At 35.9% G+C, this 115,343-nt stretch carries 111 protein-coding genes, 4 pseudogenes and 4 riboswitches (2 of these 119 only partly in view); of the genes and pseudogenes, 79 read left to right on the forward strand and 36 right to left on the reverse strand.

Annotated elements, in window-relative coordinates; all coding sequences use genetic code 11:
* The 19 genes and pseudogenes from KDN24_RS01235 to KDN24_RS01325 all read left to right on the forward strand — a co-directional run.
* Positions 1-575, forward strand: the 3' portion of a protein-coding gene (locus KDN24_RS01235) for a substrate-binding domain-containing protein (protein ID WP_409970669.1). The gene continues 355 nt to the left of window position 1, outside the view; 575 of the gene's 930 nt are visible here — the last part of the coding sequence; its start codon lies beyond the left edge, outside the window; its stop codon occupies positions 573-575.
* Positions 572-2,455, forward strand: coding sequence for an ATP-binding protein (locus KDN24_RS01240; protein ID WP_409970670.1), 1,884 nt, complete (start codon positions 572-574; stop codon positions 2,453-2,455). The genes KDN24_RS01235 and KDN24_RS01240 overlap by 4 nt, the downstream gene beginning before the upstream one ends.
* Positions 2,445-3,092, forward strand: a complete 648-nt coding sequence (locus tag KDN24_RS01245; protein ID WP_409970671.1) for a response regulator transcription factor — start codon at positions 2,445-2,447, stop codon at positions 3,090-3,092. Before KDN24_RS01240 ends, KDN24_RS01245 begins: the two co-directional genes overlap by 11 nt.
* A gap of 236 nt (positions 3,093-3,328) precedes the next feature.
* Complete coding sequence (locus KDN24_RS01250; protein ID WP_409970499.1) at positions 3,329-3,631, forward strand: ArsR/SmtB family transcription factor; 303 nt, start codon at positions 3,329-3,331, stop codon at positions 3,629-3,631.
* A gap of 20 nt (positions 3,632-3,651) precedes the next feature.
* Positions 3,652-4,710, forward strand: a complete 1,059-nt coding sequence (gene arsB / locus KDN24_RS01255; RefSeq protein WP_491348256.1) for an ACR3 family arsenite efflux transporter — start codon at positions 3,652-3,654, stop codon at positions 4,708-4,710.
* A 31-nt stretch (positions 4,711-4,741) separates the two neighbouring features.
* Entirely contained in the window at positions 4,742-5,164 is a 423-nt protein-coding gene (arsC, locus tag KDN24_RS01260) for an arsenate reductase (thioredoxin) (protein WP_409970674.1), read from the forward strand.
* Between the two features lie 106 nt (positions 5,165-5,270).
* Complete coding sequence (arsD, locus tag KDN24_RS01265; protein ID WP_409970675.1) at positions 5,271-5,639, forward strand: arsenite efflux transporter metallochaperone ArsD; 369 nt, start codon at positions 5,271-5,273, stop codon at positions 5,637-5,639.
* 1 nt (position 5,640) lies between these two features.
* Complete coding sequence (gene arsA / locus KDN24_RS01270) at positions 5,641-7,413, forward strand: arsenical pump-driving ATPase (protein WP_409970676.1); 1,773 nt, start codon at positions 5,641-5,643, stop codon at positions 7,411-7,413.
* Positions 7,414-7,433: 20 nt separating this feature from the next.
* A complete protein-coding gene (locus KDN24_RS01275; RefSeq protein WP_409970677.1) occupies positions 7,434-7,718 on the forward strand; it encodes an iron-sulfur cluster biosynthesis family protein in 285 nt (94 codons plus the stop codon).
* Between the two features lie 1,125 nt (positions 7,719-8,843).
* The gene (locus KDN24_RS01280) at positions 8,844-9,104 is read left to right on the forward strand and encodes a Tn7-like element transposition protein TnsE (RefSeq protein ID WP_491348257.1); all 261 of its coding nucleotides are present in this window, start codon (positions 8,844-8,846) and stop codon (positions 9,102-9,104) included.
* A gap of 64 nt (positions 9,105-9,168) precedes the next feature.
* On the forward strand, positions 9,169-9,876 hold the full coding sequence (locus KDN24_RS01285; protein ID WP_486303950.1) for a response regulator transcription factor: 708 nt from the start codon (positions 9,169-9,171) through the stop codon (positions 9,874-9,876).
* Between the two features lie 74 nt (positions 9,877-9,950).
* Positions 9,951-10,949: a sensor histidine kinase gene (locus KDN24_RS01290; protein ID WP_409970680.1), complete on the forward strand. Its 999-nt coding sequence runs from the start codon at positions 9,951-9,953 to the stop codon at positions 10,947-10,949.
* Between the two features lie 62 nt (positions 10,950-11,011).
* Entirely contained in the window at positions 11,012-11,743 is a 732-nt protein-coding gene (locus KDN24_RS01295) for an ABC transporter ATP-binding protein (protein WP_409970681.1), read from the forward strand.
* The gene (locus KDN24_RS01300; RefSeq protein WP_409970682.1) at positions 11,740-12,441 is read left to right on the forward strand and encodes an ABC transporter permease; all 702 of its coding nucleotides are present in this window, start codon (positions 11,740-11,742) and stop codon (positions 12,439-12,441) included. The genes KDN24_RS01295 and KDN24_RS01300 overlap by 4 nt, the downstream gene beginning before the upstream one ends.
* A gap of 13 nt (positions 12,442-12,454) precedes the next feature.
* Positions 12,455-13,189, forward strand: coding sequence for an ABC transporter permease (locus KDN24_RS01305; RefSeq protein ID WP_409970683.1), 735 nt, complete (start codon positions 12,455-12,457; stop codon positions 13,187-13,189).
* 187 nt (positions 13,190-13,376) lie between these two features.
* Positions 13,377-13,880, forward strand: a pseudogene (locus tag KDN24_RS01310) (transglycosylase domain-containing protein).
* Positions 13,881-14,166: 286 nt separating this feature from the next.
* A pseudogene (locus KDN24_RS01315) lies at positions 14,167-14,609 on the forward strand (GNAT family N-acetyltransferase).
* 769 nt (positions 14,610-15,378) lie between these two features.
* Positions 15,379-15,963: a hypothetical protein gene (locus KDN24_RS01320; RefSeq protein WP_409970684.1), complete on the forward strand. Its 585-nt coding sequence runs from the start codon at positions 15,379-15,381 to the stop codon at positions 15,961-15,963.
* 284 nt (positions 15,964-16,247) lie between these two features.
* Positions 16,248-16,733, forward strand: coding sequence for a hypothetical protein (locus KDN24_RS01325; protein ID WP_409970685.1), 486 nt, complete (start codon positions 16,248-16,250; stop codon positions 16,731-16,733).
* Between the two features lie 151 nt (positions 16,734-16,884).
* On the opposite strand, the gene KDN24_RS01330 is transcribed toward KDN24_RS01325, so the two are convergent.
* Complete coding sequence (locus KDN24_RS01330) at positions 16,885-18,120, reverse strand: IS110 family RNA-guided transposase (RefSeq protein WP_491348258.1); 1,236 nt, start codon at positions 18,118-18,120, stop codon at positions 16,885-16,887.
* 741 nt (positions 18,121-18,861) lie between these two features.
* Here KDN24_RS01330 and KDN24_RS01335 point away from each other — a divergent pair.
* Positions 18,862-19,119 carry a hypothetical protein gene (locus tag KDN24_RS01335; protein WP_409974904.1) on the forward strand — a complete coding sequence of 86 codons (258 nt, stop codon included), beginning with the start codon at positions 18,862-18,864 and terminating at the stop codon, positions 19,117-19,119.
* A 539-nt stretch (positions 19,120-19,658) separates the two neighbouring features.
* Here KDN24_RS01335 and KDN24_RS01340 read toward each other — a convergent pair.
* From KDN24_RS01340 to KDN24_RS01360, 5 genes are all read right to left on the reverse strand, one after another.
* The gene (locus KDN24_RS01340) at positions 19,659-20,366 is read right to left on the reverse strand and encodes a hypothetical protein (RefSeq protein WP_409974905.1); all 708 of its coding nucleotides are present in this window, start codon (positions 20,364-20,366) and stop codon (positions 19,659-19,661) included.
* A 121-nt stretch (positions 20,367-20,487) separates the two neighbouring features.
* A complete protein-coding gene (locus KDN24_RS01345) occupies positions 20,488-20,874 on the reverse strand; it encodes a DUF6262 family protein (protein WP_409974906.1) in 387 nt (128 codons plus the stop codon).
* The gene (locus KDN24_RS01350) at positions 20,864-22,006 is read right to left on the reverse strand and encodes a tyrosine-type recombinase/integrase (protein ID WP_409974907.1); all 1,143 of its coding nucleotides are present in this window, start codon (positions 22,004-22,006) and stop codon (positions 20,864-20,866) included. The genes KDN24_RS01345 and KDN24_RS01350 overlap by 11 nt, the downstream gene beginning before the upstream one ends.
* Positions 22,007-22,406: 400 nt before the next feature.
* Complete coding sequence (locus tag KDN24_RS01355) at positions 22,407-22,826, reverse strand: hypothetical protein (RefSeq protein WP_409974908.1); 420 nt, start codon at positions 22,824-22,826, stop codon at positions 22,407-22,409.
* Positions 22,823-23,950 (reverse strand): tyrosine-type recombinase/integrase, encoded by a 1,128-nt coding sequence (locus tag KDN24_RS01360; protein WP_409974909.1) that lies wholly within the window; start codon positions 23,948-23,950, stop codon positions 22,823-22,825. Before KDN24_RS01360 ends, KDN24_RS01355 begins: the two co-directional genes overlap by 4 nt.
* Positions 23,951-24,519: 569 nt before the next feature.
* On the opposite strand from KDN24_RS01360, the gene KDN24_RS01365 reads away from it, so the two are divergent.
* Entirely contained in the window at positions 24,520-25,281 is a 762-nt protein-coding gene (locus KDN24_RS01365; protein ID WP_409974910.1) for a class I SAM-dependent methyltransferase, read from the forward strand.
* A gap of 234 nt (positions 25,282-25,515) precedes the next feature.
* Here KDN24_RS01365 and KDN24_RS01370 read toward each other — a convergent pair whose 3' ends face one another.
* Entirely contained in the window at positions 25,516-26,121 is a 606-nt protein-coding gene (locus tag KDN24_RS01370; protein ID WP_491348259.1) for a recombinase family protein, read from the reverse strand.
* A 529-nt stretch (positions 26,122-26,650) separates the two neighbouring features.
* Between KDN24_RS01370 and KDN24_RS01375 the strand changes: the two genes are divergently transcribed.
* Positions 26,651-27,481, forward strand: coding sequence for an arylamine N-acetyltransferase (locus KDN24_RS01375; protein ID WP_409974912.1), 831 nt, complete (start codon positions 26,651-26,653; stop codon positions 27,479-27,481).
* Between the two features lie 420 nt (positions 27,482-27,901).
* Positions 27,902-29,173, forward strand: coding sequence for an IS110 family RNA-guided transposase (locus KDN24_RS01380; protein WP_409975414.1), 1,272 nt, complete (start codon positions 27,902-27,904; stop codon positions 29,171-29,173).
* A gap of 522 nt (positions 29,174-29,695) precedes the next feature.
* Here the strand turns inward: KDN24_RS01380 and KDN24_RS01385 are convergent.
* A complete protein-coding gene (locus tag KDN24_RS01385; RefSeq protein WP_409974913.1) occupies positions 29,696-30,406 on the reverse strand; it encodes a MerR family DNA-binding transcriptional regulator in 711 nt (236 codons plus the stop codon).
* Between the two features lie 150 nt (positions 30,407-30,556).
* Between KDN24_RS01385 and KDN24_RS01390 the strand changes: the two genes are divergently transcribed.
* Positions 30,557-31,429, forward strand: a complete 873-nt coding sequence (locus KDN24_RS01390) for an alpha/beta fold hydrolase (RefSeq protein ID WP_409974914.1) — start codon at positions 30,557-30,559, stop codon at positions 31,427-31,429.
* A 968-nt stretch (positions 31,430-32,397) separates the two neighbouring features.
* On the opposite strand, the gene KDN24_RS01395 is transcribed toward KDN24_RS01390, so the two are convergent.
* The 3 genes from KDN24_RS01395 to KDN24_RS01405 all read right to left on the reverse strand — a co-directional run bounded on the left by KDN24_RS01395 (position 32,398) and on the right by KDN24_RS01405 (position 35,148).
* Positions 32,398-33,000: an acyl-CoA-like ligand-binding transcription factor gene (locus tag KDN24_RS01395; RefSeq protein ID WP_409974915.1), complete on the reverse strand. Its 603-nt coding sequence runs from the start codon at positions 32,998-33,000 to the stop codon at positions 32,398-32,400.
* A 23-nt stretch (positions 33,001-33,023) separates the two neighbouring features.
* Complete coding sequence (locus KDN24_RS01400; RefSeq protein WP_409974916.1) at positions 33,024-34,535, reverse strand: DHA2 family efflux MFS transporter permease subunit; 1,512 nt, start codon at positions 34,533-34,535, stop codon at positions 33,024-33,026.
* Between the two features lie 451 nt (positions 34,536-34,986).
* Positions 34,987-35,148, reverse strand: a complete 162-nt coding sequence (locus KDN24_RS01405) for a hypothetical protein (protein WP_409974917.1) — start codon at positions 35,146-35,148, stop codon at positions 34,987-34,989.
* Positions 35,149-35,919: 771 nt separating this feature from the next.
* Between KDN24_RS01405 and KDN24_RS01410 the strand changes: the two genes are divergently transcribed.
* The 4 genes from KDN24_RS01410 to KDN24_RS01425 all read left to right on the forward strand — a co-directional run bounded on the left by KDN24_RS01410 (position 35,920) and on the right by KDN24_RS01425 (position 42,212).
* The gene (locus KDN24_RS01410; RefSeq protein ID WP_491348260.1) at positions 35,920-37,908 is read left to right on the forward strand and encodes a GTP-binding protein; all 1,989 of its coding nucleotides are present in this window, start codon (positions 35,920-35,922) and stop codon (positions 37,906-37,908) included.
* Positions 37,909-38,218: 310 nt separating this feature from the next.
* Positions 38,219-39,217, forward strand: coding sequence for an ABC transporter substrate-binding protein (locus KDN24_RS01415; RefSeq protein WP_409974919.1), 999 nt, complete (start codon positions 38,219-38,221; stop codon positions 39,215-39,217).
* Between the two features lie 138 nt (positions 39,218-39,355).
* Complete coding sequence (locus tag KDN24_RS01420; RefSeq protein ID WP_409974920.1) at positions 39,356-41,023, forward strand: helix-turn-helix domain-containing protein; 1,668 nt, start codon at positions 39,356-39,358, stop codon at positions 41,021-41,023.
* 127 nt (positions 41,024-41,150) lie between these two features.
* On the forward strand, positions 41,151-42,212 hold the full coding sequence (locus KDN24_RS01425) for an NAD(P)/FAD-dependent oxidoreductase (protein ID WP_409974921.1): 1,062 nt from the start codon (positions 41,151-41,153) through the stop codon (positions 42,210-42,212).
* 15 nt (positions 42,213-42,227) lie between these two features.
* Positions 42,228-42,313: riboswitch (cyclic di-GMP riboswitch) on the forward strand.
* Between the two features lie 152 nt (positions 42,314-42,465).
* On the opposite strand, the gene KDN24_RS01430 is transcribed toward KDN24_RS01425, so the two are convergent.
* The 3 genes from KDN24_RS01430 to KDN24_RS01440 all read right to left on the reverse strand — a co-directional run bounded on the left by KDN24_RS01430 (position 42,466) and on the right by KDN24_RS01440 (position 44,472).
* On the reverse strand, positions 42,466-42,639 hold the full coding sequence (locus KDN24_RS01430) for a helix-turn-helix domain-containing protein (protein ID WP_409974922.1): 174 nt from the start codon (positions 42,637-42,639) through the stop codon (positions 42,466-42,468).
* A gap of 148 nt (positions 42,640-42,787) precedes the next feature.
* On the reverse strand, positions 42,788-43,819 hold the full coding sequence (locus KDN24_RS01435) for a serine hydrolase domain-containing protein (RefSeq protein ID WP_409974923.1): 1,032 nt from the start codon (positions 43,817-43,819) through the stop codon (positions 42,788-42,790).
* An 86-nt stretch (positions 43,820-43,905) separates the two neighbouring features.
* Entirely contained in the window at positions 43,906-44,472 is a 567-nt protein-coding gene (locus KDN24_RS01440; protein ID WP_409974924.1) for a MarR family winged helix-turn-helix transcriptional regulator, read from the reverse strand.
* 761 nt (positions 44,473-45,233) lie between these two features.
* Here KDN24_RS01440 and KDN24_RS01445 point away from each other — a divergent pair.
* From KDN24_RS01445 to KDN24_RS01490, 10 genes are all read left to right on the forward strand, one after another.
* The gene (locus KDN24_RS01445; RefSeq protein ID WP_409974925.1) at positions 45,234-45,881 is read left to right on the forward strand and encodes a DUF1232 domain-containing protein; all 648 of its coding nucleotides are present in this window, start codon (positions 45,234-45,236) and stop codon (positions 45,879-45,881) included.
* A 35-nt stretch (positions 45,882-45,916) separates the two neighbouring features.
* Complete coding sequence (locus KDN24_RS01450; RefSeq protein ID WP_409974926.1) at positions 45,917-46,870, forward strand: LCP family protein; 954 nt, start codon at positions 45,917-45,919, stop codon at positions 46,868-46,870.
* A 298-nt stretch (positions 46,871-47,168) separates the two neighbouring features.
* Positions 47,169-48,014 (forward strand): DUF2785 domain-containing protein, encoded by an 846-nt coding sequence (locus tag KDN24_RS01455; protein WP_409974927.1) that lies wholly within the window; start codon positions 47,169-47,171, stop codon positions 48,012-48,014.
* Between the two features lie 209 nt (positions 48,015-48,223).
* Positions 48,224-49,414, forward strand: coding sequence for a multidrug effflux MFS transporter (locus KDN24_RS01460; protein ID WP_491348261.1), 1,191 nt, complete (start codon positions 48,224-48,226; stop codon positions 49,412-49,414).
* Between the two features lie 423 nt (positions 49,415-49,837).
* The gene (locus tag KDN24_RS01465) at positions 49,838-50,410 is read left to right on the forward strand and encodes a TetR/AcrR family transcriptional regulator (RefSeq protein ID WP_409974929.1); all 573 of its coding nucleotides are present in this window, start codon (positions 49,838-49,840) and stop codon (positions 50,408-50,410) included.
* A gap of 19 nt (positions 50,411-50,429) precedes the next feature.
* On the forward strand, positions 50,430-51,296 hold the full coding sequence (locus KDN24_RS01470) for a CPBP family glutamic-type intramembrane protease (protein WP_409974930.1): 867 nt from the start codon (positions 50,430-50,432) through the stop codon (positions 51,294-51,296).
* Positions 51,297-51,713: 417 nt separating this feature from the next.
* Positions 51,714-52,202 (forward strand): RNA polymerase sigma factor, encoded by a 489-nt coding sequence (locus KDN24_RS01475; protein WP_409974931.1) that lies wholly within the window; start codon positions 51,714-51,716, stop codon positions 52,200-52,202.
* A complete protein-coding gene (locus KDN24_RS01480; protein WP_409974932.1) occupies positions 52,202-52,951 on the forward strand; it encodes a hypothetical protein in 750 nt (249 codons plus the stop codon). Before KDN24_RS01475 ends, KDN24_RS01480 begins: the two co-directional genes overlap by 1 nt.
* 250 nt (positions 52,952-53,201) lie before the next feature.
* Positions 53,202-54,206, forward strand: a complete 1,005-nt coding sequence (locus KDN24_RS01485; RefSeq protein WP_409974933.1) for an AraC family transcriptional regulator — start codon at positions 53,202-53,204, stop codon at positions 54,204-54,206.
* A gap of 15 nt (positions 54,207-54,221) precedes the next feature.
* Complete coding sequence (locus KDN24_RS01490) at positions 54,222-55,016, forward strand: SDR family NAD(P)-dependent oxidoreductase (RefSeq protein ID WP_409974934.1); 795 nt, start codon at positions 54,222-54,224, stop codon at positions 55,014-55,016.
* A 250-nt stretch (positions 55,017-55,266) separates the two neighbouring features.
* Here KDN24_RS01490 and KDN24_RS01495 read toward each other — a convergent pair whose 3' ends face one another.
* Positions 55,267-56,886, reverse strand: coding sequence for a PucR family transcriptional regulator (locus KDN24_RS01495; RefSeq protein WP_409974935.1), 1,620 nt, complete (start codon positions 56,884-56,886; stop codon positions 55,267-55,269).
* A 737-nt stretch (positions 56,887-57,623) separates the two neighbouring features.
* Here KDN24_RS01495 and KDN24_RS01500 point away from each other — a divergent pair.
* The 14 genes and pseudogenes from KDN24_RS01500 to KDN24_RS01565 all read left to right on the forward strand — a co-directional run bounded on the left by KDN24_RS01500 (position 57,624) and on the right by KDN24_RS01565 (position 73,517).
* Positions 57,624-58,991, forward strand: a complete 1,368-nt coding sequence (locus KDN24_RS01500) for a citrate transporter (RefSeq protein ID WP_409974936.1) — start codon at positions 57,624-57,626, stop codon at positions 58,989-58,991.
* A gap of 24 nt (positions 58,992-59,015) precedes the next feature.
* Positions 59,016-60,239, forward strand: coding sequence for an amidohydrolase family protein (locus KDN24_RS01505; protein ID WP_409974937.1), 1,224 nt, complete (start codon positions 59,016-59,018; stop codon positions 60,237-60,239).
* A gap of 263 nt (positions 60,240-60,502) precedes the next feature.
* Positions 60,503-62,128: pseudogene (gene fdrA / locus KDN24_RS01510) on the forward strand (acyl-CoA synthetase FdrA); the annotation flags it as partial.
* A gap of 108 nt (positions 62,129-62,236) precedes the next feature.
* Positions 62,237-63,454 (forward strand): YlbE family protein, encoded by a 1,218-nt coding sequence (locus tag KDN24_RS01515; protein ID WP_409975415.1) that lies wholly within the window; start codon positions 62,237-62,239, stop codon positions 63,452-63,454.
* On the forward strand, positions 63,447-64,301 hold the full coding sequence (locus KDN24_RS01520) for an oxamate carbamoyltransferase subunit AllH family protein (RefSeq protein ID WP_409974938.1): 855 nt from the start codon (positions 63,447-63,449) through the stop codon (positions 64,299-64,301). The genes KDN24_RS01515 and KDN24_RS01520 overlap by 8 nt, the downstream gene beginning before the upstream one ends.
* A 33-nt stretch (positions 64,302-64,334) precedes the next feature.
* On the forward strand, positions 64,335-65,282 hold the full coding sequence (gene arcC, locus KDN24_RS01525) for a carbamate kinase (RefSeq protein ID WP_409974939.1): 948 nt from the start codon (positions 64,335-64,337) through the stop codon (positions 65,280-65,282).
* Positions 65,283-65,388: 106 nt separating this feature from the next.
* Positions 65,389-66,609, forward strand: coding sequence for a dicarboxylate/amino acid:cation symporter (locus KDN24_RS01530; RefSeq protein ID WP_409974940.1), 1,221 nt, complete (start codon positions 65,389-65,391; stop codon positions 66,607-66,609).
* A gap of 233 nt (positions 66,610-66,842) precedes the next feature.
* On the forward strand, positions 66,843-67,529 hold the full coding sequence (locus KDN24_RS01535; protein ID WP_409974941.1) for an MBL fold metallo-hydrolase: 687 nt from the start codon (positions 66,843-66,845) through the stop codon (positions 67,527-67,529).
* Between the two features lie 59 nt (positions 67,530-67,588).
* The gene (locus tag KDN24_RS01540; RefSeq protein WP_409974942.1) at positions 67,589-67,987 is read left to right on the forward strand and encodes a VOC family protein; all 399 of its coding nucleotides are present in this window, start codon (positions 67,589-67,591) and stop codon (positions 67,985-67,987) included.
* Positions 67,988-68,197: 210 nt separating this feature from the next.
* On the forward strand, positions 68,198-68,803 hold the full coding sequence (locus KDN24_RS01545; protein ID WP_409974943.1) for a YgaN family protein: 606 nt from the start codon (positions 68,198-68,200) through the stop codon (positions 68,801-68,803).
* Positions 68,804-68,923: 120 nt separating this feature from the next.
* Positions 68,924-69,271 carry a VOC family protein gene (locus KDN24_RS01550; protein WP_409975416.1) on the forward strand — a complete coding sequence of 116 codons (348 nt, stop codon included), beginning with the start codon at positions 68,924-68,926 and terminating at the stop codon, positions 69,269-69,271.
* 164 nt (positions 69,272-69,435) lie between these two features.
* Positions 69,436-70,671 carry a CPBP family intramembrane glutamic endopeptidase gene (locus KDN24_RS01555; protein ID WP_409974944.1) on the forward strand — a complete coding sequence of 412 codons (1,236 nt, stop codon included), beginning with the start codon at positions 69,436-69,438 and terminating at the stop codon, positions 70,669-70,671.
* 106 nt (positions 70,672-70,777) lie between these two features.
* Positions 70,778-71,350 carry a hypothetical protein gene (locus KDN24_RS01560; protein ID WP_409974945.1) on the forward strand — a complete coding sequence of 191 codons (573 nt, stop codon included), beginning with the start codon at positions 70,778-70,780 and terminating at the stop codon, positions 71,348-71,350.
* 634 nt (positions 71,351-71,984) lie between these two features.
* Positions 71,985-73,517: a multicopper oxidase family protein gene (locus KDN24_RS01565; protein WP_409975417.1), complete on the forward strand. Its 1,533-nt coding sequence runs from the start codon at positions 71,985-71,987 to the stop codon at positions 73,515-73,517.
* A 449-nt stretch (positions 73,518-73,966) separates the two neighbouring features.
* On the opposite strand, the gene KDN24_RS01570 is transcribed toward KDN24_RS01565, so the two are convergent.
* Together KDN24_RS01570 and KDN24_RS01575 are read right to left on the reverse strand one after the other, a co-directional pair.
* A complete protein-coding gene (locus KDN24_RS01570; RefSeq protein ID WP_409974946.1) occupies positions 73,967-74,110 on the reverse strand; it encodes a hypothetical protein in 144 nt (47 codons plus the stop codon).
* A gap of 112 nt (positions 74,111-74,222) precedes the next feature.
* On the reverse strand, positions 74,223-74,525 hold the full coding sequence (locus KDN24_RS01575; RefSeq protein ID WP_409974947.1) for a glycerophosphodiester phosphodiesterase family protein: 303 nt from the start codon (positions 74,523-74,525) through the stop codon (positions 74,223-74,225).
* A 118-nt stretch (positions 74,526-74,643) separates the two neighbouring features.
* On the opposite strand from KDN24_RS01575, the gene KDN24_RS01580 reads away from it, so the two are divergent.
* From KDN24_RS01580 to metE, 5 genes are all read left to right on the forward strand, one after another.
* Positions 74,644-74,979, forward strand: coding sequence for a sigma factor (locus tag KDN24_RS01580; RefSeq protein WP_491348262.1), 336 nt, complete (start codon positions 74,644-74,646; stop codon positions 74,977-74,979).
* 8 nt (positions 74,980-74,987) lie between these two features.
* Positions 74,988-75,227, forward strand: a complete 240-nt coding sequence (locus tag KDN24_RS01585; protein ID WP_409974949.1) for a hypothetical protein — start codon at positions 74,988-74,990, stop codon at positions 75,225-75,227.
* Between the two features lie 201 nt (positions 75,228-75,428).
* Positions 75,429-76,625 carry an oxalate decarboxylase gene (gene oxdD / locus KDN24_RS01590; RefSeq protein ID WP_409974950.1) on the forward strand — a complete coding sequence of 399 codons (1,197 nt, stop codon included), beginning with the start codon at positions 75,429-75,431 and terminating at the stop codon, positions 76,623-76,625.
* A 106-nt stretch (positions 76,626-76,731) separates the two neighbouring features.
* Positions 76,732-77,208 carry a GyrI-like domain-containing protein gene (locus KDN24_RS01595; RefSeq protein WP_409974951.1) on the forward strand — a complete coding sequence of 159 codons (477 nt, stop codon included), beginning with the start codon at positions 76,732-76,734 and terminating at the stop codon, positions 77,206-77,208.
* 92 nt (positions 77,209-77,300) lie between these two features.
* Positions 77,301-77,409: riboswitch (SAM riboswitch) on the forward strand.
* 111 nt (positions 77,410-77,520) lie between these two features.
* Positions 77,521-77,713, forward strand: a riboswitch (cobalamin riboswitch).
* A 155-nt stretch (positions 77,714-77,868) separates the two neighbouring features.
* On the forward strand, positions 77,869-80,166 hold the full coding sequence (metE, locus tag KDN24_RS01600) for a 5-methyltetrahydropteroyltriglutamate--homocysteine S-methyltransferase (protein ID WP_409974952.1): 2,298 nt from the start codon (positions 77,869-77,871) through the stop codon (positions 80,164-80,166).
* A gap of 283 nt (positions 80,167-80,449) precedes the next feature.
* On the opposite strand, the gene dut is transcribed toward metE, so the two are convergent.
* The 5 genes from dut to KDN24_RS01625 form a co-directional block, all read right to left on the reverse strand.
* A complete protein-coding gene (gene dut, locus KDN24_RS01605) occupies positions 80,450-80,887 on the reverse strand; it encodes a dUTP diphosphatase (RefSeq protein WP_409974953.1) in 438 nt (145 codons plus the stop codon).
* A gap of 179 nt (positions 80,888-81,066) precedes the next feature.
* Positions 81,067-82,071 carry a class 1b ribonucleoside-diphosphate reductase subunit beta gene (gene nrdF, locus KDN24_RS01610; RefSeq protein ID WP_409974954.1) on the reverse strand — a complete coding sequence of 335 codons (1,005 nt, stop codon included), beginning with the start codon at positions 82,069-82,071 and terminating at the stop codon, positions 81,067-81,069.
* On the reverse strand, positions 82,059-84,152 hold the full coding sequence (gene nrdE / locus KDN24_RS01615; RefSeq protein WP_409974955.1) for a class 1b ribonucleoside-diphosphate reductase subunit alpha: 2,094 nt from the start codon (positions 84,150-84,152) through the stop codon (positions 82,059-82,061). The genes nrdF and nrdE overlap by 13 nt, the downstream gene beginning before the upstream one ends.
* Complete coding sequence (nrdI, locus tag KDN24_RS01620) at positions 84,149-84,508, reverse strand: class Ib ribonucleoside-diphosphate reductase assembly flavoprotein NrdI (RefSeq protein WP_491348263.1); 360 nt, start codon at positions 84,506-84,508, stop codon at positions 84,149-84,151. Before nrdI ends, nrdE begins: the two co-directional genes overlap by 4 nt.
* Positions 84,505-84,729, reverse strand: coding sequence for a glutaredoxin family protein (locus KDN24_RS01625; RefSeq protein WP_409974957.1), 225 nt, complete (start codon positions 84,727-84,729; stop codon positions 84,505-84,507). Before KDN24_RS01625 ends, nrdI begins: the two co-directional genes overlap by 4 nt.
* Before the next feature lie 120 nt (positions 84,730-84,849).
* Positions 84,850-85,028, reverse strand: a riboswitch (cobalamin riboswitch).
* A 324-nt stretch (positions 85,029-85,352) separates the two neighbouring features.
* Between KDN24_RS01625 and KDN24_RS01630 the strand changes: the two genes are divergently transcribed.
* A complete protein-coding gene (locus KDN24_RS01630) occupies positions 85,353-85,907 on the forward strand; it encodes a GNAT family N-acetyltransferase (protein ID WP_409974958.1) in 555 nt (184 codons plus the stop codon).
* Between the two features lie 127 nt (positions 85,908-86,034).
* Here KDN24_RS01630 and KDN24_RS01635 read toward each other — a convergent pair whose 3' ends face one another.
* Together KDN24_RS01635 and KDN24_RS01640 are read right to left on the reverse strand one after the other, a co-directional pair.
* Positions 86,035-87,675 carry a hypothetical protein gene (locus KDN24_RS01635; RefSeq protein ID WP_409974959.1) on the reverse strand — a complete coding sequence of 547 codons (1,641 nt, stop codon included), beginning with the start codon at positions 87,673-87,675 and terminating at the stop codon, positions 86,035-86,037.
* Positions 87,676-87,677: 2 nt separating this feature from the next.
* Positions 87,678-88,457: an ABC transporter ATP-binding protein gene (locus tag KDN24_RS01640; protein WP_409975418.1), complete on the reverse strand. Its 780-nt coding sequence runs from the start codon at positions 88,455-88,457 to the stop codon at positions 87,678-87,680.
* Between the two features lie 334 nt (positions 88,458-88,791).
* Here KDN24_RS01640 and KDN24_RS01645 point away from each other — a divergent pair, with 334 nt between their 5' ends.
* The gene (locus KDN24_RS01645; RefSeq protein ID WP_409974960.1) at positions 88,792-89,061 is read left to right on the forward strand and encodes a CD3324 family protein; all 270 of its coding nucleotides are present in this window, start codon (positions 88,792-88,794) and stop codon (positions 89,059-89,061) included.
* Between the two features lie 141 nt (positions 89,062-89,202).
* Positions 89,203-89,853 carry a FusB/FusC family EF-G-binding protein gene (locus tag KDN24_RS01650; RefSeq protein WP_409974961.1) on the forward strand — a complete coding sequence of 217 codons (651 nt, stop codon included), beginning with the start codon at positions 89,203-89,205 and terminating at the stop codon, positions 89,851-89,853.
* Positions 89,854-90,037: 184 nt separating this feature from the next.
* Here the strand turns inward: KDN24_RS01650 and KDN24_RS01655 are convergent, their stop codons facing one another.
* The 3 genes from KDN24_RS01655 to KDN24_RS01665 are packed head-to-tail and all read right to left on the reverse strand — an operon-like array spanning position 90,038 to position 92,079.
* A complete protein-coding gene (locus KDN24_RS01655) occupies positions 90,038-90,829 on the reverse strand; it encodes a hypothetical protein (RefSeq protein ID WP_409974962.1) in 792 nt (263 codons plus the stop codon).
* A gap of 1 nt (position 90,830) precedes the next feature.
* Positions 90,831-91,706: an ATP-binding cassette domain-containing protein gene (locus tag KDN24_RS01660; RefSeq protein WP_409974963.1), complete on the reverse strand. Its 876-nt coding sequence runs from the start codon at positions 91,704-91,706 to the stop codon at positions 90,831-90,833.
* Positions 91,690-92,079, reverse strand: a complete 390-nt coding sequence (locus tag KDN24_RS01665; protein WP_409974964.1) for a GntR family transcriptional regulator — start codon at positions 92,077-92,079, stop codon at positions 91,690-91,692. The genes KDN24_RS01660 and KDN24_RS01665 overlap by 17 nt, the downstream gene beginning before the upstream one ends.
* A gap of 379 nt (positions 92,080-92,458) precedes the next feature.
* Here KDN24_RS01665 and KDN24_RS01670 point away from each other — a divergent pair, with 379 nt between their 5' ends.
* The 3 genes from KDN24_RS01670 (at position 92,459) to KDN24_RS01680 (ending at position 94,496) form a co-directional block, all read left to right on the forward strand.
* Positions 92,459-93,376: a mechanosensitive ion channel family protein gene (locus tag KDN24_RS01670; protein WP_409974965.1), complete on the forward strand. Its 918-nt coding sequence runs from the start codon at positions 92,459-92,461 to the stop codon at positions 93,374-93,376.
* A gap of 353 nt (positions 93,377-93,729) precedes the next feature.
* Positions 93,730-94,065, forward strand: coding sequence for a hypothetical protein (locus tag KDN24_RS01675; RefSeq protein WP_409974966.1), 336 nt, complete (start codon positions 93,730-93,732; stop codon positions 94,063-94,065).
* 26 nt (positions 94,066-94,091) lie between these two features.
* Positions 94,092-94,496, forward strand: coding sequence for a YhfM domain-containing protein (locus tag KDN24_RS01680; protein WP_409974967.1), 405 nt, complete (start codon positions 94,092-94,094; stop codon positions 94,494-94,496).
* A 244-nt stretch (positions 94,497-94,740) separates the two neighbouring features.
* Here KDN24_RS01680 and KDN24_RS01685 read toward each other — a convergent pair whose 3' ends face one another.
* The gene (locus tag KDN24_RS01685) at positions 94,741-96,165 is read right to left on the reverse strand and encodes an aminotransferase-like domain-containing protein (protein ID WP_409974968.1); all 1,425 of its coding nucleotides are present in this window, start codon (positions 96,163-96,165) and stop codon (positions 94,741-94,743) included.
* Positions 96,166-96,267: 102 nt separating this feature from the next.
* Here KDN24_RS01685 and KDN24_RS01690 point away from each other — a divergent pair, with 102 nt between their 5' ends.
* Positions 96,268-96,873 carry a LysE/ArgO family amino acid transporter gene (locus tag KDN24_RS01690; protein ID WP_409974969.1) on the forward strand — a complete coding sequence of 202 codons (606 nt, stop codon included), beginning with the start codon at positions 96,268-96,270 and terminating at the stop codon, positions 96,871-96,873.
* Between the two features lie 102 nt (positions 96,874-96,975).
* Here the strand turns inward: KDN24_RS01690 and KDN24_RS01695 are convergent, their stop codons facing one another.
* The 5 genes from KDN24_RS01695 to KDN24_RS01715 form a co-directional block, all read right to left on the reverse strand.
* Positions 96,976-98,184 (reverse strand): macrolide family glycosyltransferase, encoded by a 1,209-nt coding sequence (locus KDN24_RS01695; protein ID WP_409974970.1) that lies wholly within the window; start codon positions 98,182-98,184, stop codon positions 96,976-96,978.
* Between the two features lie 41 nt (positions 98,185-98,225).
* The gene (locus KDN24_RS01700; RefSeq protein WP_409974971.1) at positions 98,226-98,990 is read right to left on the reverse strand and encodes a hypothetical protein; all 765 of its coding nucleotides are present in this window, start codon (positions 98,988-98,990) and stop codon (positions 98,226-98,228) included.
* Positions 98,990-99,523, reverse strand: coding sequence for an RNA polymerase sigma factor (locus KDN24_RS01705; RefSeq protein ID WP_409974972.1), 534 nt, complete (start codon positions 99,521-99,523; stop codon positions 98,990-98,992). Before KDN24_RS01705 ends, KDN24_RS01700 begins: the two co-directional genes overlap by 1 nt.
* A 217-nt stretch (positions 99,524-99,740) precedes the next feature.
* Positions 99,741-99,950, reverse strand: a complete 210-nt coding sequence (locus KDN24_RS01710) for a hypothetical protein (protein ID WP_409974973.1) — start codon at positions 99,948-99,950, stop codon at positions 99,741-99,743.
* 117 nt (positions 99,951-100,067) lie between these two features.
* Complete coding sequence (locus KDN24_RS01715) at positions 100,068-100,430, reverse strand: winged helix-turn-helix transcriptional regulator (RefSeq protein WP_409974974.1); 363 nt, start codon at positions 100,428-100,430, stop codon at positions 100,068-100,070.
* 144 nt (positions 100,431-100,574) lie between these two features.
* Here KDN24_RS01715 and KDN24_RS01720 point away from each other — a divergent pair, with 144 nt between their 5' ends.
* The 13 genes and pseudogenes from KDN24_RS01720 (at position 100,575) to KDN24_RS01780 (ending at position 111,485) form a co-directional block, all read left to right on the forward strand.
* Positions 100,575-101,516, forward strand: a complete 942-nt coding sequence (locus KDN24_RS01720; RefSeq protein ID WP_409974975.1) for an NADP-dependent oxidoreductase — start codon at positions 100,575-100,577, stop codon at positions 101,514-101,516.
* Positions 101,517-101,554: 38 nt separating this feature from the next.
* Positions 101,555-101,950: a hypothetical protein gene (locus KDN24_RS01725; RefSeq protein ID WP_409974976.1), complete on the forward strand. Its 396-nt coding sequence runs from the start codon at positions 101,555-101,557 to the stop codon at positions 101,948-101,950.
* Positions 101,951-102,140: 190 nt separating this feature from the next.
* Positions 102,141-102,935: a phosphotransferase family protein gene (locus tag KDN24_RS01730; protein ID WP_491348264.1), complete on the forward strand. Its 795-nt coding sequence runs from the start codon at positions 102,141-102,143 to the stop codon at positions 102,933-102,935.
* Between the two features lie 190 nt (positions 102,936-103,125).
* Entirely contained in the window at positions 103,126-103,773 is a 648-nt protein-coding gene (locus tag KDN24_RS01735) for a TetR/AcrR family transcriptional regulator (protein WP_409974978.1), read from the forward strand.
* A gap of 71 nt (positions 103,774-103,844) precedes the next feature.
* Positions 103,845-106,163, forward strand: coding sequence for an ABC transporter permease (locus KDN24_RS01740; RefSeq protein WP_409974979.1), 2,319 nt, complete (start codon positions 103,845-103,847; stop codon positions 106,161-106,163).
* Between the two features lie 4 nt (positions 106,164-106,167).
* Positions 106,168-106,926: an ABC transporter ATP-binding protein gene (locus tag KDN24_RS01745; protein WP_409974980.1), complete on the forward strand. Its 759-nt coding sequence runs from the start codon at positions 106,168-106,170 to the stop codon at positions 106,924-106,926.
* Positions 106,927-107,069: 143 nt separating this feature from the next.
* Positions 107,070-107,861 carry a MerR family transcriptional regulator gene (locus tag KDN24_RS01750; RefSeq protein WP_409974981.1) on the forward strand — a complete coding sequence of 264 codons (792 nt, stop codon included), beginning with the start codon at positions 107,070-107,072 and terminating at the stop codon, positions 107,859-107,861.
* Between the two features lie 62 nt (positions 107,862-107,923).
* Positions 107,924-108,085 (forward strand): annotated as a pseudogene (locus KDN24_RS01755) (ABC-F type ribosomal protection protein); the annotation flags it as partial.
* A gap of 146 nt (positions 108,086-108,231) precedes the next feature.
* Positions 108,232-108,675 (forward strand): SRPBCC family protein, encoded by a 444-nt coding sequence (locus tag KDN24_RS01760; protein WP_409974982.1) that lies wholly within the window; start codon positions 108,232-108,234, stop codon positions 108,673-108,675.
* A gap of 141 nt (positions 108,676-108,816) precedes the next feature.
* On the forward strand, positions 108,817-109,080 hold the full coding sequence (locus KDN24_RS01765; RefSeq protein ID WP_409974983.1) for a class I SAM-dependent methyltransferase: 264 nt from the start codon (positions 108,817-108,819) through the stop codon (positions 109,078-109,080).
* A 326-nt stretch (positions 109,081-109,406) separates the two neighbouring features.
* On the forward strand, positions 109,407-109,922 hold the full coding sequence (locus KDN24_RS01770) for a DinB family protein (protein WP_409974984.1): 516 nt from the start codon (positions 109,407-109,409) through the stop codon (positions 109,920-109,922).
* A gap of 135 nt (positions 109,923-110,057) precedes the next feature.
* Positions 110,058-110,504, forward strand: coding sequence for an aminoacyl-tRNA deacylase (locus tag KDN24_RS01775; RefSeq protein WP_409974985.1), 447 nt, complete (start codon positions 110,058-110,060; stop codon positions 110,502-110,504).
* Between the two features lie 426 nt (positions 110,505-110,930).
* Entirely contained in the window at positions 110,931-111,485 is a 555-nt protein-coding gene (locus KDN24_RS01780; RefSeq protein WP_491348265.1) for a delta-aminolevulinic acid dehydratase, read from the forward strand.
* Between the two features lie 78 nt (positions 111,486-111,563).
* On the opposite strand, the gene KDN24_RS01785 is transcribed toward KDN24_RS01780, so the two are convergent.
* The 3 genes from KDN24_RS01785 to KDN24_RS01795 all read right to left on the reverse strand — a co-directional run bounded on the left by KDN24_RS01785 (position 111,564) and on the right by KDN24_RS01795 (position 114,361).
* Positions 111,564-112,322, reverse strand: a complete 759-nt coding sequence (locus tag KDN24_RS01785) for a CPBP family intramembrane glutamic endopeptidase (RefSeq protein ID WP_409974987.1) — start codon at positions 112,320-112,322, stop codon at positions 111,564-111,566.
* Between the two features lie 153 nt (positions 112,323-112,475).
* Positions 112,476-113,498, reverse strand: a complete 1,023-nt coding sequence (locus tag KDN24_RS01790; protein ID WP_409974988.1) for a serine hydrolase domain-containing protein — start codon at positions 113,496-113,498, stop codon at positions 112,476-112,478.
* 38 nt (positions 113,499-113,536) lie between these two features.
* Complete coding sequence (locus KDN24_RS01795; RefSeq protein ID WP_409974989.1) at positions 113,537-114,361, reverse strand: MerR family transcriptional regulator; 825 nt, start codon at positions 114,359-114,361, stop codon at positions 113,537-113,539.
* A 391-nt stretch (positions 114,362-114,752) separates the two neighbouring features.
* On the opposite strand from KDN24_RS01795, the gene KDN24_RS01800 reads away from it, so the two are divergent.
* On the forward strand, positions 114,753-114,956 hold the full coding sequence (locus tag KDN24_RS01800; protein ID WP_409974990.1) for an ATP-binding cassette domain-containing protein: 204 nt from the start codon (positions 114,753-114,755) through the stop codon (positions 114,954-114,956).
* Between the two features lie 235 nt (positions 114,957-115,191).
* Positions 115,192-115,343, forward strand: partial view of a helix-turn-helix domain-containing protein gene (locus KDN24_RS01805; RefSeq protein WP_409974991.1) — the 5' portion only. It continues 637 nt past the right edge of the window; 152 of the gene's 789 nt are visible here — the first part of the coding sequence; its start codon is at positions 115,192-115,194; its stop codon lies off the right edge, out of view.

The following is a 115,343-nucleotide window of genomic DNA, read 5'->3' on the forward strand; positions in this document are numbered from 1 at the left end:
ATGGTCAGTATATTATTGATGTTGCTGCTCCGGAAATTAAAGGTAGGGCTATTTATCAGTCTTATACGATTGTCAATAAGAACAGTACATATGAAAGTTTAGAGGAATTGGAAGGAAAGAAGTTTGCCTTCACAGATCCTTATTCCTATACGGGAAGGCTTAGTATTTTAAGTCAACTTTATCAAAAAGGAAAGAATCCAGAAGAATATTTTAATCACACCTATTTCACTTACAGTCATGACTATTCCGTTAATGCTGTTGCACTCGGTATTGTTGATGGGGCAACAGTAGATGGAGCTATGTTTGATCAGTTACAAATTGAAAATCCAGAGCTAAGCTCTCAAATAAGGATAATCGGGACTGGTGAGGAAGCGGGCACACCTCCTGTAGTAGCATCAAGAAAAGCAAATCCGACGATGGTTGCAGAATTTACGAGGCTGTTACTAGACTTGCAAAACAAAGACAAAGGGCGAAAAATCCTCGAAGAATTAGGTGTGGATCGATATATCCCAATTAATAAAGAGGATTATAAGGTAATACTAGAAAATTTGTTTTTAATGGGTGAAACGGAATGAAAAATATCAAAAAAAAGTTAATAGATTTCTTATCCAGCGTCTCGATAGAGTTAAAAATATATGGAATGGTTTTAATTGTTGTTCTTATGGTAACAAGCATAAGTTTAATTGTTGTGCGCTTATCCATAACCGATACTCTTACTTTACAGATTGAAGATCGAGCAAAATCTATTAGCAGTGATATAGCATCAAGAAGCGTAGATCCCTTATTAACACATAATATTTTTGCCTTGCAAAGTTTAATTAGCGATACGATAAATAGTTATCAAGATATAGAATATATTTTCATACTTAGTAAAGAAGGAGAAGTACTTGTTCACTCTAATGAGCAAGGTTTTATTTCAAAGGAGCTTATTCAAGCAAATAATGTTAAAAAAGAAAATGATGTACAAATTACGAATAGTAAACAACTTTTAACAGACAAAGACTTTATTGTTGATTCTGCCACACCGATACTACCAGAGCTTGGAGGAACAGTTAGAGTTGGATTAACCTATTTATCTTTAGAACAGGCTTTATTAAAAGTAACTAATCAAATGATTTTCACGATGATAGGGGTTATGTTTCTATCAGGAATTATTGTGTTTGGACTTACAAAAATCCTCACAATTCCCATTACTAATCTTGTTCAATTAACGAACAAAGTTTCATCAGGGGTTCTCTCAGAACGGATTAATACTTATCCGAAGGATGAGATTGGTAAGTTAACGTTATCATTTAATAAGATGCTTGATGCACTTCAAAAATCCGAAAAGCAGAAAATAGTATACATTGACAAAATTAATAATCGAAATAAGGAACTAACACTTTTAAATGTTTTATCTAAAAACCTAAAAAATTATGATGAATTGAAAGAAGTGCTTCAGCTTTTTGTTAAACAGCTAGTCAAGGATCTAAACTTAAAAAGTGCTGCAATAGAAGTTGGATTTGCTGGATCAACAGAAATTTTCTTTGACCATTCATGCGTTGATGCAATTAATTGTGTTCACTTTGACGATAAGTATCTTACTTGTAATCTTGAGCAAAAAAAGATCTATTCCTTCCCATTAGAAAAGTTTGATGGAACTTCAATCGGTAAAATATCCATCTGTAGCTTGAAAAAGCTAGATGGAACTTTTATTAATATTTTAAAATCTGTCGCAGCACAATTATCCGTTTCCATAGAAAATTTAGAGCTTTGGAGAGAGGTAAAAAAGAAAGAAGAAGTCCGTCTGATGTTACTGGAGAAGCTCATTCATGTCCAAGAAGAAGAGCGAAAGAGAATATCAAGAGAGCTTCATGATGAAACAAGTCACTCACTATCATCGATGCTAGTAGAGTTAAAACTACTAGAGGAGGGTAACGGAGAACTTAAAAAGAGTTCAATTAATCATTTAAGATCACTTGTCCGAAAAACAATTGAAGAAGTGCATCAAATGGCTTGGCAGCTTCGACCAAGCATTTTAGATAAATTTGGTCTTAAGGTTGCTATTGAAAGACATATTCAAGAATTTCAGCAATCTACAAATATTGAGACAGATTTAATAATAAGTGGTCAGCAAAGAGTCCTTTCACCTGAACTGGAAACTACAGTTTTTCGGTTAATACAGGAGTCATTAACGAACATTACAAAATATGCTAAAGCAAGTAGTGTGAGTATAATAATTCTATCCACTGCCCAGCAAATGTCAGTAGTTATTGAAGATAATGGAATTGGTTTCGATGCAAGTACAGTTTTAGGAGAAGAGCCTTCAAAAGATCATTTAGGACTTGTTGGAATGCATGAGAGGATTGCTTTATTAAATGGTACACTTCAAATAGAGTCTGAAATTGGTAAAGGAACTACCATATTAGCAAAAATTCCACTTACGTTAGATAGGAGTGAGACATGTGTCAGTTAGTTTATTTATTGTGGATGATCATCCAGTGTTCCGTGCAGGTCTAAAAACCATTTTAATGAGTGAAAGTGACTTTACTATTATTGGAGAAGCACAAACTGGAGAAGAAGCGATACAAAAACTAAAAACAATTTCTCCTGATATCGTGGTCATGGATATAAGTATGCCGGGAAAAGATGGAATTGAAACAACTAAAGAAATTAGGAAAGAAAATCAGACCATAAAAATTCTCCTCTTAACAATGCACTCAGACGAAGCTTATTTAAGAGAAGGGCTAAAAGTAGGTGCTCAAGGTTATGTGTTAAAAAGAGCCGTTGACACAGAATTAATTACAGCAATTCGTATGGTCTTAAATAATGAACATTATATTTATCCGACCCTTGTTCCATATTTATATAAGGCTATAGAGGAGGAAATTGAACCACAGTCATCTAATGAACCTCAATTGAGTCCGAGAGAAACTGAGGTATTAAAACTGATTGCTCTTGGTTACACCCAAAAAGAAATTGGTGAAAAATTATTCCTTTCTCCCAAAACAGTGGATACTTACAAAACGAGGATAATGGAGAAAATTGGTGAAACAACGAGATCAGCCCTTGTTAAATACGCCATTAAACAAAATTTAATATCACACGATTAATATTTAAGGATATTTTTTTAAATGGAACAAATGACTCAATTGTAATTAAGAGACTTGAAATTTAAATATAAGTGTTTTATTATATAATTAAATGATTATGTACAGGAGAATGCGATACGTTTTTCTTGTAAGTGATTATAGTGAGACAGTATCATTTGCTACTCTTAGTCACATCATTTAAATATAAGTAATATGTAATATAAGTATTTAATAATGTTTTAGAAGGAGGGTAATGAATGGATAAGTTGGAGCGTATGGCTAATCAATTAAAGGCTGTAAGTGATGTAAATAGGTTGAAGCTTCTTGCTTGTATAAAGCAAGGGGAGGTATGTGTTTGTGACCTTGTGGAGGTCTTACAAATATCACAACCCGGTGTAAGTCAACAATTAAAAAAACTAAAAGAAGCGGAAATTATCCTTGAGCGAAAAAAAGGTACATGGAAACATTTTAGATTGAATGAAATACAAGAGCCTTACATTCAATCGCTCCTTGATGAATTAGAGCCTTATTCAATCACCAAATGTTCTTCCCAATGCTAATATACTAGGAGGAAATAAGAATGGCAGAAAAAAGTTTGACAAAAAAGCTTTCGTTTCTAGATCGATACTTGACGCTATGGATTTTTGTTGCGATGGGTTTAGGTATCTTAGTAGGATTTGCTATTCCAGGCTTTAAAGATATCTTGGATAAATTCACTGTGGGTACAACATCAATTCCGATTGCTGTTGGGTTGATTATCATGATGTATCCACCACTGGCAAAAGTGAAATATGAGGAAATGTGGCGTGTCTTTAAAGATTGGAAAGTGTTATTACTCTCATTATTTCAAAATTGGTTAATAGGACCTTTCTTAATGTTCTTTTTGGCCATAATATTTTTACATGATTATCCTGAATATATGGCTGGACTAATCATGATTGGGTTAGCGCGCTGTATCGCGATGGTCATCGTTTGGAATGATTTGGCTCGTGGTGACCGCGAATATGTTGCTGGATTAGTTGCATTCAACTCAATCTTTCAGATTGTGTTTTATTCGGTATTTGCATATTTCTTCTTAAATGTATTGCCAGGTGTCTTTGGGCTAGAGAACATGACAGTTTTTATTTCCATGTGGGAAATTACAAAAAGTGTACTGATCTATTTAGGAATACCATTTGCTGCAGGTATTCTTACACGAATGATTGGACTACGAACAAAAGGGAAGGAATGGTATGAACAAAAATTCTTACCGAAAATTTCCCCTCTTACACTTATTGCACTATTGTTTACCATTATCATGATGTTCTCTTTAAAAGGTGACAAAATTATAGCCTTGCCAATGGATGTCATTCGAATTGCGATTCCGTTACTAATATATTTCCTAATCATGTTTGTGATTTCATTCTTTTCATCTAAGAAAGCAGGGGCATCTTATCCTGTAACAGCTTCCTTATCCTTTACAGCGGCAAGTAATAACTTTGAACTTGCGATTGCCGTGGCAGTGGCAGTCTTTGGTATTAACAGTGGAGAAGCTTTTGCTGCTGTTATCGGTCCGTTAGTAGAAGTACCTGTCTTAATTGCACTAGTGAGTGTTGCATTAAGATGGGAGAAGAAATATTTTAGGACAATTAAACTGTAAGGATATTCCTTAAGGGGGAGAATTGACGTTTATGACACAACTAAAAACCATTTACTTTCTATGTACAGGGAATTCGTGTCGCAGCCAAATGGCTGAAGGCTGGGCAAAAAAGTATTTAGGTGATAAATGGAAAATATATAGTGCAGGGATAGAAGCTCATGGATTAAATCCAAATGCAGTAAAAGCTATGAAAGAAATAGGAATTGATATTTCAAATCAAACATCTGATATTATCAAATCTGAGATATTAAATAGTGCAGATTTAGTGGTTACATTATGTGGAGATGCAGCTGATAATTGCCCGATGACTCCCCCTCATGTGAAGCGTGTACATTGGGGATTTGATGATCCAGCAAAGGCTGAAGGCACAGAAGAAGAAAAATGGGTATTCTTCCAACGTGTTCGAAATGAAATTGGTGAACGTATCAAACTCTTTGCTCGTTCGGGAGAATGATTAATCAAATAGCCAAGGTTTCTTTTGGCTATTTTTTCAACACTATATATAAGTGTTTGCTTATTTGGGGAAGAATCATACCAATATTTATAAGGAGAGGTTTAACATGAAACAAATTCAAATTTTTGATCCAGCTATGTGCTGTTCAACAGGCGTTTGTGGTCCATCCATTGATCCCGAATTATTACGTGTTTCCTTTATTGTCAGTAACTTATCCAAAAAACAGTATCCGATTGAGCGCTACAATTTAGCGACAGATACGGAGCATTTCATGAAAAACACCAATGTCAATCAATTGTTGAATGAAAAAGGTCCTTCTGTCTTGCCGATTATTTTAGTGGATGGTCAGGTCGAGTCAACAGGAAAATACCCATCTAATAAGGAGTTTGAGCAGTGGACAGGACTTTTGGTGGAAGAATTGATTCAAAAACCAAAGGTGAGCATATCTCTTAATACGAAGAAAGAAGGGAACTAGGGTGAAACGTTTCATTAATGAGTATTTTCCAACCACAAAGTTTCTATTTTTCACGGGTAAAGGAGGAGTTGGTAAAACATCTGTCGCAAGTTCGCTTTCTTTGACACTATCCAAACAAGGAAAGAATGTTCTATTAATCAGTACAGATCCTGCCTCTAATCTACAAGATGTATTTGGTCAAACTTTGACGAATCATCCTACTTTGATTAACGGAACCAGTCGACTTTATGCACTGAACTTAGATCCTGTTCAAGCAGCAGCGGAGTACAAGGAGCGAGTCGTGGCCCCATATAAGGGAAAGTTATCTGATTCGGTTCTTGCTTCGATGGAGGAGCAAATGTCAGGTGCGTGTACTGTTGAGATCGCGGCATTCAATCAATTTTCGTCGCTTTTGACTGATAAGAAGATTACTGACGAATATGATGTCATTGTGTTTGATACAGCACCGACAGGTCATACCCTTCGCTTGTTGCAATTACCGATGGCTTGGTCGGGATTTCTGGAAGACAATACAAATGGTGCGTCCTGTTTAGGTCCATTAGCTGGTCTTGAAAGTCAAAAACAGATATATAGTGAAGCCGTAAAGGTTTTGTCCGATGCAAAGTTGACTACACTTTTATTGGTCAGCCGTCCGGAAGAAGGTCCTTTACGGGAAGCAGCAAGGGCTTCAAGTGAACTAAAGGAAATTGGAATTGGTAATCAGCAAGTGATTGTTAATGGGTTATTTGAACAAACGGCTTTGAAGGATCATTATGCCAAAACGATGTATGAAAGACAACAGACAGCTTTGAAAGAGATGCCCATGGAATTACGGTTGTACCCACTCTTTTATTTGCCATTGGCTCCATTCTCCATTACGGGCATCGAACAAATGGAAAATTGGTTCAGTCATAAATTAGAGTCTTCATCGCACGTTGAAAGGGAAAAGGAACATATCTCTTACCAATCGATCCAAGACTTACTGGATTTTTATGAAGAACATCAACAACGGGTAATTTTCACTATGGGTAAAGGTGGCGTAGGCAAAACGACGATAGCATCCCTTATAGCACTAGGGCTAGCAGGAAGAGGGAAGAAAGTTCATCTAACAACAACAGATCCAGCTGCTCACATCGCTTGGACATTTGGAGAAAATGGATTGCATGAAAACTTAACAATCAGCTCCATTGACCCTAAAAAAGTAGTACAGGAATACAAGGATGAAGTAATCTCCAAGGCTAGCGAGACCATGGATGAAGATGGACTATCTTACATCAAAGAGGATCTTGAATCACCATGTACAGAAGAGATTGCTGTATTCCGTGCATTTGCCGAAGTGATAGCTGAATCCAAGGATCAAATCGTGGTGATTGATACAGCACCTACAGGCCATACGCTTCTGTTATTAGATGCATCCGAGGCGTATCATAAAGAGATTTCACGTTCGTCTGGAGAAATTCCTGATTCTGTAAGGAACTTATTACCGAAGTTGCGTGATAATTCCTACACAAGTATCATAATTACCACTTTACCAGAAGCAACACCTGTCTACGAAGCCACTCGATTGGAAGAGGACTTGAAACGAGCAAACATTGCTATTCATTGGTGGATCATTAATCAAAGCTTCTATATTACGGATACAAGGGATCCAATATTGGCACAAAAAGCACAGGCAGAAATCTATTGGATTCAACGAGTAAATGAATTAGCACGTGGACAAATGGTCATCATCCCATGGAGTGTGCATGAACCAAAAGGAATAGATGGATTAGAAAACCTTTTAGAAACTAAATAAAACCAATAGGAGGATTAGATATGAACATATCAGAACAAGCAAAAAAATACATTCAACAAGCAATGAAAGATAATAATGTTTCAACATTACGCTTTTATGGAATCGCTGGATGTTGTGGTGTTAATCTAGGTGTAGCATTACAAGATGCTGAAGAAAAAGATTTTGTTGAACAAATCAATGGAATACAAGTGGCCATTCATCCAGATGTAAAAAGTCAGTTGGCAGGTGTTACAGTCGATGTTGAAGAAGAAAATGGAGAAATGGGCATCATCTTAAATGGCTATAACAATAATTCTTGTTGTTAAGCCTTCTTTGACCGTTTATGTAGCGATTTCAAAGTATAACCCTTTTCAGTTTCAATTTAACTTGGAGAGGGTGGGTTTTTTTGAATAAGAATTTGCTTGTCTTTGGCATCATTTTCGTAATAGTACTAATGTTGCTGCATGTGATCGTTGTGGCCAAAAAGAATCGAATGGACGACTACCTTTTGATCCTATGGTTTATATCTGTTTTTTTCACTGGGCCTATTGGATATGGATTATTCTTTGTAATTAAGAAAAGAACACAAGAAACCAAAAACAGCAAGAATTGGATAGAATAAAATACATGAGTGATTAATAAGAGTTATGGTAAAATTAGGATATGGGAAGCCTAATGGTAAATGAGTATTAATTGTTGTTTCCGAATTGTTGCGTATAAAAAACTTATTGCATCTAACATTGGTCGTATTGCCAATATAATTAAAGGAAGATCAGATATCGTAGATTCAAAAATAAAGGAGTACGTTGAAGAATACAGTAAGTAAAAATTGAGGAAAACAAACCGTTTCTTAATAACAATTTTTGTGGTAATGAACGTATCTTTAGTGGCGCTTGCTGACATTAATAATCTTTAGATTCTGCCTAGAGTTAGTCAGTTTGGGTGTGAGTATGACTATCTAGATTATAAAGACAAACAATATTCTTAAAGATAAATAATGGTATTATTAGTTATGTCCGTGTCCAATTAATGTTATGAAGGTTTGCGTAAAGGATAGACTGGAAGTGTTGTTTCCAACTTTTTTTCATTTGTAGCTTTCTTCAATATCATACCGTTTCCAACTTTATTTATTTTTGATCAAAAATTATGTCCATCAAAGCATTAATTTTACACATTATTTATTTCCAACTTTTTTTGGTGTATACATCTGCTGATGTTGATTTGAAATAAAGTCGTACTGTTTGTAAAAAAGATGTACCGTTTAAAACAAAGATATACCGTTTATAAAAAAGTTGCACCGTTTTACCCTTTGATATGCTCCCCACTAGGTAGACAGATGAAAAAAACAAAATCTGTTTATTTAATGGGGAGTATTTTTATGTCAAAAAGTAAATATTCAAAAGATGAAAAAATAGCAATTCTAAAACTATGTGATTGCTGAAGTACATATGATGGATGGGGAACTTTACAATATTATTGAGGTTGAGCGTGAAAAAAGATCTTTGACAACACTCATTTTATACTCTCCCTCTATCAAAGATTGGGGTACAATCATTAAAACTCTCCTTGTTAATCTCGTCAATGCGAGTGGCACTTGGACTAGTAAGTCATTAGCTTACTTCCGAAATCGAGGTATTAAAATAGTGAAGGCAAGACATAGTAGTAAGGGAATTGAACATAGGTCTACCATTTTACTATCAAAAATTTCATGATGTCTCTTCTTTAAAACTTTACTAACATGAATGAATGTTAATTATTAATACAAATTCTGAGGTGATTAGATTGAGCAAGATACTCTTAGTAGATGATGAACAGGGATTATTAGATCTACTAACATTTACTTTAAGAAAACATCATATAGAAAATGTTCTAACTGCAACGACAGCGAAAGAAGCCTTAAATATTATAGAGCGTCATGAGATAGCATTAATTGTGTTAGATATCATGTTACCAGATGGGGATGGTTTCCAATTGTGTGAAAAAATAAGGACTATGACAGATGCTCCAATTTTATTTTTATCAGCTAAAAATCAAGATGTTGATAAAATTAATGGCTTTAGATTAGGTGCAGATGATTATATTACAAAACCCTTTAACCCTACTGAGATTGTAGCTAGAATTCAAGTACATTTAAGACGGTATAAAAAGGTTGATAATATAAATAAGTCAGTTTATGATTTTGGTTATTTTAAACTAAATAAAAAAAGTGGACAATTATTTGTTAAAAACAAAGAAGTTAAATGTGCCCCCATGGAGTTTATTTTATTAACCTTTTTTTGCGAAAACATTAATCATATCTTTTCAGTGACTGAGCTTTATGAAAAGGTATGGCTTCCTTATCAAGAAGGGGATGAAAAAACCGTAGTAATACATATTTCAAGATTAAGAAAAAAAATAGAACCAAATCCTAAATCTCCCCAATTCTTAATAAATGTGAGAGGGCTTGGTTATAAATTAGTAAGGGCACAAGGTATTAAACAATGAATATTTTATATCGTTCCATAATATTTTCCTTTCTTTTTCTTTTACTAGTGTTTCTTTTATTAGGAATCAGTGTTGTGCTCATAGTAATAGTTCTTATTTTTTTAATGCAATTAGTTCCTTTTTTGAACTTAATAGACATAAAGATATATTATTTGATTGTTATATTTTTAGTCCTAACTATGTTCAGTTACTTTATGGGAATTCTATTAGGGAAGCCAACAATTGCAATTATTGAATGGTTAAAAGACTTGTCTAAAGGTAATTTTAATAAAGACGATTACATGGAGAAATTTTCTTTTTTATGGAATAAGAAAGGTAATATAAATGTTTATTACCTGCCCTTCAAAGAGATTATTTTATTTCTATCTGAACTAACGGTATCTCTTCAACAAAACAAATTACAGAATGAAAAGATAAATGAGACAAAGGAACAGTGGGTAGCTGGAGTTTCTCATGATATCAAGACTCCTCTTTCATACATCAAAGGGTATCTAGATATTATCGGCAATGAAGATATAGAAATGACAAAAAGCGAACGAAATTCAGCTATGGATCTAATAAAAAAGAAAGTGGCTGATATTGAAGCACTGTTAAATATGTTCCAAATCAAACAAAATCAAAATATCCTTCAAAAGGTAAGAACTGATTTTGTAAGTTTTCTAAAGACGATTATATTAGATGTTGCAAATAATCCTAAAGCATCTAATTATAACTTTTCTTTCGAAACGAATGTATCATCGTTCAATTATTACTTTGATCAAAAGATTCTAAAAAGAATAATGCAAAATTTACTAATGAATGCAGTTTTACATAATTCTATTGGAACAAATATTACAATAAAGTTAGAAGTAACGGCAGAAAAAGTTAATATTAGAATTATAGATGACGGTGTTGGAATTCCGCCCTGTGTTGTAAAAAATGTGTTTGCCAAGGAAAGAGTAGCATCAGGTAGTCATGGCCTTGGTCTAATCGTAGTGAAGGAGCTAGTAGACAAGCACCAAGGTAACATTGATATTTATTCAAAACCTACACAAGGTACAGTTATCAATTTAGATTTTAAAAGAAGTGAGTAATTAAAGTTGTTTACCCTCTGTTTACTTTAGAATTGTAATCTAATATTAAGGAGGGATAGGAAATGAACAACTATGTACTAGAAACAGCAAAATTAACGAAAGCTTTCGGTGAACAAATCTCTGTAAATAAAGTAAGTTTACAAGTTCCAGATGGCTGTGTATATGGTTTTCTTGGACCTAACGGTGCAGGAAAAACGACTACTATTAAAATGATTCTTGGCTTAGCGTCTCGAACTTCAGGAGATATTAAAGTATTTGGAAAACCATTTTCAAAGGAAAGGATTAATATACTCAAAGAGGTAGGGTCACTGGTTGAATCGCCATCTTATTATGGTCATTTATCAGGTTATAACAATTTAAAAATATTTGCAAAGCTTTATGACGTGCCTGAATCAAATATTCATGAAGTTTTGAAGTTAGTTCGTTTACAAGAAGCATCTAAAAAAGCTGTTAGAAAGTATTCATTAGGTATGAAACAGAGATTAGCTATTGCAATAGCAATACTGCATAAGCCAAAGTTGCTGATATTAGATGAGCCTACTAATGGTTTAGATCCATCAGGGATTCAGGGAATGAGAAAATTAATTAGAGAAATGCCAGAGAAATACGGTATGACTGTCCTTGTTTCCAGTCATTTGTTACATGAAATAGAACAAATAGCAGACTACGTAGGTATAATTAATGAGGGGCAATTAATTTATCAGGGGTCTTTGAAAAATTTACAGGAGACGAAGCCTGAGCAATCATTAGAAAGAATATTTATAGAGATGACTGGAGAAGGTGGATCCTTATGATTAACCTTCTACATGTAGAATTTTTAAAAATTAAACGAATTTGTTTATGGATACCTGTGGTCGCAGCTTTCTTTTTGCTCTTTATGACTGGAGGATTTTGGTATATGAATTACCGTGAAGGACCTGGAGGGCTATTTTCTGCTTTTTCGGTAATGTACTTCTTCCTTGCCATTATCTTTTTATTGAGTGCAACTATAATTGCCAGTATTCAAGCTTCTAATGAACATGAAAATAATATGTGGAATTTATTAAATGCATTGCCAGTATCAAAAATGAAGATATATCTCAATAAAGTTATAGTTATTTACTTATTATTGTTATTCGAAGTATTATTAATTATTTTAGGTACATCTATAATATGGATGTTAGTCTCTGACGATCCTGTCCCTTGGGATATAGTCATTAAACAGCCCTTATATTGTTTTTTGGCGTCTTTAGCAGTAATAAATTTACAAATATGGATTTCAATTCGTTTTGTAAACCAGTCAGTGCCAATCGGAGTTGGTGTATTTGGTTCAATAGCTAGTCTGTTTTTAGCTAGATCAAATTTTGAATATTTTAAATATCTCCCATGGAGTTATCCAGCACTATCTACTCCATTAATACCTGACCATTTTCAGTGGGTTATATTCGGTATTTTAACTGGAGGAGTACTATTAATATTAGGCACCTTACATTTCACAAGGCTAGAATGGTAGAGGGGGAGATGATATGAAAAAATTAATATCGGCTGAATTTATTAAAGTACAGTGGTGGTTGATTATATTTCTAATCTTATTAGATTTAGTTGTAAATGTCTTATTAGGGATTAGTGATTTCAATATGTTAACGGAGTATTACGAACCAACATGGTCCAATTTTTTTATGTATACTTTGAACTTTCACGCAATGTTTTTTTATCCATTGTTCTCGGGTATTATTGCAGCATTAATTTGCTCTTATGAGCATAGATCCGGGGGATGGAAACAAGTACTGTCTTTACCATATACCCGTACAAGCATATACTTATCGAAATATATTATGTTACTTCTTATTTTGGCGTTCATTCACATCCTCTTCTTTGTTGTTACCATAGCAAGTGGATACATTGTTCAAGTAGAAGGGACAATTGATTGGTTTTTTGTATTAAAGAGTCTGCTATTAGGCTGGATAAGCGTTTTTCCCTTGACAGCAATACAGTTATGGTTTTCTACAACGTTCAAAAGTTTTGGTATTGCTTTTAGTTTGAATATAATATTTGTCTTACCAAATATTATATTCTCAGGTATACACTCATTAATAGGTATGTGGAATCCATTTATACTACCTTTTTATGCGATGATTCCTCAGGGAGCCCCTTTTTCTCCAAGAATTGAGAATGTAAGCTTATCTATTTTTATTTTATTGAGTTCAATTTTATTTGTAGTTATTGGTATTAAATATTTCAAAAAAAGGGAATTCATTTAATTCAGGAGAAGTCTTTCTTGTTTAGTAAAGTGAATGCTTTTTGATCAATCCTTTTCTTATACTAAATCTTGTGGGATTTGCTGCAACAATTGTTACAGGGCAGTAAATGATTGATGAGAAAAAGATTAAAATACAGCAATATCCTAATTCCGCCAACAGCACACAAGAATACGTACCGATTGCTGATATGCCAGATTATGTTTGGAAAGTATTCATTGCCATCGAAGATCATCGCTTTATGTCACATTTCGGAGTTGATCCGGTAGGCTTCACCCGTGCTAAATAGGAAAATGTTAAAGACCAAGATTTTGTGGAAGGCGGTAGTACCATTACGATGCAATTGTTTCGTAATTTGTTTTTGACACATGATAAGACAATTAATAGAAAGCTGAAGGAAATAATTATTGCCGTGAATTTAGAGTTTGAATATACCAAAGAAGAATTGCTAGAAATGTATGTAAACGACATTTACTTTGGGCACGGAAAGTTTTGGACAGAACAAGCATCGAACTTTTACTTTGACAAAACTGCACATTCCGGTGATCCACAGAAAGAGACAATTAACTTAAGTGAAGCAGCAATGCTAGCAGGCTTGTTGAAAGCACCCGAGCACTATTCTCCTAAGAAATACCCTGAAAAGGCAAAGCAACGCCAAAGAGTCGTTTTAATCCGAATGGGTGAACTGGGATGATTTCTAATGAAGAATGGATACGGCTGTACAGAAAAATCTTTCCTTATTTCGAGAAAAAGCTGTGTCATCTTAATCTCGAAGTAAAAAACATGTGGGATGTATATTAAGCTCTTATTGAAGATATTAAAGTTCTTTACTTTACTGGCTATTGTTATGAGAAATCACATCAGCAGAATTTTTTATTTGTTTCTTTTTGGAGAAAGACGTGTAAAATTCAAGATAATGACTAACGAAAGAGAGCATTACTTGCTTTTTAAGCCTGAATTTTTAAAAGGAGAGATATGGATTGGAAATTCGTAAATTAAATCAAAATGAACAGCCACCAATGGAACTGCTCTTATTAGCGGACCCTTCCAAGGAGCTTGTTGAAGAATACATCAAAAGAGGTAAATGTTATGTAGCTTATTCAAATGACGAAATAATAGGAGAATATGTTTTACTGCCTACAAGACCTAATACAGTTGAGTTAGTTAATGTAGCTGTTGATGAAAGTTACCAAGGTAATGGGATTGGTAAAGAAATGGTCAATCATGCTATTAAAAATGCAAGATCATTTGGCTTTAGGACAATCGAAGTTGGAACTGGAAACTCTGGTTTAGCACAACTTGCTCTATATCAAAAGTGTGGGTTTAGGATGGTCGGGGTTGATGAGGTTTCTTTTTAAGGAATTATGATAAGAAACTATATAAAAACGGAATACAAGTTATGGATATGGTTCGTCTGGCTTGAGCCGAAGAATTACTGACAAACTGGTATGTCCTATGGCAGAATTTAATTATTAGAATTTGAATGAACTATACCAATTTTTATAAAGAATCAATACTGAATAGACATCAGCTTCAACACGACTTTAAAATGATAAACTTTTTCATAATAAATGTATAGTATTTCACAAAGAACTAACTCGTTTTGATCAATCTTTTTTTAAAATGAATTCTTCTAATTTAACGCAAAATGTGGGATTTAGAAAATATTTTTGATCAAACTTTAATTCAAAGCTACAGCTGAGATTCTTGTTTGAGGATGTAAGTGTAAATAAAACAGATCCTAAATTATGAAAGAACATAATTTAGGATCTGTTTTATTTAGAGTCTACTCAATATTTCAATGCTGTATTTGCATTCTTATTTAGGTTCTTTTTAATGTTGTCAGAAATTATTGTTGAGTATTTTTATCAGTTATTTCTTCCAAAATTTCAATAATAATTCTATTTTGTTTCGATTGATCTCTTAAGTATAGAATTATCGTAAATATACCTGAAATTATTATTATCAACAGTATATTTATCATTTTACACCCCTCCATAAATTTTCTCTTAATATATAACTATATTTTATATTACTTCTTGTAAGAACACGGTGTTTTTAAGAAAATATTACAATTATGTAAAAAAGCTATAATTGCTGGTTTTTTCCAAATATTGTGATATTATTGAACCGAATCAATAGATTCAAAAAAATGGTAGGAGGAATTAAGAAGTGAAAAAAAGTTATTTGTTATGTTAATGACAGTAGGTTTATTTTTCTTAGCTTTAAATGATGGTACTCATGCTCAAGCAAGTGAATTGTCAGATTCTTTTATCTCAATGCCAATCGATATTGAGAGTGAAGAAGCTAAAGCGAAGGAAGTAGATCAAGATGTCGTGATTCAAGATTACATGGACGCATTTAATGTAGACCGAGAAACAGCAATAAAAGATTTAGGTATTAGTGAAATTGCCCCTCAAGAAGATAATCCATCCTGCTTCACAAAGTGGTACGAATACTCCACAGGAAAATATGAAATTGACAGCTTGTCTAAATCCTACTTAACTCTCTATCCATATATTCAAATTAAAGATTGTTCTAGTACTAATATTAGAATTGCTTTGAGTGTTTCTCCTAACATTCGTGCTGAAGTATCAAGTGGCTTGACTTCCAATGCTGTTGAAATTGAAGCAAGAGAAGCTATGATAAGAACAAATCAAACTGTAGTAGACACTAAGGCCTATGGAAATATTAGAAATTTTTTAGGTATTAAACTAAGAGATTGGCAATATAAGGGTGCTGTAAATACTAGAGGTACTATAATTTGGCAATTCTAATTGAAGTGCCATATTAATATATAACTAAGCACATATATTAGATTTTTTAATCTAATATATGTGTTTTTTGTAGATTTAAAAGAAAGATGTACCGTTTTACCCCTTTGGATATGGTTATCAAATGGATGTTTTTAAGTGAAAAGGGAAAGACATTTTAATAAAAAGTTCGATTAAGGGCCTGTTGAGTGACAATTAGTTGCTCCGTTAAAAGGCCATATTGTTGAATATGAACTATAATTATCATAGCGGTACTTGTAGACGATTGATAAAGGAGAAAATCCATTATGTTTAGTTTTTTATATAAAGCAAAATTAAAAAAAGATGATTTAAAAGGTATAGCAAAATTAATGTATCAGGATGTATCAGATGATTCATGGGATAAAGAAAACCATACTAAAAGAAATTTAGACTTCACTATTGAAAGCGTTCGTTATGTTGATATCTATGTAAAAAGATTAATGAATACGGAGTTTGGTACTGAACTGTTAAATAAACATTTTGATAATTTAGTGAATCGTATAGGTGCGTATATTGGCGAGGTTATAAAAAATAATATTAATCAAGATTTTTATTGGTTTGAGTCTGATTCAGTACGTAATTATTCACCCAATCTTAAGTTTAATAATAACAACTCAAAGAGTGTTCTTTATTCCAAAAAGAAGGATATGGTGATATTACCTTTAAATGTGGTATCAGAATTTTTGAAAGGGAGTTCCCCCTACAGTAATCTTCTTACTTACGTAGAAGAAACTATTAAGCAAAATAATTAAAAAAATGTTACTCCACAAAACCAGCCAATAGTTGTCAACATTTTTTAATAAAAAAATTAAAAATATCATGTTATACTAAATTTGTGTATACCAAATAACCGTCCAAATACTGTGTTTGGAAAGTTCCGGTTAACTCGGTTAAATTGTTAAATCAAGCTAAATCTTGGAAAGAAGTTTTGCTTTTTAAAAGTGCATAAATCCAATGTAGGAGTTTGTTTGCACAAGCTATCACAGCTACTCTAAAAGGTTTTCCTTCTTCCCGTTTTTTATCATAAAACGCTCGTAATCTCTTATTACGAGGAAGGATTTCATCCGTTGTTTTCTGTTTGCGACAGTCACGAATAGCACATTTAACAGCCATATACAAAGCTTGACGTAGTCTGCTAGAGCCTCTTTTGGTAATTCGATTGTAAGTACCTTTGAATGTGCCAGATTCAAAGACACTTGGATCAAGACCGGCAAATGCGACTAGTTTCTTAGGATGATTAAACCTTTCAATTTCCCCAACTTCAGAAATAATCGTGGCTGCGATTTTTTCACCGATACCGGGAATTGATCGGATAATCTTAGATTCTTCAATACTTTTTGCTAAAACATCTATCTCATTTTCAAGCATGGATAGATGTTTTTTGTATTCAAAGAGCATATTAATAAACATATCTAAGCTCAGGGCAAGACTAGAGTATAAAACCTTCTGAAAAGGGTTTTGAGCTGCGGCAGTCATTAGCTTTTCAGCCTGTTTGTTTGCCCATTGTAGTGAACGAGTATTACAGAATTCTTTTATTTTAGCTGTTAATGTTTCAGTATCACCTTTCAAGACATCTTCTGAAGTAGGAAATGCTTGTAATGTCTTTAAAGAAACGTCCGAATATAAATCTCCAAAAACCTTACTATATCCAGGAAAAACTTGATCCAAAACTGCTTGAAATTGTAGTTTGGTTTGTACAAACATGCCTGTGATATTATCGTGCTGTCTCGTAAGATGACGTAAGTTCATAAGTTGGATACCACGCTTTTTATAAGGCTCTAAATCCTCTTTATAATACAGCTCGCAGAGGTGATTGGCATCAATGATATCTGTTTTTACCTTTCGCAAACTAGAACTTTTTGCTTTATAGGAGATGAGTGGATTTACGATAATAATTAAATAGCCTTTGTCCTCAAAATATTGAACAACCGGTGTATGATAATGACCCGTTGATTCCATTACAAGAGGGGGACGTTCTCCTGAAATATCTTCTATCTCTTTAATAAAATCTAATAAACTAGCTAACCCATCAAGATCATGTTTTACTTTGAAACTTTTTTTGTAGGGTTTCTTTCTCTCCAAGTATGCTTGAATCTGACTTTCACCTTTTGCCACATCCAGACCAATGACTGGATTCATTATAAACTTCCTCCTCCAAATATAATTACCGGTACCCCTAATCCTTCTTGTAGTGTCATAGCTTCGCTTGTTATACGAGATCATTGTCCCAACCAGCCTCAAACATGTTTCTACAAGTAGGGGGCGAACTGTTTTGCGGACGGGGTCTTAGGGGTCTTAGCCCCACGGGCGCGAACGTTCTACCCCGGCTACCGTTATCATATATCGATATAAAAAATGGTCAACCAAAAATATTTTCTGGCTGACCTAATAATACGATAGGGCGCGATAGTGGAGCAACACTATTATGAAATGATCAAACTATTTTATAAAAACGAAAACTAGGTCTGCTGAGAAAGAACCCATTTTGATCAATCTTTTTTAAAAATGGGTTCTTCTTATTTACCGTAAAATATGGGTTTGTGAGATACTTTTAATCAAACTTTTTTTCAAACCAACATTCAGTCTGATCTATCCCTTTCCTCACAAAATAAAACTGACGGTCTTTGTATAGAATTAAAGGGAATTACCTTTGTCGATGAAAAGGAAGCCAATGAAGCTCTTAAATCTATTATTAATTCAGAATCCTCTTTAGGTGAAGAAGAAGTAACAATTGGCAGATATAGAGGTTTAGATGTATTTATAAGAAAGAATGCATTTAATGAGTCTTGTATTGGTTTAAAAGGAAAGAGTCAATTCGAAGCTAGGTTAGGAGACCGATTAAATATACATAAGCTAGAAAAAATAATCGATGAGTATACTTTGAAAATAGAGGAATTGGAAAAGAATATTGTTCAAGTTCAATCACAGATAAAAGTAGTAGAGTTAGAATTAAAGAAACCATTTCGCTATGAAAATGAACTAAGAGATTTAGTAAAGAAACAATCTGAAATTAATTTAAAAATGGAGTTTAAAGAGGAATTAAAAGACGAAAAGGCTAACAAAAATTCAGATGAACCTTCCTTGAAAACTAGTAGAAATCATCGGAGTAAATCCAAAGGTTTGGATTTGGATTTTTAAATTTCTAACTTAATTTATAGTCACTCTGTTGACTTTTATGCTCAATCAAAACATTATAATAGTAACAGAACCCACCACGCCTCTTAAAAATGCGGACCAAGGTGGGTCATTTTTTTATTCAAGAAGAACAACCAACAAAACGCTGAAAACATAAGCTAACTGTTGGTAATACCCCAATGTCTAAATCTTTAATAGCATTTCAGATATCCTCTTCATATTCTTTGACAAGTTTATAAAAGGTTGTCTTTTTTAGTCCTAACACTTTCATTGCATTAGTTGCAGTGATCTCACCGTCTTTCCACACTGTATATACTTCATCAAAGTTATCAGGATAAGTACTTTTTGGGGTAGTGTCAGGAAAACGAGGTTATCTTAACTTCGATGTGAGAACTATTGGAATATCAAGAGGTCTCACATCGTTTACATGTATTTAATGTAAGCATAGGTTTATATAAAGTTGGATTGTTTTATCATGTAATATTAAATTAATGGGCTTAACACGATTCCGTAATTTACTGAACTTTATTTCGTATTATTCATCATGGCTCTGCTTTTTTAAAATCAACAGATTCAGCTTTATACACTTTTCCATCCCAACCATATTTAACTTTTAGACTGCCTATATCTGCTTCGGGAATTGATACAAATACAGTTGTATAGCCATAAAGCACACCCTTTTCAGGCTTATAATCTTCCATTGATCCCACCCCGGGAGGGGCATCAGATGGTTGATAACCAAATTTCAAATAGTCCACTGAGTATTTCTTTTTACCAATTTGAACCGTAATTTTATTGCCTTTTCGTTCCATCTTTACAAGTCTTTTGACTGCATCATTAATGGATTCAACTGGAACTTCTTCATATCTTCGATAAGGGTCATGTACTTGATTCAAAACATGAATTTCTTTTGTAGAAATTCCAGAACCCGCGCCAGAAATCAATGAGACTATAACATCTCTTAGTCCATCATCATTAATATCTTCATAAAATAATTTAGGTGCGAACTTATCATTATACCAATGTGGAAAATTGTATAATAATTCGCCCCCAACACTGTCCACTCCACCGCCAACTTGAACAGTAAAGTTTTTAGTAGCCATACTATCTACCTTGTCTGCAATTAGAAATATGTTTTCATACCATACATCAGATATAATGTGCGATGTTACCACTCTCTGTACAGCATATACTTTTCCTATAGGACAAACTAAAAACATTATAAATAAACCTATAAAAAGTTTTTTCATTGTTTTCACTCCCTTTTTATTTATAATTTCCCAATAGAAGTGATTAACAGGTGCTTTGTATGAAATAACTACCCAAATTTTCTTAAACTAGCGTTGCCGCAATAAGAAAAAAGTTTTATTCTCAAAATTTATCGTAGACCATGCCACGTAGTTTCAATAATTCATCCTTAAGACGTTTATTTTCTTCTTCCAGTTTTTTAATTCGGTTATTTTTAGCTACGATAAGCGCATCTTTACTGGCATCCGTCATATTACGTTTTATGGTTTGCGGTGAAATAAGACCTTCTTGCTGCTTTCGTAATCCATCTATTCGGTTTCGTATTTCTTGGTTGTTATAGAGAAATGCCTTAGATACACCTGATTCCATCGCAACCTGATTAAAATTAATTTTAGCCTTCGTTTTGATAAGACGTTGTATAGCCTGGTCTACCTTTTGTTCGGCCTCTTGGCTTTTCAATTGTGCATGTTTTTTCACACCTTCGGTATTTCTGATATGTTTACTTTTCATGATTGCGTTCCTCTCCAATATATTCGCGGCCTTTTTTCTCGGCTAAATGATGAGTTGTACCACTCTTCAAAGTTTCTAGAATAGGCTCTAGACGGTCTAAAGAAGTTTGATTCTTATCTATCCAAACTTGTCGCCCTAGAGCCCTGCCTCGCTCAATTACATTTTTTACTTCCTTAATTTCCATTTCAAATTGGGGTATGAATTCGGGTGTTGTACAGAAATTGCGACAGGATAGACATGGATTCGCTTGAGTAGGGCATGGCTGCTTAATTGGTTTCATACAATATCCAAGCTCCATCTTTACAGCGTCTAAATTATGGCGAATATATTCCCATTCAATGATGTCTTCATTCTCAATATCTGTAAGTTCAACTTTAATTGGTAGTTTATTTTCAATGTCAATCCGAAAAATACCTTGTTTTGTAGCTTCTTCCCAAGATTTACGCATGGTAGTATCGAGAACTTTTGCATAATTTAAGGTCATTTCAGGGGAAGCGTGGGCCATCCATTTTTGAACATGCAGTATATTCATTCCGTTATTAAGAAGTTCTACACCTTTGGTATGCCGAAAGGCATGATTTTTGATAAAAAAGGGATTCCCTGAATCGTCAACTATATTTTGTTCTTCAGTAAAGCGCTTCAAACTTCTGCGAATGTCATAATAATTGTAAGGTCTGCCCCTCCGGACACCTTCTAGCCGTACGAATAAATAGTTTTTAGGATTATTAATCGTATTGCTTTGTTCTTTAGTCACCTTTATTACAGCTTCTACTATCTCTGCTACTTCTTTTGTAATCGGTACACGATGATTCATTACTTGAGTTTTTTTAATATCGCCGCATAAATACCATCCTTGCGGTGTTTGTTCTAAACAATTAACGTAACGTAGATTAAGAATATCTGATATTCTCCAACCAGTAGCCCGGAGTAATACAATAATCGGTATGTATTTTGATGGTTTTAAGAACTCTAGTTTTTCCTCAATTTGTTGAAGAACCCCTTCAGGAATGTATTTTATATCATTTTCCGACTTTCTAATCGGTCTAGGGATATCTTCTTTAAACAACAATAGGTTCACAGGCAAAGCAGGCGCTTCATCGAATTGCAGTTTTTCAATAGTTTCTAGGAACACATTTAGGACAATTAAATAACTTCTCTTTGACGGTATTTTGTCATGAAACTTCTTATTATGAAATATAAGATAATCTTCGATATCTTTTCGTGTTAGGGCGTTTAAATCCTTCCAAGAAGGATTCTTATTATGTATAAATGTCAAAAATAACTTTAATATTCTAACGTCAAGATTACATTGGCCAAGAGATAAATGACTGATTCTAAATTTTATATATCTTTTGGCTAAAGGGAGAAAGGGAACAGGGATATCCTCAAAATTCAGGACATGTCTTGATTCATGATCGGGAAATCTTACACCAGGAATATTTCTAACATCCCAAATATCTTTTTCAAATTCATCCCTTGTATCATAGAAGTCTTTATAAAATAAAAATAAACGATTTAGTAGATTTTCATAATTAGAAAGCTTTCTTCTCCCAAATTCGTATGCTCAAACCTAATTCACTTAAATGAGATCTTAACTGCATCAAAGCCCTATTTATTTTTAAATCTGCAAAGCTATTAATGTTGGGATAAAATTTCTTAAGGAATTTAGAAAGCTGCTTAAAACATCGGGCATAATTATGTATAGCCGAGTACAATTGCAGATCATCTTTTTGAATACGGGTAAGAATAAAAAACTTAACTTCATTTTTAAGTTTAGATGGAAATACCGAAAAGTCCATTTTACGATGGGTTTTCCCCCATTCCGATTTTCTGAAATGATTAAAAGCTGGTTCATCTGCATCCCAAATGTCATTTTCAAAGTACCCAGAGACTTTTTTTGTTATTTCACTCACTTTATTTGCTGGTAGTACGTATCCCACTGGTAAGTTCATTCGTCATTCTCCTTATTTTCTTTGTTGATTTTCATTCTTTCTTGAGCTTTTTCCCAGTCTTTTCGAATATCTTCATCCGAAGGATGGATATACATCTGCATTGTTGTTTGTATATGAGCGTGGCCAGCCCGATTCATTAAATGCTCATCTTTCCAGCCTGCTTTTCTGAGCTCTGTTAGTGACGTATGACGCAACATATGTGGAGTGAAATAAATGCCTGTTTTATCACGTAGACGTTGGACCAGTGCTATGACATCGGTATATTCTAACGGTTGTCCTTTATTTTCTCCGATCAATTTTATAAAAACATGATTTGTATCGACTTCATCAGTATGAAATTCCGCAATATAATCAAAGTACATATTTATTAGATCCTCTGATACATCAATACTTCGGGGACTACATACCGTTTTAATTTCAGCTAGATTAGACAATTCACCCCGATCACGTATATGAATTCTCTTCGCATCAACCTCGAAATCCTCAAGCCATAAAGTAAGTGCTTCGCCAATACGCATAGAGCTTTCCCATAGGAGATGTATCAAAAATAGATCTCGCATATTTACACAAGCATTCATAATTAATGCAATTTGGTCTTTTGAGAGTGTTTTCGGCGGCTGTTTAGGCACTTTTAATTTCAAAATATGAGAGCTAAAGGATTTATTTTTGCTTATATGGTGAAGAAAACTTTTAAATCCCTTGCGGGAACCAGATACTTGTTTTTTTAAACGTTCGGTCAACTGAATACTATAGTCTTCATGTCTCATGAGATAGTCATAGAATCCAAGAACAGTATTGATAATGATATTTACTGTTTTTGCTTTTCTAATCGGCGGGTTAGGGAAGATAGGGGACACCTTTACATCCTGGTGCGGGTTTTGCAACCACCGTATAAAATCCGCCATTTCATCTATTCCAATATCACGGTAATCCTTGTTTATCTGTTCTAAGAATTCAAAGAAAAGCTTTAAATGATATGAGAATGACCGTAAGGTATTACGTGAAGCTCCACTGTTGTCCTTAAACTTTAAATATTGTAAAACTGGTTGGACCGGCTCATTGTTATGATCTAGTAACATGTACCGAGTCTTTCCTTCTTTTGTAGAAAGGGTAATTACTCTCATAAATTCCTCCTGTTGAAATTGTTCATTTATTTATTCTAGAAAGCTCTCAATCTCTTAATTTTAGATAATCTTCCTCCTTTCTTTATTTACTATAAATACTATAAAAATCAGTGTGGTTAAATAGACTATAAAGAAATAAAAAAACGGATAACTTTACATTGAATACTGTAAAGTCATCCGTTATGGATGGTTAAGATAAATGCAGATTTATAACGTTAAGGGTTTTGAAACAAGTCTAATGGGACACTATAGCCTTATTATCCGTATTACTTACTTCATCTCAATAGATTAGACCCTACTGATACAATTCTCATATCCCTTGATATGATTGAGTTTACATCCTTATCGTTGTAAATTGTCAAAATCCTGACGCTACCCCTTATAGAAAAGTATTCATTTTGGAAATATTTGCTATATTTAACTCCAAAGTGTATACTACTAATATATTTTATAGAAAGCGAGTGATTCATTATGATAGTCAGTTCTTTCCATACATCTAACAAATTTGAGGTGCGGAAGGATTAATAATCCAAATAAGTTCTTCCGCATATAAAATCGGAGGAATTGAATTGTTTAGTTATTATAGTAGTCTAAGTACGGAGCTTTATGATTTTACAAAACCTGTTGGCCATTCAGTACGTGGTGACATTGAATATTATCTAGAAAGATTAAGAGGTACTAAGGGGAAGATACTTGAAGCAGCAGTGGGTTCAGGTCGTTTTTTAATTCCTTTACTTGAGAATGGTTATACTGTTGACGGCATTGACTATTCACCCCAAATGTTAACTTCTTGCCGTGAACGTTGTAGAGAAAGGGGATTAAATCCTAATTTATATGAAGGTAACCTTTGTAATTTTTCATTACCTTCAAAATATGAAGCGATTGTCATACCTACAGGTTCTTTTTGTTTAATTGAGACATTGGAGAAGGCTAAAGAAACTCTAAAATGTTTTTATAGTCATCTGATTACTGGGGGACGAGTAATAATCGACCTTGAAATACCAAATGGTTGGCGTACAGGAGAAATCTCAACTTCAACTTTTTCTTTATCTGAAGAGGAAGGTATTTTATTAGAAAACAAATCCGTTGAAATTAATTGGATTTCTCAATATACCTTATCTCACTTGAAATATGAAAAATGGAGAAAAGGTAAGTTAGTGGACACAGAATTACAAAAGTTTAAAATGCGTTGGTATGGACTTGAGGAATTCAAATTCATATTAGAAAGTATTGGTTTTTCTGAAATAACTTGCTCTGCTGAATATAATTACAAAAAACGACCGTTAAAAGAAACTCAACTGATTACATTTGAGGCTGTACGAAAAAAATAGTTGAGATGCCTTCGAAAGAGTTGAGTGTGGACTTTACTCAGTTCTTTTATCTTAATAAACTAAGGGGAGCTTTAGTTTATTAAGAAATTATTAAACTTTTTTATAAAAATTCTAGCTGTACTCAAAACTGTAGAACCCATTTTGATCGTTCTATTTTTCAAAATGGGTTCTTTTTATTTAACGTAAAAATAGTGTTTATGAGCTATTCTTTATTTCAAACCAACAAATAGTATTTCATATATCTTCTTCATACTCTTTGACAAGTTTATAAAAGGTTGTCTTTTTTAGTCCTAACACTTTCATTGCATTAGTTGCAGTGATCTCACCGTCTTTCCACACCGTATATACTTCATCAAAGTTATCAGGATAAGTACTTTTTGGACGGCCAAACTCTATTCCATTCTTTAATGCAGAATCAATCCCTTCACGCTGACGAATTCGAGTTTTGATTCGTTCCTCTTCAGCCATCCATGATAAAACTTGTAAGACAATATCTGCGATTAAAGTACCTAAACTATCTTTATTTTTTGTTGTATCTAATAAAGGCATATCGAGTACAACAATATCAACTTCCATTTGTTTCGTAAGTTCTCCCCATTCTTTTATAATTTCATCTTTATTTCTCCCGAATCGGTCTAAGGAGTGGACATATAAGATATCCCCTTTACGCAGTATTCTTTTCATTAATTGATAGTTTTCTCGTTCGAAATTTTTCCCTGATTGTTTATCTGTAAAAATATCCCTTTCATCTATTCCTACTTTTAGCAAAGACTCCCTTTGACGGGCCACATTTTGCTCCTCTGAACTAACTCTTTCATAACCAAATTTTTTCCCAGTCATTTACATTCACCTTACTTAATAAATTATTCCCAATTATAACAAAAAACGTTCGTAAAACTATGTGCAGTTTCACGAACGTTTATTTATTAAAAAAGGACATTTCCGAACGGTCTAATCGTTGATTTTTTTCTTACTTTTATTTGTTCGTATAAGTATTCTTTTTAGAACGCTAAAAATTGGTAAAAACATCTTTTTACAAGAATGTGTAGATTTAAAAGAAAGATGTACCGTTTTACCCCTTTGGATATGGTTATCAAATGGATGTTTTTAAGTGAAAAGGGAAAGACATTTTAATAAAAAGTTCGATTAAGGGCCTGTTGAGTGACAATTAGTTGCTCCGTTAAAAGGCCATATTGTGTAAAAACACAATTATGGTATTGTGCTAAAATTAGGATTGTAATTAAAGTAACGGTCAGTTTAGTTATAAAAGAGACTAAATCTAAAAGGTATTTTTATAGAATAACTGGAAGATATAACTTACAATTAAGTATGTACTATACTTATTTAACTTTTAAAAAACGGAGGGATTATGAAAAGTTTCGAACTTGAATATCTGAATTTTTTGAACCTAAAACCTGAACAACCATCTTTTCATTTTTTAGAGAAGATATGTTCATCACAATTAAATACTTTTCCTTTTGAGAACATTAGTAAGTTAATATATTACCATAAAGGTGATTTTAATGTTTTTAAAGTACCACCTATGGAAATTTTTTTACATAATTACAAAGAATATAACTTTGGTGGTACTTGTTACACTTTGAACTTTAATCTGTATATGTTATTAAAGCAATTAGGATTTAGCTGTTATCTTACAATACTTGGTAATCAACACATGGCTATTATTGTGGACCTCTATGATGATAAATATTATGTAGATTGTGGGGCTGCAGCACCTTTTTTTCAGCCACTACTTTTACAAAAAGAGAATAATAAAATTACTAACTTTGGAAATGATCGAATTCATATATTGAGTAAAAATGAAAAGGCCTATGATTACGTACGTATTACAGATGGGAAACAAAGTGGTGAAACTTGGAAGTTCAACCCAGCAGTCTCTAATGAGTTAGCTGATTTTAATTCCGTCATTGATAAATCAAATACACCAGGTTCTACCTTTATGTTAATTTTAAGATGTCAAATGTATCAACTTAAAAAAAATAGAAGTATTTCATTAGTAAATAATAAATTTGGAATTCGTTATGTAAATGGCAGTACAAAAATAACTACTTTGAATTCTCCAGAAGAGATTATTGAAGTTATTACCGAAGAATTTATGTTACCTAAATTACCAATCCTTGAGGCAATTAATGTACTTAAGGGATTTAATATTGATATCTTTTCACAAAATAATGAATAAAAATACTGTATTTTTACTAAAGGTAAAAACTAGTAGATACAGATATATTTTTTGAATCTATATACAGTTGAGTGAGATTACGAACCAGCAGGTGGAGGGGATGAAGAAGGACTAGTTTTCCATTTTTTTAGGATTTCTTCGAAGGATGAAGTTGAACTTATTCAAGGTCACGGAGATGAAAGCGTCTTTCCTCATGAAAAGGGCCATATTACGGAATAAAAGCTTTTATGAAATGTTACCTAACGACGCTTTGGGGGGCTTTTTTTCTTCAACGCAGCAGCATTCCTGTAATAACTGAAAATGAGATTTGAACAAAAAAAGACCTCTTGATAAGATGAATGTGTCCTGAGCTGGCCAGCTAAAAAGGACAAAAAACATCTATTTGGAGGCCTCACAATGAATTATAACCAAAATTAAAAGATCTCTCAAATCACTTCTAAAACCTTAATTGTCGGCGTAGATATTGCCAAGCTAAATCATGTCGCGAGAGCACAAGATTTTAGAGGATTGGAACTAGGTAAAACGTGTTTCTTTGAAAATACGAAAAAAGGATTTCAATCGTTTCTAGATTGGATTAACCGTCTAGTTAAAGAATGTAAGTTAAACAAAGTGATTGTAGGCATGGAGCCAACTGGTCACTACTGGTTAAATCTAGCTCACCTACTGAAAGAGAATGATATTAAGTTCGTATCTGTCAATCCATTACATGTTAAACGAAGTAAAGAATTAGATGATAATTCGCCTACAAAGAATGACGTGAAAGATGCAAAAGTCATCGCACAATTAGTCAAAGATGGAAGATACGCCGAACCAACAATTCCACAAGGAGTTTATGCAGAGCTCCGAGTGGCTAAAAAACTACGCGATCTCCTCAATGTTGACTTACAAATTGTTCAAGGACAAGTTCATAATTGGCTTGATCAATACTTTCCAGGGTTTTTGACAGTATTTAAGAGCTGGGAAGGAAAAGCAGCTATTCAATTTCTAAAGCTAGAAGCCTTACCTCACGAACTCGTAAAGTATACAGAAGAAGAGCTATTACTCTATTTACGACAAGTGGTAAAGCGCAGTATCGGTATGAAGAAAATACGAGCATTAAAAGAAGCAGCCAATCGCTCGATTGGCATTAGGCAAGGATCAGCAATGGCGAAATTAGAGTTAAGAGCTCTAATAGAGAAGTATGAATTTATTCAATTGAAATTCGAAGAATTAGATCAACAATTAGATCAATTGTTAGATCAAATCCCAGGCGTGACTCAAATGTTAGATGTATGTGGGATTGGTCGAGATACAGTAGCAGGTTTTTTCGCAGAGGTCGGCGACCTCGGAGACTATCAACATCCTCGCCAAATCATAAAATTAGCAGGTTTAAGTTTAAAAGAAAACACATCTGGAAAACACAAGGGCCAGACCAAGATTAGTAAACGGGGACGAAAGAAGTTAAGGGCCCTCTTATTCCGAGCAGCCATGATACTAGTGGCAAAGAATAAAGCATTCAAAGTTCTTCATATCTATTACACAACACGTTCTCACAATCCTTTAAAGAAAATGCAATCTCTGATTGCCTTGTGCAACAAACTTATTCGAATTCTGTTTTCAATAGGTAAAAAACAATTTACGTTTCAAGAAGACAAGATGTTAAAGGATATCCCTCATATGGCAACCTTTGTGGAGCATCTAGCAGTCGCATAAGTTTAACGAATTTAAGGTTATACAATCACTTCATTAGTCACAATCATCTACAAGAGAAGCACGGATTAGTCGGCAAAGCAACTAACGTAAGGCTTAGATCCTGTGGAGCAGCATGACCGACATCCACCTCATGGAAAGGTTGAACGAAGGAATGTAGGAGCATCGACTCTGTGAGGCATGGGAGGGTTGACCTCCATGAGACATGTGGATATCCAAAAGTGCGATCATAACAATACTAAAACCAATTTTTTCCTATGATTGGCTAGTTTAGTATACACTTTTTTCGGTAAATTCCTAACCTTGAGGAGCATTGCTGATCTTACGTAGATAATGGTTAATGATATGGTTATGAAATCTTAAGAATTCTAGAGCAATCGTGAGATTGTGATTAGTTTATTGAGGGAGGTTAGTTGAAGAAGGATAACAATTTATAAATATTGTTGAGTAGTGTAAAAAAAGAAACATACTAACATTAGTAGTACAAACCAAGGCCATGGTTTGTACTACTAATGTTAGTATGTTTTATATGATATCTTTTTTAATTAAATATATATATTTCATCAGTTCTTCGATGCCTTTAAATTGAAGAAAAAGTTGTTCATTTAGATTTTCCAAAGCAAGTTGAAGAGAGCGTTCGATTTGACCATAGCTGTGTGTATCTAAATCATGTAAAAGCATCTTCATATTTTCAATATAAAAAACGGTTTTTCTCAAACTGCTAATGACTAGTATTTTACGTAGTTCAGGCAGTGTGAACATCCTATAACCGTTGTTTTTATTTCTTTCTGAATGAATTAACCCTTCGTGTTCCCAATGACGTATAGCTGAAGTATTTACGCCTGCTATCTCTGCGACCTCTCCAATACTCATAAATTCTTTTAATTTTATTTTATTAAATTGGGTAAAATCTGTAGTTTGAATCATAGTGAGTATTTCTTCCACTCTTTGTTTCTCTACTTGTATATGGAATAGTTGTTCATTTACTAACCAAAGAGCTGTATCAAATTTTTCTTTCTTAATCATTCTCATTACATCATAAACCATGGGGATTTCATACCCTTTTAACAAAGTTCTAATAGCATTAAATGCTTGGAAATGAACCGATGTATAGATGCGGTGATTACTTTTCGTTCTTGGAACCTCTGGGATGAGATCTTGTTCTTCATATCTTCTCAAGGTTGTAGTGCTAATATTTAAAATTTCCGCAATGTGTTTTGGGGTGTATTTATCCATTTTTAATACTCCTTGTTTAAAGTAAAAGATTAAAGTGCTACAATAACATTTTTTATTTAAAATCCTATCATTAAAGGGAAAATAACTATAAAACCGAAATATTGCATGAATGTTATATGATAGTAGTTAAACAAATTAGGAGTGATTAACATGGAGAAAATCATAAAACTTATGGATGAAACAGAAATAAAAGTTGGTTTAGTTGGAAATCCCGATTTTAAGATAATCATGCTGCCAGTAGCTAAAGAATCTGTTTATGGCCAAGAAGCCGAAAATTTAAAGTTGTGGGGAGTTGATCCTGAGCAAGGGAAACACTTTATTGAAGGACTGTTAGACGAGTTTCAAGTTTTATATTTTGACTATGAAGGACATCGATTGCAAAACCCGAATCCAGAGAATCTTACACCTAATAACATTGTAAATGATTTGATATTAATTGCTGATGAAATGAACGTTAATAAGTTCAGCTATTATGGCTACTCTTGGTTGGCTTTAGTTGGCTTACAATTAGCCTTTAGGACAAATCGATTAGAAAGTTTAATTATGGGTGGTTTTCCACCATTAGATGGCCCATATAAAGAAATGATGGTAGTTACCAATAAAACGTACCACCAGGCTTTGGAAAATCAAAATTCTCCTGTTTTCGATGAACAAGAAAACATTGAAAGTCCAGAAGAGATCGATTGGGATAACATAAAGTTGAAGATTGACACGAATCAAACCAAACAATTTGTAACGATGTACAAAAATTTATTGGATTTTGATGATCGAAAAATTCAACATCGATTATCTATTCCAAAACTGACGTTTGCAGGTGAAAAAGATACAATTGTTTATGGGGAAAACTTTGGGAATGTTACAGTTGATATTGTAGGTATCTTACAGAAAAATAAAGAAGAATTAGAACACTGGGGATGGGATGTAGAAATAATAAAGGGAAATAAGATGGATCACACCAAAGCAATGCAACCAATATCAGTTCTGCCATTGATAACGGCTTGGTTAATTGAAAAATTAAAATAAACTCATTAAACTATATTTTTCTTATTGACAGGGGCTTTAGTTGAAAAACGATCTTCCACAATCGGGCGCTTTAATTGAACAACATAAGCAAAAAATAATCAAACTTTTTTATAAAAATTGTATAGTGCTTCACAAAGAATGAACCCGTTTTGATCAGTCTTTTTTAAAATGGGTTCATTTTATTTAACTTGGAGCCTTATCCCTTTATCAAGCATTAATATAAGATTTCTGTTCGTCGTGCCAAGATTTTTTCCACGTTTCCTCCAGCCCTTACCTCACGATAAGTGCCTTGCGCTTCCTTAGTGGTTGGTCGATGTGTACCCCCACAGTGGACTTTCACCACCTAGATAGTTGTCATGCCTGACACACAAGCAAAAAGGCTGCAGCCCTTGAAATACAGGCGTAGCCTTCCTTGTTTATTCAGCTTTTTGCTCTTGATTAAACCATTCCTCAACGGAGGCTTTGGAAATCGCATAAGCCCAAGTGCTGTCCGATTGGAACAGCCAGATCTGGCAAATATAATTATTGCAAAAATACATTAATCTCATTGCGTTAAATGGATACTTGGAGAAATTCCTCCTAGGATACATCAATTTTCATCCAAAAACACAATATCTCCCTCAAACAGGAGAAAAAGATGTACAATCGCAACAATTTTCGTAAATTTCGTTTTTAACCAGGGATTTGATGTATATTCGCAGTGTTTTGCGTTGTGATGGCGTTACGAATACCACGAATGAGATGCAAATCGACCGAAAAAAGCAGGCTCCTGAACAAAGGGAGTATCGACAAAGGGAGTTATTTCTACAATAAAGCGGTGCGCGCTCAATGACCCCAACCTTTATATTTTCAAGAAGAAACGGTTGACACCGTTACATCACGAACGAAGCCGAAATGGCGTCTAACAGCACATTTCGGCTTTTATCCTCTCCAATATTCTACATACCAACAAGACAACATAATACGCTTTAACCTACCGGAAGACCGGATTCCAATTTGCTCAGTGCATCCAGAAGCAGCTCTTTGAAATCTGATTCAGGATGCTGGGCGTAATGAAGCATGACTGAGGCACAGACACCCACTACCGCACCCGCCAGTACCTGCACTCCCCAATCATTCTTGTTCCGTCCAAGCCGTTTAGCTACTTGATCGGTAATCATATTCATCGTCGTCAGCATATTGTTTACTGAAGCAGCGCGCAATTCCGGAATCGACATAACGACCTGGATCCGTTCTCTCATCGTCTTAATTTCCTCTTCAGTCATATCATCTACGCCGGAAATAAACGCATTGCGAATCGCATCCAGCGGGCTTAGCTCAGGCGGCTGCTTTTCAAAAGCTTCAATCATGATCGGATCATAATTGTCGATGATCAGTACATCTTCCTTCGTGGGGAAATAGCGAAAAAAGGTGCTCTGCGAAATTTCCGCCGCCGCGGCAATCTGCTCAACGGTTGTCTCCTGGTAGCCATTCTCACGAAATAATCGCAAGGCATGCTGCTGCACTGCAGCTATGGTTCTTGCCTTTTTACGTTCGCGCAGGCCAGTAGACGGCTTTTTATTTGGAGGCATCTCAGCTCCCCCTTCTTCATAGTTTACATATCCAAGTCTCCTGCACCCGCATTCAGCCCCTTTTTACTCCGTAAAAAAAGGACGGCGAGTAACAAGCCCACTACAGCTATTATACAGCATAACCAGAATAAATGACTCATTCCGCCTATAAAAGCATTGCGTACCTGTTCAAGCAAGGAAACTTCGTTCAGCTGTTTGGCGACAGCTACGCCTGCGGCAACATTGCGCTGCACCGCCTCCGCGGCTGTTTCCGGAAGCCCGCCGATATCCAGTCCATCACGATAAGATCGGCTAAGCACCGTACCTAATACGGCAACGCCAATGGTTCCGCCTATATTACGCAAGGACATAATGAAGGCAGACCCGACCCCGCTTTGCTCTGCTGTCAGCGCAGACATCGCCAGGTCCATTGCCGACGGCAGTACAAAACCAATTCCTAGGCCGGATAAAGTAATCCAGACCGCTACAACCCCGTAGCTGTCTGTTATCGTTGTATTTGCTCCAAGCGCAAGGGAAAATGCAAGAATAATAAAGCCGAGCGCAATCGTTAGCCAAGCTCCTGCTTTTTGTTGAAGGCCATCCGCAATTTTGGAACCGATAATCAGTCCTCCTACTAGCGGCAATAAGCGCAAGCCGGCTCCAAGGGCGTCCGTTCCTTCTACGCCTTGGAAATATTGCGGTAACACAAACAGCAGGCCGAACATGACAAATGAGATGATCGTAGCCATGACCGAGCCCCAAGTAAACGCTGTCGAGTGGAACAGCCGTAGATCAACGAGCGGTTGACGGCTACGGCGCTCCCACCAAACAAATCCGGCCAACAGCAATACACCAAGTATGAGCGTTGACAAAGCACCTATATGGTTCCATCCGAGTTCGCCCGCTTCAATAACCCCATACGTAATGCCGATCAAGCCGATGCTGGATAGCAGGATGCCTACATAATCGACGCGTGTACGAACATCGCCGCGCGACTCCTTCAACAGAAGGCCGATTGCGGCCATTGCAACGACGACAAATGGAATATTAATCAAAAATACCGAACCCCAAGCATAATGGTTCAGTAGCCAGCCGCCCACAATCGGTCCGAGCGGAATACCAACAGCATTCGCCATAACCCAGACGCCGATAGCCTTCGAACGCTCCTCTTCGGCAAACAATACCGGAATGAGTGCCATGGACAGCGGTACTAACAATGCAGCGCCGAGACCCAGCAGTGCCCGCCCCACAATTAATGCGACAACTGTGTCCGCATATGCACAAACAATTGAGGCAATACCAAACAGCAGCAGCCCAAGCAGCAGTATTTTTTTGCGTCCAAGCCGGTCGCCAAGCAGTCCAGCAGGCAATAAAGCTGCGGCAAAGACAAGTGTGTATGCATTTGCAAACCATTGCAGTTCACTATTTCTCGCTTGCAATTCCATTGCCAATGTAGGCAAAGCCAAATTTAAAATCGTCATGTCCAGTCCAACAGCAAGTAGCCCAATGGCCAGTGCAGTAAGCACCCACCATTTGCGATTCCCGCTTCTCTCCATCCTCTTCTCCACCTCTCGATTAATATGACAGTAACTTTCATTTGATAGTGTATTTCATTTGGTAGTTGATGTCAATATTTTCTTCCACAAACTATTTTCACGCTTGTGCAGTCTAACCTTATAGAGTGACCGGAAAAACGGCAATATGTCAAACAGAACGGGGTGAGAGCGTGAACGACGATTTGGTGGACAGAGTTACACTAATCAGGCGGGCAAGCAAAGGCAACGATGCTGCCTTCACTCAACTGATGAGCGGAGAGAAGCATAGGCTCTACCGTATCGATTTTGCCCATTTGTAGAACGAGCTTGATGCACTGGAAGCCATCCAAGAGACGACGTACCGTGCTTATAAATCGAGCAGCAAATTGGTGAACCGAGGTTTTTTGGAACTTGTGTCACTCGTATCTTGTTGAACTATTGTACGAGTTAAAGCGCCGGAAGCGTATACTTATCAATACAGAGCATACGGGCCGAACTCTGGACGGATATGTCTCCGCTTCAACGGTCGATTCTTTAGGCAGAATGTTAGGAATCGCAGCCTCGAATTCGCAATTAGACTCGCAGGCGGTGGTGATACGACTAATGCTTGACCAACTTCAGCCACATCCTTCATCAGCGTTTCCCCCTGTTTATATGCATGGAACGTTTGCTGATTTGTTGTTGCCTTACACGTTTCAATGGTTTTGATGAATTGCTGCCTGTTTCTAATGTAGTTTTATAAAAAAGATTGATCATTTAAAATAAAGTTCGATTATTAAAATTAAAGATTGATTAAAAACCTTAGTTGATATACAGGATTTTTTCATGTTCCACAATTGGGCCATTATGTTGAATAAAAGGATAGCTTTTTAGCAATCGAGAAGAATTCTTTATCGTATGAGTGAGGAAGCAAGGACAGCGTTGCAATATTGGATATGAATATAGCCTTGCATTCTGTGAAGAAATTTTTAGATTTTGAAATTCAATCTGTGATATGTTACCATGTCGGCTTATGTCAAGATAACGTAAAAGGTCAACTGTAGCATCTCGTTAAGGAAATGGAAAACGACTAAAGTAAACGCGTTTGCTTTAAGACGTTCAAACGTAAATCAGATCACTTGTGTTCTGGTATAGCGAGGGTGGTCTGATTTATCTTCTTTTCATGACCGACGATAATTGGATCTAGGCAATTGGAGTTGGTCAGGGCTGTGTTTTAAACTTTAATTGCGAAACATCATCAATCATGATAAAGTGCAATTGTCAGAAGGTTCAGCACAAATGTAAGGCTGGGCCCGAAATGACTGAACTAAAAAAATAAAACCATAATGGAGGTATATAGTTATGCGGCAATTTAAAAGAACAGGAGCGGAAATCAATATGAGAAATGAAAAGAGGATATTACTGAATGAAAATATTAAATATAGGGATCCTTGCACATGTCGATGCAGGGAAGACGACCCTTACGGAGAATATTCTATATGAAACAAAGGTTATAGACGAGCTTGGAAGAGTGGATAAAGGCAATACTCAGACGGACACCATGGAGCTGGAGCGGAGAAGAGGCATCACGATTAAAGCTTCGACGGTATCTTTCACAATCCAAGATCTTAAGGTAAATCTATTAGATACACCAGGGCATGCTGATTTCATATCAGAGGTGGAGCGATCTATGAGCGTCCTTGACGGCGCAATACTCGTGATCTCAGCCGTTGAAGGGATACAGGCGCAAACCAAGATCCTGATGAACAGTTTGATGAAGCTAAAAATACCTACTCTGTTGTTTATTAATAAGATCGATAGAAGTGGGGCCGATTCTTCTAAAGTTATCCAAAATATTGAGGAGAAATTAACTGATCGAGCTATCCCTTTATATACAGGAGTAAATGAAGGAACGGATACTGCGCAAGCTGAAAGTTATGACTTCGGTAGTGAAGCGTTCGTAGAAAAATGCATTGATGTGCTGTCGATGAATAATGAGACGGTGCTTGAGGATTATGTAAACGGCAAGGTGCAGACTGAGGAAGCCTTAAGACATGAGATCAGCCAACAATCGAAAGAGGGAAAGGTTTTCCCCGTATTCATTGGGTCTGCGATAAAAGGTATCGGTGTCAAAGCGCTGATTGACAGTTTAGAAGCTTTCCTTCCTGTAAATTGTGGTCGGGATACAGCAGGCGATCGACAAGCCCTTTCTGCGGTGGTTTTTAAGATAGAAAGAGAGCGTTTGGGAGAAAAGAAAGCCTATGTCAGGTTGTTCTCAGGTGTACTTCGAGTTAGAGAGGAAGTCCTTGTCAGCAGGAGAAATAGTAAGGGTGAGCTGGAGACATCCACGGATAAGATCAAAATGCTCAGCGCGATTCGAGAAGGTAAGACGCTTCATGCAGAAAAGATTGAAGCGGGAGACATCGGGATTGTTCATGGCATTAAATCTCTTAAAATCGGCGATGTCCTTGGAGAATGGACGGATTACATCAGAAATGTATCCTTTGCTGAGCCGAATATGGAGACGAGGATAGAGGCTAATAATAGCGAGGATACTCAAAAATTGTATGAAGCGCTAACTTCTATAGCGGAGGAAGACCCGCTTATTAAAATATCTAGGGATGATTTTAATCAAGAAATCTATATCTCGCTTTTCGGTGAAATACAAAAGGAAGTCATTAAAACGGTGCTTCAGGAGCAAGATAATATAGAGGTTAGTTTTTCTGAAACGAGGATCATATGTATAGAGAAGCCAAAGGCTGCTGGAAGTGCGGTCGAGGTCATGGGAAGTAGCGGGAATCCATTCTATGCAACGATAGGATTTAAGGTTGAACCTAGTGAGCAAAATAGCGGGATCATTTATAAGCTCGGTGTGGAATTAGGTTCCCTTCCCTTATCGTTTCAAAAAGCAATAGAGGATACGGTGTATCATGTATTGAAGCAGGGTTTATATGGTTGGGAGGTGACGGACGTCATTGTGACGCTGACACACACTGGTTATGCTAGTCCCGTAAGTACTGCCGGGGATTTTAGAAACCTGACGCCGCTCGCTTTGATGGAGGCTTTGGCAAAGGCCGGTACAGAAGCTTATGAACCCATTAACAGCTTTGAGCTCAGAGTGCCAGCACAAGCTTTGAGCAAGGCCATATTTAATCTTTCAACAATGAAGGCGGATTTTAATGATCCTATATTAAAGAATGAATCAGTTCTCATAACAGGAAGCATACCGGCCGCAACAACTGAGCCATTTAAGACCGGTCTTCACTCCTATACGGAGGGTGAGGGCGTCTTTATCGCTAGGCCGTCAGGCTATAAAAAAATTGATGGAGAGATACCAACAAGAAAGCGAAGCGACTATAATCCCCTGAATAAAAAAGAATATTTGATGCATGTGCAGAATGCTGTGAGAAAATAGAAGCTGGCGCCAGAGCTGGTTCGATTTAAACAATCGTGCTACTAAGCTTTTCATGAAACATAAATTGTGCTAACAAATAATATAGTTGTTTAAAAAATAAAATAGTTGTTTAAATATATGTGTAATTTGCATCTGTTTGCTTATAAATGAAATAAGCGAACGGATGTTTTTTGTTTTGGGATGGTCATTGACATTTATCCAAATGAATCATTGCGTTTTTTTCATTGTTTCCCCTTTTTGTACAAGCTACAATAATCACGGGAATGATAATCATTTTCAATTAAAGGTAAGAAGGAAAGGGGCAATAAATGTGAAGAGACATCTTGGAAAGCGAATTATACTATGGGGAGGGAGTTTCCTCCTGTTATTGTTGATATTATCGGCATGCAATAATTCTAATGGCAACGTGTCTGATGCGCAGGTAAAGGAAAATAAGAAAACAACTCAATCTGATGTGCAAGCAGAGGAAAGCGAGAAAACAGTTCAATATACAACGATTACAGGTGAACAGGTTGAAATACCTGCAAATCCAAAACGAGTCGTTTATATTGGTCAGACAATTGGTGATTTCTTAGCGATGGGTATTCCAGTTGTTGGTAATAACCTTCCCCAGGATCCTCCTAGTTACTATGAAGGTAAAATTGAAGAAATTGTTGATGTTGGAAATCCTGGTAACTTAGAGACGATTCTGACTTTAAACCCCGATCTGATTATTAATGGTTATTACAAGGCGGATGCAGAACAGAATGAGGCATTGTCGAAAATTGCCACTACTATTCCCTTCAACCCAGCTCTTCCTTATACAGAACGTGTAAAGGAGATGGGGAATATCTTTGGCAAACAGGAAGAGGTAGCTCAATTGATTGCTAAGTTTGAAACACAGTCGAAAGAAATGTTTGATATGTTTCAATTAGCAGAAGGGGAGACAGCAACAGTTTTCTACCAGTTAGGTAAAACGCTTTATGTTATGGGCAATCGTAGCTTTGGTGCCATTATTTATGGAGAGAATGGCTTTGCTGTCCCACCAGCTGTACAGAAGAATATTATTGATGTAGAAGGCGTGTCTTTCGTTACGATTTCAGAAGAGGTGCTTTTAGAGTTTGCTGGTGATCATTTGTTTATACTTGTACAAGATGATGATGAAAGTAAAACAGAAGCTGACCGACTGCTACAAAGCCCGGTATGGGGAACTCTACCTGCAGTCCAAAAGGGAAATGTCTACGTTGTTCCCAATGAATGGAATACGGATAATTTGTTAGCTTTGGAGCAATTGTTTGAAAAGCTGCCACAATGGATGCATCGACAGTAAGAAATTGTATCTGCCCATTAAGTTCTTTAAACCGTTCGTTTTCTAAAATAGCGCATACTCGAACTATAGTTGAAAGTGGGTCATTATATGCTATAATGGTGATAATGATAATCATTTTCAGTGGTTGGAGAGTTGCTTATGAATCTAGCAGCCCTGTATATTAAGCTGCAACACTATAATAGGTTTCAAGTTGACCAGACGATACCTGCGAGTAGCCATAATGAGGAAATAAACAATAATGAAACAAATTTATGCACATTATTGATAGCACTCAGTCATGGCATCCGGCTGTATGTAGACAAAATTGCTAGCGATCTGCGACAAGGGAGCTGCATTCTAGTTTTACCTGTACAAAGCTACACGGTGGAATCAAGTAACAAAGAGGCACAGCTTGCGCGCTTTACCTTTGAAACCTTTAAAGTAGAAGGAATGACTTTGAATCCGGTTGCTCATCCACCTTTGCTGTGTGGTTATCCCTATAATTTGTTATTTTCTCAAGTCAAGCGAGTATTAGGAAATGAAGCATGGATAAGTAATCTATTTTGTTCCTCTCTATCCACATCAGAAATGGCTATGATGCAAGGTAGACTTCAGCTTATTCTAGGGATGATGGCCCAGTTAGATAAGCAAGCTGCCCATTCGCAGAACAAAGAAAAGATAAAAATGATACAACTTACTGTACAGTATATGGAGCAACATTATGATGAGGATTTGACAGTTGAACAACTAGCTAACATGGCCGGAATAGTTAGATGGCAATATAGTCAACAATTTAAAACATTGACCGGCAAAAAGCCAACTGATTATTTGGTCCATTTACGTATAAAACATGCAAAGAAACTTCTGTGTAATTCTACCGAGCCATTGAGCAAAATATCTCGACAAATTGGGTTTAAGGATGAATACTATTTCAGCCGGTGCTTTCATAAATTAACTGGACATACTCCGCGTGAATATGCGAATATCCATCTTCATACTCAGCAAAGAATAGTTATCGATTCACTTGGCAGAAAGGTTCATGTTCCTAAAGATGCAACACGTATTGTGACTGATGGCAAATATACCCTTGGAGAATTACTAGTTCTAGGCATATCTCCTATAGGAGCTGCCATCTCTATCATGAAAGATAACGTGATTTATCACAATAGGCTGCGAAATATTCATAGTATCGGGTATTGGGCTGATCCGGATAAAATAGCACAATTACAGCCAGAGTTACTATTGCTTAGCTATTTTCATCCTGAACAAGATTTGCAGAAACTAGATGCGATTGCTCCTACTGTTATACTGAACAGTAAGTTTAAACTATTTGAACGGTTACGGTATATCGCTAAACTATTTGAACGGAGTAAAGCGGCGGAGAAGTGGATTACTACATATGAGGACAAAGTAAGACTGATACGTAGGCAATTAGCTGATGCTTATGTTGCTGGGGAGACGGCTACTGTTTATCTCAAGTTAGGTGCAAGATTTTATATTATGGGTCAGAACGGATTGGCTGCAAGCTTGTATGAATCTCTTGGCTTTCGTCCCTCTGCCAAAGTGATGCACCTAATCGAGCAAGGACAAGCATGGATAGAAATTCAGCAACATCAAATCAATCACTATGCTGGAGAGCGCAATTTCATCTTGGCTTCTCGCCAAGAATTGCCAACTATTGCTCACTGTCCACAGATCGCCACTTTAGCCGAGTTAACTCCCGGTAAGACTCATTTTGTAGATTCTATATGGAATCATTGTGATCCCATCACACGTGAACGGTTGTTAGGGGTGTTACCGTCTATTTTTAAAAAGAAAACGATGTGATTAGAGACTTGATCTGCATGGTTTTCAGAAAATGGTAGAAATGAAGAACGAGAATGTGTAAGAAATAGTATTATTAGAAATTAAGCTATTTGGAATGATGAAAGATCCATATTAGGAGGAAAGCGGTATGACACAGGCGTTGGAGCTTTATGATATTACGATCATTGGAGGGGGACCTGCCGGGTTGTATGCGGCTTTTTACAGCGGCATGCGCGATATGAAAACCAAGCTGATCGAAGCGAAAGAGGAACTGGGTGGGCGGCTGTTGATTTACCCGGAGAAAATGATCTGGGATGTCGGCGGGGTTACGCCGATTCGTTGCGAACAGCTTATCAAGCAAATGATTCAGCAGGCTCATACGTTTGAACCGACCATTGTATTGGGGCAACAGATTAGCGGACTAGAGCAACTCGAGGATGGGACAATGCTTCTAACTGCCGTAACGGGGGAGCAGCACCATACACGTGCGCTTGTTTTGGCACTGGGATATGGTGTACTGAAGATGGCGAAGCTAGATATTGAAGGGGCTGAGCGTTATGAATTGACGAATTTGCACTATACCGTACAAGAGCTCGAAGGCTTCCGCGGCAAGCGGGTGCTCATTTCTGGTGGAGGTGACTCCGCAGTCGACTGGGCCAACGAATTGGAGCCGATTGCCGAAAGTGTCACTGTCGTACACCGCCGTGAACACTTCGGCGGACATGAGAAGAATGTGAAGCGGATGAAGGAATCATCCGTTGATGTTCGTACGCCGTATGCGGTGGCTCGGCTTCATGGCAACGAAAGCGGTGACGCCATTGAAGCGGTATTGATTGCTCGGGTGAATGCAGAGGGTGTTTTAATGGAAGATACGGAACAATTAAAGGTAGATGCTGTGATCGTCAATCACGGGCTTCGTGGTGACTTCGGTTCAATTGTCGATTGGGGTATGGATATGGGGCAATGGAATATTAATGTGAACGAGAAACTCGCAACCAATTTGCCCGGTATTTTTGTGGCCGGAGATACGGCAAACTACCCGTCTAAAGTGAATCTGATCGCCGGAGCGTTTACCGACGCAGTGTTGGCAGTCAACAGCGCCAAGTTGTACCTAGATCCAGCGGCATCAAAGGTCGCCTATGTTTCTTCGCATAATGCCAAGTTCAAGGAAAGGAATAAAGCGCTTGGCGTGGCGGAGGAAGATGCGTAGAATACTTCTATCAAAATAGGAAAATGGCAAACCTAATCGAAGAAATGGGACGCAAAACTACGGGTTTTCTGCACGGGTGCAAAGACCGCCTAGTTACCCTCTCGAACTTTCTATCAGGACAAGGCACTACCTTAGGGGTATGTGTCTTTTTGTCGTAACAGAAATGAAAACTCGATTTTTATACCATATTTACTTCTTACCCTCATAAAAAAGTAGGAAAAGTAAAAATAATGCATAGGTATCATTCTATTCTTTATTCAAATCGGACATTTTCTGAAATTTCTTCAATTTTACTCCATTTGATAATTTGAATCGTTTCGTCTTTCCGTCGGACAATTCCTTCATCTGACCACTGCTTTAATACCCGATTTAAATGTCGCTTGGTTGTACCAATAAGTGAAGCCACTTCATCCAATGTATTTGTCATAATATATTCTTTAAAGCGTGAAGGGGATTCTGTATCTTATCGGCTTAAATGGCCCATAAATAAAAAAAGACGCGTTTCTATATAAACGTGCCCTTTTATGGAATAACTAAGAAATGGTTTCCTTAAAATAGATTAATTCTCGCAATTCTTATATATCTTTTGATTTCTGTAGACTTTCTAATAAGGAGATTCCTATTTTTTCATCATCATTTCTACCTAATCTATAATTGGCCAAAACTACGGAGGCAACTTTCTTTTCCTTATCAATCCCTAAAAAAGAACTAAAGCATCCTGTTCCACCGCCATGTAATATAACATTATTACTGTTTTTCTTTAATAGCCACCATCCAAGACCCATATCATACTTCTTTGTTCCATTTCCATGTTTTTGATGACAAAGAGACAAATATGGTTTATCTTCGTAAATATTTATTTTTGCATATTTAAGTAAATTTTCAGCAGTTGAACTTATTGCACCCGCAGGTGATGCAAGATTTTCTTTGTTCCATTTCCAATTGCCGCAATCATTATTTCTTCTATCAAACCCGTGTAAATGATTATTTGATGTGCCTAAATAAGTATCGCTTAGTTCAAGCTCATTATGAAGAAAGTCATTCATAGTGTCCCAATATCCCCTGCCTGATACAAGTCCCAACCCATATCCAATAAGCGATATACCGAAATTTGAATATTTCCAAGAATAATTCACTTCTTTTAATTTATTTTTTTCAATTAGCATTTTCATTTTGTTTAAATCCATATCTAACGGGTTATTCTTATTCAAATCACCACCGCCACTTATTAATCCAAAAAGTATCTTGAAATATTCCCGCTTATTTAATGGCAGTGTTTCGGAATAGCCAGAAGAGTGGGTTGCAAGACGGAGTAATGTAGGATAATACTGGTCTTCCTCAAGTTCTTCAATATATTTTTGGATTGAATCGTTTAATAACATCTTGTTTTCAAAGACATATTTTGCTAGTAAAGATGCGGTGAAAGTCTTTGTAATAGACCCGATTTCATAATGATATTTTCTTGACGAATCAAGTTCACCGTTTTCGTTATATATTTTTATGACAGAATTATTGTTTGTTAAATAGCCAATAGTTAATTTTAAATGTGTTTTTCCTCTACAGGTCTTTTTAATTAATCGTAATGTTTCATCATTGATTTCAAACATAATGATTACTCCCCATATCCTTCATTTTAAAAATGTTGCAAAAGATTAATATAGATTCAAGATAAATTAGCAGATCCAGTTTATTTTCATTTTTTATTTCCCCGATTAATTGCTTGAATTCTTCGTTTCTCAAATTCCTTCATTACTCTCATTTGTAATTCATTGTTATCTCCACTTAATTTTAAGTTGCCCTCTTCCTCAAATCCATCGTGTTCCTCACCGTCAAAACGATAAAGTTTCTTTAAAAGGCCCCACATTGTTTCCAATTCTTCAGTTGATAAATTTTTAAAAAGTTCTTCCAAAAGGTAGATCCCTTTTTCCGCAACAACAAGTAATACATCCTTTCCATTTTCGGTAATTTTTACATTAACCGCACGTTTATCTTTTTTACTGGGAACTACGTAAACATATCCCTTATTTTCAATAATTGTAATTAACTGTTTTGTGCTCTGTTTTGTTGTACCTAATTTTCTAGCAATATTGTTCAAAGTCGTTTCATCTTCAGGTAAATGCGTAATTGCCACCATTGCCATATACTGTCTTGATGTTATAAGTTCAAGGAACTTGTCACCTTTTACCTGAATTTTATTTGCAAGAGAAAATAAGGTAGCGTAAGTTTGCTGCATTAAAAATAGTTCTCTGTAAATATCCATATTTACCCTCCATTTTAGACATTATAATGTCTAAAATAAGTGTATCACATTCTTCGTGTTAGTCAATATATTGTCTATTCTATCTTATCTTGAAATTAACGTTTTTTTATAATACTGCCGTTCTTAGCAGCTAGGAAAATACCCATTAATATTAGAGGATGCTGCTGTTTCGAAGATGAAGAATATGGCTACTTTTGCTGACGTGGGAATGAAGATTTAAAAGATAGAGAAATCTTTTCAGGTTAATGAATAACCATTTAATATCAAAACAGGTGTTGTTCAAGGAATAGCACCTGTTTATTTTTATTGAAAAAAATGTTTGTTGACTTAATGTCAACGATTTTTTTAAAAATACATGCACTTTTGTCAATTTCATTTATACAATGTAAAAATGGGATACGAAAGTTACAAATTAAGATGGGGCTAAATATTTTGATAGCTGTCATTTGTTTCCTCATGAGTATTGCGGGAATTTCATTTGGACTTTGATTATCAAATATCATTCCAGGGATGTTTCCGGATCACGCAACTCCGAGTATGATTGCTTCCCCAGCTTAAATGATAGTGTTGACAAAAAGTCAACGCTGGTCTATATTTCTAAATAGCATAAACCTACTAACTTACTAACTAACTATATAGGTATTTTTGGCGCACTTTCATTAGGATTATTATTATCCCAAGTATCTGGAGAATTTTAGTGCGTGGGTATTCATTTTCCCCACTGTCTTAAAGAAATCCTTATAAAGTTAGGAGAATCAAAAATGTCTGAAAAAATAAAGAGTAATAACCTTGGTTTACTGTTAAAAGAAATTTTAATGGAACGGTCATTATCGATGCGGAAACTTAGTGAGCTCACAGGAATTAATACGGCTACGATCTCACGAGTCATAAGCGGAAAACGAAAAGCTACTCCCGAACATTTACAAAAATTCGCCGACACACTTGATGTTCCTGTTATAGAGCTTTTTATAGCTGCCGGGTATCCTATTGAACAAAAGGTGAAAGAGCAGCAATCAGATAATCATGCCTTTGTTGACAGTATTAAAAATTTACTCAAATCCCCTAACCTATTTGATAAGCAGTTTACGATTGAAAGCGTTGAACAGCAATTATCTAATTATGGTCAATATATACTGACAGAGGAAGGGGAAAAGACGATTCTTAATGACTTTGAGGAAAAGATTCAGAAAGTGGGAGGCATAGGTCCATTCATCAATCATTTGAAGGATATGTATGAAAGATTTCGATTAAAGAAAGGTAATTCGGTTGAACTCGCCTTAATAGGGAGTGCACTCCTTTATTTTATTTTTCCGATAGACGTGATTCCTGATTACATTTTCCCGATCGGTTATGTAGACGATGCAATCGCTGTACAAATTGTCTTAAACTTACTAGAAAAAAGAAATTAGAGGAATGTTTAATTTAAGTGATTGGTGATGTTGATATGAAGAGAAGTCAGACGAGTAAAAGGAAATTAATAAGAAATATTTTTTTATTAGCTGCTTTTTTAGGAATCACCATAGCAGCTTATAGTATCTATCAATACAATCAAGGACTGTCTATAGCAAGTGACGGTCAGTTCAAGGATGACGGTGCAACGTTTGATTCGTTCGAAGGACCGGAGCCGGAATTCGGGGAAATTAATATTCTCATAATTGGTAGTGACACAAGAGGGGAAGAGAATGGCCAATCAGATGCGTTAATGATTGCTCACTATAACCAAAAATCTCATCGTTTAAAAATTGCTTCCATAATGAGAGATACATATGTTGATATCCCTGATTACGGAAAACTTAAAATAAATGCTGCATTTGCCATAGGAGGACCGGAGCTAGTAAGAAAAACAATTAAGCAGAATTTTGATATCGATGTTAATTATTATGCTGTTGTTGACTTTGAAGGGTTTCCAAAAATTGTGGATATTGTAGCTCCTAACGGAATAGAGGTAGACATCCCATATGAAATGTCGTATGGAATTGGGATGACCTTGCCTCCAGGGAAGCAAATTTTGCATGGAAATGAATTGCTTGGTTATGTTAGATATCGACACGACCGCTTAAGTGACTTCGGACGGGTAGAGAGGCAACAGGAGGTATTGTCCAAAATCAAGGAACAAGCTACCACAATTCATAGTCTGGTTAATCTCCCTAAGATGCTTGGGGTTGCCGATCCATACATTGATACAAATGTAGAAGCTAGTACAATTCTTGCAATTGGAAAAGGTCTAATAGCGGGAAAATCCAAACCGGTAGAGACAATACGTATCCCTATAAATGATTCCTATGTGAATGAACGTGTCAATGTAGGAGCAGTTTTAAAAATTGATTTCAATAAAAACAAACAAGCTTTAACAGACTTTTTAGCTGAAGATACCGACAGTAATTTAGAGTTGGAATAACAAAAATTAATAACTTAGTTGTCCGAGAACAGTTGTTGTTAACGAATAATAAAATAGTTTAAAAGATAATAAAGTTATTTAAATATAGTAGTTCAACATCCGTTCGCTTATAATAAAAATAATTGAACGGATGTTTTTTTATTTAAAGGAGAAAAAGACAGGAGTATTCAAGATAATCATTATTCTAGTTTAATAGATTATATATTGCCTCCAGGGGATGGGAATAGGAATAAGCTGAATTTCCGCTGACTCCTGATCTCGGCGAGGCGAGTGATCGAATGATGAGAGGGATGGGAAAATGAGCGATACCAGGACCAAATTGATGCTGGATTTGCAAAGAATTGAGAAGGATGAGTATCAGTTACGCGAAGGTGAGCAGCATCAAGATTTCTTACCTTTGTTACTTCAATATATTGGCGATCCTCAGCCAGAATTACGGGATAACCTGATTTATCCGATGTTTTATATGTGGATTAAAGAAGAGAATAGGTTTAGTGGAGAGGAGTTGCGTAGCCTCTTAACTATTCTGACTGATGAGAACCATTTGTTCTATAATATTGGCAGCGAGGAAGATCAGTCCGTTTTTACAAGGACGTTCTCTTCCTTGCCTATAGCGTTGATTGTGCAACGCCACAGACAGAATCCATTTCTCAATCAAGCGGAAATTGAGCAATTAATGTATGCAATGCTCCGTTATTATAAAGAGGAGAAGGATCTGCGAGGTTACCTTTCAGTAGGAGGCTGGGCTCACAGCGCATCGCACGGTGCGGATGTTTTTGTCGAGCTGGTGCAGTGCGAGGAGAGCAGCGTAGCAATGCTGCGTGAGGTTCTTGTCGCTATTTCTGGTATGCTTCATAACGGTAGGTACATTTTTAGCGATGAGGATGATGAGCGGTTGGTCAACATCGTGGATACGATGATTGACAAAGAGTTACTTCCCAATCAAGAAATCGCTGATTGGATTAGCGGCTTAGCGCAGTGCTGCGATTTGCCGAGAAGTCGCAGTCAGGTGATTGCTCGCGTGAACAGCAAGAATTTTATACGCAGTCTCTATTTCAGAAGGGGACAAGATAGCCGAGGGAATGAGCTTAACACTGTCATACTTGGCACTGAGGCAAAATTGAACAGGTTTTCTATCAGTTAAAGGATTAGAGGGGCTGTCCCAAAAGCCATGGAGAATTGGCTCAAGGGATTGCCCTGTTTTCCCTTTGGATTGTATAATATTTTATGTGTTTTTAATTAGAAGGAAGTGAATTCATGAGTGATTTAGAAAAAATTAAACTCGTGAAGCCACCATTTCCCAAGCTACGATGTTTTTCTTTCAAACCTATAATTAACTAGGAGAGGATTATTTTGAAGAAAAACATCGGAAACAAAACACCTAGCTTATTATTACTAATTGTATTAGTAGGTTTCCCGCAAATTAGTGAAACTATTTTTAGCCCATCATTACCTTCTATCGCAGAAGCGTTTGAAACTTCTATGAGTGATGCACAGCTTACGATGAGTGTGTACTTTATCGCCTTTGCCTTCGGAGTATTTTTCTTTGGGCGTTTATCCGATAAAATCGGTCGTCGCAAGGCAATGCTTTATGGGCTGTTTTTGTATTTTGTTGGCAACATACTTTGTTTAGTAGCAAATGAAATGGTGGTTTTATTAGTCGCACGTTTTATTCAAGCGTTTGGTGCAAGTGTTGGCTCTGTCGTGACACAAACGATTTTACGCGAAAGTTTTTCTGGTGTTGAGCGTCATAAATTGTTTGCGCAAATTTCGGCTGCCCTTGCCTTCACACCTGCCATTGGCCCGTTAATCGGTGGCTTTACCGATTATTATTTTGGCTTTAAAGTCGTATTTTTGGTGTTAGTTGTGATGAGCGTTATTGTATTTTGCTATGCGTTTTTACGCTTACCTGAAACAGCGCTTACTACAATCGAAATGAAGCCTCTACTACCAATAGTGAAGCGCATGATTACAAATGTGCGTCTATGGCGCTACGGCTTATTAATTGGCGGTATTAACGGTGTATTATTTAGCTATTATACCGAAGCACCATTTATTTTTACGCAATACTTTACACTAACAAGTGCGATGTATGGTTTTTTAGGCATTATCGTTGCGCTTGCTTCTATCGCAGGTGCGATGCTATCTAAACGACTCGTTAGCTACACAAAACCTGAGAAGATAATCGTACGCGGATTAGCCATTATGCTCATCGGTACATTGCTCGCGACATGGGTACATTTTTTACCGATTTCATTACAAATGCCAACCATGATTGTTAGTGTGTTCATTATTTTATTTGGGACAGGTACTGCTTTACCAAACTGTTTAAGCTTAGCGCTTATTGACTTTCAAGACGTCATTGGTTCTGCAGGTGCGATATTTAGCTTAGGGTATTATTTACTCGTCAGCGCTACAGTCTATGGTATGAGTGTTTTCCATAACGGAACAGTCCTTGCGATGCCACTCTATTTTTTAGTATTAGGGATTGTTATGCTTTTAATAAGCTTACCTTTACTTTATAAAAAAGCTGCGATGTTTTGAATAATGTCGCGATGCGAAAATAACTTTAGGCACCTAGAAAGTGATTGAACTTTTTTATAAAAACTAAACTTAAATCTGCTGGGTATGAATCCATTTTGAACAATTTTTTTCAAAATGGATTCTTTTTATTTATTGCAAAATGTGGATATATTAATACCTTGTTCCTACCAATATAAAATTATATTTATATTGGTAGGGCTGGCGTATTGCAAGAATTGAATCTCATCGCTGGGCAGCTTAACGGAGAAATCGTACACGGTTTTTAAAGAAATGATCCCCGATAACTGCTTTCATAACCACCTTATCGTAGTCCCCGAAACATTTTATGAAAAAAGAAGCATTTACATAAATATCATATGATATATAATAAACGATATAGAACAATTGATATATATAATAAATATTCGGCAGAGGAGAGAACAGATGGCACCAAAAACAAAGTTTACGAAAGAACAGATTGTTGATGCGGCGTTCGAAATTGCGAGGACGGAAGGAGTTGATTCAATTACAATTCGAAAGGTAGCGGAGAAGCTGGGGAGCTCAATTGCCCCGATTTATGTGAATTTCAAAGAGGTTGGAGAGCTAATTGAAGAGGTGTACAAGAAGACTTTTGAGGTTAGCAGGCAGATTTTGATGGAGCAAAAATCGGGGCATCCGTTCCACGATATCGGGGTGGCCAGCATCCGGTTTGCAAGGGATTATCCGGTTTTGTTTCGCGATCTTGTGATGAAGAAGAACGATCAAGCGAAGCAAAATGAGGAAGAGACACAAGGCTTCATAAAGATGATGAGAATGGATCCCGATCTTAACGGATTGTCTGATGATGAATTGCAGGCAATTTTGCTAAAGATGAAGATTTTTCAAGTTGGGATGAGCGTGATGGTGGCGAATGAATTGCTGCCTGGAGATTTTACGGAAGAACAGATGATTCAGCTGATGAACAGCGCGGCTGAAGATGTAATCAGCACAGCGAAGCGTCGTAAGGAACAACAATAATCAAGAGGGGATGTTAGAAATGTCAGCGGCAAGAAGAAAGTTTAGTCTACTATTGTTCATTGTTGTGGTGTTAGCGAGCGGTTGGATTGGCGTGTTGGTAGATTCGAAGCTTCCGGAGCAGCCAGCGGAGGATTCATTAGGAATGGGATTATGGCTTATATTGCCGATTATCGCAATGCTCGTTCTAAGGCTTGTGAATCGCGATTGGAAGGATATTGGCGTTCTACCGAATTTTAAAGGGAATATGAAGTGGTATGGCGCAGCGATTGCGATCTATCCGGTTATGACTGTTATCATTGTCGGTCTTGCATTGCTGTTTAATAGCGCTAGTATTTCTGATGTTGAACTAAATTCAATCCTATCACTTATTGGTGTTTCGATCGCAGGAAACTTTATTAAGAACATCTTTGAAGAGTTTGCGTGGCGCGGGTATTTGACTCCAAAATTGATTGAGCTGAAGCTTAATGACTGGATGCTCTATCTCGTATCCGGACTTGTGTGGGCGCTGTGGCATGCTGCATATTATATGGTGTTCCTGCCGGACTCCTACTTCGAGACGACTTTGAGAATGAGCTTTCTCTTAATAGGCTGTGTGCTAATGGTAGCATGGTCGATAATGTACGTTGAAATTTATCGGCTTACGAAATCTGTATGGCCATGTGTGTTGATGCATGCTTTGGAAGATGGAGTGCCTACTTTGCTGTTGTCAGTAGCCGGGGTAATTACATTAACAAAAACAGGCGAACTCTGGCTCAGCCCAACCACTGGCATCATTACAACGATCTTATTCGTCAGATTCGGATTGTGGCTCAGGTCGATAAGAATAAAGAAGGAGAGGATCGTAAATGCTGGGGTTTTGAACGATAACAATTCTGTTAAAATTTAGTAGAAGAATGACAAATATAACAGATTTTGCAATTAAATACTTTTCCATTTGAAAATATTAGCAAACTGCTATATTTTTGAAGTCAAAATTATAACAGCTTTAAAATACCTTCATTTGAACTATTTATTATCTTTATCTGATTTGAGTTTAAGATAGATGATGATTATTTGACATATTATATTCCTTGAAATGCCCATCTACCAAAAAGTATTACATCCCAATCAAACAATTCAAAATGAAATTTAAACATATTGATAAAAGTGCTTAGTATTCCTATTAACTAAGCACTTTTATATGTTTCTGTTATAGAAGCGATGATTAGTTTTAGGATAAGATAATTTCACAAAAATTATTTTATATTAAAAGTCACCAAAAGCTATCTCCATATGTGTTATATGTGAAAGGAGTTGAAAGAAGTTGGAACAATCAGTTTGGTCGACTGAACTAGATATAGAGCGAATGATTGATAAATATGGCAATATGCTATTCAGAATATGTCTGGTTATTCTCTGCAATGAGAATGATGCAGAGGATGTTGTACAAGACACTTTTATTACATATCTGACTAAATCTCCAACTTTTCATGATCCAGAACATGAGAAAGCATGGTTAATTACTGTTGCCACTAATCGATGCAAAAATATAAGAAGGTTTAATATTATGCATAAGCATACAGATATCAGTGATTTGCAACTCTATTGTAAGGATGTAGAAACCTATGGTTTGCTCGACCATCTTATGAAATTGCCAAATAAACATAAGATTGTGTTACTACTTTATTATGTAGAGGGCTATAAAGTAGATGAAATAGCAACTCTACTTAACATTACTACGTCAGCTGTCAAAAAGCGATTGCAACGCGGAAGAGATCTTATTCGAGAAAGATATCGAAAGGAGAATAAATGATGGATTTTAATAAGATTAAAAATGTTGTTAATTCTATTGAAATGTCAGGTACAATGAAAAATCGTATTAAAGAAAATTGTCATACTATAGAAAAAAAGAGTTCGGTACAATTAAATTCCAAAAGGTGGATGATAGTAGCTTTTTCATTTGGAATCCTGTTGTCAATTATGATAGGCATTTCACTTTTCAATAAGAATGGAAACTTGCAAGTCGCAAATTTTACAATCACCGCATATGCATTCAGTGACGATGGTAATCAGCTGAATACAAATCTTTCATCAGAAAAAGCTACTTTTCAATTATCAACTGAAGAAAGAATGGGCGTTGTCAATAGTATACGTGGTTTTGGAGCTAATTTAACTTTTACAGATATTATGCTTCATATAACTGGAGAACATATTGACTCCATCACCTTTGCCATAAATAAAGGCAATTTTATAGAGGATGTTACACTTACAGAAAAAGAGGTTGCAGACAAAGACTGGTTATTATCAGAAAAGATAAATATTATTTATGGTGAGCCCGATTCAGATAAATATCAGGGTATAAAGGAAATTGGGAATACCTATACGGTTAAGTATAATGAACAGGATCAATATAAATATTCACTTGCAATTCCACATGATGGTAAAGGTGTAGTCGATGACATTTTAATCCAAGCAATTGTAAAATATACAGATGGAAAATCTGAACAACAAGATATAGTTGTAACTCAAGAATCAAATTCTATTTCATTCAAGCTCAATTAAATTATAAGTACGTAAATAGAACACACCATTTAGGATGTTTTTTAATGAAGCTGCCTTTACAAACGGCAGCTTCATTACGTTAATTTACCTATTACTAACGGATTTATTTGACATAGTTGGCAAGTGAAATGTCGCCCTTTGCTAGTTACAAGGAAACATTGGATAGGTAAAATAATATCTATCCCGTCAACAAGGCAGAACGCAATCCCAACCAAAATTAGTGAATGTGTAGATAGCTAAAGGAGGGCCCATGATGACGTCTCATACTCGTATTAAAATCCCGGCAGGATTTTGGGCAGGTTTACATCAATTGGGGATTACCGCCCATGACGTGGTTCGAAAAGCACGACTGCCGCTCACCATTATTACTGAACCAGTGGTCACTATCGCCCAATATTTCGCGATCTGGCAGGCTTATTCCGATCTTATTGATGACATTGCCAAAGGAATCATCAAGCTTACGACCATTTTTGAAACAGCGCATTATCCACCAACCGTCTTAGCGACTTACCATGCTCGTGACTATCGTGATGCCCTAAACAGAATGGCCCGATATAAACAATTGTGCCCCCCTGAAAGCTTACGTATCACCGAGGAAGGTGAGCACTGTACAATCGAACTGGATTGGTTGCATACCGAGCAACCCGGTCCGTCGCTGTTAGTTGGTATCACGCTGGCGTTTCTCCTTGAGCTAGGGCGCCGGGGCACAGGTCAACCTTTGAAGGCTAGGTTAGTCGAATTTTCGCACCCAATGGGCGACTTACAGGCACTTGAAGCTTACTTCGGCTGCCGTATCCGGATCGGTGCAGATTGTAACCGATTGACGCTACATCGAGGAGACCTAGACCGTCCCTTTGTCTCGTACAACGCAGAGTTGCTGGAGGTTCTAACTCCTATACTGGACCGATCGTTGGATGAGCAACAACGCTGCCGCACAATCATCGAGATGGTTAAATGGATCATGAAACGTAGCCTAACAGGAGGGCGCCCGGACATTCAGACTGTCGCGAGCGAGTTGGGGATGAGTGATCGTACCTTACAGCGTCGACTTACTGACGAAGGCACGAGCTTTAAGCATCTGTTAACACAAGTCCGACATGAGCAGGCACGAGATTACTTGGCAGACCCCTCGCTCGATATTAAAGAAGTGGCTTTCTTGATTGGATATGAAGACCAGAACTCGTTCTACCGTGCCTTCCGCATTTGGGAAGGTGATACTCCTTCAAATTGGCGTACTCAACATCTAGGAAATTAAAAGGGGAAATGTATTATGGATATGGGATTAAACAATAAAACAGCTTTAGTTACAGGATCAACGAAAGGAATAGGTAAGGCAATTGCAATTGAACTTGCCAAAGAAGGTGTTAATGTACTAATTAATGGACGAAATTATGAAGAAGTAGAAAGAACTGTAAATGAGATTAAATCAGATTTCCCTTCTACCTATCCTCAAAATGCTACAGCCGATATTGTTGATATTCAACAAAGAGAAGCTTTATTTGAAAAATATCCTACTATTGATATTTTAGTTAACAATATGGGCATTTATGAAATTATGCAATATGACGACGTTGACGATGAAGTATGGGAAAAATACTTCCGTACGAATGTTCTTGCTGCAAATGGATTGTCAAAATTTTATTTACCTAGAATGTTGAAAAATGATTATGGTCGCATTATCTTTATTGCGAGTGAAGAAGCCATTATGCCTTCAGGACAAATGCCTCAGTATTGTATGACAAAATCAATGCTCTTATCATTGTCAAAAAGTTTATCTAAATTAACAGTAGGAAAAGAAGTTACAGTCAATACGATCATGCCAGGACCAACCCTTTCGGAAAATGTCCATCAAATAATTGAGAGTATATACCCTAATGAAGATATGACTTTTTCAGAAAAAGAGAAAGAATTCATGACTACAAACTTACCCCAGTCTGAAATACAGCGATTTATCAGGCCAATTGAAATAGGCAGGCTAGCTACATTTGTATGTAGTCCTTATGCATCTGCATTTAAAGGTTCTCCAATCCGTATGGATGGGGGAATGATACCGACTATTTTTTAATATTTTTCTGTTTCAAATATTAGAACCTCACTTCAAAGATCAGATTGGATTATTGGAATTGGCCTCGGGAGACAGAGCTTATGTGAAGTTACGGATATGAATGATTTAAAAGAAAAGGAAATGGACTTAAAGATGATCGTTGGTTTGTAGAAATAAGTAGAGAAACTGTCAAATTTATTTCATATGGACAGTTTCTCTTTTTTGTTGTTTTATCGTTATTTTATTACACATAAAATTGACGATCTTTCCATTATAATATTTTATTTATAAAGTCAAGTAATCGCAAGCCAATATTTATTTGTAAAAGTTCCTCGGGATTTTCAAAATCAATATCTGCTAGTTTAATGAGCCGTTCAATTCTGTATTTTGCTGTCTTGGGATGAATGTATAACTCCTCAGCAGTTGTTTTGAAGTTTTGGTTATGGTCTAGGAAAACCCTTAAGGTCTTATTAAGTTCTGGGTTGGTTTTTTGAATTTCTAAAATTTTTTCAGGTACAAATTTTATTAAATTATCAATATTATTTGTTTCCAAAAATAATTGAACGATTCCTAATTCTCTATAGGAAACGATTTTATTTTTTTGGTTGGTTAATTTTAATATTTTTAATACGTTGTTCGCTTGTTTATTTGCCAAGTGTAAATCAGATACATTTGATTTGTTGCTGATCCCTGTATTAAAGGATAAATGTGAATAATAGGATAAGGAAGTAAAAGATTGGATGGCTGCAGTTATCTTTTCGTTAAATTCTTGATCACTATCTGAATCACAAATAAGAAAGATAATCTTATCTTTTTTCACCAAACTCACAAATTTTTTCCAATGAATCGTGATATAATTCGATAGGGTTTTTACGATAAATTCCGAATCCTCCCGCTTTACTTTATTTTTATTGCATTCCACTGAAAGATCAAATGTAACGAGATGGAAATTGTCTTTCTTGTCGAAATGTAAGAAATTTAATATCTCTGCTAATTCTTCCTCTGTTTGATATCGCGCATAGATTAAATCATTAATAATTTCATTTAGATGACTGAGATTCTGTTGCTGTAGTGCATACTTTTTTAGTAGTTCCATTTGAAGGGAACTTACCGTATTTTCTATAGCCATAAAATCCTCTTCAGTCGTTTTTTGATTTAATTCATGGATAATCAATCGATAAACATCCGTTCCCAGAGAAGGGATATCTACCAATAACTGAGAATGTTGTTGAGCTGGAAAATCTGAATGAGCCACCACTTGTCTTTGATATTCAAAATTTGTGTAGCGCTTTTTAGACAGCTTGGTAGAATCAATAACTTGAAAGTTCCCTAATTTCAGATTTATATTTCGATAAATAATGGATTTATTTTCAAAAAAACTGACGGGATTAGGGATAAGGTCCTCTAATAAAGAAAGTATGTCTTTTAATCGTGGCTCTTTAAGTGCCATATTCGTGAATTGATTGCTAATCATATAATAGCGGTCAAGCAGAACTTTATTTATATTTATTAACGTTTCCATGACATTCAAAATAATGGTCTCGTATTGTGTTTCTTTTTGGATTATTATCAGGGGTATTTGATACATATTGCATTCCTCAATGAAATACGCTGGAATTTGCTTTACTAAACGATCTAATTTTACAATGAAAGCTGCGATCCCTATTGTATTTACTTTCACAAAAAAATCTTTCGTTTCAGTTAAAGAAAGATTTTTAAGCGCAAAAAAGCTGGTTAAGCATACTTGTCCAAATTTTCCCCACTCTTCAATATCGGGAGCTTCCATAACCATGATACCAGTAACTTCTTTTTGTAAGCCTTTCATTCCCGCAATTAACTCCGATTCATATAAAGACTCAAAGTCAAGTATATCTCTAACGGTTAAGGTCATATCTATCCCTCCTATCTAACTTAAAAGTAGTTTACATTATACTAAACTAAAAAAAATATAAAAATACGTACAAAAAGTTTAGTCCCTTTGAGATAAAATTCCGCTATAGACTTTATACATAGCGGATAATGACGAATATAATTGATAACGTTTACAATGAAGTTGGATCATCATAATAAAAATTATTCCCAAAAGTTTGGATTTCTTGCGGATATTTCTTAATGATATGAAGAATGGTTGGTATGACAATTGATCGTTTGAAAACACTGCTCAAGTACTCAGTTTTGTGATCACTCTCTTATTTACTTTGTTTCATAGGTAGATACCATTCTTAAAAGAACGGAGGTTTTATATTTAAAAGAGAAAATAAATGAGAGTACGTTTTAAGATCTAGCAGAAACAGGGGAAACCATTTGACGCCATCATTATAGAAATGGGACCATCGTAGCCGGGGAATTAAATGTTGTTCGTGAAGCAGCTTCAAGATTATTGGGAATGGATGATCTTTCTAATTGTGAATGATATACGAGTAATGAACCATGCCCGATGTGGTATAAATGCAATCTAATTAGAAAATACTTTTAAAGTATATTTTTGAATTCCAATGATGTACAGAATATTTATATTATGATGAATTTAATATTCTTAATCTTTTTTTTTCTTAAAGAAAACTTGAATACAGGTGTACTATTATCATTTTTAACTTATATCAAAACATCAATAATGGAGGTCTCTAAATGGCACTTAAAAAGCGTAATCTTTATTCTATAATTGCCGCCATACTATTTATGCTGATATCTGGATATCAAGTATTTGCAGAAGGTGTTGGCGATCCTGAAATTGCTACTCCTACTGGCTTCAAGGCTGTTTTAGTAATTGTTCCAATCATATTAATTTTAGTCCTTTTATTCTTGAAAGTGGACATGCTTGTTGCTGGTCTTGCTGGCGGTGCATTAGCTATGCTGATCGGTGGTATTGGGATTGCACAGGCTAACGAAGAGTTTTTAAAAACAATCCCGCAAATGCTTTCTAACACTGTTCCTGTTGTAAACTCAGCTATTGCGATGGCTGTGTTCGCATCTGGAGGTTACACTGCTGCTCTAAATCTTGTTCGACGTAAAATAGGCAATAAGAATGAATATATGGCTGTCTTTATTGTTATTCTACAAGCTGCTGCAACATATATGTCAGGTGTTGGTGGCGGAACTGCGATGGTTATTGCTCCGTTAGCCTTTGCTGCTGTAGGTGCGATTCCTGAATTGATTGCAGCGATGTCGATTGCAACTGCTGCTGCATTTACAACTTCACCTGCGTCTCTTGAATCAAGTGTTGTCTCTAAATTATCAGGTATCCCAGTAGCTGAATATGTTGCAACAATGAGATGGGTTACTTTGTTATTTGTTGTTTTAGCGATAATTTTAGCGTTTTATGGAGCGAAAAAGAGAGGAAGCCTATTCAAAAGCGAAGAAAGTGAAGAATATGCAGGAATGAGCAATGGTCAGTTATTTAAAATTACCATTCCTGCCATCTTCATGCTATTAGCGATTATTGTCGGTCCATTCATCAATAAAGCAATTGGATATTCACTTATTAATCCATTTGTTTATACAGTCGGAACGGTAGCATTAATCTTTTTCTGCACGAAATTTGACTTAAATAAGACGACTACTTCTTTAATTGATGGATCTATTTATATTCTTACGAGATTATTTCAAGTGGGTATTTTCTTGGCATTCATCAATCTAATTAGTAACACTGGTGCATTTGCGGTTATTGCTGGTGCAGCAGGAAAAGCGCCGCTTGCATTAGTAGTTCCTGCGGCTGTATTAGCAGGTGTTTTAATTGGGATTCCTGCAGGTGCATTTGTTGGTTCCATTCTCGGATTAGTTTTGCCTATCGCTATCTCATTAGGTTTCTCACCTTTAGCAATAGGATTTGTCACAATCGGTGTTGGTTTAGGAAGTCAATTAAGCTTTGTTAATATTACGATGCAAGCATTATCTGCTGGTTTCCGACTTCCTATTATTGATGTAGTTAAAGGTAACGGTAAATGGGTTGGAGCTGCTATCGTATTACTTCTTGTTTTATCATTTGTTGTAGTTTAATAAATTTGTGTGGGGGGAATTAAAATGGATATTCTAATTAAAAAAGCAAAACTTAAAGAAGGTTCAGAATTACAAGATGTTGCAATTAAAGATGGTAAAATCGTGGCAATTGAACATACTATTGATGCAGCTGCGAAGCAAGTAATTGAAGCAAATGGCAAAGTATTAGTTCCTGGATTTATCGAAGGTCATATTCATTTGGATAAAGCGTTGATTGCTGACCGTCTTCCAAATAAATCTGGTACTTTAAAAGAAGCTATTGAGGTTACGGCAAAGCTAAAGCCAACATTTACAAAGGAAGATATTTTTGACAGAGCAGAACGTACAATTGAAATGTTGGTTGTAAACGGTACGACTCATATTCGTACACATGCTGAATTTGATCCTGCACAAGGCTTCACAGGTTTTGAAGCAATTATGGAATTAAAGGAAAAATATAAGGATTTAATTGATATGCAGGTCGTGGCCTTCCCTCAAGAAGGAATTTTTAAAGCACCAGGAACAGAAGAAATGATGTTTCAAGCGATGGAAGCTGGAGCTGATGTAGTAGGAGGAATCCCATACAACGATTCTCCTGCAAAAGAACATATTGATTTGGTATTTGAAATAGCGAAGAAATATGGCAAACCAATTGATTTTCACCAAGACTTCAAAGATGATCCAGAAGGAATGACAATTGACTATATTTGTGAAAAAACAATTGCAGAAGGTTATCAGGGCCAAGTTTCACTAGGACACGTAACAGCATTAGGTGCAGTCCCTAAAAATCAATTAGAACCAATTATTGAAAATTTAGCTAAAGCTCAAATTAGTATTATGTCCTTACCAGCTACTGATCTTCATATGGGTGGACGTAATGACGAGTATAATGTTCGCCGCGGTCTTACACCAATTCGTGCATTACGTGATGGCGGAGTGAATATGTGTATCGCGACAAATAATATTCGTAACGCGTTTACTCCATATGGAACGGGTGATCTTGTCCAAACAGCTATGCTAGCTATTCCGACAGCACATTTAGGAGGCGCAGCAGATTTACCAACTGTTTTACCAATGATCACAACGAATCCAGCTAAAGCCCTTGGTATAAAAGATTATGGTATTGAAGTAGGAAATACGGCTAATGTCGTTTTACTTGATACAGAATCTGTGACGAATGCCATCATCGATCTACCAACACGATTATTCGTCATTAAAAATGGACGAGTAACAGTAAAGACAGAAAAAATTGTAACACTTTATCGTTAATAAAAAATTCCATGAGTCTCTATTTGTTGCATGAACAATTAGAGACTTTTTTCGAATTTTAAAATCCTATTCATGTAAAAAAGTAAATTTTCTCACAACTTATTTTTATCTATTAGAGATAAGATACTATAGTTAATTTTATCTTCATATCACGATGGAAACACTTTCATTTAACTTTATGATTAATACTAGAAATGGAAAGGAGAATACTTATGCTACACACAATTATTAAAGAAAATAGTTATCAAGATTCCATCAATTTAATGTTATTAACAAATTCAGTTAATGGCTTAGAAGGTGTAAATAAAAGTTCCATTATGATGGGAACTGACGCAAATAAAGACATTTTTAAAAATTCTGGATTACTTACACCAGAAGCAGAAGCTGCCAAAGGTAACGATATGGTGATTGTTGTTGATACCGATGATGAAGCTGTAGTGAAACAGGTTTTAGCAGAAACTGATCGATTCTTAAATAATCTCTCCGTGACGAAAGAGTCAGACGGTTTAAAGAGTGTGAAAAATTGGCAGAGTGCGCTTGAAGCACTTCCTAATGCGAATTTAGCCTTATTCTCAATTCCTGGTGAATATGCAGCTAGTGAAATTGAAAGAGCTTTAGACTACAATCTAAACGTTTTCTCTTTCAGTGATAATATTTCGATTGAAGATGAAGTAAGACTTAAAAAGAAAGCACATGAAAAAGGCCTATTACTAATGGGACCTGATTGTGGAACTGGAATTATTTCTAGTATCCCAATGGCGTTTACAAATGTAGTAAACCGCGGAAATATTGGCGTTGTTGGAGCTTCAGGAACAGGTATTCAAGAAGTAACAGCAATGATTGATAAATTAGGCGGTGGGGTTGTTCACGCAATCGGAACTGGTGGTCGTGATTTAAGCGATAAAGTCGGAGCTATTACTGTGAAGGATGCCATTGTAGGTTTAGAGCATCATGATGCTACAGAAGTGATCGTAGTTATTTCTAAGCCACCAGCTCCAGAAGTAAGAAACGAAGTTGTTCAATTACTTCATGATGTAAGTAAGCCGGTAGTGGCGATCTTCCTTGGAGAAAAGCCTGATCACCATGAAGGAAATGTATACCTTGCACATACTTTAGAGGAAACAGCAAGAATTGCTGTTGACTTGGCAAAAGGCCAACCTGTGAAAGCAAATTATTACGGACCAGCTGCTCATAATGTGGAACATACATTACCATCTGATAAAACTGTAAAAGGACTTTATTCAGGAGGTACGTTAGCAGCTGAAGCAGCAATGTTAATTTCTGAAGCATTAGAATTAGGCGGATTGGTTAAACAAGAGGGCTATATCTTGAAGTCACATGGTTTTGAAGTTATGGACCTTGGTGATGACATGTATACACAAGGTAAACCACATCCAATGATTGATCCTGAAGTAAGAGTCAATAAAATTAAAGAATACGCAACTGATTCTTCAACTGGTGTTATCCTACTTGACTGTGTACTAGGGTATGGAAGTCACCCTGACATGGCTTCTGCATTAGCTCCAGCTATTAAAGAAGCAATTGCAACAGCAAAAGCGGATGGCAGAGACTTGCATTTTGTTGGAACGGTTGTTGGAACAAAACAAGATCCACAAGACATCAATCAGTCAGTTGCAACTTTAGAAGAAGCAGGTGTCATCATTGAAGAAAGCAATGCAAAAGCTGTTCAATTAGCACTTAAATTCATGGGTAAAGAATTAGTTGAGGAAGATAAGGCAGTTGTTCCTTATACAAAAGAGAAAAATCCTCTACCTTTACTAAGCGCATCTGTTGATGAGCTATTAAATACAATGCCTCGGGTTATTAATGTTGGTCTTGAAAGCTTTAACGAACCAATCATTAAGTACGGCGGTCAAAGCATTCAATTCAATTGGAAGCCTGTTGCTGGAGGAAATAAGAAACTAATCAAGATTTTAAACGCTATTCAGAAAAAAGAAGCAGAAATCAACGCAGCAAACGAAGAAGTAATCGAAAGAATGAAGAATTCTCAGCCATTCCTTGTTGATGTTGTATCAGCAAAATCAGTCATTCCAGAACTAAATGGGAAAGTATTGCTTCATGCAGGCCCACCAATCACATGGGATGAAATGACCGGTCCAATGCAAGGTTCATGTATAGGGGCTTCATTATTTGAAGGTTGGGCATCTACGGAAGAAGAAGCAAAAAAACAACTAGAATCTGGAGAAGTTACGTTTATGCCATGTCATCATGTTCATGCAGTTGGACCGATGGGTGGTATTACTTCAGCGAACATGGCAGTGCTAGTTGTAGAAAACAAAGTAGATGGCACGGTTGGTTATTGCACAATGAATGAAGGAATCGGAAAAGTTCTGCGTTTCGGTGCTTATTCTCAAGAAGTAGTAGATCGCCTACACTGGATGGCAAATGTTTTAGGACCAGTTTTAAGTCAAGCCATTAAACTTAAAGGTGATGGACTCAACCTAAACGTTATGATTGCAAAAGCCATTACAATGGGGGACGAATTCCATCAAAGAAACATTGCGGGATCTCTAGTATTCCTAAAAGAAATCAGTCCATCTATTGTTAAGCTGGATATTGAAGATACTACGAAGGAAGAAGTTATTCAATTCTTAGCTGATACAGATCAATTCTTCTTAAATATCATGATGGCAACAAGTAAAGCAATCATGGACCATGCAAGAAAGATTGAAAGCGGCACAGTTGTTACAACTTTAACTAGAAATGGTAAAAACTTTGGTGTTCGTATTAGCGGAATGGGCGACCAATGGTTTACTGCCCCTGTTAACACACCAAAAGGATTATATTTTACTGGCTATTCAGAAGAAGATGGAAATCCTGATATCGGTGATAGCGCGATTACAGAAACGGTCGGCGTTGGCGGTATGGCAATGGTAGCAGCACCAGGAGTAACTAGATTTGTTGGGGCTGGCGGCTTTGATGATGCATTAAGAGTATCAAATGAAATGGCGGAAATCTGTATTACACAAAATCCTAACTGGAGTATTCCAACTTGGGATTTTAAAGGAACTTGTTTAGGAATTGATATAAGAAAAGTTGTGGAAACAGGAATTACTCCACTTATCAATACGGGTATTGCTCATAAGCAAGCAGGAGTAGGACAAATTGGAGCTGGTACAGTAAGAGCCCCTCTGGCATGTTTCGAAAAAGCACTAGAAGCTTATGCTGAAAAATTAGGAATTATAGTTGAATAAGTCATTAGAAGTTGAATATGGGGTAAAGAGCAATTATTTACCCCATATTTTTTTTGAAAACTCGCTAGGGAGAATTCACAGTATTTTTCAAACCAGCTTTAACATTGTCATTCAAGAGCAATTAGTCCATTTCGGCGCTCTTGGAACACCTTTGTCGGCTTTTGGAGTGAATATTCCAAGTAATAGTCTTGAGCGGATAATGAAATTGATCGAAATAGGGAATTCAGTTTTATATCAGGATGGGAACGTCATCATTCATACTACTTATTATGAAGTGATTATTAAGCTGGATAAGATATTGGAAGTAGATTTGCGATTAAATCGTCTCCCTATTGATCTTCTTAAAAATAATGAAATTTTCAGACTTATTAATGAAATGGATTTTATTAAAAATTCAGGTGTGATTCATTCTGTAGTTGAATCAGATTTAATCAAAGAAATCATCAATGCACGATCGGATAATAAGCAGGTTATTAAAAGAGGTATAGCGCATTTTTTGGGTAGAGGTATCGGGCTTACCCCAAGTGGTGATGATTTTATTTCGGGCTTGATTATGGTTGAATCATCCTTTTCAAATCATTCATTTTGGCAAGATGAGCTAAGAGACTACTTAAAGAGTCATTCAACAACGGATGTCAGTTATAGTTATTTAAATTGTTTACTTAACGGCTATGTTAGTGAAGGTTTTAGAAATTTGCTAATTAATTTATCTGTAACAGTTGAAAAGACGAAAGCAATAAGAATTGTGAACAATATATTAGCTTACGGTCATACTTCGGGGATCGATACATTATTTGGTATACAAGTAGCTTTAAACCAGTTTGCAAACAACGGCAAGCTTAAATAAATAGTAACTAAGAGATTAGGAGTTGTTATATAGATGGGTAAAAAAATCGTCGTTGCACTTGGTGGGAATGCGATCTTAACAGATGACCCCACAGCAGAAGGTCAAAAATTAGTATTAAAGGAAACAGCTAAAAAGCTAGTAGCCCTAGTAAAGCAAGGACATGAGCTTGTCATAAGTCATGGAAATGGTCCACAGGTTGGAAACTTATTGAACCAACAAATGGCTGCTGACTCTGAAATAAATCCTGCAATGCCATTAGATTCCTGTGTTGCCATGACTCAAGGTAGTATCGGATTTTGGTTGCAAAATGCGATGAATGAGGCATTGAAAGAGGAGAATATTGATAAGCAGGCAGCATCTATTATTACGCAATGCTTAGTTAATCAAGATGATCCTGCTTTTGAGAATCCTACAAAGCCAGTAGGACCATTCTTAACAGAAGAAGAAGCAAAGGCTGCTGCAGAGCATGATGGATCTGTCTATATGGAAGATGCAGGTAGAGGTTGGCGTAAAGTTGTTCCATCACCAAAACCATTTGAAATTATTGAATACCCATTAGTGGCAAGTCTTGTGAAAAACGGCTATATTACCATTTCAGCAGGCGGCGGCGGTATTCCAGTCATTCAAACTGAAGAAGGAATTAAAGGAGTCGAAGCAGTAATTGATAAAGACTTCGCTGCAGCAAAACTTGCAGAACTTGTAAAAGCAGACTACTTAATCATTCTTACTGGTGTTGACTATGTATTTATTAATTATGGTAAAGAAGATCAGAAGAAGCTTGAGGACATTGCACTTTCCGAATTGAAGGAATATATCGCTCAAAATCAATTTGCTGCAGGAAGCATGCTACCAAAAGTAGAGGCTGTTGTTAATTTCTTGGAAAACAGCCCAAATGGAAAAGCTGTAATTACTTCATTAGATAATATCGCTAATTTAAAAGATGAGCTTACTGGTACAGTCGTAAAGAATAGCAGCTATTAATTATTAAATTGTTTAGTTCCTGGGTAGGCAAGAAGCCAATAAATAGATTGTAAATCTGAAAAAGTTTGATCAATATTACCCAACGCACCCTTATTAGGAGAAAAATATGAAAAAAAGAATGAACATAACCACTCAGATTATTTTAGCGACTATTCTTGGCGTATTTTTTGGTGGATTCTTTGGGAATTTCATGACATCAATTGATGTCTTTGGAAAAATATTCTTACGGTTGATTCAAATGTCAATTATTTTACTAGTCATGGGACAGATTATTGAAGCTGTTGGTGGTTTAAACCCAAAGAAATTGGGGAAATTAGGATTAAAAACGGTCTTTGTTTTTATCTTTACATCTTTCCTAGCTGCCTTTTTTGGTATGGTAATAGGACTGCTATTTAAAATAGGGAAAGGGATTGATTCAACTTTACTCTCAGACAGTCCACTGCCAGAAATGGGTCAAGCTAGTTCTATAGAAGATACGATTCTCAATTTTTTCCCTACAAATATCATTAGCTCTATGGCGCAAGGATCCATCGTACAAGTTATTGTTTTTGCAATTATTTTTGGACTAGCATTAAGTTATGTAAGGCTAGATGACAAAGAAAATAAAATTTTTCAAGGAACAATACAGTTTAATTCAGTCATATTAAAATTGGTTACCTTAATTATGAAGGTTGCACCAGTGGGAATATTTTTTATCATCGCCTCTACTATCGGTAGTATGGGTTTTCAAGTTTTACTTCCATTGGCAAAGTACCTATTAATTTATTGTTTAGCAACTTTTATATTTCTATTTCTATGGTTTCTATTTGTATCATTATATTGTAAAGTAAGTATGGTTAAACTAATCAAAAATATGACCCAAATGTCTGTTATGGCATTAACTACGACATCCTCTGCTGTTACCCTGCCTATTGCTTTAAAGGATGCACAGGAGAAGCTTGGAATCGGAGAGAGAATTACTAAATTAGTTCTTCCACTAGGAATGTCTTTGAATAGTAACGGGTCGGCCATGCATATGGCCATTACATTAGTCACTATTTCACAGATTGCTGGAATTTCTTATTCTGGTGGAGAATACTTTTATATTGTTATTTTAGCTACTTTAGCATCCCTTGCAAATGCTGTTGTACCAGGTGCGGGATTAGTATCATTATCGATTGTCGTTCCACAATTGGGATTACCAATGGAGAGTATCGCTTTATTTGCTGGCGTAGAATGGTTTATTGGAATGTTACGTACCATTTTAAACGTTGATTCTGATACTTTAAGTGCACTTGTTGTTGCTAAAAGTGAAAATGAAATTGATTATGAAGTTTTTAATCAATAAATGACCTTATATTAAGTAAGTTGTACGCTGTTAAAAGTAAGATGTCTCTAGATAATCTAAAGGAATGTCTCAATTTTAGAGGCATTCCTTTTTTTCTTACTATAATATATAGTTGAATTCAATAAGAATAAACAAAACAAAAGGACCAATACACTAACATTTTTTAATAGATGAAAGAATTCAAAATAAAGTTTTAGAATAAAATTAGAAGAAGAGAATTTGGAGGAAGGAAAATGAAGATATTAGAACTACCAATTGAGTTTGAATTTAATGGACAAAAAAATTACCTTTATCCTAGCTTAATTATATTGAATAATGAATTAACCTTGGTCGATACAGGATATACAAATTTTTTACCTTTAATTGAAAATGAAATTTTAAAAAAAGGATATGAAATAAAGAATTTAAAGAATATAATCATTACTCACTATGATGATGATCATATAGGTTCCTTATATGATTTTAAAGAAAAGTATCCTTGGATTAACATTATAGCTAGTGAAATTGAATCAAAATATATTAGTGGTGAAATGAAGTCAGAGAGATTGGTTCAAGCGGAAGAAATGCTAGAAAATATGCCAAAGGAAGAAATTGAATTTGGTAAATGGTTTATACAGCAATTAAAGAATTTGAAGCATGTTCTAATTGATGAAAAGGTACATGATGGTGATATGATTTTAGATAACAAATGCAGAGTAGTAGCAACACCAGGCCATACTTCAGGGCATATTTCATTATATTTTCCAAGTTTAAAAAGTGTAATTACAGGTGATGCAGCTGTTCATGAGAATCATGAATTGGTCATTGCTAATCCACACTTTTGTTTAAATGTTGAGAAGGCGCAACAGTCTTTAAGAAAAATTAAAAATTTAAAGGCTGAAGCGTATTATTGCTATCATGGTGGGAAATTTACTTTATAACTAGCCAGTACTAGAATTGTTTGGATGTATTATTATTTATATTTAAGGAGTTGATTTATATGGAAAAGGTTACACCATTCTTAATGTTTCAAGATGGCAAGGCAGAAGAAGCGATGAATCATTACATATCAATCATCGACGATTCAGAAATAACAAGTATTGTTCGCTATGGAGCGAATGAAATTGGAGATGAAGGAACTGTCATGCAGGCTACTTTTACCTTAAAAGGGCAAGAATTTATGTGTATTGATAGTAATGTGAAGCATCAGTTTTCCTTTACTCCTTCATTCTCCATTTTTGTTACATGTGATACTGAAGAAGAGCTTGACAATCTTTATGAGAAACTCATCATAGATGGGCAAGCTCTTATGCCGCTAGGTGACTATGGTTTCAGTAAGAAGTTTGGCTGGCTGAATGATCGGTTCGGTGTCTCATGGCAACTAAATCTTCCGAAATAAATATATGTTTGGAAAGGCACGGAAAAAATTTTCCGTGCTTTAATTATTTGTCATGTTCTCAGGATAAATATGATCGATAAAACACCTTCATTAAATTAAACAATCAAGCATGATTATATTTACTTGTATTGGAAGTTTCGCTAACTTATTGCAAAAATGGGGGTAAGTTGAAATAATAATGAAACAGTGACTAAATAAGGGGATTGAAAAATGCGATACTTTAAAGGGCGTTGTTTGTTTATCACTTTCACCTTGATGTTAACAGGGTATGCAGCTGTAGATAAGGAAAAACACTCATCAAATGCGAAAATAACTATTGAACCATATGACTTAAGTGAAAAAGAAAGCTTGCTCATTAGTAAAACAGGTGTAGAGCAAATTGAATTTTTTAAAATGGAAGGCGCTTTGAAGGAAGAGGATGATCTTCAATTTGCTGTGGAGGAATATGTAAATGGAAAACTTAAAGAAGAGTTGCTAACCACTTCAAATGAACCGAATGAAAAATTTAAAGACAGCTTCATTTCTTTTGGAATAAGTAACAGTCTGGACGAAGATCATTCTTTAAAACTGATAGCTGGTATACCTTCTGGGCTTGCTACAACGATGTATCCAAATAACATGACATCTTCTTCATTCAGTAAGCTAGTAGGAGAAAAAGTTACTTTAGAGAAAAATAAACCGGTTTATTTAGCTGCGTGGCTAGGAACTACTCAAAACAGATTACGTTCTGTTGGAAGTGAAAATGGAGAACTACCCCAGGGTATTAAAGAAGCTGAGCTTGCACTTCTATTCAGAGTATTATGGACTGATAAGTAAGAGAAAATAACCTTAAATCAACGTGGCAGGATGGATGAAGAAGGATTTTATTTTTATTTCTTGAATTTCTATTCTAATCGAAAAATTAATGAAATTAGAGGAGTGAGGAAGAAAATTATGATGATAAAAGGTTTCGGGGGAATATTTTGGAGGACTAAAAATCTAGATGCTATAAAGAAATGGTACAGTGAAGTGTTGAAGATTGAAATAGAAAATTGGAATGGGATTATTATTAAACCCCATTCAGGAAATGAAACGATCTTTTCTTTCTTTCCTGAAGATGACAGTTATTTCCCAACAGAACAGCAAGTGATGTTAAATTTTCAAGTTTATAGTCTAAACGAGACTATTAAGCATCTTGAACAAATTGGTGTACCTCTTGTAAGGGAAAAAGAGATTAGTGAATTTGGTAAGTTTATTTGGATTGAAGATCCTGAAGGTAGACTGGTTGAGCTATGGGAGAAATAACGTGTTGTCATTAACATATTTTGTTGCACAAACAGGATTTTAAAAATAAATATTTTTTCAATTTGAATGTAATTAATAGACAGACAATTGGATACTTTACCATTAATTGTTATAATATAGTAGAATAATATTAATTGCACAATGATTTAAGGGGAGTCTGGACATTGAAAAATATTTATTGGGTTTTAGGAGGTATTTTAGTATCTCTATTAATAAATGCTTTTGTTTTAGAAACGACTATCTTTAAACAATATCATGAAATTAGCAACGATTTAATCTTCTTGTTTATTGGATTATATTTATTATATTTCCATTTTACAAAAAGATTAAAAGGCTTTATTTCATTCACTTTTCCAATTATCTTATTCTGTTTAACACCTATGATTTCAACGATACTGGGCAATCTTTTAAAGGATAACTATACTCTATTTTCTATTTTTGCAAATTTCCTAGCCTGTATTTTATGGAGCTTCATTCTATTAAAATTAACAGGTAAAGTTACGTTTAATCAAAAAGCAAGCAATAAAAGTGTTATCATGTCTCTGTCATCAATTGTTATTTTTTTCATTTTTTTCAGTCTATTTTTACAAACATATAAGACACCAATAGAGAATGCAACTGAAGAATTATGGGAATATTCATACGGTTTATTAGATTTTAACTTGTTAATAAATGCAAGTTCTTTTCTAATCGTTTCATTTGTATTATTTTTAATCTTCCCATCTAGTTTATTCAAGAGGGTGATTCATGAGGTAGTCCATTTAGATAAAATAAAAGTAGGATTTTTCTATTTATTAATTATTTATTTTATTTCTAATGGTTTTGTTCTTGGAGTAGAACTGCTTTCAAACCAACCCATTTCTAGTTTGATAGCAGAAATAGGCGTTTTAAATTTAGTTGGTTCATTTATAGGGTTGGTATTTGGGGTTGCTCTCTATGAGGAAGCAATGTTTAGACTTTTTTTACCAGTTCTACTTGTTATACTATTATCAAATTACTTGAAAAAAAGGCATGCCATCTTTCTCGCTATGCTAATAAGCTCGGTATTATTTGCTTTTGTTCATACAATAACAGGTTTTGGTGGCTTTGACCAATTAGATTATGCAATGGCTATTAATCGTCTTTTTGGGTTATTTTTAATGGGGCAAATATTTATTTATCTATATGTCATAACAAAAAATTTATGGATACCGATTATCGTACACACATTGAATGATTATGGACTTCCTTTCTTTTTATTTGTTGATTTTTCTAATAATTCATTTGTAAATGTAATATGGGTAATTGTGTTTATCTCCATTATTTTAATTCAGCACGAGAATGGAACTTCAAGCAATAAAGATAACATATTAACCGCAAATTCAATGAGGAATGAGGATAGTAAACCTGTTTACAAATAACAAATAGGGATTGTGGTAATGATAGATTGTGCTTTTGAAAAGATTCTACTTATATTTCGAGCAGGTTAATTGAACTAAGAGTAATGAAAGGATTGGGTTACTCTAAATGAAAAAATTAAGATCTATAATACCATTATTATTTGTAATTATATTTATTCTTTTTATAAGTGGGTATAGATTTACCGCGATAAGTGCTGCAAATAATCATAGTTTCTTAACAAAAGATGATGAATTAGTTGACAAATTTGATACAGGAAAGTCACAGATTTTTTTATATAAAAATGAGAAGGAAGGGATATACCGAACAGTTTTAACTGAAAGAACAGTTTTTTTGTATTATAGTAGCTTTTCAACTTTTATACCCATGACCACAAATCCAGTTCGAACAATTGGTGGAATGAGTGTTACAAGTAAAAATGATGAGTTTTCTCTACTAGTTGTTGAGTCTTATGATGATGAAGTAGCATACATTGAAGCAGGGAAAGAAGATAATCAAGTAAGGAAAAGTATTAAAGAAGGGGAACGAATTCACTTTCTTTTTCCTTTTAGTATGCAAATTGACTTCCTGAATGCAGTAGCGACTAATGAAGAAGGTGAGACGCTTTATTATTTTGGATATCCTGAAGGTGCAACACATAATTATCTAAACGAAGATTTAATCTGGCGTAAAAAACAATAAGACTCATCTTATCCTTTCTAAATTATGCTGCACCTCATACAGACCGTTTGACGAGGTAAATGAAATTACAATTATCGTTTCCGGGAACGCTAAGCTTTGGGATGTTGGTTTCAGTGAAATGAAGCATTGGTGGGAGTAAAGGACAAACAAGCAACAAATGGAAATCACGAAAATTGTGGAAAAGGCTGTAGAGAAAGTATTGACAGCCTTTTTTCTGAAATATCTAACTATCCTAATCATACAAAAGGCTGCTTGTAACTCTGCTCTTAACGGGGCAGAGTTTTTTTATTGTAGTAAGTTAATAAATGAAACCAATATGACAGAAAGTCAAAGCTCCTTTGTGGCTTTTAAATCCTTTCCATTTTACAGTTGTGACCGAATATTATTGCAACTGTATTCTGCTATTTGTATCCGACCAAGCCCATCATGCATAATTTAAAAACAGTATAGAGGGAATGGCGATTAACCTTGTGAAAATTTTGCAATCTGAATGGGTGATGATTAGTAAAAACAGAAGTTTGAATGAGTAAGAAAAGGATGGATGTGAGTGAATAATAAAGATGGCGTTTCCCATAATTTGAACAATTTTTCCAAACCATATACCAATCTTAGTAAGGAACAAAATCCTTCAAAAATAATTCTCTCTAAATTTAAAGATGAACTCCCTATTCCACCTATTTTAAAACCTCGACGGAAAGATCAGTTTTCCACTTATTACGAAGTAAATATGACTCAATTCAAGCATTCATTTCATAGTGAGCTAGATGACACCACTGTTTGGGGATTCGAAGGCGGATACCCCGGACCTACAATTGATGTTGAAAGTGGAGAAAAAGTGTTTATTAAATGGAACAATAATCTTCCAGACAAACATCTCTTCCCTATCGATTATACGGTTCATGGCGCTCACAAGGATGTGCCTGATGTAAGAACGGTTGTACATGTACACGGTGCTTGTGTTGAATGGGAAAGTGACGGATACCCGGAGGCTTGGTTTACTAGGGGATTCAAACAAGTCGGTCGTTTTTTTAGAAAGCAAGTATATCAATATGATAATTGTAATAGTGCCTGCACCCTTTGGTATCATGACCATACCCTCGGAATCACGAGGCTTAATGTGTATGCTGGATTGGCAGGATTCTATCTTGTCAGAGACCAACAGGAACGTTTATTGAATTTACCAAGTGGGAAATATGAGATCCCTCTTATGTTTCAAGATAAGACTTTTAATAAGGATGGTTCGCTTTATTACCCGAAGCAGCCGGATAAACCAATTCCGAGTTTAAAAACGTCTATCGTACCTGAGTTTATTGGGGATACCATTATCGTGAATGGCAAAGTACATCCCTTTTTGAAAGTGGAACCACGTAAATATCGATTTAGGCTGCTAAATGCGTCCAACACGCGTTTCTTTAGGATTAAGCTTGATTCAGGACAACTGATGTATCAAATTGCGACGGATAGTGGATTCATGCAGTACCCTATAGGAATAAAAGAAATCGTGTTAGCACCTGCAGAACGAGTTGAGGTTATCATTGATTTTACAAATCTTGAAGGAAAGAATATTGTCGTGACAAATGATGCCCCCGTTCCTTTTCCCAGGGGAGATCCGGTTAATGAAAACACTGGTACAGTCATGCAATTTAGAGTGACTCTGCCGTTGTCTAATGTGGATACGAGTGCTATTCCGGCTTTTATGATCCCTTTTCCTAAAATAAAGGAACAATCAGCAGCAAAGGTACGATACTTAACATTAAATGACAATATGGATCAGTATGGTCGTGAATTTATGCTATTAGATAATAAACAATGGGATGCTCCTATAACAGAAAATCCAAAATTGGATTCGACCGAAGTATGGTATTTACTTAACTTGACAAAAGACTCACACCCGATTCATCTTCACTTAATTGATTTTCAAGTCTTAGACCGGAGAGATTTCGATGTAGAAACATATAAGAAAGATAAAATTATCCAATATACGGGTCCGGCGACTTCTCCAGAGCCACAAGAAGAAGGATGGAAAGATACCGTTCGAGCTAATCCTCAGCAAGTTACTCGAATAATCATGAAGTTTGGTCCATACACAGGGTTGTATGTATGGCATTGTCATATCTTGGAGCATGAGGATTATGAAATGATGAGACCGTATATTATTATTCGATAATAGACTAGGAAAATGTTTTTTTTCTTAAAAAATCTTAGGATCTATCAAAAAGGACAAAAATAAGAGCTATGAACCACATTAGACCCGACACCTAATGTGGTTTTATTAGCCGAAGGATAACCAAGCATTTCACCTGATTTCCCTTCGATCTTGACTATTTTTTTAAAATAAAAAACACACTTTGTCTTGGATGAATCATATCTAGAAAGTTATTTAGTAATTTTATCTATCCTATTTGTCCATATATACCCCTGATATCCTTCTGGAATTTTTTCAAGGCTTTCTTTTGTATCGAACCCTTCTGACCATTTCCCATTTCCCTCTACGATTACGACACACGTATTAACTGATTCCATTCTACCAATAAATTTATTGGGCAACCCCATAAGTACTTCGCATAATTTAAGGGTAAATGTAGCTCCATATTAGGAAAAGCCACAAACACGGCATCATACCAAGCCTTTGCCACGAAATGGATAACTTTTTCCATTATCAGCTGTATATTGATAGCCAATATCTAGTTTCTTCAATTTATTCATCATATAATCTTCATGGTGATGTTGAAGGACAAATCCTTGTGGAATGGCAGTCAAAATGTCCTTCAAAGTGATGTTGAAGGACAAACTCTCGAGGAATGGCAGTCAAAATGTCCTTCAAAGTGATGCTGAAGGACAAACCCCCGAGGAATGGCAGTCAAAATGTCCTTCAAAGTGATACTGAAGGACAAACTCTCGAGGAATTGCAAGTAAAATGTCCTTCAAAGTGATGTTGAAGAACAAATCCCCGAGGACTTGCTATCAAAATGTCCTTCAGTTCACTTTTCCCATCTGTCCGATACTCTAAAGTGTAATCATGAAAAACAGCTAATATTTGATCCTTCGTTAACTGAATATCTAATTCCACTATGTCTGCACCATGATCAAATGCTGCTTTCATAGAAGGAATTGTATTTTCTAAATAAGGGTGCTCAGGTGGATAAATGATTTCAGCTCCAATCAATAGGTGCAAAAGATCAACTTTGTTCTTAACTAAGCCTATGGTTTAAAAAAGAATTTTTCATATTTTGATAGATATCCCCCATGTACTTCCGTAATAACAATAGAATGGCCCTTTTTGGAGGTAGAAAATGAAAATTATAGAAGACAATGTAGTGGAGCAATTGATCGCAAAGAATGAAAAAGCACTATTTTATATAGTTGATCAGTATGGAGGGATCATCAAGGCGATTACCAAGAAATACTTAGGCAATTTAGAAATCATTCAAGATGAATGCTTTGATGATGTACTCCTCTTAGTTTGGCAAAACATTACTTCTTACAACAAGGATAAAAATTCATTGAAAAACTGGATCGCCGCTATTACAAAGTACAAGGCGATTGATTATCAACGACAATATAAAAAATTTCTACTTCAACGTGAATTAGAAGACTATATGTTAGTAGATCCCAATAGAGCCGAATAGTCTATAAAATGACGAATATTTCTGAGGATGTGTTCTTTAAAATAGAGAATGAACAAGGAGAAGGAATACAAGCGTTAAATGGACAACAATCCCACTATTTAAACTATAATCGTTTTGTGGCATTAAAAGGCGGTAAGATTAAAATTATTCCAGTTAGTTATAAGGAAAGAAATCAGGAATACATTCATACTAATGAAATAATCGAACTAGACTTAGACGAAAAGATAAGAGAACAGGAAGGAAATTAACTGCTGTGAATGGAATAACTTTACTTTAGTGGTTTACTATCATTTCAGTGCTGACTCATAGGCACTGATTTTTTTATATTTGTCACAATTTGATTTGTAAAAAACTTAGTTTCCAATAGGCACAGTAACCATTCTAAGCCCAAGTCATACACTATGAAAAAGAATTTTCCCTCAATAATCCCTTAAAAGAGGAGCGTAGTGATGAAAAACCGAACAATGAATCAAGCAACTGGGAATGTGCCTCAACCGATCCGAAGTGATGGAGCCGGAGGGGTTGACTCCGGACCGCGGAATATTATGCGGGATCTTCAAAATCCAAATATGCTCGTCCCGCCAATTACAGATGCAGGCTTGCTCCCGAACCTGAAATTTTCATTCTCAGATACTTCTATGAAATTAGATCACGGGGGATGGTCTCGCGAGATCACCATAAGGGAACTTCCTATCGCCACAACCCTTGCAGGAGTAAATATGAGTTTAACGGCTGGCGGAGTACGTGAACTCCATTGGCATAAACAAGCAGAATGGTCTTATATGCTGTTAGGTCGGGCGCGTATAACTGCAGTTGACCAGCAAGGTCGAAATTTCATCGCCGACGTTGGCCCAGGCGATCTTTGGTATTTTCCTCCAGGTATCCCACATTCGATTCAAGGGTTGGAACATTGTGAATTTCTGCTTGTCTTCGATGATGGCAACTTTTCTGATCTTTCTACCTTATCCATTTCTGATTGGTTAGCACATACCCCAAAAGATGCTCTGTCTGCCAATTTCGGAGTACCAGAGAGTGCTTTTAACTCCATTCCTTCTGAACAAGTATATATCTATCAGGGGGAGGTGCCAGGTACATTGGAAAATCAAGAAGTCCAGTCACCTTACGGAGAAGTTCCTTTAACTTTCAAGCATGAGCTGTTGAAACAAACACCAATGAAAACGCCTGGTGGTAGTGTTCGAATTGTGGACTCCTCTAACTTTCCGATATCAAAAACAATCGCTGCAGCTCTCGTTGAGATTGAACCAGGTGCAATGAGAGAACTTCATTGGCATCCTAATAAAGACGAGTGGCAGTATTATTTGACCGGAGAAGGGCGAATGACTGTGTTTGCTGGAAATGGTGCGGCGCGTACTTTTGATTACAGAGCTGGTGATGTCGGATATGTACCATTTGCTACTGGACACTATATTCAAAACACCGGTAATGAAACATTATGGTTTTTAGAGATGTTTAAAAGCAACCGCTTTGAAGACGTGTCTCTGAATCAATGGATGGCATTAACTCCTAAAGAATTAGTTAAGAGTAACTTGAATATTGGATCAGAATTAATAGACTCACTACGCAAGGAGAAATGGCCTGTTGTTAAATATCCCGGGTTTTCCTACTATCCAAAAAAAGATAAATAAACTGGACTTTATTCCAAAATATTCAATTTTATCAATTTTGTAGAAGGATTTCATAAGTATTTGTCAAATGTCCCTATTAGAACAAAATAGAATGGGGGAGAAACAAATGGAAACGCTGATTATTGAAAAAGAATCATTTAAAGTAATAGGAATGACATTAGAAACGCTTCTTAGTGATGAACGAGAACAGAGAAACATCCCAACATTATTTGAAGCATTCATCAAACGTATTCCAGAGATTAAAAACAGGCTCAATGACAACTCGATTGGTATTTTTATAGACCCTCCCAATTATAATTATAAGACGGACAAGTTTAAGTGGATATCAGGGGTTGAAGTTTCAAGTGTCAATGATATTCCCGACGGCATGGAATCTTTCATATTTCAAGCAAATACCTACGCACGCACAACCTATATCGGTCCTAGAGATAAAGCCTATACGGCATATGATCATTTATACAATTGGGTTAAGGGATCAGAATATGAATTAGCTGACACTTACGGTATTGAATATTATCAGCAAAGTCATGATGATAATCACACTGTCATGGATTTGATGTTCCCGATTCGAAAAAATAGTTGATTTAAAGCTTAATTCTTTAAAACTCTTTTGACAGCATTCGCTTATCATGCTAATATGATTATCAAATTCAAAAAATTATAAAATATTAAAAACTCTTATTCAGAGAGGCGGAGGGACTGGCCCTATGAAGCCCGGCAACCATTTAACGATTTGTTAAAAAGGTGCTAATTCCTGCAAAGCATATGCTTTGACAAATAAGAGAGTAATCCATAGGTGATGAAGACCTCTCTATTTTTAAATAGGGGGGTTTTTAGTCTTTTGAAAGACATAAACTAAGAGATTGTCTTGCTTCAATGCTTTTCTTATTAAAATTTCATACAAAATGCTTCAGGTGCTGTGTGAATCATTTACTCAGCTTAAAAGGGAAGACCGGTGAAATTCCGGCACGGTCCCGCCACTGTTATGGGGAGCAACTTATCATTTGACCACTGTTTCATATTGAAATGGGAAGGGATAAGAAGCAATGAACCTAAGTCAGGAGACCTGCCTGTTGTATGCGCTTGTACCTACGGATGTATAGGGGGGAGTGAGGAATACATGTTGAGAAAAACAAAAGGTCTCAACTCTAGTTAGCATGTGTATGAATCTCTCTTTTCTATTTGAAAAGGGAGATTTTTTGTTGAGGACGAAAATACAAACGGATAAGGAGTGGAAAATTATATGAATAAAGTAAAAAGCTCGAATGTAGGTTATCCAAGAATTGGTGAAAAACGCGAATGGAAAAAAGCGCTTGAACAGTTTTGGGCAGGTAAATTGGAAAAAGAGGTTTTCTTAAAACAAATGGAGGAGATTCGCTTGCAGCATCTTCAGAAGCAAGCGGTTCAGGGCATTGATTTGATCCCAGTTGGAGATTTTAGCTTATATGACCATGTACTTGATACAGCTGTTATGTTTGGCTTAGTCCCGAAGCGCTTTGAATACGGCGGAGGTAAAGTATCGCTTGAAACATATTTTGATATAGCTAGAGGGACTAAAGGTGCGGTTGCAGCTGAAATGACAAAATGGTTTAACACAAACTATCACTATATTGTTCCAGAACTTAACGAAGCAGTTCCTACTCTTGTCGAAAACCGTCCACTTCAATTTTATAAAGAGGCGAAACAAAAACTTAATATTGATGGAAAGCCTGTTATGTTAGGACCTTTAACATTTGTAAAACTTTCAAAGGGCTATGAGGAGAGTGAATTGGAAAAAGTTGTAAATCAATTTGTCCCTCTTTATGCGGACATTTTACGCGAATTACAACAAGAGGGAGTCGAATGGGTACAAATCGATGAACCGATTTTAGCAACTACGATTTCAAAAGAAGAGGTTGCATTCTGCCATAATATTTATCAAGCATTGCATGAAGCAGCACCAAAAATAAAGGTGATTTTGCAAACGTACTTTGAGAGCATCGAACATTATGAAGATATTACTTCACTTCCTGTACAAGGAATTGGACTTGATTTTGTACATGATTCTGGTCAGAATCTTGCTGCTTTGAAAAAGTATGGTTTTCCGAAAGATAAGATACTTGCTGCTGGAGTTGTTGACGGGCGTAATATATGGCGTGCAAATCTTGATGATAGGTTCTCTATTCTTACGGAGATTGCAGAGGTCGTTTCAAAAGATCAACTCATTGTACAGCCCTCATCAAGCCTACTTCATGTGCCTGTAACAACAAAAAACGAAGAAGCGCTGGGGGAGATTTTAACAGATGCATTAGCTTTTGCTGATGAAAAATTGCATGAAATTGTTGTACTTACAAAAGGACTGAACAAAGGGAAAGAAACGATACAGGTAGACATTGCTACGAGTATAGAATCGATTGAAGCATTAAATCATTCATCCGTTCGAAACAATAAAGAAGTTCAGGAGGCTATCCACAAACTGCATACGTATAATGCGGAGCGGCAAGAACTGTTTAGCGTACGTCAAGGATTGCAGGAGGAGGCCTTTCAATTGCCACTTCTCCCCACTACAACAATTGGAAGCTTCCCACAAACACAAGAAGTCAGAAAACAGCGTTTAAAATGGCGGAAAGGCGAGCTAAATGCTGCAGACTATGAGAAATATATAAAAGCAGAAATAAAAAAATGGATTGAAATTCAAGAAGAACTTGGTCTCGATGTGTTTGTACATGGAGAATTTGAACGTACAGACATGGTTGAATATTTCGGTGAGAAATTAGCGGGCTTTCAATTTACGAAATTCGGTTGGGTACAGTCATATGGTTCACGATGTGTGAAGCCGCCGCTTATATATGGTGACGTGTCCTATCAAGAACCAATGACAGTCGAAGAAACTGTATATGCCCAATCCTTAACAGACAAACCTGTAAAGGGAATGCTGACAGGTCCAATTACCATCTTAAACTGGTCGTTTGTACGCGATGATATTCCACGTTTTGAAGTAGCAAATCAAATTGCGCTTGCGCTTCGACAAGAAGTTGAAACACTTGAGAAAAATGGAATCCGTATGATTCAAGTCGATGAACCAGCCATTCGTGAAGGGCTGCCTTTAAAATATGAGAAGCAAAAAGACTATCTTGATTCTGCAGTTTATGCGTTCAAACTGGCAACAACGTCTGTCAAAAACGATACACAAATTCATACCCATATGTGTTATTCAGACTTTAAAAATATTATCAATGCTATCAAAGCGCTCGATGCCGATGTCATTTCAATTGAAACATCAAGAAGTCACGGGGAATTAATTCATGCCTTTGAAGAAAATACATATGACAAAGGGATCGGTCTTGGTGTCTATGATATTCATAGTCCACGTGTCCCACAGCTTGAAGAGCTGACAAGAAGCATTGATCGTGCCCTTCAAGTACTGGATCCGAGGCTATTCTGGATCAATCCTGATTGTGGTTTAAAAACACGGGGTATTGATGAGACGGTTGCAGCACTAAAGGTAATGGTTGAAGCGGCAAGGCAAACAAGAGACAAGCTGCTTGTGAAAAAGGGATAGGGATCTAGGGAAGGAAATCTGCTTTTTTGGAAATCCATAATTAAATGGAGTGATCATGATGGAACAAGCTTTTTCAGTAGAACGCTCAAGAACAATCCAGACAAAACTAGTTCTTCCACCAAATACTAATCGGCTCCTGGACGTAAGGAGCTTAGAAAAAATAGAGCGATGATTCGATAGGATAGCAGAAAGCTTGAACAAAGAGAAAGAGCAGTTTTGAGTGTGATCAAAACATGCTCTTTCCACCATTCCTACCCAATTAAAATGTTCAAAGGAATCCCTTTTATTTTGTACCACTCGCACCAAATCCGGATTCCCCTCGTACAGATTGAGATAATTCATTTACTTCTGTAAGCTGAATGAATGGAACCATTTGAATAACGATTTGAGCTAAACGCATAGATTTCTCGATTACAAAAGTTTCTTTTCCGTGATTAATCATAATAACGCCAATTTCTCCTCGATATCCTTCATCGATCGTCCCAGGGCTATTCAGTACCGTCACACTATGTTTTAGAGCTAGACCACTTCTAGGGCGTATTTGTGCTTCCGTTCCTTTTGGCAATTCTATTTGCAGCCCTGTTTGAATTAATCTTGATTCTCCAGGTGGGATCTCAACCATTTCAATTGAATACAGATCCATTCCCGCATCCCCTGGATTTGCTTGCAAAGGAAGCTTTGCATCAGCATGAATTCTCTTGATTTTTACTTCTAAGTTCATGTTGCTTCTCCCTATCTAATCAATTTCTCTCTAATAAATTTCGTCTTGACGAAATTGCGCCCAGATTTTATCGAGCTTGCTCGATAAACTTCCTTTGAAAATCTGAGGCATCCGCCGGAGGCTTTAACTTTATTCAGCATGAGCTTGGACACCCACTAAATTAGATACTCAATTCGCATTCATCTCTCACTTACATTGTTAAGAGAATTCTGCTGAAGAAAGTTAAAATTAAAGGTGTCATCTGTTATAGGAGCTACTTTTGCTTTCGAGTAAGTAGCGCCCTTTTGTGAAAAGAAATCATATGTCGAGCCTTCATTGCGAATGCCATTCATAACAATTGGATTAATCTCTTCCTCTGGAAACATTTGCTCGAAGCCGACATTCATTAACGCTTTATTTGCGTTATAGCGGACATATGCTTTAACCTCTGGTGACAAGCCTGTTTCAGCATATACATCATCAGTATATAACATTTCATTTTGATACAGATCGAGTAATAGTTCATAGCCCCATACTTTCAATTCATCCTGCTTTTCCTTCGTAAATTCCTTGAAAATATTTTGCGCAAAAAAACCAACAGCCACACCATGGATCGATTCATCTCGCAAAATAAGCGAAATAACCTCTGCGCTATTACGCAGGAACCCTTGTCCACCTAAATATAGTGGGTAGAAAAACCCTGAGTAAAACAAGAAGGATTCAAGCATGACAGACGAAAATAATGCTTTCCATAAGCTTTCCGGATTTCCTTCTTCAATACTGTTATAAACATCGCCAATTTTTTTTGATTTGTATTGCAAATACTCATTTTTCTTTACCCAGTCAAAAAGCTCATCAATTTCATTGTTCGTACAAAGTGTCGTAAAGATATAGGAGTAGGATTTCGCATGAATCGCTTCAAAGGCTGCAAAAACTGTGAAAACAGCCTTTTCCTGTAAATCAGGTGCATAATCAGCAATATGATTCATGCCAATATTTGTTTGAACTGTATCAAGTAATGTCAACCCAGCAAGAACTTTTTTATACGTATCCTGGTGTTCAAAGCTTTGCCACTGTTTAACGTCTTTGCTTACGGCAATTTCCTCTGGGAACCAAATTTGCTTCCATTGCTGATCCCAAAACACTTGAGCAAGTTCACTTGTTGGCTTATTCCAGTTGACCGCCTCATAGGTTAAATTTGACATGCTACGCACTCCTCTAATGTTTGTAATCGTTGACGAACATAATAAACTGACTTAATGCCCTTCATCCAAGCATAAATATAAATTTTCGCCAGTTGCTCGGTTGTCCAATTGTCAGTGACATAAAGCGTCATCGAAATTCCTTGATCGACATGTTTTTGGGCAGCAGCATATAAATCAATCAAATCATATGGATTAACGTCGTAAGCTTCTACATATAAATGTGTATTATCATTTGTTAAATGGGGCATTGGATAGATCGTGCGACTGTCAGCATAATCACGGATTTCAACACGCTCCGTACAAGGAGCAATGGAAGCAGTACAGCTACGTATATAGGAAATACTGCCCGTTGGCGCTATCGCTAAACGGTATGAATGAAATAAGCCATATTGCATGATATCTTCCTTTAATGTCTGCCACATCTTTTGAGTGATGAGTGGTATATTACCGAGTGCTTTTATCACAACAGGTGCTAGTTCTTGGTCCATTTTATTCACATATGAATCAAAATAAATTCCTGATGCATAATCACTATCCTCAAAGCGATAGAATGATTTGCCGCGTTCTTTAGCAATTTCCATTGATGTTTTCAGTGAATAATAGTTCATTGCTTCCATAAAGCAGTCGATAAATGCAATTGATTCCTTTGAACCGTATAGAATTCCTTGTGACACAAGATGTCCGTGTAAATTCATCACACCAAGTCCTACAGAATGCATTAATTTATTAGCCTTGCTAACAGATGGCACATTTTTGATGTCGGTCATTTGCGAAACATTCGTTAGCAAACGCATAGCTGTATCAATTAATTTTTCAAAATCCTTTACCTTACTAGCTGTATGGATATCAATAGAGCCTAAATTACAGGACACATCTAAGCCGTATTCGTTTGGTTTATCTTGGTCAGTAATCATGCTTGTTTGCTGTACTTGTAAAATTTCCGTACATAGATTAGACATTTTCACACGGCCCATTTTTTTGAGGGGATGGACGTCATTGACATTATCATCGAAGATTTCAAACGGATAGCCAGATTCAAATTGTGCCTTTTTTACTTCTGTATAAAGCTTTCTTGCATTAAGCCGTTTGATTTTACGGATATTAGGATTATCTAGTAATTCGTAATACATCTCTGTAATTGAAATCTCAGACATTCGTTTGCCATATTCTTTATAAATATCGTATGGACTAAACAACACAATATCTTTATCTCTTTTCATTAGTTCGAAGAATACATTCGGAATAATGATCCCTGTTGATAGTGTTGCCAGGCGAATTTTATCATCGGCATTCGGTTTTTTCGATGAAATAAAATTTTCGATATCTGCATGAAAAATATTTAAATAGGCCACTCCCGATCCGTTTCGTTGTCCTAGCTGATTAGAATAGCTAAATGAGTTTTCTAAAAGCTTTGCAACAGGCAGCACCCCGCTGGCACGGTTTAAAATGCCTTTAATCGGGTCACCTAATGGACGCAAATCGGATAAATTCACCCCAACCCCGCCGCCAAGACGTGATAATTCCAAACAATATCCGATATTTTCTGCGATGCTATTCATCGAGTCATCCATTGTTAATTTAAAACAGCTAACTAACTCGCCGCGTGCTTTCTTCCCGCTGTTTAAAGCAGTTGGGGTAGCAGGTTGATAAGCCTCCATCATGACTTCCACTGCTCGTTCTGCTAGCTCCGTATTGCCTTGTGCTAAATACAAGGCAATGATCACAATTCGATCTTCATATTTTTCTAGAATTTCCTCCCCGTCACGGCTTTTCATGGCATAGCTATCATAAAACTTGCTAGCACTCATAAATGATGGAAAACGGAAGTGATAATCATAAGCTTTTTTATACATGTTTTTTATAAAATCCATGTCATACATGTTAATAAACTCTTTTTCATAGTAGCCTTCATCTACTAAATAACGAATCTTTTCTTCAATATCAATAAAGTAACGTAGACGTACATTTACATATTCTAAAAAGTAACGCCTTGTGGCTTCACGGTCTTTTTCCAACTCTAATTGTCCTGTTGTGCTATAACGATTAAGGACATCATTATTTAGCTTTAAATATGTTTTCATCCTATCACCCTCGTTTCATAAAACTGTTGAATAGTTTCATAATCAGCCTGATATCCTCGTAAATCTAATTTGCGCACTAGGGGTATATGATACATCGTGGCAATCTTATCGCCGGCACCGCCAAATACCGTATGACCGAAGTTACTATTTCCACTAACCACTACACCTTTACATAAGTTTGCGTTTTGTTCTAAAAAACGGACAACCTTTACAGGAATTTCACCTAACCCATCGGTATAGGTAATTAATAGGTAAGGCTTATCCAACATTAATTCCTCAGAAATCTCAATGGATTCGGCCTGTAATTTGGAGGTAATATATCGTACATTGCCAGTTCGACTGGCATAAGCAATCATTGTGCAATCAGCTCAATTTGGGATATAACTTCCTTAATATCACCGTAAAACTTTCCTTCGAATTCAAGAACAGGAACAGTCAAGAAACCTGCTTCCATAATTGTTTGCTTTGCTTGTTCATCTAGATCAATATTAATGATGTCTGCTTCAATCCCCACACGTTGTAATTCGGATTTTACCCAAAGACATTTAGGACAAATTGTTTTCGTATAAAGTTTCATGTAATCCCTCTTTTCGTAAAAATAAAAAAGCTACCTCTATGGAAAGAGATAGCATAAAATGGAAACGTTCAGAAATAAAAAAATGGTTACGTCTCCATTTCTCAATCCCCGAAGAAATGATACATCTGTTTTATATAGGCAGGTCTCCTGGCTTTGCTTCATTCTCCGATTCCCTTCCCATGCGAATGCATAGTGGCTTTGAATCATCGTCAGCTTCACAGTTGCGGGGACAGCGTCGGTATTGCTCCGAACTTCCCTATTAAACTACATCTAGTAGTACCTTTATAAAACGAATACCATATATTGTTTTTCGATAGTTTTAAGTTTATCATTCTTCAAATCAAAAGTAAATCTATTAAATATGAACTTTAATGGAGCGGAAGTCCTAAATCTAGAAATACGAACAAAAATACTTATATCATTTTCTGTCCAATTGCAAAGTAATTAAATAATGCTTTTCAGAGAGTGTTAAAATACTTAAAGTAAGGGATAAAAAATGATGTATGGATTTAAACCAAAAATTTGCGAAGTATTTATGATCAAGCTTTAAAGAAAACTTTTTTGTGGACTTGAGTGATCATGCATTGTAAGATTTATAGAATTATGCAAAAAGGAGTGAGCGAATGTTTCCGATATTAGAAACAGAAAGACTAATCTTGAGAGAACTAATAGAAGATGATGCACAAGGTGTATTGGATTGTTTTTCAAATGAGGATGTATTGCGTTACTATGGGCAAAACCCATTAACAAGTATAGAACAAGTTAAAAATATAATTAAGAATTTTTCAGATAACTACAGGGAAAAACGTGGAATTAAATGGGGGATTGCCATAAAAGAAAAAGAAGGAATTATTGGGACTATTGGATTTCATGATTGGTCTTCCGAACATAATAGAGCTGAAATTGCATATGCACTTTTACCTGAACAATGGGGAAATGGATATGCTACTGAAGCGGTTTTAAAAGTTATATCGTACGGATTTAATGAACTTGATTTAACTCGTATTGGGGCAGTTGTGTTTACAGAAAATGAGGCATCTAATGTATTATTAACAAAATTAGGGTTTGAAAAAGAAGGCGTTCTTAGAAATTATATGTATCAAAATAATGTTCCATATGATACGAACGTTTACTCTTTGCTTCCAAGCAATTCTCAGGGTAGGAATACTTCGGAATAGCGTAGATTCAAATGGCTTTTCGATACATAAGAGTTGAAATAAAAAACGGGGCTGTCCACTTTTGGGACAGCCCGTTTAGGTTTTAATCCTAACTTGTGTGGCGTATATTGCTCCAGTACCAAACGAATTATTCAATCATCTTTTCCCAAGTAAGATTGAAAGCTAGTTTCCATAGAGCAGCTAAACAAATGATAGCAATTCCCATATATAGATAGATTCCGAAAGTGAACAAAGTGCTGATAAAATGCAGACCAGCAAACAATGCAACAATGAGCATTAAACCGAATATAATGGCACTGTTGCTGTTTTGATTGTACTGATCAAAAGGCTCTGAGAAGGGAATAGATTTTTTAAGTATCATAAAACAAATGACAGCATAAATGCAGGCGTTTAAAAATACAACGATAAGATCTGGCAAAACTCTCACGCCGAATAATCCAATAAATCCTGCACTTAAAAGCAAGTACACGGGTAAATACAACTTAAAGATAAACGCCTTTATCGTACCACTAAATATCGGTTTCGGTTGTTGTATCGGTGCAACCCTGTAAATCCACGCCCCTTTATATTTTCCAGAAAACTTCAGCAGGATTATGATGGTTGGGATGATGATCAAGCTAAAGTAAATTGTTAAATATGATTTGCTAGTCGATAGATGTTCAAAATTGGTGTCAAAACCATTTAAGATAAAAATAAAAGGAATCACGATAGAAAAACCTAAAGATGGATAGACCTTCAATTTAAAATCTCGTTCATTTTTCATCATGGAACTGGCAAATCGGAAAAAGACCCTTTCTTCATTTGAGCGACAAATAATTTTAAGGAACAAATGACCAAGCTTACTATGTTTCTTTTCCTTTGCTTTCCCATGATAAGTAAGTTTTTGAAGATTTTGTTCAAAAACATGATTAAATTTCATATAAACCCAAATGGATAGGAGAGGAATTAGGATTCCTAAAGCTGAAAATAATAGGTGAAACAGTTGATAGGCACCATTTATCATCATTTCCATATTTGCCCCATACCACATTGGAAAGATAAATATTTGCCACCATTGCGGTTCAAGCGAAACGGTTATGTCAATGAGCTGAAATGAGCGAACAAGTAATTGATACCCAATCATGATCATAAGTGACAGCCCAATTTGGACATAATTAATAATATCTTTTAATTTTTCCCCATCAAAGAATCGTAAGATAACTAAATAGATAAGGGCGGTTAACCCAACGATCAACAGGTCAATGAGGATGATATTTACAGCTGCGAGTAGGAAAAACATGAAACCATTTTTAACAAGCCCAACAATCAAAGGGAGACTGACAAGCGCTATCGTAAGGAAAGAGAGATAAATGACAACATGCACCATTTTTGCAGTACTAATCGTTTTTCGATCAACCGGCTTCGGAAACAGAATGTTTCGATCACGGATGTCTAGTAAAACAGTAGAAAAATCGGCAATCATGGAGGTCATGACAAAAAAGGTAAAGATCCCAAAGAAGAGACTCATTTGGAAAAGATAATTGTCACCCATAAGTACAAATGGAATCAGAAACAGACTAAAAAACACATAAATCCATAAAGATTTTATGTACTGATTGTTCTTTTCCTCTTTATTTTTCCCATTTTGTGAGAAAATAGTTGGTACACGACGGCCGTCCATTGTTAATTTAACTTGTAAAATTCTTCTCATAATCTTATAATCTACGCCAAAGCTGATAAAAACTTTCTCAAAACGATCTAATAGTTTCAGCGTCCGATAATCTTGCATTCTTACATCTCCCCTACGACCGATACAAATCTTGCACCAAGCTCTTTATGTTCATTAAATCCTGTAAGTTGGTTAAAAATTTGTTCAAGTGACCCCTTAGTATTTTGCTGCTTTAACTCTTCAAATGTACCATCTGCAGCAATTTTACCGTCATGAAGGAGAATGATGCGGCTGCTTATTTTTTCGACCACATCCATAATATGAGAAGAGTAGAAAATCGTTTTCCCTTGTTCGGAAAGCTGTGTCATGATTTCCTTAAAAATCATGACGCTGTTTGCATCCAAACCATTAATAGGCTCATCAAAAAATAAAAGCTCCGGATTATGTAATAAGCTCGAAATAATTAAAAGCTTTTGACGCATTCCTTTTGAGTAAGATGCGATACGAGAATGATAGACTTCGCCTATCCCAAATAGTTCCATTAAGCTTTTTGCCTTATAATCAGCGAGGTCAAGGCTGAGGCCATACAATTCGCCAATAAAGGTTAAATATTCTTGGGCGGTTAAATTATCGTAAACCTCGGCAATTTCCGGTACGTAACCGATTTTTCTTTTATATTCGATATTTCCATCAGAAATATCATGACCGAAAATTTTGATCTCGCCGGAATAATTGTCTTCAATGCCAAGCATGATTTTAACTGTGGTACTTTTCCCAGCTCCATTCGGTCCAATATACCCAATGATTTCTCCTTTTTTCACTTGAAGAGAAACACCATTTAGTACTGACTTTGGACCATAATTCTTTTTCAAATCAGTAATTTCTAATATAAATTCTTCCATCATCTTAATTCTTAAGCCTCGTTTCTGGATTTTATACCCATTTATTCTATTTCTATTGTAACATTAACTCCATTGCTTACTAAATACCAAAAAAAACCAAGCAAAAACAATTCAATCTTGTAGTAAATTTCGTTATAATTCAAATAAAGGGGGTGCTTACAGATGGACAATCACTTAAGAATGTCCCGTACTTCTTCCACTCATGCAAAGCCTATTATTGGAAAGGCGATACTTTGCATGGGGCGAAACATTTAACTTTATCGCTAAATAAGCTTTTCTAATATTTGGCTTTGCACCTTATTTTTCTCAAAATCAAAATAAGGGGCGGGCAAAATTGAAATATATGAATGCAAACAAAGTTTTACCTGAAGAGCTAATTGAGGAAATCCAAAAGTATGTCCAAGGGGAAACTTTATACATCCCCAAGCCGAAAACGGAGCATCTTAAATGGGGAGCCTCAAGTGGTGGGAGACGAATACTGGATCGTCGTAATGAGGCGATTAGAAATTCTTTTATTGATGGCAGCAGTGTCCATCAACTAGCCGAGGAATATTATCTCTCAATCGAAACCATTAAGAAAATTGTCTATTCACATAGAAAGTAAACGAACAGCACTGGTGAAAATCCTTCATTAGTGCTTTCTTATGTAAAAAACACTTCTAAGTCATTTTCTCCATTTTAGAAAGTTCCTGCTTTTTTTATAATAAGTGTAAAGAGACGACAAAAAATGCTGGGAGAAACACGTATGACTGAAAAATTTATTAAAAATGAACAGATAAATTTTATTAAAAAACAGATTGCATTAATTAAAGATTGCACCAAAAAGAACGTACCACAAAACGTATTGGCAGCTGCGATTGATTTAGCCAATGCCAAGATCATGGACCTCTTTCCAAACGCTTCATTGGAGCAACAAGATATAATTAATATTTCAAGATTGAAAACGGAAAAAGAGTATGATCAATATATTCAGGATCTTTCGGTCTATGTGCTGCCTTTTCCAAAAATCACCGAGCAGCAACTGAAAAAAATGTTTCCGAAACATAAAAAATTAAAGCTGCCTGATTTATCAAATATAGATCATAACCAGCTAACCTATTTAAGCTGGAACGACCTAAGATCCAATAAAAAATTTATCGTCTATGATCTTGAGGGGAAAATGGTCGGGATTGAATGTGAATTCACACCGACTAGTAAAAAAAATATTTGCTCCTTCTGTAATTGTTTTGGTGAGGTTGCCTACTTTTCTACCGTAACAAAGGCAAAAAAATCTAAAAATCCAGATTATTATAAGTCCATCGGCAATCTTATTTGTGCGGATAGCAGTGAATGCAACAAAAAAATATCCAATGTTGCCTATTTAACAACTTTTCTAAAAGACTCTCTAGGAATATGAAATTTTTGAAATGGTTCCTATCCTTAATGAGGCTGTCCAGAAAGTCCATTTTTGCGTTAATTTTTTAAGATGCTATTATGATGGAAAACAACTTATTGGACGGCCTCGATAATAAAATTTAAATATTATTTTTATATCAAATTATTAATAACTTCCTCAATCTTTCACTGCTTTCATTTCGTTACTATCTACAGTTAATCGGAGCTCTTTTCATTAATTGTCTGATCATCCAAAGCGTCATAAAAATAATGATTATGATACCTATAGCAGCAACCACCATTGGAATTTGAATGTCTAAGAACATCGCTACAGGGGGTAAATTTAATAGAGTTCTTAACAAAAAGTCGTACAAAAAGATGATAACAAAGGAAACAATAATGGACACTAATCCAACAGCGCGTAAACGGTAAAAGCTTGTGCTAATAAACCAGCCAATCAAATAAAAGAAAAATAAATTTAAGGCTAATACGAAAACCCCTAATAGCCAATGGTCAGATAGACTTACAGAAGGAGGGATAACGACTGATATAAAAACATTCCCAATAATATTATTAATCGGTCCTCCAAAATCCTCTGATTCTACTAAAAACATAGATTTTTCTACTGAAAAATTGATGTTCACCATTTTAATAATCGCAAATTCTAGCAAGGATATGAAGCTTGTTACAACGGGTATTGATAGTGACAGCCCTATAGATGCGAGTGCAGCCCCTTTATAATAATCTTTTCTAGTCACACCATTTTCAACATAATATTGAAGAAACCCGTAAGTAGAAATAATCCCGATAACGAGCATAAAAATATTTGAAGTTACATACACACTTGCAAAATAGGGATCAACTCCATCATTATTGATTAAGGAAGCAACTATTTTAACGATATGTATAAATAACATAACCCCTAAGTAGCCTAGAGCCCAAAAGAATTGAATCCGAAACATATCAGCAGCAATTTTAGGATAAATAAGTTTTTGCATGTTAATCAATTTCCTCCTCAGTTAAATATATAAATAAGTCTTGAAGGGAAATCGTTCCAATCTCCAGCCCTTTATAATGTGCTGTTTCCCGATCAGCCTCACTTATTTCTCCATAAACCATGACTGATTTCGTACCACCTAGCTGTCGGATATTCAACTGTATCATAGATTTAACAAAATCATCGACATCTTCTGAGCTACCCGTTACGGAGGCTCCTTTCGTTACAAGCGTATCAAACTCTTCTTGTAGAAGTAATTTCCCTTTATCGAGAATAAGTACTTCATCAAATAAATAATCCATTTCTGATACAAGATGAGTTGAAACAATCATCATTCTCGGATGCTTTTCTTGGTCTTTTAGCATTTCTTGATAAAAAATTTCTCTCGTTGGAGCGTCCATCCCAAGATAGGACTCATCAAAAATCGTAATGGGGGCTCGACAAGCTAATCCGATCGTAACGTTTAAAGCAGACTGCATTCCCTTTGAAAAATTTTTAATCTGCTTATCATATGGCAATTTAAAACGTTTGGCTAATTCATTTGCGTAATCCTTATCAAAATTTGGTCGATATCTGGAAACTCCTTCGAGTGCAGCTTTTAATGTATCAGATTCTTCTTTATAATTCTTATTGTAAATAAACGCCACCTGCTGCATAATTTTTGCATTTTCAAAAGGAGCTTCACCTGCTATTTTAATAGAGCCTTTCGTTTGTTCCCGAAATGAAGCAAGGATGGACAATAACGATGTTTTCCCAGCTCCATTTCTCCCTAGTAATCCATAAATTTTCTCCCCGCTCATCTTAAATGAAATATCTTTTAACGCCTGCTGAGTTCCATAATGGAGGCTAATGTTTTTCAATTCAATTTCCATTGTCACTTTGCATTCTTCCTTTCACCTGTTTAATGTATTCAACGATTTCACTTTCACTAATCCCTAGTTTTTCAGCCTCGAGTACCAATTCGACAATAACAACATCCTTAAATGTGGCTTTCCGTTTTGAAATAAGCTTTTCCTTAGCTCCTTCTGCTACAAACATCCCAATACCCCTTTTTTTGTAAAGTATCCCTTCATCAACTAATTGATTAACCCCTTTTGAAACAGTAATGTGATTAATCTTATAAAAAGCAGCGAGCTGATTAGTTGATGGTGCTTGCTCTCCTTCGTGTAGCTGATTATTTACAATTTGATCTTCGATTTTTTCTCGAATTTGAACATATATTGGTTTTTCTTGATTAGACAAACTATTCATCAGATAACACCACATTTCTATTTCATTGAATACAACTGTTATGGTTATATACTTTTGTATATGACTATAAGTGTAGTTTAGTAAACTGTCAACAATAATAATAAAAAAGTTCATCATGTAAAGAACTAAGCTGATTCAGTTTTCTTAAACAAACTACCTATCCAGTTTATTGGCTGTTCCTATTCACGTGATTAAACAAAACTCTCCAAGTATTACTTATTGACCTTTATCACGATATCTTTTAATATCCATTTAGCAACGGAAAATACATTATTGGCAATATAATCGAGCTATTATGAAGAGTTTGTGGGAAGGTAAGGTTTTTCTCTCCTTATCCGCATTCCTTTTGTATAGTTTAAAGAAAGTAGGAGTTGGTAGGATGTCTTTCTTGTGGAAATTTCCAGAAACACCCATAAAAATTTTAACGGTGGGATTGCTGATTATTCTCATAGTTTATTTAATTCGAAAATCTATTAATCTTTTCTTTTACAAAACGAAAATCTTGGATGAAAAGAGAGAAGAGACATTAAAGCAATTCGCCAAACAGGTAACAAAGGTATTAGGATTGGTCTTCTTCTTTATTTATGTGCTTAGCGAATTAGGCTTAGGACTGGAAAAGCTTTTCACTGGTTCGGTTGTTTTGGCGGGTGCCTTCGCATTGATCTTCCAGCATATCATCCGGGATTACATTATGGGGATAACCTACTTGTTTGAGCGCCAGATCGAACACGGGGATTATGTCATTATCAATGGAAATCGTCAGGGGAAAATCGAGGAAATCAGTATGCGCTACTTGAAGATCCGCCAGTATGACGGATACCTTTATACGATATCCTACAGTAGCATTACAGAACTTCAGAACGGAAATCGGAGAATGCGCCGAGTGAACGAAAACCTTGTCCTCAACTATAGGCAAAATCCGGACGCTGCCTTCAAGGTAATGGAGGAAGTCGCACAAACATGTAACAAGAAATACAGTGAATACTTGTTGAAGGATGAGAACGGCGTTCCTGTGGAGAGTTTCAAATTCAACCAAATCACTGAACTGAACGTGGATTTCAGGGGTCACCGGTATTCAATATCAGGTCTTGTGAAGGAAGAGGATTTCACGGAAGCAAGCAAAAAAGTAAGGTATGAACTGGCGATAGCTGCCTACAAGAACGACTTGATGATGGCTGATAGCGGGGAATTGGAAGCCATGAAGGCTGGTCCTTTTCAACCAGAAAATAAACAAATCGTTAAGGAAAATAAGACGCAAATACCGTTGGAAAAGCAATTGGCTGTAGAAGATTTATAGTTTATGTATCCCTTTCTTCAAAAAAGCAGACTGCTATTTAAGTAGTCTGCTGGTAACGTATTATTACTTCAACATTAAGTTTGTTTTTTAAACTGGATTTAAATAACTGGCGCCATCTCTTGATAGTATTTCCTTCTCCTCTTTTCTACTACTCCATGTCACAATTATCTGCTTCCCTTTTTTCTGCTTTATTTTGTATGACGATATATGGTTTTCTTGAAGACGAGAAATAAATTAGCATAAGTCCAGAATATTTCGTATATTAAATAAGAGTCCAAATAAGGCGTCTATTCCATTTTTGATTCGCTTTTTACTTAAGGGTGACATATTAAAAAAAAGGGGGGCAATCCAGAATGGAATTCAAATTTGGAAACAGTGCTATTACACTACCACCTTTACACATTACGCTTATCGCAATAATAATTATTTTCTTTTTAGTAAGGTGGAGCAAGCAATTAGAAACACGTCGCTTTTCGGTTTTCTTTTACTTTCTCATTAGTACTTACATTGCTCCAATTTTTTCTTATAGTACAAAAGAAGGTGTCTTTCAGCTATGGATTCCCTTGGGGTTTATAGGAGTTTTTATTTACTTGCTTCGTAGCAAAAGAAACCATCCACCTAAAATGAAATCAAGTATTTTAGGACTTTGCCTAGCATTATATCAGTTAATACTTAAATATGTCGGGTAGGGAAAAAATCGAAATGGGGGGTGCTAATGAAAAAAATTAGATTAACGATGTTCTTACTAGCCATTCTGCTCATTACTTCGGGTTGTATGTCAGAAATAAAAGGTCAAAAAATAACTGTTCAAAAAATGAGTGATGACGGAATTTTTGAAGATTATAGAGAAGTCACACATCGTAAACAGGTTCAAAAAGCAATGGAGATAGTGAAACAGGCTAATTGGCAAAATGCAAAAGTAGAAATGATACGCCCTCCTGACTACCAATTTCAATTTCCTTTTAAAAATAGCGGCGAAACCAAAATAGCGTCTTATTTACTATGGGTTAGCCCAAATGGTGAAAATTTAGAGATTGTTACCGATACCGATAAATATGTGCAATTAACAAAACAAGATTCAGCAAACCTATATGAAATTTTAATTGGGAAGCATGAATAAAATAATTCCCTGTCTTCGCTGGCTGAAGGCTCAAACCTTGAAGATGTAGCAGATATTCCTATTTTCAATCGGATTCGTGAGTTAAATAAACGAGAGATGATGGCAATTTATCAATACCTTGAGCAAAGAAATTAAATTAGGATTTTAATCTATTTGATTAAAGAATGAATAGAGAAAAAAGGAAGAGGTTAATACATACATACATGTCTAATATGTATGTATTAACCTCTATATTATTAGGCTTTTACGCTTGTCGGCATAGCTCTAGTAAAATAGTTAAACCTTCTTTTAACTCTTCCAATGAAGCGTAGGCATAGGATAGACGAATATGATGTAAATCCCTTGTTTCATAAATATACCCTGGGTTAATCAACACATTTTGATTAAGTAAATTTAGAAAGAGTGCTTTATTGACAATGGGTTCATGAAACCTAAGCCATATATAGAAACCACCCTCAGACTTATTCCACGTAGCAATTTTTTGAAATCCCTGTTCTAATATTTCCTTTACAAAAGAAGCCCTTCTTTTTAATTGTTCACGAAGTTTAATCAAGTGCTTTTCATATAAACCAGTCGATATCCAGTGTGCGACAATTTCTTGAGAAAAGGCACTTGAACCATAATCCGTTTGCATTTTTATATCAGCTAATCGTTCAATAACAGGTGAAGGTGCAACAATCCAACCAATTCGTAATCCGGGACTAAGTGTCTTGGATACACTGCCGATATAAAGGACTTGCCCTGATGTATCAAACGACTTTATGGAAGGCAAAGATGGTTCAAATAACAGTTCGTGATACACATCATCTTCAATAATCGGGATTTGCAGCTCTTTACATGCATTGTATACACTTTTCTTTTCTTCCATCGACCAATTATACCCTGTCGGATTATGTAATGTTGGTACACAGTAAAATAAAGATTGTCTTTTTCTTTTGAGTGACCGTAAGTTTTCTGTTAAATGGGCATCCCGTGAAACTGAAATCATTCGCATTCCAGCTGATTGAAAGGGATGGACAGAATTTAAATAGGAAGGTTGTTCTTGGAAGACAATGGATTCTTTTTCTAATAATCCAATTGCAATCAATTGTAGTGCTTGAAGTGCACCTGAAACAATTAAAATGTTCTCTGGTGCTGTTTGAATACCACGCTCTTTTAAATAATTGCATAAAATTTCCCGAAGCCTTTCACTTCCTTGTGGTGATGAATAGCCAATTGCCTTTGATTCAAGTGAAATTTCTTTTAACGACTGTTCGATTTGTTTTGTTGGGAGTAATTCTGGTGATAGTTCACCTGTTCCAAGTCGGATGACATGGTCCATTTGCTCATATTCATTTATGAGCTGAATCGTATGGTAGTTTGGCTTATGAATACTTGATTTAATATGTTGCTGCCAATTCGGCTGAGCCCTGTTCAAAAGCACATTCCATGAGTTATTAGCTACAAATACACCTGATCCCACTTTTGATTCGAGTAAACCATCTGCTCTTAATTCATCAAGGGCAAGTTGCACCGTGCTTCGATTCACATTAAATAACGTTGCTAGTTGACGTTGTGTTGGAATTTTTGTGCCAACAGTCCAATCCCCTCGTTCTATACGAGATTTTATCCAATCTACAATTTGCTCTTGAATGGTTAAGTGAGAATGACGATTTGGTTTCCAATTCATCCAATCCCCCATTTCTAAATTGGGTGGATATAAAACCATCCAATTGGTTGTTTTCTTTTAGTTGTATCATAGTACGATAGTAATTGAAAGGGAGTTGACTACATGGAAGCCATTCTTCATGGAATAATCTTAGCGTTCGGTCTCATTTTACCTTTAGGGGTACAGAATGTATTTGTATTTTCCCAAGGAGCGACACAGCCCAAACTACTTCGAGCACTTCCGGCGACGATTACAGCTGCACTGTGCGATACCTTTTTAATCCTCTTAGCTGTCTTTGGGCTATCCGTTATCGTTTTACAATTTGAATGGCTGCGGATTAGCCTCATGATTGCAGGGATTTTATTTCTACTTTATATGGGATACGCTATTTGGCGCTCTAAACCAGCAACAACAGAAACGAACAAAGCATTGCCAATCCGCCAACAAATCATCTTCGCTTTATCCGTTTCTTTATTAAATCCTCATGCTATTCTAGATATTGTCGGTGTGATTGGGACAAGTGCATTAAAATATGTCGGAATAGAACAAGTATTTTTTACAATCGCCTGTATTACAGTCTCTTGGATTTGGTTCTTTGGGCTAACGTTGGCGGGCACAGTCATGAAGAAGTTAGATGGTACAGGAGGTTTAATGAATATATTCAATAAATGCTCCGCCCTGTTCATTTGGGGAACTGCCATTTATCTTTTTATTGGCTTAATAACGTGAGGTACATTTTAGGGTGTAATATGATTTTAATCTGATGAAAAAGAATCCATTTTGATCAATCTTTTTTCAAAATAGATTCTTTATCGTAATAAACTTCACAATTTAGCTTTTAATGTCATATTGACTTTTAAATTTGAAAATCTCATCAACAGCTTTGTGATACCCACCAGATTTTTGAAAGGATTCTCTAATGTTTGCAATAGCCTTATGGTAGGAAGAGTGGTGTAACACATGATCTGCAGCTTCATATAGATGATTGGCTGTTAAACTTTGCATTTGTAATTGAATGCCTGCTCCGATATTGACAACTTGATTGGCAATTATCGGTTGATCGGCACTTTGAGGGATTACAATTAGCGGAACCCCGTAATAGAGACCTTCATTGGTACTATTCATTCCACCATGTGTGATAAATAATTTAGTGTATTTTAGTACTTCGGTTTGTGGAACATAATTTTTTACAATAAAGTTTTGCGGGATCTCTCCCAATTCATCTAGTTGAGTTTGTTCCCCAATCGTCATGACAATGGTATGCTCAGTGTTCTCGAATGCCTTAAAACAAAGCCTGTAGAAATCAATGGCTCGGTTAAAGACAGTTCCCAGTGAAATGTAAATGGGGCTTTTCCCCTTGATTGCAGTAAGGTCGAAGCTTTTTTCTGTTAATCGTGAAGAGATGGATGGACCTACAAATTTATATTTTTGGTCGAATGCTTCTCCAAAAGGTTGAAATTCTCTAGTTGTATAAACAATTGTAAGTGGTGCAGGGTTGCAAAAAACTTCATAAGGAGAATGGACTTCAACCTCATATTTTTCTTTTATTTTTGTTGTCAGGTCTTGAAAATCATCATGTATCCTGTTCAAAACTTCTGTCGGGATATTCTGTGAAAGATGTTCTAATGTTCTATCAAATGATCGTTTCGTCTCGGCAAAAGAGGTACAAGAATTGATAGCGGGCAGCTTAAGAATTTGGGCAAGTAAACGTCCACAGCCAAACATAGAATCGTGGATGATGTAATCAAAATGCTCACCTTTAATCTGTTCAAGAATGCTTGGTATGACGACATCTGCCGTATGTAAAAGACCGTTGACTCTTTCGAGTAAATGATTTCTTCCACCTGAAATAAAGGCTTTAATAAACTTTTGACCGTCAAATGTTCGTACCGTAGCTCCCGTCTTCTCAATACGCTCTCGAAAAGCTTCTATCGTAAAGTATATGACCTCTTCTCCACGCAAAATAAGTTCTTGCACAACGCCAATCGTTGGATTGACATGTCCTTCTGAGCCACCATTAATAAATAAAACACGTGCCAATTCTATCACTCCTTAAGTAAAGAGCCTTCCGCTTTGAAGCTTTAGTTTTTGATGACCCCAATTACATAGCCTTCATACAGATCTTGAACGTCATTTCCCCAATTAAGAACGACCTTCGCTAGTAACTCAACGTTTTTGGCTGGAAACTTCCCTGACCTCGAACCGAAACTAATCACTTCAAGATCAATTTTCTCTGGCTGCGGATCATATACTGCTTCCTTGTTATTGACTTTAGTTATTAAACTTTTTATAGGGTCAATTTCTACGAACAGTTGTAGGTGAATCTTAGAGTTCTTTGTTTGAATTTCACGGAAAACTAGTTTTTCCTTATCGTGACCTATTGATTCACCATAAGTGTACAACACTTCCCCCGTATCTTTGTCCTTAATGTCAACAAAGATGTATTTATCTGTTGTTCTTTTTGTGATTTTTACATTGTGTTTTTGATAGGGAATCTCCACATATAGATCGTTTAGAGCCACTTGGTGAACAGTTAATCCCGGAGGATCTATATATTCGGATACAATACCTTCTGATTGAGTACGATTTTCCAGTATACTTTCAGAACTAGAATTCTTATCAGCCATTTGATTAAAGGTTAGAACAGATATAAAGATTAGGGCTGCAATTGTTACCGCACCTAAATATACTCTTTTCATAGCATTCCCCCACTTTCTTTGTTTATTGTATTTATTGGCGGAAATTTGAATGTGATCAAGCATTTGCTTTTGTTTTTCAGCTGTCAGGACGGGGTGGGGGAGTTCTTTTAACTGTTGTTGGACAACTGTGTCTTTTTTCTCCGACATTACATAAACCTCCCTTTATCATTTTGTAAAGCCTTTATTGCTCGGTGGAAGGTGAGCCTAACCTTCTCTTCTTTCCAGTTCAAAATCTCTGCCGTTTCCTTAATGGACAGCTCTTTTATTCCTCGTAGAACAATCACATCCCGATAATTCCGATTTAATTTCTGGATCGCTTGGAATAATTGTTGATTTGTCTCATTAAGTTCGAGAACCTTTTCAGGAGTTTGATCGTCAAACGGTCGTTGTTTTTCTCTTAACAGCAGATTTTTAATTCTTCCTCTTTGCTTTCTTCGAATTTCATCAATAGCCAAATTCCTAGCAATGGCGAAAAGCCAAGTTTTTGGAGTGGAGCTTTCTTGAAAAGAGTTTTCGTTTTTTATGGCTCTGATAAAAACCTCTTGGACCAAATCCTCTACATCAGTGGAGCCCAAGTAATAAATCAAAAACTGATAGACATCATTGCTGTATTGATAAAACCATTCACTTATCCTGCTGTTCGTCATTTTTTCAAACTCCCCACTTCTATAACTACTCATTAGTCGAACAACTCTTTCATTTGTTTCATTTTCTATTTTATTTTTTTAAAAAATTTAATATAGCCTCATTTTTTTCTCTCTTCAACGAGCCTGTTACGTGTGTTTAATATAAGGAAACAAAAAAGAGCGTTGATCCTGCATGGATCAACGCCCCTATTAGTAAGAAACAGTCAATTTTTCTTTCTTAGAGATCGGCATCTCGTTTAATCGCTATACTTTAGCGTGACACTTTTGGTGGTTGACACACGTCACATTTGCGTTGGTGATTATTTTTAAATTTCGTAAACGTTTTTTCAAAGTTGTTGCCACATGCACATTTTAATAGTAATTTTTGCGAAAAACCGTGATATTCTGTCGTAAGCAACTTACTATCCGAATTGTTCTCAACAAATTCTTTAATTTTTCCAATCGTCCATCGTTTGTTCAATCTCTTACACCTCCATATTTTATCTAGGCGGAGGCTTTTATTGGCATCCGAAAATTATGAGTAAAGATGTACATATCTTAAGTTACTCATTATAACATGAGCAACTAAACGTGAAAACTATTCATTGTTTTTCTTTTTTTCTAGCGTTTCTCTATGCTTCTCTCCCCATTTACCCATATTTGTTAGTATTGGGAGAAATTCATGTCCTTCTTTTGTTAAGGAGTATTCCACTTTAGGTGGGACTTCTTTATAGACTTCTCTATGGACCAGTCCATCTTCTTCCATTTCCCTTAATTGTCTCGTTAGAATTCCTTTTGAAACACCTGGTAAAAGCTTTTGGAGTTCGTTAAAGCGTCTTGTTTCTTTGCTCAAGTGCCACATAATAACTAATTTCCACCTTCCAGCAATTAATCGTTGCGTATACGAGACAGAACAATTATTTTCGGGTAAGTTTGGATTTGATTTTTTATTTAAGCTCATGAAAAGTGCCTCCTTTATACAATAGTTCTCTTTTTGTGACTATGTTATAAAAATGTTACTACTTTTATAAATGTTCCTTTTAATATAATATATGAATAGGCCTTAAAAAACCAGCTGGTATATTGAAATAGGGAGTTGAATAGTATGTCTTCATTGGTAATGAATGCTATTAGAGTACATCAATATGGAGATATTAATGTTCTGGAACATGAAAGTATCGAGCGCCCAGAACCAAAAGACAATGAACTTCTTATTAAAGTCCGATATGCAACTGTCACTCCTTTTGATTGGAAAATGCGTAAAGGGCTTTTGCATAGTGTGTTTCCAAAAACCTTTCCATATATTCCTGGAGGTTCTATATCAGGAGTCGTTGAAAAAGTAGGAAGCGGCGTAAAGAATTTTAAAGTAGGTCAAGCGGTATTCGGTACTACTTCTAATGGTGGTTATACTGAATATACGATCTCCACTGAAGAAAATTTATTGCTTATGCCAGAAGGATTGACATATGAAAGTGCTGCTACGATTACAGCAGGTGCTGCTCCTGCATGGAAGGCGTTATTCAGTGAAGGAAACTTACAACCGGATCAAAAAGTGTTGATTCACGCTGCTGCTGGAGGAGTTGGACAGTTTGCAGTACAACTGGCTAAGTGGCATGGAGCAACAGTTACTGGTACAGCTTCAACCAATAATATTGAATTTGTAAAATCTTTAGGTGCAGATGAAGTAATAGATTATAAAAAGACAGCACTTGCAGATATTGAAGATGAATTCGACTTAGTTGTTGATGCAGTTGGTGGAAATACGTTGGAGCAATCTTGGAAAGTCGTGAAAAAAGGTGGAACATTGGTTAGCCTTACACAACCGCTTTCTTTAGAAAGAGCAGAAGAAATGGGCATACACGTACACTTTAATTCAGGGCAAGCAACGATGGACAATATAAAAACCATTGCTACATTACTTACTGACGGAAAAATTTCATCTGAAATTGAGAAAGTTTTTCCATTGCATGAAGTGAAAAAAGCTCATGAAAAAAGTGAAACAGGACATGCTAGAGGAAGAATATTGTTGGAAATGAATGTAATTTAAAATATAGAATTAATTAATAATACTAGGAGACGATGAATATGAACGCTAGAGAATTAAGAAATACAATTGCTGAAACATGTGAAAAATATGATAGTCAATATGCTAAGCTTGTAAAACCGATTAATCAACTATTAATCAATGTAGAGGCTTCCATTAGTGAAGAGACAGCAAACAAAATCATCGAGAATTTAAAGTTATATCATAGCGGAGATAAATATATTACAGAATGTCACTATGACGAAAGCCAAAACTTCTTAAAAGACGGAATTGAGTTAATTCAAAAAGGTGATTTAGCAAATGGAGCATTACAAATTTATGGTGCTGGTCTGAACTTTGCGAGTTATGCTACAAAGGTTTATGGTCAAAAAAATGTGAATCCTTACAAAGATTTCGAAGAAAATTTTGCATTAATCATGAACTCACTAAAAAAGTAAGATAGTTAGATTATATAGAACACGAACAAATGCATTTAATGCCAGACTACTTGAAACGGTGGCATAGAATATTAATTATCAATCTTTATTTAAAAATGGTATGAAATTGGACTTTCATACCATTTTCTTTTGTTTTTTTGTACAATAAAAAAGTATGAATATTTCAATAATGAAATGGAGGTGTATTGATTTGCAGCCAATCCATATTAGTGAAATTCCTAATGAAATAATACAATATGTTAGTAGAATTAGTTCAATAAAATTCCCACCGCAAGGCTGTACATCAGATGTAGGAATAATTGAAAACGAAGGAAGTATTTTTGCACTTAAAAGAACAAAAGAACCGTTATATCGTACATGGCTAAAGGAAGAAGTTTCTGTATTAAATTGTTTGGCTATCCAGACAAAATTGCCTGTCCCTAAAGTGATAAAATATGTTGTTGAAAGTGGTAAGAATCAGTCATGGGCTCTAATGGAGTTTCTTGAGGGAGAAACAATGAGAACAGCCTTATTCAATGAGAAAAATGAGAAGAAGAGAAAAGAATTGATCTTTAATTTTGGAAAAATCTTATCTCAAATCCATTCAACTCCTTGTCCTGCTGAGTTGATACACGAAATATCTTGGATTGAAGACATGTTAATCAAGGCAGAATACAATTTAAAACACTACCAGGTTGATGGAACGGCAGAACTACTAAAAAATATCAAAAAGAATAAACCAAATGAATTTAAGCAAACTTTAATTCATGGTGATTTTACAATTGATAATGTATTAGTCCATAATGGAATCATTTCAGGGGTTATTGATTGGGCTGGTGGAACGTATGGAGACCCAAGATATGATGTTTCTTTAGCTGTCCGCCCTAAACTTCATGCATTCGAAAATGAAATAGATAGGGAAATTTTCTTCGAAGGGTACGGGGAAAGGATAATTGGTAACAAAGAATATGATTATTTTGTGAATGGTTTATATGAGTTCTTTTAATGAGAATATTAGAAAAAACATTGCTTCCCCCGTAAATGTGAGTCTAGAGTCACATTTACGGGGGAGTTTTGTAGCCTGATGATTTTAGATGGAAAGATATGTTTGTTAGAATGGAAATGTTAACCAATAATATGATACTATTAAAATATAAAACCGACAGACAGTCGGTCTATAGGTAGGAGTTGTAGACATGAGAGTTATAAAAAAAGCCGAGGAGCGCAGGAACGAAATACTTGACGCGGCTGATGAGCTTTTCGGTCAGAAGGGCTTTGATGGTACAAGTACAAACGATATTCTCGAAAAGGTCGGAATTGCGCGGGGAACGCTGTACTATCACTTCAAGTCAAAGGAGGATATTATGGACGCCCTGATTGAGCGGTATACTGTCCTCATGTTAGGAGCGGCGCAGGAAATTGCCGCAGATAAGAGTATACCTGTAGTTGAACGCATTGTCCGCGTTGTCATGTCACTGAACATAAGTGGTGGAAGCAGCAAGGAAATTATGGAACATATTCATAAGCCGCAGAATGCACTTATGCACCAAAAAATACAAAAAGTTATCATCAACGGTGTTCCATCCATTCTTGCAGATATAATTTGCGAGGGCATTGAACAAGGGTTGTTCAGTACACCATATCCGTACGAATGCATGGAAATGGTTGTGATCTATGCGAATACTGTTTTTGATGATGATATGGTTCATATGACGAATGAAGAGCGTGTCTCACGTATACAGGCGTTTGTTTTCAACGTAGAAAGGCTGCTCAGTATCGAAAGCGGAAGTCTTATGCATATGATGAAGATATTTGACAGTGGAAACGGAAACAGCCATGAATAGTACGGAATGTTATTCGGAAAATTCCTTTTTCTTTGGTTTGGTGGTTATAAGCTTGAAAACAGAGGTGACTTATGTATTACAAAATAATCCGAAATGACATTTCAAAAAGTAAACTGATAACACTGACAACAACCATATTTGTCGCTGCTGCGGCAATGCTTGTTTCGCTCGCGGTTATACTTGTCATCAATCTTTCGGGTGCACTAAATACGCTTATGACACAAGCAAAAACCCCGCATTTTATGCAGATGCATTCGGGTGATATCGATACTGCACGGCTTACATCCTTTGCGGAGCAAAATAGCAATGTCGATGATTTTCAAGTAGTTGAATTTCTTAACATGGATAGTGCACAGATTATTTTGGGTGAACATTCGCTGGCAAATAGCGTTCAAGATAATGGCTTAAGCACGCAGAGCGAAAAATTTGATTATCTTCTTGATCTTGACGGTAACATTATCAACGTATCAGACGGGGAGCTTTATGTTCCATTAAGCTATATGAAGGACAATATGACGAAGGTCGGTGACAAGGCAGTAATAAGCGGGAAGGAATTTACTGTTGCGGGATTTCTCCGCGATTCGCAAATGAATTCAACGCTTTCCGCCTCAAAGAGATTTCTTGTTAGCGAAAATGATTACGCAGAAGTAAAAAAGCTTGGAATTACGGAGTACTTGATTGAGTTCAGATTAAAGGATTTGTCACTGCTTGGTGCATTCGAAACAGCTTATGCATCCGCAGGACTTGAGGCAAACGGACCAACAGTTACAATAACGCTTATCAAAATGCTGAACGCAATTTCTGACGGGATGATGATTGCGATTATCCTTCTTGTAAGCATCCTTGTCGTCGCCATCGCATTTATGTGCATACGCTTTACACTCCTTGCGAAAATAGAAGACGATTACCGTGAAATTGGCGTTATGAAGGCAATCGGACTGCGTGTTTCTGACATTAAAAAGATTTATCTTGCAAAATATGCAGCGATTGCGATGGCCGGCAGTATTTTTGGGTTTATTCTTTCAATTTTGTTCAAAGATATGCTTCTTGAAAATATTCGTCTTTATATGGGTGAAAGCGATCATGCTTCTTTTTCTTATGTCATAGGAATTATCGGCATACTACTTGTATTCCTTGCCATTATCGCCTATGTAAGTGGAGTGATGAGACGTTTTCGAAAAATATCCGCTGCAGAAGTTATTCGCTTTGGTACTTCACAGGAAAAACACATAGGTGCAAAGCGTTTTACTCTGAGCAAAAATAAGCTGTACCACACAAATATTTTTCTCGGTATGAAAGATGTTCTCGCAAGGAAAAAACTTTATGCTACTAGCTTAGCGGTTCTGATAATTTCGGCATTTATCATGATTGTTCCGCAAAACTTGTACAATACGATTTCCTCAAAAAGCTTTATTAGTTATATGGGAATTGGAAGCTATGATATGCGCTTGCAGACGGATAATACCGATAATATCTCTAAAAAAACAGCCGAAATTGTTAAGACGATGAACAGTGATCGCACTATTTCAAAGGCTGCCGTCCTTACAACAAAAACATTTAAAGTAAAAATGGAAGACGGATCTGAGGAAAATATTAAAATTGAACTTGGCGATCATTCGATTTTCCCTATTCAATATTCTGAGGGTAGAGCACCTATAGCTGAAGATGAAATTGCACTGTCAGCTATAAATGCTGATGAGATGGGCAAAGGGGTCGGGGATGTTATTACGTTAGTAATTGAGGGGAAAGGGGAAAATCTCTTAATTAGCGGAATTTATTCCGACATTACGAACGGCGGCAAAACGGCAAAGGCTGTATTTACCGACAATTCGGCGGCGATCATATGGAGCATTATTTGCGCTGAACTTTCGGATAAATCTCTTGTTGATGGAAAGGTTTCGGAATATGCAAATAGGTTTGATTTTGCAAAGGTTGCTGATATTGATGAATTTGTTAAACAAACCTTTGGCTCGACTATAAACGCTGTTGCAAAGGTTTCCTACGTTGCTATTGCTGTTGCAATCATGATTACTATCCTAATTACACTGTTGTTTATGAAAATGCTCGTTGCAAAAGATAGATACTCCATTGCTGTCATGAAAGCAATCGGTTTTACAAGCTCAGATATTCAGGCTCAGTATATTTCACGTTCAATGTTTATCTTAATATTCGGCATTGTTCTAGGAACACTTCTAGCTAACACTCTCGGGGAGTTGCTAGCGGGCGCGGTGATCTCCTCCTTCGGAGCGTCGACATTTCAGTTTACGGTAAATCCGCTTTCTGCCTATTTCCTTAGTCCGCTAATAATGATCAGCTCGGTACTTATCGCAACAATAATTGGCACCTTAGGTGCAGGACAAATAAAAATTTTCGAAAATATAAAGGAGTAGGCACATGAATAAGATGATTATCGGTGATCAGATTGTAAAATCTTTCGGCGAGGGTAATGAACAGCGCATTGTTCTCGACGGCGTGAACATTGAAATAAATGAGGGCGAGTTTGTTGCGATTATGGGCCCTTCAGGCTCAGGAAAATCGACGTTGATGTTTGCGATAAGTGGAATGGACGGGATTGACGGCGGTAAGGTTTCTTTTGACGGCAAGGATTTATCAGCACTTAATGAAAAGGAGCTTGCCGACATTCGCAGAACGAAAATGGGGTTTGTTTTTCAGCAGCCGACATTGCTTAAAAACTTGAATATTCTCGATAATATTATTCTTCCTTCCATGCGAGATCATAGAAAAAGCGCTGCAAAGATGACCGAAAATGCAAGAGCACTTATGAAAAAGGTTGGCATTGAGGAACTCGCAGAACGTGATATTACCCAGGTTTCGGGAGGACAGCTCCAACGTGCGGGAATTTGCCGAGCACTTATGAGCAGCCCCAAAATAATCTTCGGAGACGAGCCAACAGGGGCACTTAACTCAAAATCCGCACAGGAAATTATGAGCATATTTTCTGAAATTAATGAGGAAGGTACTGCGATTATGCTTGTAACCCATGACGCAAGGATTGCGGCACAAACAGAGCGCATTATGTTTATGCGTGACGGAAACATTGTAAGCGAAATACGGTTGAAGAAATTCAGTGGCCTAGATCTTGATGACAGAATGAAAAAAGTCACCGCAAAGATGAGGGAAATCGGAATATAGTTTGTTGTATCATAGTCAGGAATTTAAATATAGTTGGAAACCGGATAGGATGATTATCAAGAAAAGTCATGGATTTTTGCTTGCCGCCTACGTTACGTCATATGCTAATCTGAATGTACAATTATGATGGAAGGGTGCATTATATGGAAAATCAAGTACCAACTTTTACGATTAGTGAGTTTGGACGGCGAGCAAGAAAAACGGTAAGAACATTGCGATTTTATGAAGAATTAGGGCTGCTGAGCCCAACTCAACAAAATAGTTCTGGTCACAGGTTGTACGGATTGGCAGAATTAGCGAAGCTTCAACAAATCCAGTCCTTAAAGTTCATAGGATACTCTTTACAGGAAATTAAGAGTTTAATTGAGGATGATTTGGAGGATTTTACTCAATTAGAAGCGTCATTGTCGTGGCAGCATAAACTCTTGACGAAAAAAAGAGATGAATTAAACCGAGCACTAGAAGCTATAGAACGTGTGCAATTTCTAAAAAGAGAGGGCAAGCCAATCACGTGGACAATATTAAGTGCACTACTTTATCAGATGGAACATGAACAAGACCAAATAGAGTGGGCGAAAGAATACTTTTCAGATGATTTTGCTAATCAATTTTTTACACTTTCGAAAGACCAACGACTACAAATGGACATAGAAATGTTAGACGTGTTAGCAACGGTAAAAAAATTAGTGAAAGATGGTGCTTCTCCACAATCACCTGAAGCGTTTAATGTTCTTGTAAAACTAACTGATATAGTGACCAAACATGTTGAAGATAAAGAAGAGTTTGCAGAGCAAATGAAAAGAGCAATGGAAGAAATGGAATCAGACGTAATAGACTTTCAATTCCCTAACTTTTTTACTTCAGAGGAAACAGCCTTTATAGAAGCTATAGGGAAATCGATGGAAGCATTATACAGGGAAAATGAAGAAAGATGAGATGAAGCGAACAATATTTTATCGTTTTGATTTTTTAAAAAATAGATTAGAATTTTATTGTTGAACCGACAAACTTTCTAGATATTCAAGCACTTGAAGCACTCGAGCGTTTCATAGCTGCATATACAGGAACAGTAATCTTCGTATCACATGATAAACGTTTCATAAAAAATGTGGCAGACATTGAGTTTTCTATTCAGGATAAAAAATTAATTCACAGGTAATGCTAGTATAAGGTGCGATTCTTCACTAAAGAAGGATTGCACTTTTTTTGTATGGGGGAACTTTCCGTGTGATTCATTAAAATGATTTACACGAATAAATGTCAAAAATATAATTGAACATAATGATGAATAAAGGATGATGTCATATGAATACGCAAATCGTAACCAAGTTAAAAATAAACAAACCAGCTCAGGATGTTTTTGAAGCAATCGTATCTCCTGCAGAGATTGGCAATTTTTGGTTTTCCAGCTGCTCGGAAAGATGGGAAAAAGGCAAGAGGATTGTATTAAGATACGATGAGTACAATGCAGAAGGTGTTATTCATATACTTGAAATGAATGAAAATAAATCGATCGTGTTCACTTGGGGAGAAGAACATGGTGAAGGAACAGTGGTCTCAATTACACTGACAGAATTTGAAACAGGGACAATTATTGAAGTAAATGAATCAGGACTAAAAGAAGATGACCCTGAGATTGTGGCAAAGATGTTAGGGCAAAAAGAAGGTTGGGTGTATACATTAACATGCTTAAAGGGGTATTTAGAAAACGGAATCAATAATTTAAGAGCTTCATTAATTCATTACTAAAAGAGGAATTAACCACACTTCTCGTAGATGATGTCGTTCATCAGAACACCAATCAGCTGCACGATGAAGTCTTATATGAGCAGGAATTTAAGATGAAAATATAGAATATATGTTCTTAACTACTTTTAGGAGGTTAAGAACATGAATATAAAATCACTTGCGATAAATAAACAAAGTTGGGATGAAGTAGCACATCGATTTTTTGGCAGAAATCCCCTCCCTGAATATGGACCCCTTGCACCTAATGAGGAAGAATTAAATTTATTTGGTAATGTGAGAAATTTAAAAGTATTAGACATTGGTTGTGGCAGTGGGCATTCCTTAAAATATATGGCTCAACATCATGCTGGTGAATTATGGGGAATAGATTTATCCAAAAGCTTAGCACGTACATCAATACATTAATTAAACATGGGTTTCATATTGAGCGAATCGTTGAGGATATTTGTTTAGCAGAAATAGATATTCAAAGACATTCAAATAGCTGGTATTCTTACGAAAAAGCGCAATCCCTTCCCACGACCCTTATTATTAAAAGTAAAAAAATATAGGTTATGTGGAGATATAATATAATATTTTTACGTAATCTTCTTTTTATGCAGAAAGAGAATATTTAGATTTTAAAGGATAGAAAGTATTTTAATAGAATTAATATAGAATACTTTTCCGTGAAAAGAATATATAGAGAATAGGAATCTAAGTATACACTTTTGGGTGAAGGGAGAAATGGCATGGATACTTTAGTAAATGAGTACCTGTATGAAACGAGGAAAGACTTATTAAAGGAAATTACTTTATTAAGTGATGTGCAATTTAATAGTAAGCCTGACTTGAATAAATGGAGTATTGCGCAAGTTTGTCATCATTTATTTTTAGTGGAAACATCAACTACAAAGGCGATTGCATGGGGTTTAAAAGAAATAAATAGTACTCCAAAGGAACGTAAAAATGTTCACCTTATATTATTGGATAGAACGACAAAGATAAAAGCACCAAAAATTGTTGAACCAGCTGTAGAACCATTTGAAGTTCAACAAATGGTTGATTTATTAAATGATTCGAGAGAAAAATTGATGACTTTTCTTAATACGATAGCAGATCATTCAATATTGGCAGAAAAATCAGTGATGCATCCTGCTTTAGGTGATTTGCCTCTTGATCAATGGATTGAACAAATATATGTGCATGAACAGCGACATATTGAACAAATTAAGGAGATAAAATTACTTTTAGATGTGAAGGATTAAACTTTAGCTATTAATAAATTCTTATCATTAAAACTGTTTAGCTCCACTTTGCTTGATTTATGCAAAATGGAGCTTTTCTATTCGCTGATAATTACCTCAATATTTTCTATACAATCAATGTTGGAGGTGTTTCTTATGACTGAATTGCAAAGTATATTGGAAAAGAGCAACTATACATATGATATCATTCAACATGAAAAACCAATCCTTTCTAAACAAGAAGGGATTCAATATTTTGGGATTGAAGCAGGGCAAACGGCTCCGGCGTTAATATTAAATACTGATAAAGGGTACATTGTTCTCATTGTATCCGGAAGCCGTAGTAAAGTTAATTTTGAGATAATAGCTGATTTGTTAAGCTGTAGTTATGCAAAATTAGCATCCCCAGAGGAAGTTCAGAATGTTGCAGGATTTCAGGTAGGAAGCGTTCGAATAATAGGCCTTGATTTGCCTTGTGTAATCGATAAACGCCTTTTTGATTACGCTTTTATTTATGGAGGGACTGGACATTCAACCTATACTTTAAAAATTGAACCACAAGCTTTAAATGAACTAAATGAAGTGATTGCCACCTTTGAATAATAAAAAAGGTTCTTCGGAAAATGGGCAAACGATTGATTGAAAATGATACGATAATTTCTAAATGAGAATTCACTCTGACCAAACTAGCTTCAAAGAGGATTCTTTTTATTTTCCATAAAACAAAGACTTCTAGTCAAACTTTTCTGATCTGCTATTGACCCTCACACAATGTCATCCTTTATGATGGATTAGGAGCTATGTTAGGGGGAGCGGTAATAAGTTTAGTTTCCATCCATTTTGTCGGTTTAGCAAGCGGCATACTTGTCAGCATAGCACTCGTTATTTTTATCTCTATCTATAAAGGTATGTGATCTCTAATTAAGGAGTGAATGAACTACTATTCTTTTTAAAAAGAAAGATATGTTATAATTAATTAAATTCCAATAATTGGTTGTAAACTATTAGAAAAAATAGAGGTGGAAGAATATGAGTAAGCCAGAATTATATGTAACTTTACTAGTTGGGCCTAACTGCGATACGAGTGCTTTCGCTATACGTTCAACGCTAGAATATTTTGGTGCTATGGTTACAACGCATTGGATCGGAAGACCCAATGATCTAATTGATGTGTTATCTGGTGAAGAGCTAAATAATAGATGTGATTATTTAATTTTAAATTTCCATGGTGATGAGGGGAGATTTTGTATGCCAGAATTGGGTGAGGATGTTTATGAACCACATGAACCAAGAGGCGAGTTTTTTGATTATGAAGATGTAAGACGATATGCAAATTTAAAAAATATAAAAGTGATAGCAGATGGTTGTACATTAGGCGAAGAAAAATTAGCAAAAGCATTTCTCAATTGTGGCTGTCACTCATACATAGGCCCTGATGATTATATTGTTGGAAATTCTTCCTTAATGTTTGTTATAAAGTTTATGTACGAGGTGATTAATAATAAAAAAAGTCAGCAAGAAGCATATGAAATAGCGAAGTCCATTGATGAAGAAACCTCAATGTATCAACTATATTTATCATAAATTATGAGTACTTTAAATAACTTCAGCTATGATCTAGAAACCTGGTTTGTCACTTTCAAACCAGGTTTCGTTTTTAATCTATTTGTAAGAATGAACCGTTTCATTGTTTACTTGCTCATTTTCTCCTAGTTTAGCGATATAATCAACCAAAAAATGCAAGACAATGAGCGGGATAATAGAATCTAAAATGATGTAAAGAGAAGAAAACAATACGCCAAAGAGTGTTGTTCTAAAAACTCCTGACCAAAATCCTTGATAAGTATGTCCTAATCCAAATAGTAAAGCTGCAAAAAGAATGACTATCCAAATAGATAGGTTCGGAAACAAAGAGGAAAGGACGAAAATCAAGAAGCCTCTATAAATGATTTCTTCTGTTATACCAGCTGTTAACGATACATAATTCCAAACTTTTTTCTCTTCTTTTGAAACGGGGAGGATTGGAGAGACAACAGACTTCTCCCATCCTTCTGTTTTCTTCTTAGTTAAGTTTTGCCTTATTTTTTCGCTAAACTTATAACCAATGATATAGTATAGTACTAAACACATATATAAAGCACCTAAGGCTAATAGAATATAGCTTGTCATAGCTCCTAATGTAACTGTATTTATTGTTGGGGTTTTTAATCCGATCTGTTCGAAAGAGATCTCAGTAAATAAAATGAAGCCGAGTATAATTAATGTTGGAACCCATAGACTGATGATAATCTTATAATAATACTTGATTTTTTCATTTCCCTTTGTGTGAACAGTCTTTTTAAACTTTTGGAAATCTCGATATCCAAATATCGGTTCATAAAGCAGCAAATATAAGATAAAAATCCAATATACTATCTCCATATGACAAATCACCCTTCCTCTTTTGATGAGTTCAGATTATCATATGCCGTAGCGTGAGGTGCAAGTGACATCGCCTCTGTTTACTGAATAAACCCCCAGCAATTTTTAAGTAATTGCGTAGGGGCTTTCACTTTTTTCAAAATGGGTTATATTTTACTCTATGATAGCCGGAATAATATATTCCTTAATCAATGTCCATCGATCACGGGGTTTCATCATAAATTCTGATGCAATAGAGACGACTAAATCTTTATCTGGTATGCAGCAAATAACATTACCACCATCGCCAAGAGCTAAGAATGCAAAAACGCCGTCCTCTTCGCGTAACCACCAGAGATAGCCGTATTTATTCGGGTTCATGGCTGTTGAATCACGGGCCCACTCCAGTGGAATAATTTGCTTATCGTCCCAAGTGCCGTTGTTTAAATATAGTAAACCAAAGCGGGCCATATCACAGGGAGTGAGCGTAAGTCCCCAACCACCTGTAGAGTTCCCTTTTGGGTCATTCACCCATCCCTTCACATTTTTTCCGAATAAATCTTCAAACCCAAATGATTTCATTTCGAAATCTGGAATTTCTTTCATGCCGATATGCTTAAATAAATGTTCGTTGGCAAACGCTCTTGCACTTTTTCCAGTGCTGCGCGTAATGATGGCTGAAAGCAGATGGGCCCCTGCAGTAGAATATTTAAAAGTGCCAATCTCTCCTTTTTGGCCAAGCATATCAAGAGTATACTTTATCCAATCAGGCTGTATACACAATTTATCAAGCGGTTCGTGCCAGTCCTCGAATGGATAGGGAGCTGTCATTGTGAGAAGATGGCGTATAGTGATTTCTTGTTTTTGCCTATCAGTAGCTCCGAGGACATATTCTGGGAAAAAGTCCAGCACCTTCTGGTCTACGTCTTTAATATATCCTTCATTGATCGCAATCCCAATGAGAGCAGATAGGATGCTTTTCGTAACAGAGGCCATATGGTGTGTATCATCTGGGCCATAGCCATGAAAATATCTTTCATAAGCAATCCTTCTGTTTCGCACAACAACCATACCATTTATATTACTGTATTCAGATTCTATGATGGCTTCAAGCTCTGAAAGCAATTTAGCGTCCATTTTTAAGGCAGCCGGGGCTACAGTTTGCCAATCTGTCGTTGGCCAGTAGTTTCTTTGCAAAGCACAAACCTCCCATTAAATGTTTTTGTATTGTTCAGTTACTTCTTTCTTATTGGAAAGTAAACCTCTGTAATAAGTTCCTCTGGGATGCTAGCTTGTTCGGGATCGGTGACATATATTTCATATGGTGGTTTCGTCAATTCATATTCTTCTTTTTCGATCCATTCCATCAAATTAGCATAGACCGATGTTAATTCTGGATAGGGACCTTTTAAAATCGATTTCGCACAAAGATCACCAGGGAAATCTCTCGTTCCTTTTACAGCTTCTTTAATTGGAATGGCAAACTCTGTATCATTGCCAGCAGGATTATATTCAGGGCTGTGATAAATCGTCATTGGCTTACCAACTAAAGTAAGTTTTTCGATAGCGATCTTTTCATATAGACTGCTAAAATATTTCCCATAACCTAACAAGTAGTCATCACTGCTCATCATCAGACGCTTATAAAGGATATTCATTGGCTTCATTTCAACGAGTTGAACTTCAATATGGTCAAGGTAAGACATTATCGGCACGCCTTTTTCTAAATTTAAAATATCATGGCTCATTTGCTTAAGGGTATACCCAATCGCATGCATCTTTTCCTGTAAGTCCTTTTTCTTGCGAGAAAGGGCAGAATATAGCTTCTCTTCTGATAAATCCCTTTCCATTTCCAAAAAAGCTTTAATTTCTTCTAGAGAAAAATGATACGATTTTAAACGGTTGATAAGGAGCAGTTTTTTTAGCTGATTGATGGAATAATATCTGTAGCCATTTTCAGGATTAATTTCATCAGGATGAATTAATACAATTTCATCATAATAACGTAACGTTTTTGTAGATACTCCACATATTTTCGAGAATTCACCAATCGATAACAAAAGCCCACCTCCATTATTCCTATAGATTAAATGCTTTAAGTATCGATACTATTCCATTCATTTATACACCTTCCCCTAAGGGAAAAGTCAACGACAAAAAAATGCTTCATTCGAAGATTCTTATCTAAAATACCTTGTATAACATCATGGCAACCGTAAGTTGACAAAGTGCAACCCCTACATGGTAGAGCCGGAAGCTGTGATTTTTTAATGTATAGAGAGTAAGCAGAAAGGGGGGCGACCTGCCTCGTTTAAACGGAATCCAAAAGTAAGGAAGTAAGCTGAATGAATACTCAGAAACAATGAGGAGGAAAGAAATGATGAAAAAAGTAACGATCGTCGGAATTATTTGTGCCGTGATGATAAGAAATAACAAAAGGAAGGGTAAACAATGGATCGGATTTTAGAAGTACATAACTTAAGCAAAACGTATTCAAATTCTCAATTTGAGTTAAAAGATATTTCATTTTCAATTCCATATGGTTCAATTGTTGGGATTATTGGTGAAAATGGCGTAGGAAAAACGACAATAATGGGAGCCATATTAGGAACATTGAAGAAAGACAACGGGTCCATAAAAGTGTTTAATCAATAAATGAACCCTTCTAATCCAAAAATGAAAGAACAGATTGGTGTCGTCTTTGATCAAAATGAATTACAGTGAATAGATCCCCATGTGATGGTGTCTTATCGCAATAAAGATGATATGCTGGAAGTACTTGTTTCAGAAAAAGATAGAATATTTTTAATTATATCGAATTTGATATCAATTCATATTTATAAAAACAAGGAGTTCTAAAAGAACAATTTGTGAAAGGAGTTCAACGGAAGTGACATTCGGTGAAAAACTTTTTAAATTGAGAAAGGAAAAAGGACTTTCTCAGGAGGCATTAGCCGAAAAATTAAATACGTCAAGGCAAGCCGTTAGCAAATGGGAAAATGGTCAAGGGTATCCTGAAACTGAAAAATTACTTATGATTGG

It is taken from the genome of Cytobacillus sp. Bva_UNVM-123, from assembly GCF_046351715.2.
Classification (GTDB): Bacteria; Bacillota; Bacilli; order Bacillales; family Cytobacillaceae; genus Cytobacillus.

Coding starts and splice junctions, on each gene's coding strand:
- KDN24_RS01330 (WP_491348258.1), bottom strand. CDS start 18,120: ATGAATCCAGTCATTGGTCTGGATGTGGCAAAAGGTGAAAGTCAGATT.
- metE (WP_409974952.1), top strand. CDS start 77,869: ATGAATAAAGTAAAAAGCTCGAATGTAGGTTATCCAAGAATTGGTGAA.
- KDN24_RS01685 (WP_409974968.1), bottom strand. CDS start 96,165: ATGAATTGGAAACCAAATCGTCATTCTCACTTAACCATTCAAGAGCAA.
- KDN24_RS01705 (WP_409974972.1), bottom strand. CDS start 99,523: ATGAGTAGTTATAGAAGTGGGGAGTTTGAAAAAATGACGAACAGCAGG.
- KDN24_RS01530 (WP_409974940.1), top strand. CDS start 65,389: ATGAAAAAAAGAATGAACATAACCACTCAGATTATTTTAGCGACTATT.
- KDN24_RS01800 (WP_409974990.1), top strand. CDS start 114,753: ATGGATCGGATTTTAGAAGTACATAACTTAAGCAAAACGTATTCAAAT.
- arcC (WP_409974939.1), top strand. CDS start 64,335: ATGGGTAAAAAAATCGTCGTTGCACTTGGTGGGAATGCGATCTTAACA.
- oxdD (WP_409974950.1), top strand. CDS start 75,429: ATGAAAAACCGAACAATGAATCAAGCAACTGGGAATGTGCCTCAACCG.
- KDN24_RS01630 (WP_409974958.1), top strand. CDS start 85,353: ATGTTTCCGATATTAGAAACAGAAAGACTAATCTTGAGAGAACTAATA.
- KDN24_RS01655 (WP_409974962.1), bottom strand. CDS start 90,829: ATGCAAAAACTTATTTATCCTAAAATTGCTGCTGATATGTTTCGGATT.
- KDN24_RS01400 (WP_409974916.1), bottom strand. CDS start 34,535: ATGGAGAGAAGCGGGAATCGCAAATGGTGGGTGCTTACTGCACTGGCC.
- KDN24_RS01700 (WP_409974971.1), bottom strand. CDS start 98,990: ATGTCGGAGAAAAAAGACACAGTTGTCCAACAACAGTTAAAAGAACTC.
- KDN24_RS01665 (WP_409974964.1), bottom strand. CDS start 92,079: ATGAATAGTTTGTCTAATCAAGAAAAACCAATATATGTTCAAATTCGA.
- KDN24_RS01550 (WP_409975416.1), top strand. CDS start 68,924: ATGATAAAAGGTTTCGGGGGAATATTTTGGAGGACTAAAAATCTAGAT.
- KDN24_RS01240 (WP_409970670.1), top strand. CDS start 572: ATGAAAAATATCAAAAAAAAGTTAATAGATTTCTTATCCAGCGTCTCG.
- KDN24_RS01560 (WP_409974945.1), top strand. CDS start 70,778: ATGAAAAAATTAAGATCTATAATACCATTATTATTTGTAATTATATTT.
- KDN24_RS01785 (WP_409974987.1), bottom strand. CDS start 112,322: ATGGAGATAGTATATTGGATTTTTATCTTATATTTGCTGCTTTATGAA.
- KDN24_RS01625 (WP_409974957.1), bottom strand. CDS start 84,729: ATGAAACTTTATACGAAAACAATTTGTCCTAAATGTCTTTGGGTAAAA.
- KDN24_RS01275 (WP_409970677.1), top strand. CDS start 7,434: ATGAACATATCAGAACAAGCAAAAAAATACATTCAACAAGCAATGAAA.
- KDN24_RS01345 (WP_409974906.1), bottom strand. CDS start 20,874: ATGAAAAGTAAACATATCAGAAATACCGAAGGTGTGAAAAAACATGCA.
- KDN24_RS01355 (WP_409974908.1), bottom strand. CDS start 22,826: ATGAACTTACCAGTGGGATACGTACTACCAGCAAATAAAGTGAGTGAA.
- KDN24_RS01390 (WP_409974914.1), top strand. CDS start 30,557: ATGGAGAAAATCATAAAACTTATGGATGAAACAGAAATAAAAGTTGGT.
- KDN24_RS01545 (WP_409974943.1), top strand. CDS start 68,198: ATGCGATACTTTAAAGGGCGTTGTTTGTTTATCACTTTCACCTTGATG.
- KDN24_RS01470 (WP_409974930.1), top strand. CDS start 50,430: ATGTCAGCGGCAAGAAGAAAGTTTAGTCTACTATTGTTCATTGTTGTG.
- KDN24_RS01690 (WP_409974969.1), top strand. CDS start 96,268: ATGGAAGCCATTCTTCATGGAATAATCTTAGCGTTCGGTCTCATTTTA.
- KDN24_RS01375 (WP_409974912.1), top strand. CDS start 26,651: ATGAAAAGTTTCGAACTTGAATATCTGAATTTTTTGAACCTAAAACCT.
- KDN24_RS01440 (WP_409974924.1), bottom strand. CDS start 44,472: ATGGATATTTACAGAGAACTATTTTTAATGCAGCAAACTTACGCTACC.
- nrdE (WP_409974955.1), bottom strand. CDS start 84,152: ATGAAAACATATTTAAAGCTAAATAATGATGTCCTTAATCGTTATAGC.
- KDN24_RS01770 (WP_409974984.1), top strand. CDS start 109,407: ATGGATACTTTAGTAAATGAGTACCTGTATGAAACGAGGAAAGACTTA.
- KDN24_RS01540 (WP_409974942.1), top strand. CDS start 67,589: ATGGAAAAGGTTACACCATTCTTAATGTTTCAAGATGGCAAGGCAGAA.
- KDN24_RS01650 (WP_409974961.1), top strand. CDS start 89,203: ATGACTGAAAAATTTATTAAAAATGAACAGATAAATTTTATTAAAAAA.
- KDN24_RS01465 (WP_409974929.1), top strand. CDS start 49,838: ATGGCACCAAAAACAAAGTTTACGAAAGAACAGATTGTTGATGCGGCG.
- KDN24_RS01340 (WP_409974905.1), bottom strand. CDS start 20,366: ATGAAAAAACTTTTTATAGGTTTATTTATAATGTTTTTAGTTTGTCCT.
- KDN24_RS01515 (WP_409975415.1), top strand. CDS start 62,237: ATGAAGAATTCTCAGCCATTCCTTGTTGATGTTGTATCAGCAAAATCA.
- KDN24_RS01720 (WP_409974975.1), top strand. CDS start 100,575: ATGTCTTCATTGGTAATGAATGCTATTAGAGTACATCAATATGGAGAT.
- KDN24_RS01485 (WP_409974933.1), top strand. CDS start 53,202: ATGATGACGTCTCATACTCGTATTAAAATCCCGGCAGGATTTTGGGCA.
- KDN24_RS01480 (WP_409974932.1), top strand. CDS start 52,202: ATGGATTTTAATAAGATTAAAAATGTTGTTAATTCTATTGAAATGTCA.
- KDN24_RS01500 (WP_409974936.1), top strand. CDS start 57,624: ATGGCACTTAAAAAGCGTAATCTTTATTCTATAATTGCCGCCATACTA.
- KDN24_RS01250 (WP_409970499.1), top strand. CDS start 3,329: ATGGATAAGTTGGAGCGTATGGCTAATCAATTAAAGGCTGTAAGTGAT.
- KDN24_RS01450 (WP_409974926.1), top strand. CDS start 45,917: ATGAAGAGAAGTCAGACGAGTAAAAGGAAATTAATAAGAAATATTTTT.
- KDN24_RS01675 (WP_409974966.1), top strand. CDS start 93,730: ATGGAATTCAAATTTGGAAACAGTGCTATTACACTACCACCTTTACAC.
- KDN24_RS01640 (WP_409975418.1), bottom strand. CDS start 88,457: ATGGAAGAATTTATATTAGAAATTACTGATTTGAAAAAGAATTATGGT.
- KDN24_RS01490 (WP_409974934.1), top strand. CDS start 54,222: ATGGATATGGGATTAAACAATAAAACAGCTTTAGTTACAGGATCAACG.
- KDN24_RS01305 (WP_409970683.1), top strand. CDS start 12,455: ATGAAAAAATTAATATCGGCTGAATTTATTAAAGTACAGTGGTGGTTG.
- KDN24_RS01760 (WP_409974982.1), top strand. CDS start 108,232: ATGAATACGCAAATCGTAACCAAGTTAAAAATAAACAAACCAGCTCAG.
- KDN24_RS01495 (WP_409974935.1), bottom strand. CDS start 56,886: ATGACCTTAACCGTTAGAGATATACTTGACTTTGAGTCTTTATATGAA.
- KDN24_RS01680 (WP_409974967.1), top strand. CDS start 94,092: ATGAAAAAAATTAGATTAACGATGTTCTTACTAGCCATTCTGCTCATT.
- KDN24_RS01595 (WP_409974951.1), top strand. CDS start 76,732: ATGGAAACGCTGATTATTGAAAAAGAATCATTTAAAGTAATAGGAATG.
- KDN24_RS01320 (WP_409970684.1), top strand. CDS start 15,379: ATGTTAATGACAGTAGGTTTATTTTTCTTAGCTTTAAATGATGGTACT.
- KDN24_RS01385 (WP_409974913.1), bottom strand. CDS start 30,406: ATGGATAAATACACCCCAAAACACATTGCGGAAATTTTAAATATTAGC.
- KDN24_RS01765 (WP_409974983.1), top strand. CDS start 108,817: ATGAATATAAAATCACTTGCGATAAATAAACAAAGTTGGGATGAAGTA.
- KDN24_RS01405 (WP_409974917.1), bottom strand. CDS start 35,148: ATGAAGGATGTGGCTGAAGTTGGTCAAGCATTAGTCGTATCACCACCG.
- KDN24_RS01585 (WP_409974949.1), top strand. CDS start 74,988: ATGACGAATATTTCTGAGGATGTGTTCTTTAAAATAGAGAATGAACAA.
- KDN24_RS01580 (WP_491348262.1), top strand. CDS start 74,644: ATGAAAATTATAGAAGACAATGTAGTGGAGCAATTGATCGCAAAGAAT.
- arsC (WP_409970674.1), top strand. CDS start 4,742: ATGACACAACTAAAAACCATTTACTTTCTATGTACAGGGAATTCGTGT.
- arsB (WP_491348256.1), top strand. CDS start 3,652: ATGGCAGAAAAAAGTTTGACAAAAAAGCTTTCGTTTCTAGATCGATAC.
- KDN24_RS01430 (WP_409974922.1), bottom strand. CDS start 42,639: ATGACAAATACATTGGATGAAGTGGCTTCACTTATTGGTACAACCAAG.
- KDN24_RS01780 (WP_491348265.1), top strand. CDS start 110,931: ATGAGTAAGCCAGAATTATATGTAACTTTACTAGTTGGGCCTAACTGC.
- KDN24_RS01745 (WP_409974980.1), top strand. CDS start 106,168: ATGAATAAGATGATTATCGGTGATCAGATTGTAAAATCTTTCGGCGAG.
- KDN24_RS01370 (WP_491348259.1), bottom strand. CDS start 26,121: ATGACTGGGAAAAAATTTGGTTATGAAAGAGTTAGTTCAGAGGAGCAA.
- nrdF (WP_409974954.1), bottom strand. CDS start 82,071: ATGTCAAATTTAACCTATGAGGCGGTCAACTGGAATAAGCCAACAAGT.
- KDN24_RS01775 (WP_409974985.1), top strand. CDS start 110,058: ATGACTGAATTGCAAAGTATATTGGAAAAGAGCAACTATACATATGAT.
- KDN24_RS01505 (WP_409974937.1), top strand. CDS start 59,016: ATGGATATTCTAATTAAAAAAGCAAAACTTAAAGAAGGTTCAGAATTA.
- KDN24_RS01725 (WP_409974976.1), top strand. CDS start 101,555: ATGAACGCTAGAGAATTAAGAAATACAATTGCTGAAACATGTGAAAAA.
- KDN24_RS01395 (WP_409974915.1), bottom strand. CDS start 33,000: ATGCCTCCAAATAAAAAGCCGTCTACTGGCCTGCGCGAACGTAAAAAG.
- KDN24_RS01280 (WP_491348257.1), top strand. CDS start 8,844: ATGGATGGGGAACTTTACAATATTATTGAGGTTGAGCGTGAAAAAAGA.
- KDN24_RS01455 (WP_409974927.1), top strand. CDS start 47,169: ATGAGCGATACCAGGACCAAATTGATGCTGGATTTGCAAAGAATTGAG.
- KDN24_RS01445 (WP_409974925.1), top strand. CDS start 45,234: ATGTCTGAAAAAATAAAGAGTAATAACCTTGGTTTACTGTTAAAAGAA.
- KDN24_RS01670 (WP_409974965.1), top strand. CDS start 92,459: ATGTCTTTCTTGTGGAAATTTCCAGAAACACCCATAAAAATTTTAACG.
- KDN24_RS01410 (WP_491348260.1), top strand. CDS start 35,920: ATGAAAATATTAAATATAGGGATCCTTGCACATGTCGATGCAGGGAAG.
- KDN24_RS01360 (WP_409974909.1), bottom strand. CDS start 23,950: ATGAGAGTAATTACCCTTTCTACAAAAGAAGGAAAGACTCGGTACATG.
- KDN24_RS01750 (WP_409974981.1), top strand. CDS start 107,070: ATGGAAAATCAAGTACCAACTTTTACGATTAGTGAGTTTGGACGGCGA.
- dut (WP_409974953.1), bottom strand. CDS start 80,887: ATGAACTTAGAAGTAAAAATCAAGAGAATTCATGCTGATGCAAAGCTT.
- arsD (WP_409970675.1), top strand. CDS start 5,271: ATGAAACAAATTCAAATTTTTGATCCAGCTATGTGCTGTTCAACAGGC.
- KDN24_RS01740 (WP_409974979.1), top strand. CDS start 103,845: ATGTATTACAAAATAATCCGAAATGACATTTCAAAAAGTAAACTGATA.
- KDN24_RS01435 (WP_409974923.1), bottom strand. CDS start 43,819: ATGTTTGAAATCAATGATGAAACATTACGATTAATTAAAAAGACCTGT.
- KDN24_RS01325 (WP_409970685.1), top strand. CDS start 16,248: ATGTTTAGTTTTTTATATAAAGCAAAATTAAAAAAAGATGATTTAAAA.
- KDN24_RS01735 (WP_409974978.1), top strand. CDS start 103,126: ATGAGAGTTATAAAAAAAGCCGAGGAGCGCAGGAACGAAATACTTGAC.
- KDN24_RS01420 (WP_409974920.1), top strand. CDS start 39,356: ATGAATCTAGCAGCCCTGTATATTAAGCTGCAACACTATAATAGGTTT.
- KDN24_RS01635 (WP_409974959.1), bottom strand. CDS start 87,675: ATGCAAGATTATCGGACGCTGAAACTATTAGATCGTTTTGAGAAAGTT.
- KDN24_RS01300 (WP_409970682.1), top strand. CDS start 11,740: ATGATTAACCTTCTACATGTAGAATTTTTAAAAATTAAACGAATTTGT.
- KDN24_RS01715 (WP_409974974.1), bottom strand. CDS start 100,430: ATGAGCTTAAATAAAAAATCAAATCCAAACTTACCCGAAAATAATTGT.
- KDN24_RS01295 (WP_409970681.1), top strand. CDS start 11,012: ATGAACAACTATGTACTAGAAACAGCAAAATTAACGAAAGCTTTCGGT.
- KDN24_RS01425 (WP_409974921.1), top strand. CDS start 41,151: ATGACACAGGCGTTGGAGCTTTATGATATTACGATCATTGGAGGGGGA.
- KDN24_RS01535 (WP_409974941.1), top strand. CDS start 66,843: ATGAAGATATTAGAACTACCAATTGAGTTTGAATTTAATGGACAAAAA.
- nrdI (WP_491348263.1), bottom strand. CDS start 84,508: ATGATTGCTTATGCCAGTCGAACTGGCAATGTACGATATATTACCTCC.